The organism is Pseudomonas sp. E1MeOHC2, assembly GCF_058745025.1.
This window is the reverse complement of the sequence record NZ_CP196675.1, coordinates 396,421-511,763: the sequence shown is the minus strand read 5'-3', so window position 1 is coordinate 511,763 and position 115,343 is coordinate 396,421. Positions and strand designations below refer to the sequence as shown.

Below are 115,343 nucleotides of genomic sequence, written 5' to 3'. Positions count from 1 at the left end.
GTGATTGCGGCGAGGCCAGCCTGTGGGCCAACGACGTGTTCGCCAACGCCCGGCTCAACGGGGGTGATGAGCAACAAGCGTTCATCCTGCTGCGCCGCTCGGCCGAACAGGCCGATACCCTGGTCGCACTGTACAGCGTCACCCGTGGCAACCGCCGTGCCTACCTGCACGTCGAAGAATTCGTTGCCGCCAGCCCGCTTGGCGAACTGCTGCCCACCGCTGCCACGGTGCTGCGCGAAATGCGCGACACCGGCAAACTCGACTACCCTGACCTGAGCACGCCGCAACCCGCCTGGGTGGCCCTGCTTGGGCGCAGCCTGAACCTGGATAGCACCCTGCGGGCCAGCCTCAGTGGTGCTAACGCCGAGGCCTGGCGAGAGGCCTTGGTCACTGCAGGCGTGCGCAGCAGCCGCCTTGAAGTCGGTACGGCCCCCACCGATGGCCTGCACTTGGAACTGATCCGTTGAATGAGCGTCACCATGGCCAATAACGACCGCCTGCTGATCCAGATCGTCCTGCTGGCGTTGCTCGGCGCTGCCCTGTGGGTCATGGCGCCGTTCATCTCGGCGCTGCTGTGGGGGGCCATTCTGGCCTTTGCCAGCTGGCCGTTGATGCGCTTGCTGACGCGCGTGCTGGGCGGCCGCGAAACGCTGGCCGCAAGTTTGCTGACCGCAGCCTGGATCCTCATCGTGGCATTGCCGCTGGTCTGGCTGGGTTTCAACCTGGCCGATCATATCCGTGATGCCACGGCGTTTGTCCGTGACGTGCAGGTGGACGGCCTGCCCGATGCACCGGCCTGGCTGGGCAGCATTCCCCTGGTGGGTGAGCGCATGGTCAATTGGTGGCAATCGCTCGACCAGCAAGGTGCGGCCTTGATCGCTTCGATCAAGCCTTACCTGGGCCAGGTGGGCAACTGGTTGCTCGCACGCAGCGCGCAGATCGGGAGCGGAATGCTCGAACTGAGCCTGAGTCTGGTCTTCGTGTTCTTCTTCTACCGGGACGGCCCGCGTTTGTCGGCGTTCGTGCTGCGCCTGCTGCAGCGCTTGACGGGGGATCGCGCCGATTACTACCTGGAACTGGTGGCCGGCACCGTGCAGCGGGTGGTCAACGGCGTGATCGGCACGGCAGCGGCCCAGGCCCTGCTGGCGCTGATCGGTTTCCTGATAGCCGGGGTACCAGGGGCCATCGTGCTGGGCCTGGTGACCTTCATGCTCAGCCTGATCCCCATGGGCCCGCCGCTGGCGTGGATCCCCGCTACTGCCTGGTTGGCGTGGCAAGGCGAATACGGCATGGCGGTGTTCCTGGGCATCTGGGGTACTTTCGTTATCAGCGGCGTGGACAACGTGCTCAAGCCGTACCTGATCAGCCGTGGCGGCAACTTGCCGCTGGTCATCGTGTTGCTGGGCGTGTTCGGTGGCTTGATCGCCTTTGGTTTCATTGGCCTGTTCATCGGGCCAACCTTGCTGGCGGTGGGCTACAGCCTGCTGCTGGACTGGAGCCGCAACGCCGGGCAGCAGACCCTGTAGGAGCGTATTTTTACGCATTCTTTATGCCCCCGCTTACCCCTTGATCTCGCCCCTTTACGCCCCTTCCTCGGACAATTCCCCCAAAGCGGCCTAAGCCGCACCACGGGGAGCTCCACACATGAACATGCTCGACGGGCTGTCACTGCTGCTGGCAGTGGCATTGGCTATTTACCTGCTGGTGGCGCTGCTGCGCGCCAATCGCAGCTAGGGAGTGGTCATGCACAGTTACGACTTTGCCTTGTTACTGGCGTTTTTCCTCATCGTGCTGCTACCGGCACCTTGGCTCGGGCGGTTCTTCTACAAGGTGATGGAAGGCCAGCGCACTTGGCTGACACCTGTATTGGGCCCGGTAGAACAGGCCAGCTATCGGCTGGCGGGCGTTCGCGCCGACCAGGAGCAGAACTGGAAGCAATACACACTGGCCTTGTTGGCCTTCAACCTGGCCGGGTTCCTGCTGCTGTTTGCCGTGCTGTTGCTGCAGGGCTATCTGCCGCTCAACCCACAGCACCTTCCCGGCCAGGAGTGGTCGCTGGCGTTCAACACCGCCGTAAGCTTCGTCACCAACACCAACTGGCAGGGGTACAGCGGCGAGGCATCGGTCAGCTACCTGAGCCAGATGCTCGGCTTGACCGTGCAGAACTTCGTCAGCGCCGCCACTGGGTTGGCGGTGCTCGTGGCCCTGTGTCGTGGCATTGCCCGCCGCTCGACCACCACCCTGGGCAACTTCTGGGTCGACATGACCCGCGCCACGCTCTATGGGCTGCTGCCCCTGTGCCTGGTGCTGGCGCTGCTGCTGGTCTGGCAGGGCGTGCCACAGACCTTTGCCGACTACGCTCACGCGCTGACCCTGCAAGGCAGTGACCAGACCATCCCGCTCGGCCCTGCGGCCAGCCAGATCGCCATCAAGCAGTTGGGCACCAATGGCGGCGGCTTCTTCGGCGTCAACTCGGCGCACCCGTTCGAAAACCCCACCGCCTGGAGCAACCTGTTCGAGGTGGCGTCGATCATCCTCATCCCGGTGGCGCTGGTGTTCACCTTCGGCCACTACGTGAAGGACCTGCGCCAGAGCCGGGCGATTCTCGCCTGCATGCTGAGCCTGTTCCTCATCGGCGGGGCTACCGCGTTGTGGTCCGAACACCAGCCCAACCCGGCACTGCAGAGCCCCCAGGTTCAGCAGAGCGCCCCCATGGAGGGCAAGGAAAGCCGCTTTGGCACCACCGGCTCGGTGCTGTGGACGGTGACCACCACAGCGGCATCCAACGGCTCGGTCAATGCCATGCACGACAGCCTCAACCCGCTGACCGGCATGGTCGCGATGGTCAACATGATGGTCGGTGAGGTGATCTTCGGCGGCGTTGGCGCGGGGCTCTACGGCATGCTGTTGTTCGTGCTGATCGCCGTGTTCCTGGCCGGCTTGATGATTGGCCGTACGCCGGAATACCTGGGTAAGAAACTGCAGGCGCGTGAGGTGCAACTGCTGGTGGCGACCTTGCTGGTGATGCCGGTTGGCGTGCTGGTGCTGGGCGCCATCGCCGCCAGCCTGCCGGGCCCGGCGGGTGCGGTGAGCAACCCTGGTGCCCATGGCTTCAGCCAACTGCTGTACGCCTACACCTCCGGCACCGCCAACAACGGTTCGGCCTTTGCCGGTTTCGGTGCCAACACGGTGTACCACAACCTGATGATCGGCCTGGCCATGCTGATCGGCCGCTTCGGCTACATCCTGCCGATACTGGCGCTGGCCGGCAGCCTGGCGGCGAAAAAAAGCGCGCCCCAAGGGCTCAACAGCTTCCCCACTCACGGCCCACTGTTCACCGGCCTGTTGCTGGTGACCATTTTGTTGGTGGGTGGCCTGACCTTCCTGCCGACCTTGGCCCTTGGGCCAATCGCCGAATACCTGAGCCTGGGCTTCTGAGGAAACCAACATGAACATGCCCATTCCTGAAGTAAAAGCCCTCCACAGCGCCAAGGACCAGACGCGCTTCGCCGCGCTCTGGCGCCCGGCCCTGGTACAGGCCTTCGTCAAGCTGGACCCGCGGCAGCTCAAGCGCTCGCCGGTGATGCTCGTGGTTGCCCTGACCGCCGTGCTCACCACCATCCTGTGCGTTGCCCCAGGCAGCGGCGTGAGCACCGCTGTTGCAGTGCAGATTGCCCTGTGGCTGTGGTTCACCGTGCTGTTCGCCAACTTTGCCGAAGCCCTGGCCGAAGGCCGTGGCAAGGCCCGCGCCGACAGCCTCAAGGCGGGGAGCCAGGGGCTGACTGCCCAGCGGCGCAACAGCGCTGGCGCATTCGAGACGGTCGTCGCCAGCGAGCTGCGCAAGGGCGATGTGGTCAAGGTGATCGCGGGTGAGTTGATCCCGGGCGATGGTGAAGTGCTCGAAGGCATTGCCGCAGTCAACGAGGCGGCGATCACCGGTGAGTCCGCGCCGGTGATCCGCGAGTCCGGCGGCGACCGGTCGGCGGTGACCGGCAACACGCGGCTGGTGTCCGACTGGCTGCTGATTCGCATCACCAGCAACCCTGGCGAATCGACCCTGGACCGCATGATCGCGCTGGTCGAAGGGGCCAAACGGCAGAAGACGCCCAACGAGATAGCCCTGGATATCCTGCTGATCGGCCTGACCCTGATCTTCCTGGTCGTGGTGGTGACCTTGCAGCCGTTCGCCCACTTCGCCGGCGGTAGCCTGCCGTTGATCTTCCTGGCCGCACTGCTGGTGACGTTGATCCCCACCACCATTGGCGGCCTGCTGTCGGCCATTGGCATTGCCGGCATGGACCGCCTGGTCCGGCTCAATGTCATCGCCCGCTCCGGCCGCGCGGTGGAGGCGGCGGGCGACGTGCACACCCTGATGCTCGACAAAACCGGCACCATCACCTTCGGCAACCGCCGCTGCAGCGCGCTGCATGCGGCACCGGGCATCACGGCCAAGGAACTGGGGGAGGGCGCCCTGTTTGCCTCGCTGGCCGACGACACGGCCGAGGGCAAATCGATTGTCGAGTACCTGCGCCAGTTGCACGACTTCGTCGAACCGTCCGGGGAGCAGCTCGAACCTATTGCCTTCAGCGCCGAGACCCGGTTGTCGGGGGTCGACTTCCAGCAGCGCCGCTACCGCAAGGGCGCTGTCGATGCGGTACTGGCCTTTGTCGGCCTGCAACGGCTCGAAATACCGCCGGCACTGGGCCGCGAGGTCGAGCGTATCGCCCAGAGTGGTGGCACGCCGCTGCTGGTGTGTGTCGACAAGCGCCTGCTTGGGGTGATTCACCTCAAGGATGTGGTCAAGCCCGGTATTCGCGAGCGCTTTGCCGAACTGCGCAAGCTGGGCATCCGCACCGTGATGGTGACCGGGGACAACCCGCTGACTGCCGCAGCCATTGCCGCCGAGGCCGGGGTCGATGATGTGCTGGCCGAGGCCACCCCAGAGAAGAAGCTGGCGCGCATCCGCCAGGAGCAGAATGACGGTCGCCTGGTCGCCATGTGTGGCGATGGCGCCAACGACGCCCCGGCGCTGGCCCAGGCCGACGTGGGCATGGCCATGAACGACGGCACCCAGGCAGCCCGTGAGGCGGCCAACATGGTTGATCTGGACAGCGACCCGACCAAGTTGCTGGACGTGGTCCAGGTGGGCAAGGAACTGCTGGTGACCCGTGGCGCCTTGACCACCTTCTCCATCGCCAACGATGTGGCCAAGTACTTCGCCATCCTGCCGGCGTTGTTCGCCGCCATTTACCCGCAGCTGGGCGTGCTCAACCTGATGCACCTGGCCAGCCCGCAGAGTGCGATCTTGTCGGCGATCGTGTTCAACGCGCTGATCATCATCGTGCTGATCCCGCTGGCGCTGCGCGGTGTACGGGTGCAGGCGGCGAGTGCGGCCCACCTGTTACGGCGCAACCTGCTGATCTACGGCTTGGGCGGGCTCATCGTGCCGTTTGCCGGGATCAAGCTGATCGACCTGCTGCTCAATGCTCTGCACCTGGTCTGAGGAGGCCGCCATGAACACTTATGTACGCCCGGCGCTGAGCCTGGCCTTGCTGATGACGTTGGTCACTGGCGCGTTGTATCCGTTGGCGGTGACCGGCATTGCCCAGGTCGCCTTCCCTGAACAGGCCAATGGCAGCTTGGTGCGTGATGAACGCGGCGAGGTGCGCGGCTCGGCCCTGATCGCTCAGGATTTCCAAGGCGATGGCTGGTTCCATTCGCGGCCTTCGGCAGGGGCTTATGCCACCGTGTCCAGCAGTGCCAGCAATCTGTCGCCGAGCAACCCGGCGCTGGCCGAACGGGTAGGCAGCGATGCTGCGAAGCTGTATCGGGCTGAGCAAGGCCCGGTGCCTCAAGCCTTGCTGACCACCTCCGGCAGTGGCCTGGACCCGCAGTTGCCGCCGGAGGCGGTGGCTTATCAGGTATCGCGTGTGGCAGAGGCTCGCAAGGTGCCCGTTGAGCGCTTGCAAGCCCTGGTGGAAGAGGCCACCCTCCACCCATTGATCGGGCCGCCTGTGGTCAATGTCCTGGCCCTGAACCAGGCCTTGGAGCGTTTGGGGAACTGATAGTGGGGCCGCTTTACGGCCCTTCGCGGGCAAGCCTGCTCCCACAGGGACATGATGAACGTGTGGGAGCGGGCTTGCCCGCGAAGGCCTGCAAAGCAGGCCCAGATTTACCGATCGCCGCACAATCGAAGGATCAAACATGAGTGACGCAGCCCGCGCAGACGCGCTGTTGGCCAACCTGCCGCGAACTGGCCGCGGCAAGCTGAAGGTATTCCTCGGTGCCGCACCAGGGGTGGGCAAGACCTACGCCATGCTGCAGGCCGCCCACACCCAGCAACGCCAGGGCGTGCGGGTACTGGCCGGAGTGGTCGAGACCCACGGCCGCGCCGAGACCGAAGCGCTGCTCGGCGGCCTGCTCCAGCAGCCCCTGCTGCGCAGCGACTATCGCGGTGTCACGCTTGAGGAAATGGACCTGGACGGCCTGCTCAAAGCCGCTCCGGCCCTGGCCCTGGTCGACGAACTGGCCCACACCAATGCCCCCGGCAGCCGCCATGCCAAGCGCTGGCAGGACGTTCAGGAACTGCTGGCCGCCGGCATCGACGTCTACACCACGGTCAACGTCCAGCACCTGGAAAGCCTCAACGACAAGGTCCGCGATATCACCGGCGTACAGGTGCGCGAAACCTTGCCGGACTGGGTGTTGCAAGAAGCCTTCGAACTGGTGCTGATCGACCTGCCGCCCCGTGAATTGCTGGAGCGCCTGCGCGAAGGCAAGGTGTACGTGCCGGAGCAGGCGCGGGCGGCCATCGAGGCTTATTTTTCCCAGACCAACCTCACCGCGTTGCGTGAACTGGCCATGCAGACTGCCGCGGCCCAGGTCGATGCCGACCTGGCCCACGGCTATCGCCAACGTGGCCAAGAGGCTCCGGCCTTGCGTGGGCGCCTGTTGGTCGGGGTCGACGGTGACGACCAGGCCGAACGCCTGGTACGCCATGCCAGCCGGGTGGCCCAGCGCCGTCATTTGCCCTGGAGCCTGGTGCACGTGGACAACGGCCGTTTGCGCGACGAAGTTGCACGTCAGCGCTTGCAGGCCGCGCAGCAGCTGGCTGAACGCCTGGGCGGTGAAGTGGTGCTGTTGCGTGCCGGCGAGGTGGCGCGCACCTTGATTCAGCATGCCGTCGAGCGCCGGGCCAGCCTGGTGCTGGTGGGGCAATCGCGTGATCGCCTGCGCCGGCGTGTGTTGGGTGCCGGGGTTGCGGCGCGGTTGTTGCGCGAAAGCCATGGGCTGGAAATCAACGTGCTCGACCGCGACGTGCAGCCGCAACCGGCACGCGCGGCGGTCAAGCGCGTGTGGGTCTGGCGGCATTATCTGCTGGCCTTGCTGGCCACCGTCATGGCGGCAGGCCTGGCCTGGGCGGTGTCGAGCGTGCTGGCGTTGCCGAACATTTCGTTGGTGTTTCTCGCCGCGGTGTTGCTGGTGGCGGTGCGCAGTAGCCTGGGGCCGGCGCTGGCGTGTGCGGCGTTGTCGTTTCTGACTTACGACTTCCTGTTCATCCCGCCGAACTTCTCCTTCAGCATCCAGCGCGAAGAAGACGTGCTGACCCTGGTGTTCTTCCTGCTCATGGCCGCCCTCACGGGTAACCTGGCGGCCCGTCAGCGCCGCCAGTTGCAGGCCCTGCGCGAAACCCAGGCGCAGACCAGTCAACTGCTCGACCTGTCGCGTCGGTTGACCGTCGCCACCGACCGCCAGGCCGTGTTCAACGCGGCCGGCCAGCACCTCGACGGCTGGCATGACCTGCAAGTGTGCCTGCTCGAACGTGATGGCGAGGGCCTGTTGCGCCTGGCCAGCGGCGAAGCCGATGCGCTGAGCGACAACGAACGCGCCGCTGCCGAATGGGCCTGGCAGCACGGCCAGGCAGCGGGGCATGGCAGCGATACCCTGCCCAATGGCCGCTGGTGGTGGTGGCCCTTGGCGGTGGATGAGCAACCGCTGGCGCTGCTCGGCGTGCGCCCGCGCAGCGGCCAACCGCTGAGCGACCCGCGTCGCCGCCTGCTCACGGCCCTTGGCCAACCGCTGGCCCAGGCCCTGGCCCGCGCTCGGCTGGCCGAACAGCTGGAGGCCGCGCGCCTGCACGGCGAAACCGAGCAACTGCGCAGCGCCTTGCTTGCTTCAGTGTCCCACGACCTGCGCACGCCCCTGACTGCCATGCGCGGCAGTATCGACAGCTTGCTGGCGCTGGGCGAGGCAATACCCGAAGAAGACCGGCGCGAACTGCTCGAAGGTACGCGCAACGAGGCCGAGCGCCTGGACCGCTACATCCAGAACCTGCTCGACATGACCCGCCTGGGCCACGGCGGGCTCAAACTGGCCCGTGACTGGGTAGCCCCGGCGGACATTGTCGGCAGCGCGCTCAACCGCCTGCGGGTGGTACTCGCCCCCCTGCGCGTGCACACCGACGTGCCGGCCGAACTGCCGTTGCTGTTCGTTCATGCGGCGCTGATCGAGCAGGCCCTGGTCAATGTGCTGGAGAACGCTGCACGCTTCTCACCGGCCCACGGCCGGCTGGCGCTGCAGGTGTGGGTGCAGGATGAGCAACTGCGCATCGCTGTCAGCGACCAGGGGCCTGGCATCCCCGTGGCGGAGCGGGAGAAGATCTTCGACATGTTCTACACCGCCGCCCGCGGTGATCGGGGCGGGCAGGGCACCGGCCTGGGCCTGGCGATCTGCCAGGGCATGATCGGTGCCCATGGCGGGCAGATTCTGGTGGGTGAAGGCATCGATGGCCAGGGCACCGGCATCACTCTATGCTTGCCGCTGCCCCCTCAACCTGAAGCCGAAAGCGAAGCCCCATGAGCCAGTCCGCCACCCTCCTGGTCATCGACGACGAACCGCAGATCCGCAAGTTCTTGCGCATCAGCCTGACGTCCCAGGGTTACAAGGTGATCGAGGCCGCCACCGGCAGCGAGGGCCTGGCGCAGGCCGCTCTGGGCAAACCCGACTTGGTGGTGCTCGACCTCGGCTTGCCGGACATGGACGGCCAGCAGGTGCTGCGTGAGTTGCGCGAATGGAGCGCGGTGCCGGTGCTGGTGCTGTCGGTTCGCGCCAGTGAGGTGCAGAAGGTCGATGCGCTGGACGGAGGGGCGAATGACTACGTGACCAAACCGTTTGGCATTCAGGAGTTCCTTGCGCGGGTGCGCGCCCTGTTGCGCCAAGTGCCACAGGCCGGTGGAGGCGAGGTGGCGGCCAGTTTCGGGCCGTTGACCGTGGACTTCGCCTTCCGCCGTGTGACCCTTCAGGGCGTGGAGGTGGCGCTGACCCGCAAGGAATATGCGTTGCTGGCCCAGCTGGCCGGGCACCCGGGCCGGGTGATTACCCAGCAGCAGTTGCTCAAAGACATCTGGGGGCCGACTCATGTGGACGACACCCACTACCTGCGGATCGTGGTCGGGCACCTGCGCCAGAAGCTTGGGGATGACCCCATGGCGCCGCGGTTCATCATTACCGAGGCGGGCGTGGGCTACCGGTTGGTAGCGCCCGCCTGATGATGCAAGTCGCTGTTACCAGCCCAACTGCTTGTGCAAGCCCAAGGCGTCGTAGTAATCCCCTTGGTAGACGATCTTGCCGCCTTTGACCTTCACATAGCTCACGCCATCGAACGACAGCGCTTTATTGGTGGCTGGCGTTTGTGCGTCCCAGGCGCCGGTGTTGGTGCCGCTGAAGGTCCATTGGAAGGCGATGCCGTCCTTGTCCACGATCGGCGTGCCGTTGATCGTCCATTTCAAGTCTGGCACGGCCCCCACGAATACCTTGATCACGTTGTCGCGGGCAGCTTCGCGGCCCTTTTGTGGGGTGCCGACGGTGACGTCGAAGTACTCGGCGTCCTTGGCCAGGTAACTGGCCGCTTTTTCGGCGTCGTGGGCATTCCAGGCTGCCATGTAGGCATCGACGATCTGCCTGGGGCTTTCGGCAGCCTGGGCAAGGCTGGCGAAGGTGAACAGCGACAGCAGGTAGAACGCTCTGATGAAGGGACGCATGTTTGCCTCGCTTGCGGGTGTGCCCGCGGGTTGTCGGCCGGCTGGCCGTTGAGCGTGGTCAGGCCCTTGGCGGCTCCTTTTCGAACAGTTGCCGCATGACTTCCAGATAGCGCCGCGCGCCCAGGCCCAAGGGGCGCGGTTTGACCCAGATGATGTCCACCCACAGCCGTAGCCGGCTGGCCATGTTGTCGAAGCGCACCTCGGCCAATGCACCCGAGGCAATCAGCGGCTCAACCAGCGGCTGCGGCAGGTAGGCCCAACCCAGGCCGGATTGCACCAGATCCAGCGTAGCCAGATAACTGTCGGTCAGCCAGATTCGCCGCGACAGCACCATGCGCGGGTCGGAGCCGGTGGCTTTGCCCGAGGCCACGATGATTTGCCGTTGCTCGGCGAACGCTTCTTCGGGCAGCGGCGTGCCGCTGTTACGCCCAGCGGGGTGGCGGGGCGAAGCGACGGCGACCAGCAGTTGGCTGCCGGCTTCAAGAAACGACTCACGCTCATCGATCCCCGGCCGTTCGAACACCAGCGCCAATTGCACGCTGCCATCGTGCAGCAAGCGAATGGCTTCGGCTTGCGTGGCTGAACGCACTTCGATCTCAAGGCTCGGAAACTCCTGCGCGAGGGTTTCCAGGGGTTGGCTCCAGCGGCCGGTTTGCAGCTCGGGGGCCATGGCGATGATCAGGCGCTTTTCCAGCCCCTTGTGCAGTTGCAGTGCTTGGGCATCCAGCAGGTTAAGCTGGCAGATCACCTGCCTGGCCTGCGGTTCGAGGGCCAAGGCGGCGCTGGTGGGCAAGGCTTTGCGCGTGGCCCGGTCGAACAGGGCCAAGTCCAGCTCCGCTTCCAGCTGGGCAATGGCCATGCTCACGGCCGAAGGCACACGGCCCAGCTTGCGTGCGGCTGCAGAAAACGACCCTGCCTCCAGTACGGCGAGAAAAACCGCAAGTGAGTCGCTGGTAAAGGCCATGGTCAGAATCCCTTCTTTGCAGGCTATAGATCTTCCGAGAGGATACGGTCCACGCTGTCGACGAAGTAGTCCACGCTCGCCCGTGTGGTGCACATCGGCGGCTTGATCTTGAGGATGTTCAGGTAGTCGCCGGTCGGCTGCATGAAGATGCCCAGGTCACGCAAGCGGTCGCACAACTGCAGGGTTTCCTCGGTCGCCGGCTCCAGCGTCTGCCGGTCACGTACCAGCTCAAGCCCCAGGTAGAAGCCAGAGCCATGCGCCGCGCCGGCCAGCGGGTGCTTGTCAACCAGCGCCTGCAAGCGTGCCTTGAAATAGCGCCCGGTGTCGCGGGCATTGTCCCACAGCCCTTCTTCCTGCATCACGTCCAGCACCGCCATGCCGATGCGGCAACTGACCGGGCTGCCCCCCGCCGACGAGAAGAAGTAGCCCTGCGCTTCCAGCGCCTCGGCGATCTCGCGCCGGGTGATCACCACACCCAGCGGCTGGCCATTGCCCATGCCCTTGGCCATGGTGATGATGTCGGGCACCACCCCTTGTTCCTCGAAGCCCCAGAAGTACTCGCCCAGCCGGCCATAACCCACCTGCACCTCGTCGGCGATGCACACGCCGCCCCGGGCGCGCACCTTGGCGTAGGCTGCGTGAAGGTAACCGGCGGGTAGCGAGATGCCCCCCGCGTTGCCGTACACCGGCTCGCAGATGATCCCGGCCAGCTGACGGCCACGGGCATCGAGGTCGGCCAGCTTGGCATCGACGTCACGCAGGTAGCCGGCGGCGCTGTCGGCACCGCGCAAACGCCCACGGAAGGTGTTCGGTGCTTCGACCGGGTGTACCCAGTCTGGGCGGGTCTCCAGGGCCTGCGGGTTGTCGGCGATAGAGGTGGATATGGCGTCGGTGGCCACCGACCAGCCGTGGTAGGCCTCCAGCACGCTAAGCAGGTCGCGCCCGCCGCTGAAGGCCCAGGCCAGGCGGATGGCCAGGTCGTTGGCCTCGGTGCCGCTGTTGACCAGAAACACCCGGTCGAAGCCTTCTGGCGCCAGCTTCAGCAGGCGTTCGGAGAACTCGGCGATGGCCGCGTAATGGAAGCGCGAGTTGGTGTTGAGCAGCGACCACTGGCGCGCTGACTCGGCCACCATGCGTGGATGGCCATGGCCCAGCACGGCCACGTTGTTGAGCATATCCAGGTAGGAGCGGCCCTGCATGTCGATCAGGTAGTTGCGCCAGCCGCGCTCGATATGGGGCGGTTGCGCGTAGTAGTGCTTCTGCGAGCGGGCGAAGCTGGCGTCGCGGCGTGCCAGCAGCGCCTGCGCGTCGGCCAGCGGTTCGGCGTCGCAGTCAAATCCCAGCAGCGCGGCAGGCGACGGGCACAGTGCGAGCCAGGCAGCGGCATGGGACGGGGTGGCGAAGAACGGGGGGCGGATGGCGTTATCCAGGCACAGCTGAACGCTGAGAAAGCCACAGCTGCTGCCCAGGGATTGCCCCTTTGCCATGGCCTGGCCATCTGCCGGGGCATCCTCCAGCCCCTGCAGCCACAACGCCCAGTGTGGTGTACGCAGGCAGCCGCGGCCATCGCCGTGACGCTGCCATGTGCCGGCTTGCGGTGCCTGCACCCTGCAGCCGTCGGGCACATGCAATTCGACCCCCAGCGCGCAGGTGGCAGGCTCTTCGGGGCGGTCGATGTGGGTCTGTGAGAGGCGATACTGGCCATGCAGCGTGCTCGCTGGGCCTGGCTTGGCAGCCAGCAGGCGTTGATCGAAACCTGGCTGTTCCCAGTTGCCCGCTTCGCAGTGCGGGCTGAGTACGCCCAGATCAATGCGTGCAACCGGCTGGCCGGTCAGTTCGGGCAGCAGGGGGGCGCAACTGGCCAGGTCGGGCCTGCCGGGTTGAAGCCCGGCGGCCTGCACAATGGCCGCCTGCATCAGCGCGAAAGGCACGGCGGTAGCTGTGTCGAAGATTTCCCATTCATGGGCGATGTTGTTGCGAATGTACTGGTTGCCTGGGTCTACGGCCAGTTGTTGCTCGCTGCTCAGCACCAGCACTGCGGCGCGGTTGAGCACCAGCGGCCATAGGGCGCGCAGTTCGGCCTCGCTCAGCGGGTTGAGTGCCTGGTAGGCCTGCACCGCCGGCAGAATGCGCAGCGGGTCGCCTTCGGCATGGTGCAACAGCGCCGCGCAGGTCACCGAGAGGTCGGCAATGCGCCAGGTGCGCAGCAGGTCACCGAAGTCGATGACACCCTGCAACTGCCATTGGCGCTCGCCATCGCGGGCCCACACGGCGTTGTCGTCGGTGACGTCCAGGTGCACGGCCTGGCTTGGCAACTGTTCGGCCAGTGGCGCCAGGTGCGCAGCGGCGAGTTGGGTGGCCTGCTCGACACGGGCGCGTTGGCCTGCGTCCTGCAGCACCGGCAGCAGGTGCTGGATCAGCGCTTGCGCATGTTGCGGGTCCCATTGCAGGGTGCGGCTCAAGCCCGGGTGGTCAAAATCGGCTAAGGCCTTGTCCAGCTTCGCGCAGAGCCCGCCCAGTTCGGCCATCAGGTGCGGTGCCATGTGTTTGAGGCGGGTCAGCGGCTGGCCGTCGATGTAGTCGAGCAGGCGCACACGCAGCGGTTGGCCGTCGATGTTCAGTGCCAGCAACGTTTGCCCGTTGTGTGCCGGGCGCACAGCGGGTACCGGCAAGCCCTGTTCACGCAGATAGGCCAGCGCGGCGTGCTGCGCCTCCAGTTCGACCTGGGCATAGCTGCCGTGGCAGGCCTTGAGGACGAAGCGGGCCTGGGGGGTATCCACGCGCACGTTCAGGTCCTGCTGGCTGCCCAGCGATGACAGGCTGCCAGTCAGGCCGTAGTGGGCCTGCAGCAGGGCGTGTGCTTGGGCCTCGCTGAGTGCTGGGCTGGGTAGGGCGCAGCGCTGGATCAGGAGGTCGAGGGGCTTTTGTTGTTGGCTGGGCATTGGGCTCTACCGTTGGCGCTGGGAGTTGACGGTAGAGAATCTATGCCCATTCTGGCTGATGATGGAAGACGATTGTTGTCAGAATTTTTGATGATTGGGTGGGGCTATGGGTGCATGTCTTGAGTTTTGCGGAGCCGCAAATCTATCGACATGCACCAGGCGGCCCCGCCTCAATCTCCCGGCAGAGCCCAGCTCACATCAAAAACTGGCCTTGACCGACACCATGAAATTACGCGGCTCCCCGTAATAGTTACCAAACGTCTCCGTCCCGATACTGGCGTAGTACCGCTTGTCAAACAGGTTGTTGCCGTTGAGCGCCACCGACCAGGTGTCATCGATGCGATAACCGATCCGACCATTCCAGACCGCATACCCCGCCTGGCTGATTTTCTCGCCACTGGCAGGCGAAACCCGGAAATTGTCGCTTTGCGCATTGACCCCGGCCCCCAGGCTGAACCGCTCGAAGGCGCCACCGAGGGTGTACTCGCCCCACAGGCGCAGCACATGCCGAGGCACGTAGCTGTTGAACGCCGCGCCGTTCAAGTTGGTGTCGATGTCGTCGAGTGTCTTGGTCTGGGTGTAGGTGTACCCCGCAAGCAGTTGCAGGCGCTCGATGACTTCGCCACTGATCTCGGCCTCGAAACCCTGGGCACGGACCTTGCCGGCGTTCACGTAGCAGTAGCCATCGGAGGAGGGGCACGACGAGTTGTAGTCAGTCTGCGCCTGGTCCTTCTGAAGGGTGCGGAACAGGTTGAAGGCACCGTTCAAGCGCCCGTCGAACCAGGCCCCCTTGATGCCCAGCTCATAGCTCTGGCCCACCAGCGGTTTGAGCGCTGAACCGGCTTCGTCCCGGTAGCTGCCTTGCGGCGTGAAGATGTCCGAGTAGCTGGCGTAGGCCGTCAGGTTTTCGTTCAAGTCCAGCAGCACGCCGGCAAAGGGCGTGACCTGCCCGGTCTCGCGGGTGTTGGCGTGCTGCGGCGGCGTACCGGTATCGATGAAGACGGTATCGGTCTCGGCGTTGTACCAGCTCACCCGGCCGCCCACCACCAGGGTCAAAGGGTCGGCCAGTTTCAGGCGCAGGGTCGAGTAGAGGCCTTTTTGGGTGGTCACAGACTTGACCGGGCCACCGCGCGATGAGTGCTCGATGAAGTAGCTGTCATCCGGCTCGGGGATGAACTTGTCGGGGTTGAACACATTCTGCCGTTGCGGCAGAAACGCTACCGAGTAGAAGTCATCTTTCTTCGAGCGGCTGGCGTTCATGCCCAGCACCAGTTCATGTTGCTGGCCGAATGCGTCGAACTTGCCATCCACGTAGGCGTCCAGGCCGTAATCGACCTGGTCGTAGTCATACATGCTGCCTAGCATGCCAGTGGTATCGGTGCCGGGGGTCACCGCACCGGAGGCGAAGGCGTACTTGATGTCCTGGGTGTTCTTTGTATAAACACTGGCCACCTTGAGCTTCCAGTCTTCGTTGAGCTGATGAGTCAGATCACTGAACACGGTGGTGCGCTGGCTGCGCCAGGTGTTCCACGAAGGGTCGAGGCAGGTCGAGCGGCTGAGTTTCAGGTCGCTGCGATCCCGGTAGCGCGGCAGGCCACCCCAGCACGGGTTGGCGTCCACATCTTCGTAAGCAACCCCCAGCCCCAGCGTCGTGTCGGGGCTCACATCGAAGTCGAGCGCGCCGTAGTACACCTGGTCCTTGCGGTTGGCGTCGTCGACAAAGTAGTGCCGGCTCTGCTCGGCCACCACCGCCCGGCCACGCAGGGTGCCGGCCGCGTTCAGCGGGCCACCGGTGTCGAGTTGTCCGCGGTAGTTGTCCCAACTGCCACCGGACAGGGTGATGTCGGTATGCGCAGCCGCCAGGCCACGCTTGCGCACGAAGTTCACCCCGCCAGCAGTGCCGCCCGACCCTTTCATCATCCCGGCTGCGCCGCGCAACACCTCCACCCGGTCGTAGTACGCCATGTCACTGCTGAAGCTGTCGGCCTGGACATAAAGATTGCCCATGTCCAGCGGTACGCCGTCGTACTGGTACTGGCCCGACATGCGGAACCCGCGCGAATAGAAGTATTTGCCACCCATGGTCGAGTCGTACACGGTGATGCCGGGTGTCTTCTCCATGACCTGATCAATGGTGTACAGGTTCTGGTCGTCCATTATCTTGCGCGTCATCACCGTGACCGATTGCGGCGTTTCCTTGAGCGAATGCTCACCTTTGCCGATGGTCACGGCGCCCGTGGTGTACGAGCCGCTGTTTTCCGTGGTCGCCCCCAGCACCTGGCTGGTGATGTTGGTGGCACCCAGCTCCAGCGCCGAGCCTGAGGACGGCACGGCCCGCAGCACATAAGTGCCGTTGGCCTGCGGCTCGGCTTGCAGGCCGCTGCCTGCCAGAATCTGGCTAAAGCCCTCGCTAATACCGAACGCACCTTTGAGCCCTGCGCTGTGCAAACCGTCTGTTTGCTTTGCATCGAACGACAACGCCGCGCCCGCCGCGCTGGCAAAACGGCTGAGGACTTCGGCAAGGCTTCCCCCGGCAATGTCGAACGACCTTAGGCCGCTATGCTGCACCGACACGGGCGCCGCAAACGTCACCATGGGCCAGGCACCGACGGTGGTTGCCGCCAACAGCCCGACGTTTACCGCAATCGCCAGACGACCACGCTTGAACTCTGCAGACATGCCAATCCTCCCCCTGAAAACGATCAATGAATCCCATTGGGGGATGAGCCGAACGATGCGAAAAAAAAGTGCAAAAGCCCCGAAAGTTTTTTTCAGCTCAGCGTGGTTGCGGGCTGGCAGGCGGTGACACGTTGACCCAGAAACGGCTGTAGCGCGTGACGCGTAACGAAAAGCCGCTTTCCAGTGACGCAAGCGCCCGGTCGGTGTCATCGATGGGGAATGCGCCAGATACCTTCAACTGGGCAATACGCGGGTCGCAGCGCAGCACGCCGGGGCGATAGCGCGACAGGTCCGCCAGCAGTTCGGCCAAGGGGCGATCGAGGGCGATGATGCTGCCTTGTTGCCAGGCCCCTACAGACGCGTCATTGCGCCGTAGTGCCCCCACCGAACGGTCAGAAAAAGCAATGGATTGCCCCGCCTCCACACGCACTGCCAACGCACCGCTGGATGCCCTGACTTCCACCGCCTTTTCGAGGACTGCCACCTCGCCGCCCAGGGTTTGGGCGCGAACGATAAAGCGCGTGCCCAGCGCGCGTACCTGGCCATGCGGGGTACGCACCGTGAACGGCCGTTGTGCAGGGTCGACAGCCGTGGTCACCAGTACCTCACCCCGCAGCAGTTCCAGCACCCGTTGCTGGCCGTCGTACTTGAGGTTCACCGACGTGTCGGTATTCAGCAGCAGCGAGCTGCCATCTGGCAACCGAAATGCGCGGCGTTCACCTACAGCAGTGCGGTAGTCGGCAAACAGCTGCTGGGGGGCATCGCTGCGCCAACCCAGCCAGCCCAGCGACGTGGCCGGTACCAGTATCACGACGCTGCGCAACAGCTGGCGCCGAGAACGCTCGGCACCGCGCAAGGCAGGTGCCGCCAGGGCGCCGGGCACGCGGGTCATCTGTTCGCCCACGGCGGCCATGCGCTGCCAGGCTTGATGATGGGCAGGGTCGGCAACCAGCCAGGCGTTCCAGGCGCTGCGGTCTGCATCGGTTGCGATGCCGGACTGAAGCCTCGCGTACCAGCGGGCGGCGGCGCTGATGGCTTGTAACTCGGCGGGCGAAAGGCTCATGCCAGTTGCAACTGCATCAAACAGCAATGCTCCATGGCCTTGGCCATGTGGTTGTTGACGCTGCGCACGCTGATGTTCAAGCGCTCGGCAATCTGCGGGTAGGTCAGGCCATCGAACTGCGACAACATGAACACCTGCTTGACCTTGGGGCCAAGCCCCTGCAGCAGGCGGTCGATTTCCACCAGTGCCTGCAACAGGATCGCCTGTTCCTCCAGCGACGGCTGCAGGGCTTCCGGCAGGGTAGCCAAGGCGTCCAGGTAGGCTTGCTCCAGTGAGCGCCGGCGGATCAGGTCGATCAGCAAGCCCTTGGCGATTCTCGACAGGTAGGGGCGCGGCTCGCGAATCTCCAGCGCGGTGCGTGCCTTGATCACCCGCACGAAGGTGTCTTGCGTCAAGTCGGCGGCATCGAACGCATTGCCCAGGCGTTTGCGCAGCCAGCCATTGAGCCAGCCGTGATGATCGCAGTACAGGTCATTGACGGCGCTACGCAGGGATAGATCATTGGCGGGCATGATGGTGGAATAGTTCGCGAGTGGTAATGAATCTTATTGTCGTGCGCCCCGTGGTTTTTTTGCAAGAGCTACAAAGATTCAAGAAACACAAGAATCGCCTGCCGCGCCTGCTTGCCAAGCGCCACATAGCGTTGCCGGGCAACTTCTGCCTCACCGCCATGCCAGACAATGGCTTCTTCCAAGGTGCGCGCTCGGCCGTCGTGCAGATAGCCACTGCCGGGGGTGATCCGTTCGCTGAGGCCAAGCCCCCACAGCGCAGGCGTGCGCCATTGCCGGCCGTTGGCGAGATAGTCTTCACGGCCATCCGCCAGGCCAGCGCCCATGTCGTGCAGCAACAGGTCGGTGTAGGGCGCGATGCGCTGCTGGGTCAGCGCCGGATAAAGCGGATGTGTGTCGGTGATCAGCTCAGGGCGGTGGCAGGCGGTGCAGCCACTGGCAGCGAACAGTTTTTCGCCCTCAATGACCGCAGGATCGGCCTGTTGTCGACGGGCCGGCACGGCCAGGTGAGCGAGGTAGAAATGCACGTCGCCGAGCTGCAGGGCGTCCAGCTCTGGCTCGCCGCCGTGCGGCGCCTGGGCGCAGGCCTGTTGAGTGGGCGTGCAGTTCTGCACGGGGGCGAGCGTAGAGGTAATGCCAAGATCGCCAAGCATGGCGTGGGCGATCTGTTGGCGCAGGTCCGGCTGGTTGGCCTTGAGGCCAAAACGGCCTGCCTCGGTGCGCTGGCGCTCGACGCTCCACACCTGGTTGACGTGCCCGGTCACGCCGTCTGGTTTGGCTTCAGAGGCCATGGCCTGCAGGGTGCTCGCATCGATAGCCTCCAGCAAACCGAGGCCGATTACCGGTGAGCCCACCCTTGCCGAGGTTAACACCGCGTCCAGCGGCCCGTAGGCCAGCTCACGCAGCTCGACACGTGGCTTGCGTAGCATGACGGTTTCGCCATCGCCCAGTTGCACCGCGTGCTCCTGCCAGTAGACATGGGCGCGCCCCTCACCCGGCACGCCAGGCACGCCCAGTTCGTTAAGCTGGTCGCCATAGACGGGGTGTGGCTTCGGCCCTCCGTGGCCATCGTGCCCCGGCCGGGACAAGCGCAACAACATGCTGCGCATCGGCTGCCCGTGTTCAGGCGCCTGGCCACGGCCGTTCTTGGGGTGGCAGGCGATGCACGAAACCCGGTTGTACAGCGGCCCAAGGCCATCCACCGCGTCGTCGCGCGAGGGGGCAACCACCCAGGCCTGACGGAACAGGCTTCGCCCGCGGAAGAAACGCTCCAGTTGGCCTTCGTCGAGCCCGGAGAATGGCTGGGAATAGGCCTCCCGGTTTGCTGCGGTGTGCGTGGTCTCGGCGCTGGCGAGCAGGCTCGTCAGCAAACCGACCGATAACCAGGCTGCACGCACGGCGGTCAATACCCCAAGCCTTCGAGCAAACGGGCAGCCTCTGCCCGGTGGAGCGCGGCCTGGAACTGCCAGCTGATTTCCCTGCGGCCGAGTTCGTCCTCGTCGCTTACCGGTGCTTGCGTCATGCCCTTGTCCTGGCGCGCCGCGAACAGTGCCAGCAAGGGTTTCGCCTCGGCTTGCCCGGCATCCAGGGGCGGCGCGGTCAACTGTTGGCGTATTGCGCCAACGTCCAGCCCAGCCGCTTCGGCAGCGTGCAGCCGAGCCCAGAGTTCGCCCAAAGCTTCATGGGGCATGCCCAACCATTGGGTGAACAAGGCGCTGATCAATGCCAGGCGTTCGCGTGAGCTGCCGTTGCCATAGTCATAGGCACCGACGCCTGCGGCAACGAACGGGTCATGATAGCCGGCCGGCAATTGCCGATAGACACTGGGGCGCACCGGCAGCTTGCGGATGTCGGCATCGGCCAGCAGCCCCTGGCCTGCCTCAGACAGCACGAACTGCGCAAACGCCCTGGCACCGGCCAACGCCTGGCTGTGGGCGGTGATCGCAATAAACGCAGGGTTGAGGCCGCCATGGGCCGGATAGACGAAATCCACCGGTTCGCCATTGGCCTTGGCGGAGGCGACAAAGAAATCAATCGACAACCCAACCGCTGCGCGCCCGCTGGTGACTTCATCACTGACCAGGGTGCCACCCCGGCTCACCAGGCGCGCCTGCCCGGCCAGCTCGCTCCAGAGGGCCCAGCCGCGTTCCCAGCCATAAGCACGCAACACGATATCCAGCAGTACCGGGGCAAAGCCGACCCGGCCTGGGTCCGGCAGGGCAACGCGCCCGCGCAGTCGTGCATCGAGCAGGTCCGGCCAATCCCTGGGCGTCGGCACCCCCAGTGCTTCCAGCGACGTGACGTTTATGGCAAAGCCGTAACCCGCCAATTCGGTTGCCTGGTACAGCTGCCGTTGGTCACGCAATGACAAGCCACCAATCTGTGCCGGCAAACCCTTCAGGTTGATGCCCAGGGGTTGCCAACTGCCCGCTTTCGCCAGCCGGGCGAAGTTGCCCGGTGACGGTGCCCAATAGACATCGACACCGCCCTGCTGCGCTTGCAGCAGGTAGGGCAGGGCATCGAAACCCTGTCGCCAGAGGATGTGCAGGCGATACTCCGGGTGGGCTTGAGCAAACCCATCCTCAATCCGCGTCATCACCTCTTCGGGATAGCTGGTCATGACCACCACGGTTTGCGGGGCGGCGCTTAGCAGCGTGCTGACCGTCAGCAGCAGGCTCGCCAGCCAGCGGTTACAGCGGCACATTGAATTGCACGAAGTATTGACGGCCCATCTCGGGGTAACCCTCGCTGTACTCATACAGCCGGTCGAACAGGTTGCGAATGCCGCCCTCGATCAACACATCGTTACTGAATCGATAACCGGTCTTGAGGTTGTACACGGCATAGCCTGGTGCCATCTGGTTGCCGTCAGACGTGTTGTAGCGACGCGATGCGGCCTCGACGCTGGCGGTATGTTGCCAGTCGCCCAGATGCCACGCTGCCGAGCCAAACGCGCTGTGGCGTGGGGTGTCGGTAGGGTGCAGAGCGCGGTTGCTGAGGTTCTCGCGGTCAAGAAAGGTGTAGTTTGCCGCCAATTCCCAATCGCCCAGGTCGCCATTGATACCCAGTTCCACGCCTTGATTGCGCGCCTTGGCAATGTTCTGGTATTGGCCACAGGGCGCGGCGCAGTTAGCCTGCGCGGGTACCGTGACGTTTTGAATGGAGTCTTCGATGTTCGCCACGAACAGCGCTGCGTCGAGCTTCCATTGCGGGGCAACCTGGCCGCTGTAACCAAGTTCGTAGTGCGTCGCCCGCTCGGACTTCAGGTCAGGGCTGGGGATGACCGTGCCGAAGCGGGTCGAGTAGCGATCCTTGATCGTCGCGAAGCGGCTTTTACGCGCAACCGTCAGGCGCAGTTGGCCGTTGTCGTGGGTGCCCAGCAGCGGGTTGGTATTGGCAAAGAGGCCAAGCTGCGCGTTGACCGCGTCATTGCTGCCAGTGGGTTCGTCGTACAGCATGGGCCGCGATGGCGAGTTGGCGTTGGTGCCGTAATTCTGTGCGTCGAGACTCTTGCGGTAGTTGTAAGAGATGCCGCCAACCACGCTGAATATGTCGTTCAGGCGCAGGGTGTCTTCCAGGGCAATCGATTGGGTCTGGTCGCGGAAATAGGTCTGGGGGTTGGAGCCATCACGGGAGCGATGCACATCGTCCTTGAAGTGATAGGCAATGCCCAGGCGGTTGGCCTCGCTCAAGGCCAGGTCGCCTTCCACCGAAAAACCGCTGCTTTCGTCATCGTATTTGCTTGGGAAGCCCGGCTGCAGGGCACCGACCACGCCGTTGCGGTACGTGAAGCTTTCCAGCGAGTTCTTGAAGGTGTCGTGGTACACGCGGGTTTTCAGGGCGTGCTCGCCGAAGCTGGTTTTAGTGGCGATAAAGACACTGGTGTTGTCTGATCGCGGCCACTCCCACCAGCGTGCGCGTTGGCCGGTAGTCGGCAAGTCGCCGGCGTAGGTTGGCTGGCCCTTGCTCCCTTCCTGCTGAACGTAGCCGAGTACGTATTCATCGGTTTCATTGGGGGTGAAGCCCAGTTTGAAGCTGAACTTGCTGTCGCGGTGGTCGCTGTTCTCGCGGCGCCCTGCGCCCTGCTGGTTATTGGTTGGCTTGAAGTCATCGGGCAGCATGGTGTAGTCGTAATCGACATACGACACCCCGCCCTGAACCCACCACATGCCTTGGTTGGAGCCAAGGTTCGCGTAACTGCGGTAGGCGTTTACGTTGCCGTGATCGGTGAGTTCCAGCCCCCCACCCACTTCGCCTTCGAACGCATCGGTCGGACGACGCGTCACCAGGTTGATCGCCCCACCCAAGGTGTTGGGGCCATACAGCAGCGAGGCGAAGCCCTTGTCCACCTGAATGCGCGACAGGTCGTAGGTGGTAAAACGGCCCAGGTCGATGTTGCCGTCATAAGGCACATAAGTCGGGATGCCGTCGATAAACACCGGCACTTGCAGGCGATCGAAACCCCGTACAAACACCACCTGCTCGGCGCGGCCACCGATGTAACCGAGGTTGACCCCTGGGGCCAATGTCAGCGCACTGCCGACGGTCTCGCGGTCGTGCAGCCGAATGTCTTTCAGGTCGATGACGCTACCCCCCGTGGACAGCGTTTCGTCCCGTGGTGCGGAGATCTGGATTTCACCGAGGCTGAAGGTGTTGCTCTGTTCGGCAACAGCGGATTGAGCACCGAGGGCTGCGACGGCAACCATCAGTGTGCGCGGTGTTAGCGGCTTCATTACTGCTCCTGGGTCGGCCATGGCAGTGGCGGGCCTGGCGACGTCATATATTTTTGTATATAGCGATAGGCGAGCTTATTTGATCCCGACCTCCCCAGGGCGTGATCAGTCAGCAGTCGCAAAATTTAAAACAGGATGGCAGATTGCCAACCGCGGCAAATCCTAGCGTTGTTTACGGGTGGTTACAACGATGTATACAAAAATATATAGCGTGCGGTTCGGCCGAGATCCGCTCGCGAATGTCCCTGTTGAGGCTTGAGGCTTGACCTTGGAGCATACCCGAGGGTTTAGCCTGCTGTTTTCATTGACTCAGAGGCATTGAACATGTGGAGCAACGCCCAGTACCGCAAGCTGGTACGCGCGAGTGGTTTTTACGATTTGGCGGTCACCATCGGTTTTGTGACGCCGTGGGGGTTCGCTTTGCTGCATGACTGGATGGCTGCGCTGCATGGCACGCTCGGTTTGGCAGGCCAGATCCCGGCGTTTGACCCGCTGCAGATGCTGATGGCCAACCTCATGGGGTCGATCGTGTGTGTCTGGGCATGGCTGAGGATCCGCGACCCGCAACCGCAGTTCGGGCGCTACGACGCGGCAGCGCGGGTGTTGTTCGCGTCGTGGCAGGTGTACGCGCTGGCCCAGGGGGCGTCCGGGTTGATCTGGGGCGTTCTGCTGCTTGAGGTGGTGTGGGCTGTGGCGCAATGGATGCCGGTCAAGCAGCAGCGTGTAGCGGTGCCAGGCGCCTGCTGACTCGGTGGTAACCCTGGTGGGAGCGGGCAAGCCCGCTCCTACAAGGCCAGTAGCGCGCTTGCATCTTTAGTGGGTCATGCCCAGTTCGGCATCATCCATCAGCGCCTTGGCCAGAGCGCTCAGGTAGTGCGAGGCCCAGATCAACTGCGGGTTATCGTCCATCAGGCCGGCGGTCAGGTCGCGCACGCAGCCCATCAGCTCAGAGGCCTGATCACGGGCGTCTTGGCAAGGGATGCCGGGCTCGATGCAGAACAGCGGTTGGGTCTTCTTTTCACCTTGGTAGAACTTGGTCTTGCCGACAGTGGTTTGGGCTTTTGCGGTGTCTGTGGTCATTGTTCCATCTCCCTGAAGGTTCACTGCCTGGCCGGGCCTCTTCGCGGGGCAAGCCCGCTCCCACAGGATCACTACAGGTTTCAAGGCTGGTGTTGTTATCTGTGGGAGCGGGCTTGCCCCGCGAAGAGGCCTGCCCAGGCAACGCATCACTTGTGCTTTAGTGCTGGGTCCGCGGCTGGCTGCATCTGCACCTGGATCAAAGCTGATGAGCCACGGTCTGCGCGCACAGGGCATAGTCCGCAGCCTGGATGATTGTGTCTTCGAGGGAATGGTGGTTGTAGGGTGGATCGGGGACTATCTTTAACATCACTTAATCCTTTGATGGTGCGGCCACCTGCCTGCTGTCAAACAGAAGGGTGGCAGCTGTACGTGGGTTGACAGACCGGCGGATTAAGCAAAGTTCCGGCGCACGCAAGCGTGCCCGCACGTACAGCTGCCATTGAAACGAGCTGTATGCTTAATACCGTTGCGGCCTGTCAAAGCCGAGTCGTTGATATGCAACGACACGGCGAGACTAGAGCGGTACCCGAGCGGCCGCAACGGAAAAAAGGCGGCAGAAGTATGTTTGGGAAATGGCCTACAAGGAAGGGGTTTAATCTGATTTTTCAGCGTCTCTGGCGGCACCATTTTGCTTAAAGCGAGCCGCCCCGAAACCTAGCCCGCGGTCTTAACTTCCAAAAACGCCGCCTCCAACAACTGCCGCGTATACGCATGCTGCGGCGCATGGAAGATCGCCTGTGCATCCCCTTGCTCCACCACTTGCCCCTGCTTGATCACCATCAACTGATGGCTCAGCGCCTTGACCACTGCCAGGTCATGGCTGATGAACAGGTAGGTCAGGTTGTACTTCTGCTGCAAGCTGCGCAGTAACTCCACCACCTGCCGCTGCACCGTGCGGTCCAGCGCCGAGGTCGGCTCATCCAGCAGAATCAACGCCGGCTTCAACACCAATGCCCGCGCAATCGCAATGCGCTGCCGCTGCCCGCCAGAGAACTCATGCGGGTACCGGTGCCGTGTTCGCGGGTCCAGCCCCACTTCCTCCAGTGCGGCAATGATCGCCGCTTCCTGTTCTTCAGCCGTACCCATTCGGTGAATCCGCAACCCTTCACCCACGATATCCGCCACGCACATGCGCGGGCTCAGGCTGCCAAACGGGTCCTGGAACACCACCTGCATCTCTCGCCGCAGCGGGCGCACTTGCTGCTGGTTCAGCCCTTCGAGGTTCTGGCCATGAAAGCGAATACCGCCCTGGCTTGAAATCAACCGCAAGATGGCCAGCCCAAGCGTCGACTTACCCGAGCCACTCTCGCCGACAATCCCCAGCGTCTGCCCCTGGGGCAAGCTGAAGTTGATGCCGTCCACCGCCTTCACATGGTCAACCGTGCGCCGCAAGAAGCCTTTCTTGATCGGGAACCAGACCTTGAGGTCGTCCACCTCCAGCAACGGTGCGCCGACCGGGTTGTGGGCAGGCTGGCCGCTGGGTTCGGCATTGATCAACATTTGCGTGTAGTGATGCTGCGGCGCACTGAACAGGGTTGCGCATTCCGCCTGCTCGACAATCTGCCCGCGCTGCATCACGCACACGCGGTGGGCAATGCGCCGCACCAGGTTCAGGTCATGGCTGATCAACAGCAGCGCCATCCCCAGGCGCGCCTGCAGCTCTTTGAGCAGGTCGAGAATCTTCAACTGCACGGTCACGTCGAGCGCCGTGGTGGGTTCATCGGCAATCAGCAGCTCTGGCTCGTTGGCCAGGGCCATGGCAATCATCACCCGCTGGCGTTGCCCGCCAGACAACTCATGGGGCAAGGCCTTGAGGCGTTTGCGGGGTTCGGGAATGCCGACCAGTTCCAGCAGTTCCAGGGTCCGTGCGGTGGCTTCCTTGCCGGTCAGGCCTTTGTGCAGCAGCAAGATTTCGTTGATCTGTTTCTCGATAGAGTGCAGCGGGTTCAGCGAGGTCATCGGCTCTTGGAAGATCATCGCAATGCGGTTGCCACGGATATGCCGCAGGGTCTTCTCGTTCTGCTGCAGCAGGTCCTTGCCCTCGTAGCGGATGCTGCCGCTGGGGTGGCGGGCGAGGGGGTAGGGCAGCAGGCGCAGGATCGAGTGGGCGGTCACCGACTTGCCCGAGCCGCTCTCGCCGACCAGGGCCAGGGTCTCGCCCTTGCGAATGTCGAAGCTGATGCCATCGACCACACGGTTGACCTGCTCACCGGTGACGAACTCCACCGAAAGATCACGCACTTCGATCAGGTTGTGTTCGCTCATGTCATTTCCTTGGGTCGAAGGCATCGCGGGCGGATTCACCGATGAACACCAGCAAGCTCAGCATTACTGCTAGCACGGCGAAAGCGCTGATGCCGAGCCATGGCGCCTGCAGGTTGGACTTGCCCTGGGCGACCAGCTCGCCCAGCGACGGCGAGCCGGCAGGCAGGCCGAAGCCGAGAAAGTCCAGGGCGGTCAGCGTGCCGATGGCGCCGGTGAGGATGAACGGCATGAAGGTCATGGTCGAGATCATGGCGTTAGGCAGGATGTGCCGGTACATGATCGCGCCGTTGCGCATCCCCAAGGCCCGCGCAGCGCGCACGTATTCCAGGTTGCGGCCACGCAGGAACTCGGCGCGCACCACGTCCACCAGGCTCATCCACGAGAACAGCAGCATGATCCCCAGCAACCACCAGAAGTTGGGCTGCACGAAGCTTGCGAGGATGATCAGCAGGTACAGCACCGGCAGGCCCGACCAGATCTCCAGAAAGCGCTGGCCGGCCAGGTCTACCCAGCCGCCATAAAAGCCCTGCAAGGCACCGGCAATGACGCCGACGATGGAGCTGAGGATGGTCAGCGTCAGCGCGAACAGCACCGACACGCGGAAGCCGTAGATCACCCGCGCCATCACGTCGCGGCCCTGGTCGTCGGTGCCCAGCCAATTGTCCGCCGAGGGCGGGGCAGGCGCCGGGACCTTGAGGTCGTAGTTGATGCTCTGGTAGCTGAAGGGGATCGGCGCCCACAGCACGAAGCTGTCTTTCTTGGCCAGCAGCTCGCGTATGTACGGGCTCTTGTAGTTAGCCTCCAGCGGGAACTCGCCGCCAAAGGTCGTTTCTGGGTAGCGCTTGAACGCGGGGAAGTACCACTCGCCGTCGTAACGCACGGCAATCGGTTTGTCGTTGGCGATCAGCTCGGCGCCCAGGCTCAGGCCGAACAGGATGAGGAACAGCCACAACGACCACCACCCTCGGCGGTTGGCCTTGAAGCGCTCGAAGCGCCGGCGGTTGAGAGGGGACAAGGCCATGTCAAAGCTCCCGGCTGGCGAAGTCGATGCGTGGATCGACCAAGGTGTAGGTCAGGTCGCCGATCAGCTTCACCACCAGCCCCAGCAGGGTGAAGATGAACAGGGTGCCGAAGACCACCGGGTAGTCGCGGTTGATCGCCGCCTCGAAGCTCATCAGGCCCAGGCCGTCGAGCGAGAAAATGACCTCGATCAGCAGCGAGCCTGTGAAGAAGATGCCGATGAAGGCCGAAGGGAAACCGGCGATCACCAGCAGCATGGCGTTACGGAACACATGCCCGTACAGCACCCGCGAGCGGCTCAGGCCTTTGGCCTTGGCGGTGACCACGTACTGCTTGTTGATCTCGTCGAGGAAGCTGTTTTTGGTCAGCAGGGTCATGGTGGCGAAGTTGCCGATGACCAGCGCGGTGATCGGCAACACCAGGTGCCAGAAGTAGTCCAGCACCTTGCCGGTGGTAGACAGTTCGTCGAAATTGTTCGAGGTCAGCCCGCGTAGCGGGAACCAGTCGAAGTAGCTGCCGCCAGCGAACAGCACGATCAGCAGGATGGCGAACAGGAACGCCGGGATGGCGTAGCCGACGATGATCGCCGAGCTGGTCCAGACATCGAAATGGCTGCCGTGGCGCACGGCCTTGGCGATCCCCAGGGGGATCGACACCAGGTACATGATCAGTGTGCTCCACAACCCTAGCGAGATTGAAACCGGCATCTTCTCGATGATCAGGTCGATGACCTTGGCATCGCGGAAGAAGCTGTCGCCAAAGTCCAGTTGGGCGTAGTTCTTGACCATGATCCACAGGCGTTCGGGCGGCGATTTGTCGAAGCCGTACATGCGCTCGATCTCGGCGATCAGTGCCGGGTCCAGGCCTTGGGCGCCGCGGTAGCTGGAACCGGCCACCGAGACTTCGGCGCCGCCGCCGGCGATGCGGCTGGTGGCGCCTTCAAAGCCTTCGAGCTTGGCGATCATCTGCTCGACCGGGCCGCCGGGCGCGGCCTGGACGATGATGAAGTTGATGATCAGGATGCCGAACAGGGTCGGGATGATCAGCAGCAGGCGGCGCAGGATATAGGCCAGCATCTCAGTTGGCCTCGCCCACGGTGGCATCGGTTACGGCCGGGGTCACGCCGGGCTTGATCCACCAGGTGTCGATGCCGATGTCGTACTTGGGCGAGACTTTCGGGTGGCCGATGTGGTTCCAGTAGGCCACGCGCCAGGTCTTGATGTGCCAGTTGGGGATCACGTAGTAGCCCCACAGCAGTACGCGGTCGAGCGCGCGCGCGTGGTTGATCAGGCTCTGGCGTGATTCGGCATTGATCAGCTGTTCCACCAACTGGTCGATGGCCGGGTCGCGCAGGCCGATGAAGTTGCGGCTGCCAGGGTTGTCGGCGGCGGCGCTGGACCAGAACTCGCGCTGCTCGTTGCCCGGCGAGTTGGACTGCGGGTAACCCCCGACGATCATGTCGTAGTCGCGCGAGCGCAGGCGCGTGATGTATTGCGAAACGTCGACCCGGCGGATGTTCAGGTCAATCCCTAAGTCGGCAAGGTTGCGCTTGAACGGCAGCAGGATGCGTTCGAACTCGGTCTGGGCCAGCAGAAACTCGATGGACACCGGTTTGCCCTGGGCGTCGACCATCTTGTCGTCGACGATTTTCCAGCCGGCTTCCTGCAGCAGCTTGTAGGCTTGGCGCTGCTGTTCGCGGATCATACCGCTGGCGTCGGTCACCGGGTTATGGAAGGCCTCGCTATAGACCTGCTCGGGCACTTTGCCGTGCAGCGGTTCGAGTATTTTCAACTCGTCAGGGGAGGGCACGCCCCTGGCGGCCATGTCGGAGTTTTCGAAGTAGCTGCCGGTGCGGGTGTAGGCGCCGTTGAACAACTGCTTGTTGGTCCACTCGAAGTCCAGCAGCAGGCTCAGCGCCTGTCGCACACGGATGTCCTGGAACACTGGTTTGCGCAGGTTGAATATGAAGCCCTGCATGCCGGTGGGGTTGCCGTTGGGCAGCTCTTCCTTGATCAGGCGGCCATCGCGGACCGCTGGGACGTTGTAGGCGGTGGCCCAGTTTTTTGCACTGACCTCAAGCGCATAGTCGAACGCCCCGGCTTTCAATGCCTCTAGCGCTACGGCCGTGTCGCGGTAAGAGTCGAAGGTCATGGCATCGAAGTTGAACTGGCCGCGGTTGATCGGCAGGTCCTTGGCCCAGTAGTCCTTGACCCGCTCGTAGCGGATGGTCCGCCCAGCCTTGACCTCGTCAACCTTGTACGGGCCGCTGCCCAGGGGGATTTCCAGGTTGCCACGGTTGAACTCACGGCCTTCGTACCAGTGCTTGGGCAGTACCGGCAGCTGGCCCAGAATCAGCGGCAGCTCGCGGTTGTTCTGGTGCTTGAACTTGAACAGCACCCGCAGCGGGTCTTCGGCCACCACTTCGGCGACGTCGGCGTAGTACTGTCGGTACAGCGGCGCACCGTCCTTGATCAGGGCATTGAAGGTGAACACGACATCGTCGGCGCGCATCGGGTGGCCGTCATGGAAGCGGGCCTCGGGGCGCAGGTAGAAGCGCACCCAACTGTTGTCCGGGGCCTTTTCGATCTTGCCGGCGACCAGGCCGTACTCGGTGAACGGCTCGTCCTGGCTCTGACGCATCAGGGTGTCGTAGATGATGCTGATGTTCTCGGCCGCCACGCCCTTGTTGATGAACGGGTTGAGGCTGTCGAAGCCACCGAAGCTGGACTGGCGGAAGGTGCCGCCCTTGGGCGCGTCGGGGTTGACGTAGTCGAAATGCTTGAAATTGGCGGGGTATTTTGGCGCCTCGTCGTAGAGCGTCAGCGCGTGTTGCGGCGCGGCCAGGGCCGGAAGGCTCAGGCAGGCCAGCAGCAGGCTGCCAGCCAGCTGGCGCAGGCGGTGCGTTGGCATCATTTGGCTTTCTCCGAAGTCTTGATCCACCAGCTGTTCAGCCCGAGGGTGTAGGGCGGCGTGGTGACAAAGGCGAACCGATTGCGGTAGGCCAGGCGGTGATTGTCGAGATACCAATTGGGGATCATGTAGTACTGCCATGAGAGCACGCGGTCCAGGGCGCGGGCGGCGGCGACCTGGTCGTCGCGGGTGCGCGCGGCGAGCAAGGTGTCGAGCAGGTGGTCGACCACCGGGTCCTTGACCCCAGCATAGTTCTTGCTGCCCTTGGTCGCGGCCTGGCTTGAGTGAAAGTACAGCCACTGTTCAAGGCCGGGGCTCAAGGTCTGGTTCAGGGTCATCAGAATCATGTCGAAATCGAACTGGTCCAGGCGTTGTTTGTACTGGGCGCGGTCCACAGTGCGCAAGCGTGCATCGATGCCGATACTGGACAGATTTTCGACATAAGGTTGCAGGATGCGTTCAAGGTTGGGGTTTACCAGCAGCAGCTCCAGGCGCAGCTGCTGGCCTTTGCTGTCCACCAGGCGCTGGCCGTTGAGCTTCCAGCCGGCTTCGGCGAGCAGGCCCAGGGCCTGACGCAGGGTCTGGCGGTTGATGCCACGGCCTTCGGTCTGGCTGACCTTGTAGGGTTCGCTGAACAGTTTTTCGGGCAGTTGGTCACGGAACGGCGCCAGCAACAGCCACTCCTTGCCGGTGGGCAAGCCGGTGGCCGCAAATTCGCTGTTGGGGTAATAGCTGGTCGAGCGGCGGTAGGCGCTGCTGAACAGGGCGCGGTTGGTCCACTCGAAGTCGAGCATCAGGCCCAGTGCCTGGCGCACCCGAGGGTCGCTGAACGAGGCCCTGCGGCTGTTCATGAACAGGCCTTGGGTCTGGGTCGGAATGCGGTGCGGGATTTGCGCCTTGATCACCTCACCACGGCGCACCGCCGGGAAGTTGTAGCCATTGGCCCAGTTCTTGGCCTGGTGTTCGATATAAATATCGAACTCGCCGGCCTTGAACGCTTCGAACGCCACGGTGGCGTCCCGGTAGAACTCGTATTCGACCCGCTTGAAGTTGTACTTGCCACGGTTGACGGCAAGGTCCTTGCCCCAGTAGTTCTTCACCCGCTCGAACACCAGGCGCCGTCCGGGCTGTACCTGGGTGATGCGGTAGGGGCCGCTGCCCAATGGCGGCTCGAAGGTGGTGGCCTTGAAGTCGCGGCCTTGCCAGTAGTGCTTGGGCAGCACCGGCATTTCGCCCAGGCGCAGGATCAGCAGTGGGTTGCCGGCGCGCTTGAAGACGAAGCGGATGCGCAGGGGGCCGAGGATGTCCACCCGCTGCACTTCCTGCAGGTTGGTGCGGTAGATGGGGTGGCCATCCTTGAGCAGCGTGCGGTAGGAAAAGGCCACGTCCGCCGAGGTGATCGGGCGGCCGTCGTGGAAGCGTGCTTGTGGGCGCAGGTTGAACACCACCCAGCTGCGGTCCTCGCTGTACTCCACCGAGCGCGCGATCAGGCCGTAGCTTGAGGTCGGCTCATCGCCGGAGGGGTCGTACTGCCCCGTGCCGATCATCAGCGGCTCGTTCAGCTCGCTGATGCCGTATTGCTGGAAGTTTGGCGTGGTGATCGGGCTCGAACCCTTGAAGGTGTAAGGGTTGAGCGTGTCGAAGGTACCGAATGCCATGGCCCGCAAGGTGCCGCCTTTGGGCGCTCGCGGGTTGACCCAGTCGAAGTGGGTGAATGTGGCTGGGTACTTGAGCGTGCCGAACTGCGCGTATCCGTGGCTTTCGCTCACCATCGCGACGGCGGGAAAGCTCAAGGCCAGGCTGATTGACAGCAGGAGGGGACGTATCAAGTCGAGATCCGATCCAGAGGCGTTGGGCTTTGATCGGGTACAGTAACAGCTTGCTGGGGTTGGAAAAAGAGAGGTTATGACGGCGGTAATGGCGGGAAAGCCCGGTGCGGGGGATCGTGGGTGATGCTGCGCTTGTGGGAGCGGCCTTGCGTCGCGAAAGGGCCGCTAAGCGGCCCCAGCAATTGCTGAAATTCTGGGGCCGCGCTGCGGCCCTTTCGCGACGCAAGGCCGCTCCCACAGCTGGCCCCACAAGGCTGCGTTTTACATCAATGCCCCAGATAGACGGTCAGCGTTTGCCCTGGCTTGAGCGCATGACCGCTGCGCGGGTTCCAGCGCTTGAGGTGTTTCATCTCGACATTGAAACGCTTGGCCACCAGGTACAGCGAGTCGCCCTTGCGCACCTTGTACTGGGTCGAGCGCTGCGAGGACGCCGCCACCCGGTTGCCTGCGGCACTCGGCGCATTGCCGCCGCGCAGTGCCAATACCTGGCCAGCCCTCAGGCTGTTGCCGGACATACGGTTCCAGCGCTTGATGTCCCTGACCGACACGCGGTTGGCCTTGGCGATGGTGCCCAGGTTATCGCCCCTTTTTACCCGGTAGCTGCGCGCGGCTGTCGCGGGTGCCTTGGCTTCGGCCACGGCACGGGCGAACACGGCCTTGTTCGGCTGCAGGCTGACCAGTTGCTCAGGCTTGAGGTTGGACAGGCTCGCGGACAACAATTGCGCCTTGGCAGTCGGTACCAGCAACTGCTGGGGGCCGTCCACGGTCATGCGCTTCTTGAAGGCCGGGTTGAGCTGTATCAGCTCGTCTTCGTCGATGTCGGCGAAGGCTGCAACGCGCGAAAGGTCGAGGCGATCATTGATGGCCACCGCCTCGAAGTAGGGTTCGTTGGCAATCGGGTTCAGGTTGACGCCATAGGCATCAGGCGTAGACACCACCTGCGACAGGGCCAAAAGCTTGGGCACGTAGTCGCGGGTTTCCTGTGGCAGTGGCAGGTTCCAGTAGTCGGTCGGCAGGCCGAGTTTTTCGTTGCGTTCGATGGCGCGGCTTACCGTGCCTTCACCGGCATTGTAGGCCGCCAGGGCCAGCAGCCAGTCGCCGTTGAACATGTCGTGCAGGCGGCTCAGGTAGTCCAGCGCGGCGTTGGTCGAGGCGGTAACGTCGCGACGGCCGTCGTAGAAATTGGTCTGGCGCAGGTTGAAATGGCGCCCCGTGGACGGGATGAACTGCCACATTCCCGCCGCATGGGCGCGCGAGTAGGCCATCGGGTTGTAGGCGCTTTCGATGGCGGGCAGCAGGGCCAGTTCCAGCGGCATGTCGCGCTCTTCGAGGCGCTCGACGATGTAGTGCAGGTAGAGGCTGCCGCGCTCGCCAGCGCTTTCGATGTAGCGCGGGTTGCTGGCGAACCACAGGCGCTGCTGTTCGATGCGCGGGTTGACGTCGATGCTGTCCTGCAGGGTGAAGCCCTGGCGCATGCGCTCCCAGACGTCCTGTGGCGCCTGCTCGGCCGGCTTGACCAGCAGCGGAGCAGGCTTGTGCTTGATCCGCGCCTGGTAGTTGTGCGCGCGAACGCTATCGGATTCGTCAAGCTGACGGGTGCTCTGGCAGCCCACCAAGGTGGCGGCCAGGGCCAGCGCACTGATTTGGGCCAGGCGCGTCAGGGCGACGGAATGAGAGGTTCTGCGGCTACGGGAAGGCATCGGCTGGGACAGGTTTCCGGGCGAAAAATTTCGGCGATTCTAGAAACCGCTACCGGCCTGGTCAACCGTTGACCCTCACATGCGATATATCTTGAGGTTATCAGAAGGTGTCCTTCCAAGACCTCAAGGCAGCAAAAACAGCGACATGCGTGCTGTTTGAATGTCCCTTCCATTCGTCTGCTTTTTGTTTAACGGATGTTTCAGTCGTGCGAATAAATGGGTTCGTCAGTCGTTCGAGGCCGATCGTCGATGGCAAGGTGATGCGATTTTCGGCGCGCAGCCGGGTAACCTCGTCGAAGCGCTGTAGAACGTGCGGGTTTTGCGGTTCGACGGCCTTGGCGAAGCGCAGGTTGCTCAGGGTGTATTCGTGGGCGCAATACACCTGGGTGTGCTCGGGCAGGGCGGCTAGGCGCTGCAGGGACGGGTGCATCTGTTCGGCGGTGCCTTCGAACATGCGCCCACAGCCGGCCGCGAACAGGGTGTCACCACTGAACAGCAGGGGCGTTGCCGGTTGCGCTGCATAGAAGGCGATATGCCCCAAGGTATGGCCGGGTACACCGATGACCTGGAAGGTCAGGCCCAGTACGCTGATTTCATCGCCGTCCGTCAGCGCTTCATCGCGGGCGGGGATGCGCTCGTTGGCCGGGGCGTAGACCCTGGCATCGGTCAATTGCTTGAGCCGTTCGACACCGCCGACATGGTCGTTGTGGTGGTGGGTCACCAGAATATCGGTCAATACCCAGTCAGGGTGTGCCGCCAGCCACCCTTCCACTGGGCCGGCGTCGCCAGGGTCGACCACCGCGCAACGGCGTTTGGCAGTATCCTGTAACAACCAGATGTAGTTGTCGGAGAAAGCGGGGAGAGCATCGATCTGTATCATGGTGCGGATCCGTATCGCCAAGCGTGGGACATGAGGGCATCTTAGCCGCGATGGCGTGGCGCGAGAACCTTCGAGGGAGAACGCAATGACCGACCAAGCCTTTGCCCAGGCCGACCCCGATTGGGTCGAACTGATCAGCCTGGCCCGTGAGTGGTTCAACGGCCCGCTCGGGCAACTGATGCTCAAGGAAGAGGAAAAACTGCTGGAAGAAGAGCTGGGGCGCTTCTTTGGCGGTTACCTCGTGCACTATGGGCCCTGTGCCGAAGCGCCGCCCAGCGCGCCCCAGGTGCAGCGCAACGTGCGCCTTGGGGCACCGTTGCCGGGGGTGGAGATCGTCTGCGAGGAGCAGGCCTGGCCGTTGAGCGAGCATGCCGCCGACGTGGTGGTGCTGCAGCACGGCCTGGATTTCAGCCTGACGCCCCATGGCCTGTTGCGCGAGGCCGCCAGCGCCGTTCGCCCAGGTGGGCACCTGCTGATCGTCGGTATCAACCCCTGGAGCAGTTGGGGCATGCGCCATCTGTTCAGCCATGGCGCCCTGCGCAAGGCCCGCTGCATCTCGCCCTCGCGGGTGGGCGACTGGCTCAACCTGCTCGGCTTCGCGCTGGAGAAACGCCGCTTCGGGTGCTATCGTCCGCCGCTTGCCGGGCCTGCCTGGCAGCAACGCCTGGCGGGCTGGGAGCGGGTAGCTGGCGGCTGGCAAATTGCCGGCGGCGGCGTGTACCTGCTGGTGGCCCGCAAGATGGTGGTCGGCCTGCGGCCGTTGCGCCCGGAGCGCCGCGAACCCATGGGCAAACTGCTGCCGCTGCCGCTGGCCAAGGTCAACCGTACGGCGGCCAATCCTGATTCTGAAAAGCACTGAACAAGAGTGGTACATGAGCGATAGCGTCGAAATGTTTACCGATGGCGCCTGCAAGGGCAACCCTGGCCCTGGCGGCTGGGGCGTCCTGATGATCTACAAGGGCGTCGAGAAGGAACTGTGGGGCGGCGAGCGCGAGACCACCAACAACCGCATGGAGCTGATGGCCGCGATCCAGGGCCTGATGTCGCTCAAGCGTGAATGCGAGGTGGTGCTGACCACCGACTCGCAGTACGTGATGAAGGGCATCAACGAATGGATGGTCAACTGGAAGAAGCGCGGTTGGAAGACTGCAGCCAAAGAACCTGTGAAAAACGCCGACCTCTGGCAGTTGCTCGACGAGCAGGTCAACCGGCACAAAGTCAGCTGGAAGTGGGTACGCGGCCACATTGGCCACCCAGGCAACGAACGCGCCGACCAGCTGGCCAACCGTGGGGTGGATGAGGTGCGCGCCGCGCGCTGAGCTGGGGTACAATCCCCGGCTTTGTCACTTTTGTACTTGAAGCAAGTTGGAGCCCCCGCGTGGAGCAGCAGCAAGATAAACGCCTGGTCATTCTCGATACCGAAACCACCGGTATGCCGGTCGGTGAAGGCCATCGCATCATCGAGATCGGCTGTGTCGAGGTCATTGGCCGTCGCCTGACCGGGCGGCATTTCCACGTCTACCTGCAACCTGATCGCGAGAGTGATGAGGGTGCCATTGGCGTTCACGGCATCACCGACACCTTCCTGATCGGCAAGCCGCGTTTCGCTGAGGTCGCCGAAGAGTTCTTCGAGTTCATCCAGGGCGCCACGCTGGTCATCCACAACGCAGCGTTCGACGTTGGCTTCATCAACAACGAGTTCGCCCTGCTGGGGCAGCGCGAGCGTGCCGACCTTGCGCAGCATTGCACCATCCTCGATACCCTGTTGCTGGCGCGTTCCCGTCACCCGGGGCAGCGCAACAGCCTCGACGCACTGTGCAAACGCTACGACATCGACAACTCGGGCCGTGAGCTGCACGGCGCACTGCTCGACTCGGAACTGCTGGCTGACGTCTACCTGGCAATGACCGGTGGCCAGACCAGCCTGTCGCTGGCCGGGCATGGTACTGAAGGTGACAGCGATGGGCAGGGCGGTGGCGGTAGCGAGATTCGCCGTATTACCGGGCGTACGCCTGGGCCGGTGATCATGGCCACTGCCGAGGAGCTGGAGGCGCATGCCGAGCGGCTGGCGGCCATTGCCAAGTCGGCGGGGGCACCCGCGATGTGGCAGGCGTTGACCGAGGCACCTGCGGGTTAAATCCTGCAACACCGATAAGCGCTGGCAACTACCCTGAAAAGGACACCCGTCCTGTAGAGGTAGCTGCCTGATGTACAAGGACCTCAAGTTCCCCATCCTCATTGTCCATCGTGCGATCAAGGCCGACAGCGTCGCCGGTGACCGCATTCGGGGCATCGCCGAGGAATTGCGCCAGGACGGTTTCGCCATTCTGGCCGCAGCGGACCACGCCGAAGCGCGCCTGGTCGCTGCCACCCATCATGGCCTGGCCTGCATGCTGATTGCCGCCGAAGGCGTGGGCGAAAACACACATCTGCTACAGAACATGGCCGAGCTGATCCGCCTGGCCCGTTTGCGCGCGCCAGACCTGCCGATTTTTGCCTTGGGCGAGCAGGTCACTCTGGAAAACGCCCCCGCCGAGGTCATGAGCGAGCTGAACCAATTGCGCGGCATTCTTTATTTGTTCGAAGACACCGTGCCGTTTCTTGCACGCCAGGTGGCACGTGCTGCCCACAGTTACCTCGACGGCCTGCTCCCGCCGTTTTTCAAAGCCCTGGTGCAGCACACCGCGCAATCCAATTACTCCTGGCATACGCCGGGGCACGGCGGTGGTGTGGCCTATCACAAGAGCCCGGTTGGCCAGGCCTTTCACCAGTTTTTTGGCGAGAACACCCTGCGTTCGGACCTGTCGGTTTCGGTGCCCGAGCTAGGTTCGCTGCTCGATCACACTGGCCCCCTGGCCCAGGCAGAGGCCAGGGCTGCACGCAACTTCGGCGCCGACCACACGTTCTTCGTGATCAATGGCACCTCCACCGCCAACAAGATCGTCTGGCACGCCATGGTCGGCCGCGATGACCTGGTGCTGGTGGACCGCAACTGCCACAAGTCGGTGGTCCACGCGATCATCATGACGGGCGCCATCCCGATCTATCTTTGCCCCGAACGTAATGAACTGGGCATTATCGGGCCGATCCCACTCAGTGAATTCAGCCCCGAGTCGATCCAGGCGAAGGTCCAGGCCAACCCCCTGGCGCGGGATCGCGGGCAGCGCATCAAACTGGCGGTGGTGACCAACTCAACCTACGACGGCCTGTGCTATCACGCAGGGCTGATCAAGCAGACGCTGGGTGCCAGTGTCGAGGTGCTGCACTTTGACGAGGCCTGGTTCGCCTACGCGGCGTTCCACGACTTTTTCGAGGGGCGTTATGCCATGGGTACGGCGTGCGCGGCCGACAGCCCACTGGTGTTCAGCACCCATTCCACGCACAAGTTGCTGGCGGCCTTCAGCCAGGCGTCGATGATCCATGTGCAGGACGGTGCCAGGCGCCAACTGGACCGTGACCGCTTCAATGAAGCGTTCATGATGCACATCTCGACATCGCCGCAGTACAGCATCCTGGCGTCGCTGGACGTGGCCTCGACCATGATGGAGGGGCCGGCCGGGCGCTCGCTGCTACAGGAAATGTTCGACGAGGCGCTGAGCTTTCGCCGTGCGCTGGCCAATCTGCGCACGCATATCGCTGCGGCCGACTGGTGGTTCAGTATCTGGCAACCGCCGACGGCAGAAGGTATCCAGCATCTTGCGGCACAGGACTGGTTGCTGCAGCCGGGGGCAGAGTGGCATGGCTTTGGTGAGGTGGCGGGCAACTATGTCCTGCTCGACCCGCTGAAAGTGACCTTGGTCATGCCAGGTTTGAGCGCCGGCGGGGTGCTGGGCGAGCATGGCATTCCGGCTGCGGTAGTCAGCAAGTTTCTCTGGGAACGTGGGCTGGTGGTGGAGAAGACGGGCCTGTACAGCTTTCTGGTGCTGTTCTCCATGGGTATCACCAAGGGCAAGTGGAGCACCTTGCTGACAGAGTTGCTGGAGTTCAAGCGCCACTATGATGGCAACACGCGGTTGAACAGTTGCCTGCCGAGTGTCGTGGCCGCGGATGCATCACGCTATCAAGGGATGGGGCTGCGTGATCTGTGTGACCAGTTGCATGAATGCTACCGCGCCAATGCCACGGCCAAGCAGCTCAAACGCTTGTTCACGCGCTTGCCCCAGGTGGCCGTAAGCCCGGCACGGGCGTATGACCAGATGGTGCGAGGGGAAGTTGAGGCGGTGCCGATCGAGGCATTGCTGGGCCGTGTGGCGGCCGTGATGTTGGTGCCGTATCCGCCCGGCATTCCATTGATCATGCCAGGCGAGCGGTTCACCGAAGCGACCCGCTCGATACTCGACTACCTGGCGTTTGCCCGGGCGTTCAACGATGGCTTCCCTGGTTTCGTTGCCGACGTGCATGGCCTGCAGAACGAAAACGGTCGCTACACCGTGGACTGCATCAAGGAATGCGAATGATCTCGACGCCGGTCTGCACCAGTTCGAAACGGTTTTCGCCCAGGTGATTGACCCGGTCACCAATGGCCAAGCGATAGCTGGTGATTGGCGCGCCCAGGGTGCTGCCATCGATCTGGAGGGTGGACTCCTGGAATTCGTGGACGGGGTAGATGCGGCCTTCGGCGTCACGGGCGTGGAATTGGCCGACCAGTACTGCTGCCATTTAGGTGAAAACCTCTGAATTACGTAGGAAATGTCTGCAGACATAGACCGTACAAGATACCCGGAAGTTTTCACCTACGGGAAAAAAAACCAAAGCGCCGAGAAACGGTCATCTATAACTACAACGTCTTCTTAGCCAGCAAAGGATGGAAATCGCCATGAGCCAGGTGTATTCGGTAGCGGTCGTCGTTGGCAGCTTGCGCAAGGAATCCTACAACCGCAGGGTAGCCCGCGCACTTTCGGAGCTGGCGCCGTCCAGCCTTGCCTTGAAGATCGTCGAGATTGGGGATTTGCCCCTGTATAACGAGGACGTCGAGGCTGAAGCGCCGCCAGAGGCATGGAAGCGTTTTCGCGATGAAATCCGCCGCAGCGATGCGGTGCTGTTCGTTACGCCAGAGTACAACCGCTCGGTGCCGGGCTGCCTGAAGAACGCCATCGACGTGGGCTCGCGGCCTTATGGTCAAAGCGCCTGGAGCGGCAAGCCGACGGCTGTGGTGAGTGTGTCGCCGGGAGCGATTGGTGGCTTTGGTGCCAACCACGCCGTACGTCAGTCGCTGGTGTTTCTCGACATGCCTTGCATGCAGATGCCAGAGGCCTACCTCGGTGGCGCGGCGAGCCTGTTCGAGGAATCTGGCAAGCTCAGCGACAAGGTGCGGCCGTTTCTGCAGGGGTTTGTCGACAAGTTTGCTTCGTGGGTGAAACTGAACAGGGCGGTCTGAAACCCTGTTCGGGCGCGGGGGCCGCATAACGGCCCCCGTCGATTATCGGAAGCTGTAAGAAACCCCAGCATAAACCCCAAACCCTTCACCCGGTGTCGAGCGGGCGATGTCCTGCCCGGCGTCGTTGTAGCCTGGCGTTACCGTCGCGGCGTAGCGTTTGTTGGTCAGGTTGCGCAGGTCGAGCCAGGTTTGCCAGTCCTGTTTCGGTGAGTCCCAGCCCAGGCGCGCGCCAAGCAAGGCGTAGGCGTCGGCGTGGTAACTGTTGGCATAGTCAACCTGCACCTTCGAGGCCATTTGCGTGTTGACCCCGGCATAGAAGCCACTCGGCCAGTTATAGCGCAGTTCGGCCTGGTAGTAGTGCATGGGGATGCCAGGCAAGCGGTTGTCGCCGAACGTGTCGTCGTCGCGGTAGTGGAAGTCACTGAAGGTGTAGGCCTGGCGCAGGCTCAGCTTGCCCGTACCGGCTTGCTCCCACAGGGTGCTGTCCAGGCCTGCCTCGACACCCTGGTGCACGGTGGCGCTGGCATTGAACTCTTTGGCCGGCAGGCCCTGCACGATTTCCACGGCCAACAGTTCGTGGCGTACGTGCGAGTAGTACCAGGCCAGGTCCCAGCGCCCCAGCATCGACTCGCCGCGCGCGCCCAGCTCCAGCGTGGTGGCCGTCTGGTTTTGCATTTCGATCGGTTGGGTCGCTACCGTTGAACTCCAGATCAGCGACCATGGGTGTGGCGGCTCGACCGAGCGGCTCAGGTTGCCATACACCTGCAGTTGCGGGTTGATGTCATAGCGCAGGCCCAGGCGCGGCGCGTAGTCCCAGTCGTGCTGGCTGACCTTGCCGCCTGTGGCAGGGTAGGTGACGTCGCTTTCACGGCGGGTGTAGATCATCGCCAGGCCGGTGGTCAGCCACAGGTCGGGGATCAGCTCCAGATCGTTGCCGACATGCAGCACGGTGTCCGAGCCCTGGTAGCTGAAGTCGCGGCTGCGCGCACCGAAGTTATCGCCGCTGGTACGGGCAAACTGCGAGGCCCCACTGTTAGGCAGGTGTTTGGTGGTTCGCCAGCCTACGGTGGTCTTGCTCTCGCGGCCCAGCAGGGTGTCGCGGCGGAAGTAGTTGAGGGTACCGCTGACATCGGTGTAGGCGACCTTCAGGCGCATCGGGCCTTCGCGCAGGTCCATTGGGAAGTCGTGATAGACCAGCCCGGCTTCCACCCGGGCATCGTCCTCAAGGTAGAAGGTGGTCTTGTTGGCCACCCAGGTGCTGCCCGGTTGCGGCCGGCTGTCGTCGCGCGCCAGGTACGCCGCGTTGGCGGCACGCGGGTCATGCTTGATCTGTTCTTTGGTCAGGCGCCCGGCCAGGTCGTTTTCGGTCTCCCGGTAGCGCAGGTAGAAACGCGTTTCCAGGTTCGGGTTGAAGCGGTAGCCGACATTCGCGGCGATACCCTTGGCGCTGCCACTGCTGTGCGCCTGATAGCCGTCGTATTCCGAATCGGTCAGAGCCACGTAGTAATCGAGGTTGCCCAGCACCTGGCCAGAGCTGATGTGCCGATGCTGGTAGCCGCGGCTGCCGACCTCGTACCGCACCTGCAATGGTGCGGCATCGTAGCCGGTATGGGTCACGTAGTTGATGGCGCCCCCCAGGGCCAGGGCGCCTTGATCGAAGCCATTGGCCCCGCGCAATACCTCGGCACGGCTCAGCCACAGCGGCTCGAACAGCTCATAAGGCGTCCCCCCTGGGCCGGTCAGCGGTAAACCGTCAAACATCGTGTACACCCCGGAGCCGTGCGCCCCCGGTGCGCGGTTGATGCCCGACCCGCGGATTGACAGTTTGATGCCGTCATTACCCGCCGACTGGGCGAACACGCCAGGCTGGTAGGCCAGCACATCCTGGTTGCTGGCGACCCGGCCTTGCCCCACGCGCTGCATGTCCACCAGGTTGCTGGCGCCTGGGACTTCGCGCAGACGCTCGCTGGCGGCCGTCAGTTCGCTTTGCTCCTCGTCCGTGATCAGCACCTGGCCCAGTTCGACCGAGGGTGCGGCCAAGGCGGTCGGGGTGGCAGTGATGGCCGCCAGCAGACCAAGGCAAGATGAGAGGGGTAAAACGGAACGCATCGTACGACTCCAGGCGAAAGGCGAATGGATAACGGCGTTGAGACGAGCGAAACGGCGCTCGGAGCACGAAGAACTTCAGTGAATTTCTCGCAACTTCCGTCAGACGGTTCTGTAGGCAAGTTCTTTACAAGCAGCTCGGCTGGAGAGGGCGGCACGTGCTTCGTAAGGTGATTACAGATCGGCAGCGATGCCTCTCTCAATCACTCGTGGAGTTCAACGATGAACGACAACGCACGACATTCGACCGATACCTTGTTGGACCCACCCATCCGCCTGACCCCGCGTGAGCGGCAAGTCCTGCTGTGGTGCGCTTACGGCAAGAGCTCGTGGGAAATTGGCCAGATCCTGGAATGCAAGGAGTCGACGGTGAACTTCCACGTGGCCAACATCCTGCGCAAGTTCGATGTGCCAACGCGTGTAGCGGCCGTTATCAGGGCGATTCGCTACGGCATGCTGGCTGAACAGTGAGGGGGTGGCCATGAATCACTTGTTGCCACTTGGTTTTGAGCCTGCCGTGATCAAGTCACGTTTTCCAGACTGCCATGACCCGTTCTGGCCGCGCTTAGACCTCGCGGTTCTGCGCGAGCGCTTGCAACTTCGGCGGGAGATCAGCGAAGCGCAGCTGGAGGTCGCCGCACGCTGCGCCGCTATCGATGCAGCGCGGGAGTTCGCGCGCTGGCGTGCGGCACTGCGTGAACGGGGTTACAAACGCCTCGAAGAGGTGTCCGGGCATGATCATGGGCGGGCGCTGTTAGTGTGCTACACGCGTTTTGTAGAAGGTGCGGTCCTGCGCTCGGTTACCCGCCGACAGGCATTGCGCAGGGGAGGGGCTGATGCTTGAACCTCCTCTGGTCGATAACCTGTTGTTGGCATTTCTGGAACTGCTGGGCATGGATGGCAGGGTGCTGTACGGCGCACTGCTTGGGGCCTTGCTGGTTAGCGCGGCTCGCGACCGCTTGATCACCAATGCCTCCAGGCGCCTGACAGTCAGCAAAAAACTGCTGCTGGTCTGTGTGACCGTTGGTGTGGGGCACTTGTTCGAGCCCCTGCTCTCGTCGCTGGCGCCGATGCTGACCCGTGGCATGGCCGCTTTCGTGGCAGCAGTCGTGGTGATACCGATCAGCCTCAAGGTGCTGGTCTGGCTGGACACGCTGGACCCGCGCGAAATCATCCAGCGCTGGCGCCGTCGGGGTTAAGCCCTGACGTCATCGGGTATGCGCTTGGCAAGCTCGGTCAGTTGCCGTTCGAGCTGTTGGATGCGCTGCTTGTCCTGGATGAGCAACAAAATCGCCTGGCGGTCGGTAACTGAGAGCGCCCGTAGCCGCTCGAGCATGTCGGTCTCCCACGTCTCCGGGCCCTGGGGCATTGGTTTTGGGGTGGCTTCACCCAGTAACAGCCAGTCGAGTGAGCAGGCGTAGTGCTTGGCTGACTCTACGCAAATCGCGTATGGGATGCTGTCGCGTACCTTCCAACTGCTCAACGTCTGGGGGCTGATGGACAGCGCTCTCGATAGCTCGGCATCGGTATCACAGCCGGTGAGGAGCTTCAGCCGAGCAAGCACAGGAGCAAGCAAGCCAGTACTCATAACAATTATCCATGTCTGGTTTAATGATATTCCATGGGCTTAAACTACTCGTTATGAATACAGCCCTGCGTTTTTAAGGAGCATTTCTGCAATGAGAAGCATTGAAGTGAAGAATACATCCACCTATGCAGTTAATACTGACACAACTAAAGGATCATTCTCACAGAAGGACTGTCTGGACAATGGTTACAGGTGCCTGCCGTGAGTACGTACAAGCTGGTCTGCCCGCATTGCAACAGCCGTATGCGCATACGCACCAGTGAGGGACGCCATATATTCCTACGGGTTGCCTACCTGCAATGCACCACCGAGGCCTGTGGCTGGTCAGTGCGAGCCGAGTTTGAAATGACCCATGAACTTTCTCCCAGCGGGATGCCCAACCCTGAAGTCTACCTGCCATCCGCCAATGGCGACCTGCGCAGAGCTGCATTGCCTGACGCGGCCGAGTAAGCAGCCATTTCGCGCAGATAAAAAAACACCCCGCATGAGCGGGGTGTTTTGTATTGCCGAGCTGATCAGCCGATCAGTTGCAGGCCCGCTTGCTGAACCAGTTCCAGCAGCGGTTGCGGGTAGACACCCAGCACGAAGGCAACAATGGCAATTGCCAGCAGCATGACGCCACCGGTGCGCTGTTCCCACTTCAGCGGGGCGTCGTGGCGACGCAGGTTCGGTTCGACCAGGTACAGGGTGACCATCACGCGCAGGTAGTAGTACACGCCAATGGCGCTACCAATTACCAGGGCACCGACCAGCCACCACAGGTGCGACTCGACGCCGGTGGCGATGATGTAGAACTTGCCGATGAAGCCTGCGGTCAGCGGGATACCGGCCAGCGACAGCATCATTACGGTCAGCACAGCGGTCAGGTACGGGCGGCGCCAGAACAGGCCGCGGTACTCATACAGGGCATCGGCATCACGGCCGCCGTAAGGCGAGGACATCAAGGTGATGACGCCGAAGGCACCCAGGCTGGTGATCACGTAGGTAACCAGGTACACGCCCATGGCTTCCAGCGCCAGGCCCTTGCTGGCGACCAGGGCGATGACCAGGTAGCCGAAGTGGGCGATGGACGAGTAACCGAGCAGACGCTTGAGGTTGCTCTGGGTCAGCGCCAGCAGGTTACCGATCAGGATCGAGGCGACCGCGATCACGGCCAGTACGGTGCTCAGCACGCCGCTGCTGGCAGCAGGGGAGAGCATGAACAGGCGTACGACCACGGCGAACACCGCGACCTTGCTGGCGGTGGCCAGGAACGCGGCAACCGGCGCCGGGGCGCCTTCGTACACGTCCGGGGTCCACAGGTGGAACGGCACCAGCGACAGCTTGAAGGCCAGGCCTACCAGCATCATGCCCAGGCCCAGTTGAGCCAACAGGCTTGGCATGTTGGTGGCTGCCAGGGCTTTGCCGATCTGGTCGAAGCTCAGGCTGCCGGCATCGGCGTACAGCAGTGCCATGCCGAACAGCAGGAAGGCCGAACCTGCGGCCGACAGCACCATGTACTTGATGCCGGCTTCCAGTGAACGCTTGTTGAAGAAGGCATACGCCACCAGGCCGTAGACGGGTACCGACAGCAGCTCCAGGCCGATGAACAGGCCGGCCAGGTGGTTGGCGCTGACCAGCACCAGGCCACCCAGAGCCGACATCAGCAGCAGCAGGTAGAGTTCTTCACGGTTGCCCGGGAAGCCCTTGGCGCCTTCGCCGAGGTAGGCGTGAGCGAGCGTGACGCAGGCCAGCGTGGCCACCAGGATGATCGCCATGTACAGGCAGGCGAACTTGTCGATGGTGATCAGCGAGGTGACCGCCAGCGGCGCGACCTTAAGTGCCGGCAGGATCGACAGCAGGGCCAGGTTAAGGCCCACGGTGGACAGCAGGAAGGTCTGCGAGTGGTTGCGCTTCCAGGCGATCGCCAGCATCACCACCACCGTGGTGATGGTGGTGATCAGCATCGGCGCCAATGCGATGAAGTGTTGAGTGGTGAATTCCATAGCGCTCTTACCGGGCCGAAGCGAGTTGAGTGAAAGCGGAACCAAGCCACTGCTGCACACCGCTCATGGTGGCGGCAGAAGTGTCGAGGAACGGCTGCGGGTACACACCAAGCACGATCAGCAGCACCGCCAGGCCCAGCACCATGATCAGCTCGCGGCCGTCCATGCCGGCCAGCACGGTGTCGTTCTTGCTTGGGCCGAAGTAGGCGCGGTGGATCATGATCAGCGAGTAGACCGAGCCGAAGACCAGGCCGGTGGTGGCGATCACGGTGATCCATGGCACGCTGGCGAAGCTGCCGATCAGGATCAGGAACTCGCCGACGAAGTTGCCGGTACCTGGCAGGCCCAGGGAGGCGGCGGCGAAGAACAGGCTGATCGCCGGCAGGTAGGCGATGCGGTGCCACAGGCCACCCATTTGACGCATGTCACGGGTGTGCAGGCGCTCGTACAGCTGGCCGGACAGGATGAACAGCGCGGCAGCCGACAGGCCGTGGGCCAGCATCTGGATCACCGCGCCTTGCAGAGCCTGCTGGCTGCCGGAGTAGATACCGATCAGCACGAAGCCCATGTGCGAAACGCTGGAGAAGGCGATCAGGCGCTTGATATCGGACTGCGCGAAGGCCAGGAAGGCCCCGTAGAAGATACCGATCAGGCCCAGAGTCATAGCGATCGGCGCAAACTCGGCCGAGGCGTTCGGGAACAGCGGCAGGGCGAAGCGCAGCAGGCCGTAGGCCGCGGTCTTCAGCAAGATACCCGCCAGGTCCACGGAACCTGCGGTCGGTGCCTGGGCGTGTGCATCAGGCAGCCAGGAGTGGAACGGCACCACCGGCAGCTTGACCGCGAAGGCGATGAAGAAGCCCAGCATCAGCACGTATTCGACGCCAGCCGGCAGTTCGGCCTTGAGCAGGTCGCTGTAGTTGAAGGTGAGCACGCCGGTGGTGTTGTAGTTGACCAGCACCAGGCCAAGGATCGCCACCAGCATGATCAGACCGCTGGCCTGGGTGAAGATGAAGAACTTGGTCGCCGCGTAGATCCGGGTCTTCTTGCCGTCTGCGGAGCTGTGACCCCAGAGCGCGATGAGGAAATACATCGGCACCAGCATCATTTCCCAGAAGAAGAAGAACAGGAACAGGTCCAGGGCCAGGAACACACCGACCACGCCGCCGAGGATCCACATCAGGTTGAGGTGGAAGAAGCCGACGTGGCGCTGGATCTCTTTCCAGGAGCACAGTACCGAGAGCACACCAAGCAGGCCGGTGAGCAGGATCATCAGCAGCGACAGGCCGTCGAGGGCCAGGTGGATGCTGATGCCGAAGCGCTTGATCCACTCGACTTTGTATTCGAGTGCCCAGGCAGGTTCGGCGCCCGGAGCAGGGGCCAGGGTGTAGTCGCCGGCGCCCCACAGGTACAGGCCGATGCCGAGCAGCAGGGACATGGTCAGCAGCGCGATCCAGCGCGGCAGGGTGGCGCCGAAGCGCTCACCCAGCCAGCACAGGAAGCCGCCGATGAAGGGGATCAGGATCAGCCAAGGCAAAATCATGACGGGTTGGTTTCCTTTGGCAAAGTCGCAAGATTCATAGTCATACCGCGGCCACTACCACAGCACCGAGCACCAGCACGGCGCCGACGGCGATCGAGGCGGTGTACCAACGCAGCTGGCCGGTCTCGGTCTTGCTCATGGCGACGTGGCCGCCACGGGCCATCCGAGGGATCAGGCCGATGCTGCGGTCAACCGGGTCCTTGCGCAGGATGTGGCAGATCAGCAGGTAAGGTTTGACGAAGAGCTTGTCGTAGATCCAGTCGAAGCCCCAGGCGGCGAACCACCAGGCCGACAGGACACGGCCGATGCCGCTGTTGGCAATCGCGCTGACGAAGCGGCGCTTGCCCAGGAACAGCAGGGCCGACAGCAGGATACCAGCGATGGCGATGGCGCCCGAGGCGATCTCCAGCGAGTGCTTGGCGTCACCACCGGCGTGGCCTGCGCTTTCCGGCAACACACCTGCCAGCGGCGGGGTGATCCAGGCGCCGACGAAGGTCGACAGCACGATCAGCACGCCCAGTGGCAGCCAGTGGCTGATGCCGTGGCCGGCGTGGGCTTCGGTCTTGGCTTCGCCGTGGAAGGCGATGAAGATCAGGCGGAAGGTGTACAGCGAGGTCATGAACGCGCCCACCAGGCCGGCGTACAGCAAGCCGGTGTTGCCGCTGGCGAAGGCTTCCCAGAGGATCTCGTCCTTGGAGTAGAAACCCACGGTCACGATCGGCAGGGCAGCCAGGGCGGCGCCACCGACCACGAAGCTGGCATAGGCCAGCGGCAGTTTCTTCCACAGGCCGCCCATCTTGAAGATGTTCTGCTCGTGGTGGCAGGCAACGATCACCGCACCGGAAGCAAGGAACAGCAGGGCCTTGAAGAAGGCGTGGGTCATCAGGTGGAAGATCGCCGCGTCCCAGGCACCGACGCCCAGGGCCAGGAACATGTAGCCGATCTGGCTCATGGTCGAGTAGGCGAGGATACGCTTGATGTCGGTCTGTACCAGCGCGGCAAAGCCGGCCAGCACCAGGGTCACACCGCCGACCACGCCGACCAGGTGCAGAATGTCCGGCGCCAGCAGGAACAGGCCATTGGTACGGGCAATCAGGTACACGCCCGCGGTCACCATGGTTGCGGCGTGGATCAGTGCCGAAACCGGGGTCGGGCCCGCCATTGCGTCGGCCAGCCAGGTCTGCAGCGGCAGCTGGGCCGATTTACCGACCGCGCCACCCAGCAGCATCAGGGTCGCCAGGACCATCCAGGTGTCACCGGCCTGGAATTTCTGCGGTGCCAGCACCAGCAGTTCCTGCACGTTCAGGGTACCCAGCTGGGCGAACAGGATGAACAGGCCGATGGCCATGAACACGTCGCCGATACGGGTGACGATGAAGGCCTTGAGTGCCGCGTTGCCGTTGTTGCGGTTGCTGTAATAGAAACCGATCAACAGGTACGAGCACAGGCCCACGCCTTCCCAGCCGAAGTAGATGAACAGCAGGTTATCGCCCAGCACCAGGAACAGCATGCTGGCGATGAACAGGTTGGTGTACGAGAAGAAGCGCGAGTAACCGGCTTCGCCACGCATGTACCAGGACGCGAACAGGTGGATCAGGAAGCCTACGCCGGTGACCACGCCGAGCATGGTGACCGAAAGGCCATCCACGTACAGGGTGAAGTTCGGCGCAAAGCCGTCCACCGACATCCACTGCCACAGCAGCTGGCTGTACGCGCCGCCTTCAGGCGGGGCGACGTTGAACTGCCAGATGACGTAGGCGGCTGTCGCAGCCGAGAGGCCGACCGAGCCGACGCCGATCAGGGCGGACAGGTTCTCCGAGAACCGCCCGCGCGAGAACGACAGCAGCAAGAAGCCGATCAGGGGGAAGACGAAAGTCAGGAAGATAAGGTTCATCCGCGCATCTCACTGGCAGCATCGATGTCGAGAGTGTGGAAGCGGCGATATAGCTGCAGCAGGATGGCCAGGCCAATACTGGCCTCGGCGGCTGCCAGGCTGATCACCAGAATGAACATCACCTGGCCGTCGGGTTGGACCCAACGGGCACCGGCGACGATGAACGCCAGGGCAGAGGCGTTCATCATGACTTCCAGGCTCATGAGCACGAAGAGGATGTTGCGGCGGACCATCAGGCCAACCAGACCTAAGCAGAACAGGATGCCGGCGACTGCCAGACCATGCTCGAGAGGGATAGCACCCATGATTTACTCCTTCGCCTCAACGCGGCCCAGGTGGAAGGCGGTGACGGCTGCAGCAAGCAGCAGCATCGAAGCCAGTTCGACCACCAGCAGGTACGGGCCGAACAGGCTGATGCCCACGGCCTTGGCGTCCACGGTGGTACCGCTGATGGCTGCGCCACTTGGGGTGACGAACAGCACGTACAGCAGCTCCAGCAGCAGCAGGGCGGCGAGGATCACCGGCCCGGCCCAGATGCCAGGCTTCAGCCAGCCGCGCTCCTGGGCAACCGAAGCCGGCCCGAGGTTGAGCATCATCACCACGAACACGAACAGCACCATGATGGCGCCAGCGTAGGCGATCACTTCCAGGGCGCCGGCGAACGGCGCGCCCAGGGCGAAGAAGATCATTGCCACGGAAATCAGCGAAATGATCAGGTAGAGCAGGGCGTGCACGGGGTTGGTGCCGGTCACCACACGAAGGGTGGAGACCACGGCGATCCCGGATGCGAAGTAGAAAGCGAATTCCATCTTTCTGTCCTTATGGGAGCAAGCTCTTCACGTTGATCGGCTCGGCTTCGTTCTGTGCAGAGCCTTTCGGCTTGCCAGCGATTGCCATACCCGCAACACGGTAGAAGTTGTAGTCAGGGTTCTTGCCGGGGCCGGAGATCAGCAGATCTTCTTTCTCGTACACCAGGTCCTGACGCTTGAACTCGGCCATTTCGAAATCCGGAGTCAGCTGGATCGCGGTGGTCGGGCACGCCTCTTCGCACAGGCCGCAGAAGATGCAGCGCGAGAAGTTGATGCGGAAGAACTCAGGGTACCAACGCCCGTCCTCGGTCTCGGCTTTCTGCAGCGAGATGCAGCCAACCGGGCAGGCCACCGCGCAGAGGTTGCACGCTACGCAGCGCTCCTCGCCATCGGGGTCGCGGGTGAGGACGATGCGGCCGCGGTAGCGCGGCGGCAGGTACACAGCTTCTTCGGGGTACTGCAGGGTGTCGCGCTTGCGGAACCCGTGGGAGAACACCATGGCCAGGCTGCGCAGCTGTGTGCCGGTGCCCTTAACGATGTCGCCGATATACTTGAACATGGGTCAAATCCTCACTGGGCCGCGACGGCTGGCGTGTTGTAAAGCACGATCGCAGCGGTCACCAGCAAATTGATCAGGGTCAGCGGCAGGCAGAACTTCCAGCTGAAGTCCATCACCTGGTCATAGCGCGGGCGCGGGATCGAGGCGCGCAGCAGGATGAACAGCATGATGAAGAACGCGGTCTTCAGCGCGAACCACAGGAACGGTACTTGCGGCAGGATGCCGAACGGACCGTGCCAGCCGCCGAAGAACAGGGTCACCAGCAGCGCCGAGATGAGGATGATGCCGATGTACTCACCGACGAAGAACATGCCCCATTTCATGCCGGCATACTCGATGTGGTAGCCGTCGGCCAGTTCCTGTTCCGCTTCCGGCTGGTCGAACGGGTGACGGTGAGTCACGGCGACGCCAGCGATGAAGAAGGTGCAGAAACCGAAGAACTGCGGAATGATGAACCACAGGTTCTGGGCCTGGTATTCAACGATGTCGCGCATGTTGAACGAACCCACCTGCACCACCACGCCCATCAGCGCCAGGCCCAGGAACACCTCGTACGAGACGGTCTGTGCCGAAGCCCGCAAGCTGCCCAGCAGGGCGTACTTGTTGTTCGACGACCAGCCGGCGAACAGTACGGCGTACACCGACAGGCCAGCCATGGCGAAGAAGAACAGCAGGCCGATGTTCAGGTCGGCGACGCCCCACAGTGGGGTGATTGGGATGACGCAGAAGGCGATCAGCAGGGCACTCATGGCCACGACCGGCGCCAGGGTGAAGATCATGCGGTCGACGAAGGGCGGGTTCCAGTCTTCCTTGAAGAACATCTTCAGCATGTCGGCAGCGATCTGGAACATGCCGAACGGGCCGACGCGGTTCGGACCGTAACGGTCCTGCCACCAGCCCAGCAGACGACGCTCGACGAAGCTGAGCAGCGCACCGCAGACCACCACCGCAAGCAGGACCACGATGGCCCGGACCACGGTGAGGATCACATCGATCACTTCGGGGGTGAACCAGCTCATTGTGCTGCCTCCTGCAGGCCTTCGACGGATGCACCGAAGATGGCAGGCGGAATACCGGCCAGGCCTTTCGGCAGCGCGACCAGGCCAGCGCCCAGCTCTTCATTGATACGCAGCGGCAGGCGCAGTGCCACACCGGCGACGTTCAGGCTCAGCAGTGCGCCTTCGTTGACACCCAGGCGGTCGGCTTCGGACTTGGCCAGGGCCACGTAGGCAGGCTGAATGCGCGCTTGCACCGGGGCGGCGCGCGAGGAGCTTTCTTCGCTGCCGAACAGGTGGAAGAACGGGACTGCAGTCCAGGTGCCACGAGCTGGGTTGAACGCGCCCGGAATGGCGTTGAACCAGTTCAGGCGATCGCCTTGCGATTCGATCAGGCGCACGCCTGGGTCACCGGCACGCAGGTGGCCACCGACTTCGTCCTGGAACTTGTTCCAGGCTTGCGGCGAGTTCCAGCCCGGCGACCAGGCGAACGGCACCTGCTGGCGCGGTTCGACGGAGCCCGAGTAGCCTTCCATCGAGAAGGCGAACGCGGTGTCCTTGTCTTGCGGGGTCCGTGGCTCGTGCACGCTGATATTGGCGCGCATGGCGGTGCGGCCGGAGTAGCGCAGCGGCTCACGGGCCAGCTTCATGCCCTTGATGCGGAACGCGGCGCTTGGTGCGGCGTTGACGATGCCGGCCAGTTGCGGGGCGGCTTCGGCGCAGGCGCTGGTGACGTGGTCCAGCTGGGTCCAGTCGACCGGCTTGTTCAGCAGGGTGGCACGCAGGGCATGCATCCAGCGCCAGCCTTCGTGGACCAGGATGCTGCTGTCCAGGTACTGCGGGTCGAACACCTGGAAGAAGCGCTGGGCACGGCCTTCCTGGCTGACCAGGGTGCCGTCGCCTTCGGCGAACGAAGCAGCCGGCAGCACCAGGTGGGCGCGTTCGAGGGTCGCGGTGTGGGAGTGATCGGCGACGATCACGACCTTGGCTGCAGCCAGGGCGGCATCGACCTTGGCGGCCGGTACGCGGGTGTACAGGTCGTTTTCCAGCACGACGATGGCATCGGCCTTGCCGTTGATGACCGCGTCCAGCGCAGCATCGACGGACTCACCGCCCAGCATCGCCATGCCGAGGCTGTTGGCTTCAGGCACAACCAAGCTCAGCGAACCGTTCTTCTCGCGCAGCTTCAGGGCCTTGGCGATGTTGGCCGCGGCTTCGATCAGTGCAGGGTCAGCCAGCGACGTACCGGCGATGACCAGTGGGCGCTTGGCCGCGACCAGGGCGTCGGCGATGCGCTTGGCCAGGGCCAGGGCTTCATCGTCCAGGCCGGCTACTGCTGGCGCGCTCGGGTCGATGGCGTGGGCCACGGCGAAACCGATACGGGCAAGGTCAGCAGGGGCTGCGTGTACGCATTCTTCAGCGACGTCATCCAGCTTGGTTTCAGCCAGGCTGGCGATGAACAGCGGGTACAGCGCATGCTGGCCGATGTTCTTCACGGCGGCGTCCAGCCAAGGCTGCACTTTCATCGCTTCGGCCATGGCCTCGGCCTTGCCTTTGGTGGCCTGGCGTACGGACAGGGCAACGCGGGCGGCGGTCTGGGTCAGGTCTTCACCGAGCACGAACACAGCGTCGTGGTCTTCGATGTCGCGCAGGGTCGGCACCGGCAGCGGGCTGTTGTTCAGCACGTTCAGGGCCAGGCGCACACGGGCCAGTTCGCCCGCTTCCATACCCGAATAGAAGTAGTCGGCGCCGACCAGCTCACGCAGGCCGTAGTTGCTTTCGAGGCTGGCGCGTGGCGAGCCGATACCGACGATGGTGCGGCCGCGCAGCAGGTCGGCGGCCTTGTCCAGGGCGGCGTCCAGGCTCAGCTTGGTGCCGTCGGCCAGGCGTGGCTGACGTGGGCGGTCGGTGCGGTTGACGTAGCCGTAACCGAAGCGGCCGCGGTCGCACAGGAAGTACTGGTTGACCGAGCCGTTGAAGCGGTTTTCGATGCGGCGCAGTTCACCGTAGCGCTCGCCCGGGCTGATGTTGCAGCCACTGGAGCAGCCGTGGCAGATGCTCGGGGCGAACTGCATGTCCCACTTGCGGTTGTAGCGCTCGGAGTGGGTCTTGTCGGTGAATACGCCGGTCGGGCAGACCTCGGTCAGGTTGCCGGAGAACTCGCTTTCCAGCACGCCGTCTTCAACGCGGCCGAAGTACACGTTGTCGTGGGCGCCGTAGACACCCAGGTCGGTGCCGCCTGCGTAGTCCTTGTAGTAGCGCACGCAGCGGTAGCAGGCGATGCAGCGGTTCATCTCGTGGGCGATGAACGGGCCGAGGTCCTGGTTCTGGTGGGTACGCTTGGTGAAACGGTAGCGGCGCTCGTTGTGGCCGGTCATTACCGTCATGTCTTGCAGGTGGCAGTGACCGCCTTCCTCGCACACCGGGCAGTCGTGCGGGTGGTTGGTCATCAGCCATTCGACGACGCTGGCGCGAAACGCCTTGGACTCGTCATCTTCGATGGAGATCCAGGTGCCGTCGGAGGCAGGGGTCATGCAGGACATGACGATACGACCACGGGTGTCGTTCTCGTCGGTGTACTGCTTGACCGCGCACTGCCGGCAGGCGCCAACGCTACCAAGCGCCGGGTGCCAGCAGAAATAAGGGATGTCGAGGCCGAGCGACAGACAGGCCTGTAACAGGTTGTCTGCACCGTTGACTTCGAGCGCTTTGCCGTCTACGTGGATAGTGGCCATTGTTCAAAGTTCTTCGTTGGCCCGCGTGAGCGGGCGTGGCTAATGGAAATCTGTATGCCCGCGGCCCGCCTCGAATCATTCGGGCCGGCCTGCAGGCTGGCGGGTGGCACGGACCACCCGCAGCTCATCTTGTTATGCGCCGACCACGATCGGCCCGCTCGGCACTGGCTTGGCCAGGTTCGGGCGCAAGGTGTCGGCAGCACTGGCTGGGGCGACACCGGCCTCGAATTCGGAGCGGAAGTATTTGATGGCACTGCCCAATGGCTCGACGGCACCCGGTGCGTGAGCACAGAAGGTGCGGCCTGGGCCGAGGAAGTTGACCAGACCCAGCAGGGTCTCGATGTCTTCGGCGCGGCCCTGGCCTTTTTCCAGTGCGCGCAGCATCTTCACGCTCCACGGCAGGCCGTCACGGCATGGGGTGCACCAGCCGCACGATTCGCGGGCGAAGAACTCTTCCATGTTGCGCAGCAGCGAGACCATGTTGATGCTGTCGTCTACCGCCATGGCCAGGCCAGTACCCATCCGGGTGCCGACCTTGGCGATGCCACCGGCGTACATCTGCGCATCGAGGTGCTCGGGCAGCAGGAAGCCGGTACCGGCGCCGCCTGGCTGCCAGCACTTGAGCTTGAAGCCGTCGCGCATGCCACCGGCGTAGTCTTCGAACAACTCACGGGCGGTGACGCCGAACGGCAGTTCCCACAGGCCCGGGTTCTTCACCTTGCCGGAGAAGCCCATCAGCTTGGTGCCGTGGTCCTCGCTGCCTTCGCGGGCCAGCGATTTGTACCAGTCGTTGCCGTTGGCGACGATGGCCGGGACGTTGCACAGGGTCTCGACGTTGTTCACGCAGGTCGGCTTGCCCCACACGCCAACGGCGGCAGGGAAGGGCGGCTTGGAGCGCGGGTTGGCGCGGCGGCCTTCCAGCGAGTTGATCAGTGCGGTTTCTTCACCGCAGATGTAGCGGCCGGCACCGGTGTGCACGAACAGCTCGAAGTCAAAACCCGAGCCCAGGATGTTCTTGCCCAAGAGGCCGGCGGCCTTGGCTTCGTCGATGGCGCGGTTGAGGTTTTTCGCCGCGGTGGTGTATTCGCCACGCAGGAAGATGTAGCCACGGTAGGCCTTGAGGGCGCGGGCGCTGATCAGCATGCCCTCGACCAGCAGATGGGGCTGTTGCTCCATCAGCATGCGGTCCTTCCAGGTGTTCGGCTCCATTTCATCCGCATTGCACAGCAGGTAGCGGATGTTCATGGATTCGTCTTTGGGCATCAGGCCCCACTTCACGCCAGTGGGGAAGCCCGCGCCGCCACGGCCCTTGAGGCCGGAGTCCTTGACGTTCTGCACGATGTCGTCTTGCGACATCTCGCTCAGTGCCTTGCGGGCAGCGGCGTAGCCGTTCTTGGCCTGGTACTCGGCCAGCCAGACCGGCTCGCCGTCGTCACGCAGACGCCAGGTCAGCGGGTGGGTTTCGGCCGAGCGCGCGATGCGGTTGGCCGGGCCGAAGGAAGTAATGGTCATACGTAACCCTCCAGCAGTTTGGTAACGCCAGCAGGCTGCACGTCGCCAAAGGTGTCGTCGTCGATCATCAGCGCCGGGGCCTTGTCGCAGTTGCCCAGGCAGCACACCGGCAGCAGGGTGAAGCGCCCGTCAGCGGTGGTTTGGCCGAGGCCGATGCCCAGTTCGCTCTGGATCTGGCTGACCACCGACTCGTGGCCGCCGATGTAGCAGACCATGCTGTCGCACACACGGATGATGTGGCGGCCAACCGGCTGGCGGAAGATCTGGCTGTAGAAGGTGGCCACGCCCTCGACGTCGCTGGCAGGGATGCCCAGCACTTCGCCGATGGCATGGATGGCGCCGTCCGGCACCCAGCCACGTTCCTTCTGGACGATCTTCAAGGCTTCGATGGACGCCGCGCGCGGGTCCTCGTAGTGATGCATCTCGTGCTCGATGGCCGAGCGCTCGGTTTCGCTCAGGGCGAAACGGTCTGTCTGGATAAGCGTGCTGTTCATGCTTAGCGGTCCACGTCAGCCATAACGAAGTCGATACTGCCCAGGTACGCAATGAGGTCGGCGACCATGCTGCCTTTGATCACCGAAGGGATCTGCTGCAGGTGCGGGTAGCTCGGGGTACGGATCCGGGTGCGGTAGCTCATGGTGCCGCCATCGCTCGTCAGGTAGTAACTGTTGATGCCCTTGGTCGCTTCGATCATCTGGAACGACTCGTTGGCCGGCATGACCGGGCCCCACGAGACTTGCAGGAAGTGCGTGATCAAGGTTTCGATGTGCTGCAGGGTGCGCTCTTTCGGTGGCGGCGTGGTCAGCGGGTGATCCGCCTTGTACGGGCCTTCCGGCATGTTGCGCAGGCACTGGTCGATGATGCGGATACTCTGGCGCATCTCCTCGACACGGACCATGCAGCGATCGTAGGCATCGCCGTTGTGGGCCAGCGGTACTTCGAACTCGAAGTTCTCGTAGCCGGAGTAGGGGCGTGCTTTACGCAGGTCGAAGTCGCAACCGGTGGAACGCAGGCCGGCACCGGTGGTACCCCATTCCAGCGCTTCCTTGGTGTTGTACGCGGCAACGCCAACGGTACGGCCCTTGAGGATGCTGTTCTGCAGGGCGGCCTTGGTGTATTCGTCCAGGCGCTTGGGCAGCCAGTCGACGAAGTCCTTGACCAGCTTGTCCCAGCCGCGCGGCAGGTCGTGGGCGACGCCACCGATGCGGTACCAGGCCGGGTGCAGGCGGAAACCGGTGATCGCTTCGATCACGGTGTAGGCGCGCTGGCGGTCGGTGAAGGTGAAGAACACCGGGGTCATGGCGCCCACGTCCTGGATGTAGGTACCCAGGAACAGCAGGTGGCTGGTGATGCGGAAGAATTCGGCGAGCATGATGCGAATCACGTCGACCTTCTGCGGCACCTTGATGCCCGCCAGCTTTTCCACCGCCAGTACGTACGGCAGGTTGTTCATCACCCCGCCGAGGTAGTCGATACGGTCGGTGTAGGGGATGAAGCTGTGCCAGGACTGGCGCTCGGCCATCTTCTCGGCACCACGGTGGTGGTAGCCGATGTCTGGGACGCAGTCGACGATCTCTTCACCGTCCAGCTGCAGGACGATACGGAACGCACCGTGGGCGGATGGGTGGTTGGGGCCGAGGTTGAGGAACATGTAGTCCTCGTTAGCGCCCTGACGTTTCATGCCCCAGGCTTCCGGGTTGAAGCGTGCCGATTCCTCTTCAAGCTGCTGCTTGGCCAGGGTCAGGCTGTAGGGATCGAACTCGGTGGCACGGGCAGGGTAGTCCTTACGCAGCGGGTGACCTTCCCAGGTGGGCGGCATCATGATGCGGCTCAGGTGTGGGTGGCCGGCAAAGTCGATGCCGAACATGTCCCAGACTTCGCGCTCGTACCAGTTGGCGTTTGGCCAGATGCCGGTCACGGTCGGCAGGTTCAGGTCGCCTTCGCTGAGCGACACCTTGATCATCACGTCGCTGTTACGCTCGACCGACAGCAGGTGGTAGAACACGCTGAAATCGGCAGCTGGCAGGCCACGGCGCTGGGTGCGCAGGCGTTCGTCGACGCCATGCAGGTCGTACAGCATGCTGTACGGCTTGGCGACGTTGCGCAGGAAGCTGAGTACTTCTTTGAGCTGTGCACGTTTCACCCACAGAACCGGCATGCCGGTGCGGGTTTCTTGGGCGACGAATGCGTCGGCACCAAAACGGTTGTGCAATTCGACGACCACATCCTGGTCGTCAGCCTTGTAAGGCGGAATATAAATAGCGTTGTCCGCTGTCATGGTCTCGGTCGCTTTGGGTCAACGTTAAGAATGAAGCCAGGCCGCCGGCTCCTATGGGAGCGGGCGGCAGGTCGCTGGATCAGACTTCGTCGGGGCTGCGCAGGTTGGTTACGGCAATGCGCTGCTCACGACGCAAATCTTTCTGGGCTGGCATCTCGGCACGGTAAATACCTTGATCACCAACAACCCAGGAAAGCGGGCGTCGTTCTTGGCCAATCGACTCCTGCAGCAGCATCAAGCCTTGCAGGAAAGCCTCAGGGCGTGGCGGGCAGCCAGGCACATAGACGTCCACAGGGAGGAACTTGTCGACCCCCTGAACGACCGAGTAAATGTCGTACATGCCACCGGAGTTGGCGCACGAACCCATGGAGATAACCCACTTAGGCTCGAGCATCTGCTCGTAGAGGCGCTGAATGATCGGCGCCATCTTGATGAAGCAGGTACCGGCGATGACCATGAAGTCGGCCTGACGCGGCGAGGCCCGGATGACTTCGGCGCCGAAGCGGGCGATGTCGTGGGGCGCCGTGAAGGCCGTGGTCATTTCCACGTAGCAGCAGGACAGGCCGAAGTTGTACGGCCAGAGGGAGTTCTTGCGACCCCAGTTGACCGCGCCACGCAGCACATCTTCGAGTTTCCCCATGTAGATGTTCTTGTGGACCTGGTCCTCTAGCAGTTGGTCGGTGACGGTTTCCCGTTCACCTACCGGGTACTGCTCGTTGGGCGCATCTGGATCGATTCTGGTGAGATTGTATTGCATTGCCAAAGCCTCATTGTTTCAGCTTCGCTTGCCGCTTGCGGCGACCTTCGGGAGCCCAATCAAGAGCACCGACGCGCCATAGGTAGACAAGACCTGCCAACAGAATTGCTATGAAAACGAGCGCTTCGACGAACCCGGTCCAGCCGCTTTCGCGGACGGACACAGACCATGCAAAGAGAAAGAGGGCTTCGATATCGAAGATCACGAACAGCATCGCGACCAGATAGAATTTGGCGGACAGGCGCAGGCGGGCGCTGCCGACGGGCAGCATGCCGGATTCGAAGGGTTCGTTCTTGGCGCGGCCCCAGGCCTTGCTACCGAGCAGGCTGGACAGACCGAGCATGAAGGCACACAGGCCGACGACACCCAGAAGGAAGATGGCAAAGCCCCAGTTGTGGGCGATGAGTCCTGCCGAATCGGACATGCTAGAGATCCTTATACAGAGACCCAGCTCTGCAGTCTGAAATAAGTAGAGCGGCGACGTGGTGTCGCAGGTGCAGTGACCAAATGTCGCAGCTGAATCAATCGCGCTGATTTTATGGGTAAACCCGGTGCAAGTAAAATTTCTGTCGCAAATTTATTCGTAGGATTAAGAACAAAAGCCCTTCGTAACTGGCTGAAAGCCTTGAAATTCGGGCATTGCGTCTGGTTTTGTTAATTATGTTTCTTGCGACTGGTAACGAATTACAAGTTGCGTAATGATAATTAATATCATCTAGGCTGAGCCGCATTACTTTAATGAGATTGAACCTTGTTAAGTTCATGTACCCATTCCCCCACTTGCAATTCCACTCGGCGCTCGTTCTATCAGCGTCTGACACCGCTTGCACCGCTCTGGGTCAATGTTTTTGCGAATACCCCGGGCTGCGCTGAAGCAGCGATTGCCCACTGGCCGAGCCAATAGGCCACGATGATCAGGTACTGCGCCGCAGTGAACGGGCTGACGAAACGGTCGAGGCCGATGAGGCTGTCGGAAAACACGAACAGGCAGGCGCCGAGGGCCGCGAGGCCGCCGCAGGCCAGCGCGCGCCAGAGCATGGCGCTGATTGCCAGGGCATACACGGCGACCGGGATTAGCAATGGGCCTAGGCCGTGGTTGGCGAGTACGCCGAACAGGGTGATGCCGGTGAGGGCGCTAAACAGGAATGCGGGTAGGGCGGGGCGCAAGGTTTGGCCGCAATAGGCGCGTAGGTAGGCCAGGTGGGCACAAAGGAATGCGACCAGGCCGAACACGAACAGGTCGGCGGGGATGGCCAGCAGGATGTCACCGAGTACCGAGAAGGCCAGGCCGAAAGTGATCCAGCGGCAATAAGGTGTGGCGGGAGCGCTACGCAGCCAGGCGATCAGGGCCAGTACCGGGATCGGTTTGGCGAGCAGGGCGAGCAGGGTGTTGTCGCTGGCCAGTGCACATATATAGAGGGCGGCGGCGGCCAGGGCGATTGTGGTCAGGTGGCTTGGACGGGGCATGGGCGGTCCTTGCGGCTGGGCTGCCACAAGCATAGACCTGATCCCGGGTTTTGCTTTGGCCTGTACCGGCCCTTTCGCGGGCATGCCCGCTGCCACAGGATCACCGCAGTCTTCAGGAATTGCACAGTACTTGTGGGAGCGGGCGTGCCCGCGAAGAGGCCCGCCCAGGCAGTCGAGAATTATGAGGGGATTGAACAATGACCACAGTAGACACCCAATTCACCGTCGGCAAAACCACCTTCTACCAAGGCGAAAACGGCACCCACCCACTGTTTCGCATCGAGCCAGGCATTCCCTGCCGCGACGCCCGCGAGCAATCTTCGGAACTGATGGGCTATGTGCGCGAACTGACCATCACCGGCCTGATGGAAGAGAAGTCGATGATGATCTGGGCTGCCCACTACCTGAGTGCGATGACCCAGGTGCTGATGGATGATGCCGAGCTGGGCATGAAGCATTGAGGTATCGCAGGACCGCACGATCATCCACGGCTGATCGTAGCTACTGCAATCGCTGGTCATCTGGTCAGGGCGTTGATGTCGGTACGGGCTAGAATGACGGTTAGTACAGCCATTGCGCCAACTCGGATAAGTTGTGTGGCGGTTGTATGTTTTCGTTACTCAAGAAATGCCCAGGCTTAACCAAGCCTGAGCATCCAAAGTGCCCAGCGGATCAGGCTAACTGCGCGTGTTCAGTCGAATACTGTTGACATCGTCACCAACGACCAATCCTTTTGATGCGTCGGCGCGTTTTCGAGACTCTCCTAGGTTCTGCCGTCACAGAGTGTGAAAGGCAGCGTCACGCTACGCCGAATTCTAACATAGCGAATCCCCATCGAGTAGATACGTCAGCAGTGTGCCCTCCTGTTTTCTCTGGAAGTTATTAAGCTCTTCATAGGGGTCTGAATAGATACTGGGATTTTTATTGAATCGTTTGATCACTTTCTCGTAAGAGTGGTCGCCCAATAACTCATCTATCTGCCAGGAGCCCGGTCGAGGCTTGAAGGTGACGGGTTTGAACTGTTTAAACGAGCGAGGTATCGCAGTACCATTCGAATCGAACATAGGCAGCCCATTGATGTCGCGTGCCCATTCGATCTTGCGCGGTCGCCAGGCTCGAAGCAATTCTGCTTTGCCGGTCTCGTTGCCGAGTAACTGATAAATTCTTGGGTCGTTGAAATATTGGGCTGGATCTGTGAGGGTCTCGCCCAGCGCTAGGCTGAGATTCATTGTTCCTTGATAGCCCTTCACTTCCTTTTGGGTCAAGCGGGCTAAATCCTTCGCAAACGAGTCGCCGAAGCTATTGTGATGAGACGCGCTATAACAGGAGTGCATCTTTATTTTGCCATAGTCGTCAATATTCACGCCTTTCTTCGCGAGATACGCAAGGAACTCACCGGCGCTCAAGTCTCCTTCGCTGGTCGCAACTTGGCCGAGCGCTCTCCCGGCGTCATCAGCTACCCCGTGCACTTGAACTACCAAGCGCTTGACACCTTTATGGGTGTCTTCCCATAAGCGTAAACTGTCGTCAATGTAGCGATAGTCGCCAACTCCGGCCATTGTCTTGTTTAGTACTGTGCGCGTTCGGATCATCCCTCTCGAGGCGGCGCCGGTAAGCCTGGTGACGCCGCTAAGGCCGGCAGCCAAACTGCCCATGCCGGTACCGAACGACAGCACATTTAGTGCCGACGCAAGTTCAGGGTCGCTGTCTTCTACTAGCACGGACGCTAGCTCCAGCCCACCAGCAACGACACCCAGCATTGCGGCGAGCGCACCCCCGCCGATAGGCGCAGTGATGATGCTACCCACGGCGACGAAAATCCGAAATTCCTTTGTGGTCATGATTGGAGGCGCGACCACTGCGCTAAGGTGTGAGACCCGCATGTGCCCGCTTGGATCATGGTAGTTAATCGGGTCTCCTGCACAGAAAGCATACGCGGCAGGGCCTCCGAATCCGAAGGGGCTTGCATCATCAGGGCTGCAGAAGGTCATTAGGCTGGGGTCATAGGCGCGGTAGCTTCCCAGATAATAAAATGCTCGCGGGTATATGACTTCACCTTTAAAACCTAACCAATCGGTCCACTCAAGGTCGACATTACGGTGGCCATAGGGCGAGTAATTGTGCCATGCGCCCAGTTTGCCGTCAGTCTTGACGGTTGCGAAAATAGTCCCGCTGGCATCACGCAATTCAAAAGACACGAGTACAGATTTCTTATCATCTTTGTCGAAAGAGATCGTCTGGCGTAAGGAGCACCCCACGCTCTCATTGATGATGATATCAGTCTTCGCCAACGTTCCGTTCCAAAAACGGCCATTGGTTGTTTTCTGGCTCCGTGCATAAACCTTGTCGCCGCGATAATGCAGCTGAAAGCCCCGGGGAGTGTCATTGCCCCCCGATGTGAACAAGGCGCGGACACGCCCTGTAGAGTCATAGGTGAAATGAAGTTCAGGGTGCTTCGGGCCATAGGCCACCGGCCAGCTGATATGCGAAACGCGGCCATCGTCGGAGTAGGAGATATTCTGGCTGATGCGACCATTTTTATTTTGAAGTTTGGAGCCTCGGGCCTCCAAGAGCAGGCCCGATATGTCCGTAGAGAACCTGCGTGGATGCATCCAGGGTTTTTTCGCATCGTTGGTATCGTAAAAGCCATAGGTGGTCATGTTGCCAATCGCGTCATACCCATAGGTCTCTCGATAATAGTCTCTGGTCTGGAGTGAATAGCTGGCGCCATTGCCATTCCAATCGACCAATTGGCCACGGTCATTATATTCATACTCGTGGATGTACTTGGGTTTATCGCTTACATTCAAAGAGTGTTTCACCAGGCGCCCTGCGGGTGACAATTCCCGCTGCAAAACTATAGTATCCATGCCGTCACTCGTGAAACGCCTTTCAGTTTCGCGACCCAGCACATCATAGCTGTAACTGATGCTCATCACGCGTTTGCTGGTGACATCTTGCACAGCCTCGCTTTGCAATCGACCATCATCCGTGAATACTGCAGTTGTGATGCAAGCTGGGTTGACCTGTTTGATGACTCGATTAAAGGTGTCATAGGTATAGGACGTCTGTTGCCCAGCGATGTCGGTCATTTTGATCAGTCGACCACGCAGGCTCAATTCACTTTGGGTGGAGAGGGTTTGACTTCTGTCGTCGCTTGCCTCGGCGGAGTAAGAACATGTTTCGGTGTAGGTTCTGTCCCTAGAGTTCCACTTCTGTGTGTATCCCTTGAACAGATTATCTATACTCTGCGGGTTGGGGGACGCTATCGAAGACGCACCGGCATATGTGTAACTCCTGGTGACACCATTCACTGTCTGTGTGGCCATACGGCCCCATGCATCTAATGTCTGCTTGCCAAGTAGAGTTGGCGCTACCTCGTTTCTTGACTCATCTGCCTTAGTGGCTTGAAGCATGCTCATCGAAATGGGCGTTGGGCTGGCGCTGTCCTTTTCATATTCATAAGATAGCACTGCGCCGTCCTTTTCTTTCTTTGTCAGACGCCCTGTCGCATCATACTCAAATGTGAGAGGAGGGGCTGAATCCGCCGTAATTTTTCGGGGCAAACCGTGAACATTATATTCGGCGGTGTGCAGGGAAATGTCGATTATCTTTTCGCCCATTTTTTTCGAATATTGTGTGCGAATGGGTTGCCCATAAGAATCATGGTCGATAGTCAGTTGGAGGGTCTCTGCAGCCCCTTTGTTACCGTTTGAATAATGAGCCGTGCGTTGACTGGCATCCCATTTATACGTTTCGGTGAAAGCTCCCCGCTTGATCACGATTTCCGAACCCGTCCTCTGCTCGGTCTGAGTTCGCGTATCGAGGACAGTGCCATCACGGTCCTTCATTACAATTTTTTTAGTGATCTCGGTAGGGGTCGAGGTCCATTCGGTTGTTCGTATGTCAAAGATGTTTCCAAAGGCGTCATAATCATATTCAAACAATTGGGTTGAGTTGCCGTGCGTGTCGAAGTGCTCGACTGACAGCTCATGCTGTTTGCCTTGTGTGTCGTATATGTACTTCGTGATCGTGCCGCCGCTTTCATTATAGGTTGCTTCGCTCGATTGACGCCATGCGTCCTCACTGCCTATCATGTTGGTCCACTCAGCACGTATTCTGCCGCGCTCATCATACGTGATGCGTCGATTCAATCCTTTCTCGTCATTGATCTGCATTTGAATAGTGCGTTTTTCAGCATCGATGGAGTACCCTATGCGAGCCGAGCTCAGGGTTGATGTGCCTTGAGTAATTTTAGTTGTTGATAACGCGCCGTTGACAAAGCCATATTGCGTCTTTATCCCGGCAGCATCGGTCCGCTCGACAGGTGTTCTGGCAAAACCTTCTTGCACATAGCTGGTCTTCAATACTTCCTTGGAAGAGGTTGAAAGTGTGTTTGTGGTGATTCTACGTGGCGCTTTGCTGTTCGTCTCATAGGTGAGGATGGTGTTGACCTCAGAGCTTTCGATTTTACTGCCTGCTTCGTCCAAGCTGTAGACAGTGCTGGATTTCAATGTACAGAAATGCGCTGAGGTAGGCGCTGTGTCATAGGTGAACTCCTCTACGGTCATTGGTGCGTTTTGCCAAGTGTCGAGTTTGAACCCTTTATCATTCATTTCGCTTTGCGCCTTAGCGGCGTTCTTAATGGAGGCCATGCTGGCTTCGTAGCCTTCCCTTAAGTAATCGTCGTCCTTGACGGAGTTGATGCACACCTTTAGGGCGGTGACCATCTGCTCGATGGCTTTGTCGGCGATTGCTCGTTGAGCTTCAGTAACGCTCACAGTCGAAACCTTCGGCATCAGCACGGTCAGTTTTCGCGCTAGCACCACGACGTGGTTGCGGTCGATAAGGTCATTCGGGATAGTGGGCACTTTGTCATAGCCGAAGTAGGTGATTCTGGTGGTTGTCTCACCTTCTGCGTTCACTTGAGTGACCCGCTCGCTTTCAATATGATTGCTGAACCCGAGTTCGTCGCCGGGGTAATTTATATCCAGCGGAAGATTAAACGAATCTTTAGCGTAATTATTGGGGGCGCTCGACCTGAATGTGGTGAATTTGCGGACCGTATTGGAAGCGAAATTCAGGCGTTGAAGAAGTGGGTTGGGACCCTTTATGATCCACCCCAGTGCCTCTATAAGGGGGCCGGCGTCATCGGTGATTTCGGACTCCGTGCTGTAATGAGTATAATTATTGAAGTGGGTCCATTGAATCTTTTCATCGCCTCGTTTAATCTCGATGAGATTTCCCTGTGCATTGAAGGTTGACTCGGTCTTACTGATTTCAACACCGTCGACCGTCTGAATCATGCAGCTAGTTGAAGTCCGCGCTTTCGGATCTGACGTGACTTCCCAGGTAAGCAGCGATGTCGAGTTGCGGGATTTGGACTCCAGGCTTTTGATGATGCCGTCACTGTGTTTGTAAGTTACGTCTTCGAGTGTCTCTACGTTCTCTTCCGGCTGAGAGGTGGTTTTTGCTTCACTTGTCTGCGTTGAAGGTTTTTGCTCACTGGCCAAGGTGATATGTGTGACGTTTTTTTGCCAATTCCACGTCCTCGTTAGGCGAGCCGTGCTGTCAGGCAGTTCAATAGTATGCGTTTTGGTTTTGTCGCCTTTCCACGTTAAAGTTTCATCGATGTGGCGGTTGAACTCAATTTTAGACGTTTGTATGTCGCTGTTTTTTTTCTTGTAATTAGTAGTGGTCCTCATTTTTATATGATCTGCACCTGTTTCAAGGCGATAGACCGTCTTGTCAAGGAAGGGGTGCTGCTTTGTAAGGCTTACCTCCAGTGCGTCATCCTCGTAGCGGCAATCGTATTGAACTGCCTCATGGCTATTCGGATAAAGTACCAGCTGGCTTAATTTGGGTGCCTGTTTGTCACTCCAGTCCCAACGTGCTGTTAGGACAGTGCCGATCGAGTCTTGAATTTCCGTGATTCGAGCGTCGCCGTTCTCTGTGTGCCAAGTGAATTTCAGTCCTTTACCATTCGACTCGAGTATTTCACGCGTCAGCACCAGAGGCGGTTCGCTTGCCCCCTTGGTTCGTTCGCCTACACAATCGAAAACTTCAGCGATCCCTGTGGTATGCATCACTGTGAAGGTTTGATCTTTCAGCGGCTTTTCTTGAAATTCGGATATCGTGTCCTTGAACGCATTTTTCCTCATGGTCAGAATGCGTGTGGCATCGAAGACGTATCCCGGTCCAACTGCAGAATGAGACCCTTTGTCATCCGTGTTGGCACTCATGCTACTGCCATTGACCAGTGGTACATCACTGACGTGAATCTCGTATTTATCATACGATGAACCACCGCTCATTCGCCAAGTTCCCACATCATAGAAGTTCAGTGCTGGCAGCTTGCTGGAATCGTGCAATTGGCCCTTGAGTTCAAGCTTCAGTGGCACTCCATTTATCTGTCCTAACAGTTCTCCCATCGGTAGTTTGATTTGGCAGTTTCCAGAAAATTTATCGATTTCCAGACAGCTATTATCTAGAGCCAATTTCAATTCAGCGATATCCATGGGGAATCTCCCGCGCTTAGCGCAAAGATGGTGTGGGGCATAACGATGGTGCCAGCATCAGTGTTGAGGAAGAAAAAAGGGAGCGCAACTGACAAAAATGCTAGGTGCAGAACGGGTGTCTCTCATCAGTGCAATAACACAGGCGCAGCGTCACAGTCGTGGCGCAAGGGATGGGGGCGTCGCTGAGAGGCGCAAATTGCTTTATTAAATATAAAAAAGCCCAGCGTCTCGGGAGCGCTGGGCTTCTTATAAGTGCCTTCAACCAATGTCGGCCAGAGGCAGAGATTACCTCGTCGAATAGGCCTGATACCTAGATGTAACAGCGCTACGATGTTTTATAGCGAGTTGACAGGTTGAGCGAGTTTATGTGTTGATACGGGCTTGCCCCCAAACAGGCGGTGCAGTCAAAAACAAAGGCCCGGGGCTTTCACAAGCCCCGGGCCTTCCTTCAACAGCACCCCACTATCAGTGGAACTGCTCTTCCTCGGTCGAACCGGTCAGTGCAGTCACCGACGAAGCCCCACCTTGAATCACGGTGGTCATGTCATCGAAGTAGCCAGTGCCCACTTCCTGCTGGTGCGCAACGAAGGTGTAGCCTTTGCTGGCATCAGCGAATTCCTGCTCCTGCAGCTTCACGTAGGCGGTCATGTCGTTGCGGGCGTAGTCGTGCGCCAGGTTGAACATGCCGTGCCACATGTTGTGAATGCCGGCCAGGGTGATGAACTGGTGCTTGTAGCCCATGGCCGACAGCTCGCGCTGGAACTTGGCGATGGTCGCGTCGTCCAGGTTTTTCTTCCAGTTGAAGGAAGGCGAGCAGTTGTACGACAGGATCTGGTCCGGGTACTCCTTCTTGATCGCTTCGGCGAAGCGGCGGGCTTCGTCCAGGTCCGGCTTGGCGGTTTCGCACCAGATCAGGTCGGCATATGGGGCGTAGGCCAGGCCGCGGGAGATCGCCTGGTCGAGGCCGGCGCGCACTTTGTAGAAGCCTTCACGGGTGCGCTCGCCGATCACGAACGGTTGGTCGTACGGGTCGCAGTCACTGGTCAGCAGGTCGGCGGCGTTGGCGTCGGTACGGGCCAGGATGATGGTCGGCACGCCCGAAACGTCAGCGGCCAAGCGTGCAGCCACCAGCTTCTGTACCGCTTCCTGGGTCGGTACCAGTACCTTGCCACCCATGTGGCCGCATTTTTTCACCGAGGCCAACTGGTCTTCGAAGTGCACGCCGGCGGCGCCCGCTTCGATCATGTTCTTCATCAGCTCGTAGGCGTTCAGAACGCCGCCGAAACCGGCTTCGGCATCAGCCACGATGGGCGCGAAGTAGTCGATGTAGCCTTCGTCGCCTGGGTTCTTGCCGGCTTTCCACTGGATCTGGTCGGCGCGGCGGAACGAGTTGTTGATGCGCTTGACCACGGTCGGTACCGAGTCGACCGGGTACAGCGATTGGTCGGGGTACATGGACTCGGCCGAGTTGTTGTCGGCGGCAACCTGCCAGCCGGACAGGTAGATGGCCTGGATGCCGGCCTTGACCTGCTGCACTGCCTGGCCGCCGGTCAGGGCGCCCATGCAGTTGACGAAATCTTTTTCTGGGCGGAAGGACGGGTGGGCACCTTGGGTGACCAGCTTCCACAGTTTTTCTGCGCCCTGGCGAGCCAGGGTGTGCTCCGGCTGCAGGGAGCCACGCAGGCGAACGACATCAGCGGCGGTATAGGTACGGGTCACGCCTTTCCAGCGCGGGTTTTCGGCCCAGTCTTTCTCGAGGGCTGCAATTTGCTGTTCGCGTGTCAGTGCCATGGAAATAAACCTCGTCGCATCGATCTTGGGGTAATTGTGCTGATGCTCAGGTGCAGATCAGAGGCCTGACGGCTGTCCTGTCCGGGGGAGTGCGGCGGCGAACGCGAAGGCTCGAAGGGGGAAGGAGGTGCAGGCTAGGCGAAGGTGTGCCCTGCAGGTCGGCTCGTGGTTGCCTTGCTGCGGTGCGACGCGATTGCCAGAACTGCGGTGATGCGCTTCCGTCCCTCGGGACAACTTCTTCGTTGCAGTCGCAATCCCGTCGAACCGCCTTGTGGGCCGTATAGACACGAGGCGCCTCCAGGGGTGGGAGGAGCACGCCTCGAAGGCCCTTGCCAGGGCCCCTGATTAGCGGGAGCGAGGCCATCATGCCCTTGGGAAAAAGTGCCTGTCAAATGTTTTGTAGTGACTTTTTTCACTTACTACATCTTTGGTCTAATGAGACTCGGCGGTCAGTTTCTAGGCCATTGGTCGAAGCCTTGAATTGCTTGGGATCAGTCCAGAAGGTCGACTTTGACACGCAAAGTCATGTTTTCACCGCGCTGGGTGCTGTACGTGTGGCTTGACGCGCTGCGCTCGGCCTGACTCTGCTGATTGAACCCTGCCAAGGTGATCCACTCGCCGAGCTTGCCGGTGACGGTCGTGTCGGTGCTTTGCACTTTCACTACATCGGCACGTTCCTGGCTGATACGGTCATTATTAGTGCTTATTTGCAGACGAACCGTGTCGCCGCTCAGGCTTGGGGTAACGTAAAAGCCTTGGGTCACATTGCGGTATTCGGTGTTGCTTTGGATGCGCCCATAACCGTCGGTGCTGGTACTGGTAATCGGTATGCTCTGGCCAACCTGGATCAACGCAGCCTTGCCTTCGCTGGCCTGGATCTGCTGCATGCCGCCTTCACGGTTGCTGGTGCCGTAACGGATGACGCGGGCGTTGCCACGGTTGTCCTGGAAGTTGCTGTCGTTGTTGTCGACGCTGATCAGCAGGCGCTTGGGCGCGGTGTCCAACTGTTGCAGCAGGCTGCGCAGGTCGTCGATGCGTTCGGGGCTGGCGTTGACGATCAGCTTGTTTTCGAAGGCGCTGACGGTGCCGTCCTTGCCGATGAACGATTGCGCGGCAGGCAGCAGTTCGGCGCTGCTGCGGTACTGCAAGGGCACGACTTCGGTGGCGGCGTGAGCGCTCAGGGCGGCAGCCAGCAGCAGCGAGGCGATGAGGGGGCGTGGCGGCATGTCCATGATCTCCGCAGGTGGAATCAACATCATGGCAAATTTGCCCCGGTTGTGCAGGTTACGCATCAACGGCCGGCATTTATCCTGGCTTTATCTGATAGGCTATAAATTATAGTAGCGAAGATAATTGAGGATAATGCCATGAGCCCAACCCGCCCCATCTTCCGCCGTGAGCAGCTGGCAAATGCGCTGGCGCGGGACCTTGCTGGCGAGTCGTTCGTCGATTACAGCTCTGGCATGTTTCTCGCCGCGCCCCGGCGCACCGGTAAAAGCACATTCCTCAACAATGACTTGATCCCCGAATGCGTGCAGCGTGGCTGGCTACCGGTCTATGTCGACCTATGGTCTGATCGGGACGCCGACCCGGCTGAGTTGATCAGTGGTGCCATCGGTACCGCCCTGGCCGGTTTTGAAAGCACCTTGGCCAAGACCGCGAAGAAGGCTGGTATCGACAAGATCAACCTGTTGCGTACGCTGAGCTGGGATTTCACTCGCCCACAGTTGCCTGCCGGCACCACCTTGGCCCAGGCGCTTGCGGTGCTGCATCAGGTGTCCGGGCAAATGGTGGTGCTGATCGTCGATGAAGCCCAGCATGCCCTCAATAGCTCAGGTGGGCTCAGCGCCATGTTCGCCCTCAAGGCAGCGCGCGACCACCTGAACCGCGGCGATCGCCCGGACGGGCTGCGGCTGGTGTTCACTGGGTCCAGCCGCGACAAGCTGGCCAACCTGGTGCTCAAGAGCAAGCAGCCGTTCTATGGCGCCAGCATTACCCCGTTTCCCTTGCTGGGGAAGGACTTTGTCGAATTCGTTACCGGCCTTTGGAATCAGCGGCTGGCCGCTGACAACCAGTTCAAGGCGCACGACTTGGAGTACGCCTTTGAGCGGGTGGGGCGGCGGCCAGAAATGCTGGGCAAACTGCTCACCGAGGTGAGTGTGGGGCTGGGCGAGGCGGGCAACCTGGGTGAGTTGCTGCGCACCGGCGCGCTGAACCACCAGGCCGGGGTCTGGAGTGACTACGAAAGCGCCTGGAACGAGCTTTCGCCCTTGCAGCAGGGGGTGCTGGCGGTGATGGCCGAACGTACGCTCGCCAATCAGCCTTTTTCACCCTTCACCGGCCAGACCCTCGTGGAGGTGAATCGCAAGCTTGAGCAGGCTCAGGCTGATGCCAATGCCACGACTGCGAACGTGCAGAAAGCCTTGGACGCCCTGCGCGACAAGGAACTGGTGTGGAAGGCCAACCGAGGCGAATACGCACTGGAAGACGTGTCGATGGCCGAATGGTTAACACGTGAACGGGGCGACGAAGGCAACGGCTGAACCTTCACTTTTGAGCGGTGGCCGCTGGCAGACAAATTCCGTAACATCGCGCCCCTCGATTGCCAGCCCGTCCGCCTGGACCGCCTCACAGGAACTTCATGAAACCCGTACGACTGCGCGCCGACCTGCTCGCCGGCCTGACCACTTCGTTCGCCCTGGTGCCCGAGTGCATCGCCTTTGCCCTGGTGGCACACCTCAACCCGCTGATGGGCCTGTATGGCGCCTTCATCATCTGTACCCTGACCGCACTGTTCGGCGGCCGGCCGGGCATGATCTCTGGCGCTGCCGGATCGATGGCGGTGGTGATCGTCGCGCTGGTGGTGCAGCACGGTGTGCAGTACTTGCTGGCCACGGTGCTGCTGGGCGGGGTGGTAATGATCCTGTTTGGCGCACTGCGCCTGGGCAAGCTGGTGCGCCTGGTGCCTTACCCGGTGATGCTGGGCTTCGTCAACGGCCTGGCGATCGTCATCGCCCTGGCCCAGTTGGAGCACTTCAAGCAGGGCGGTCAGTGGCTCAGCGGTTCGCCGCTGTACCTGATGATCGGCCTGGTGGCGCTGACCATGCTGGTGGTGTACGTGCTGCCCAAGCTGACCCGCGCCGTGCCGCCCGCGCTGGTGGCCATTTTGGGGGTGGGCCTGCTGGTGTACCTGCTGGGCCTGCCGACACGCACCCTCGGCGACATGGCGAATATCGCCGGTGGCCTGCCGCAACTGGCGCTGCCAGATGTGCCTTGGAACCTTGAGACGCTCAAGATCGTTGCCCCGTACGCGGTACTGATGGCCATGGTCGGCCTGCTGGAAACCCTGCTGACGCTCAACCTCACCGACGAGGTCACCGAAAGCCGTGGCTTCCCGGACCGTGAGTGCGTAGCCCTGGGTGCCGCCAACATGGTCTCGGGCCTGTGCGGGGGCATGGGTGGTTGCGCGATGATCGGGCAGACGGTGATCAACCTCAGCTCCAACGGCCGTGGCCGGCTATCGGGCGTGGTTGCCGGGGTGATGATCCTGTTGTTCGTGTTGTTCTTGTCGCCGCTGATCGAGCGCATTCCGCTGGCAGCCCTGGTGGGGGTAATGTTCGTGGTGGCCCAGCAGACCTTCGCCTGGGCCTCGTTGCGCGTGTTGCACAAGGTGCCGGTGAACGATGTGCTGGCGATCATTGCGGTGACCATCGTCACCGTGTTCACCGACCTGGCCGTGGCGGTGTTGTTCGGTATCGTCATCGCGGCGGTGAACTTCGCCTGGCAGCATGCTCGGGAGCTGTATGCCGACAGCCACGAGGAGGCGGGCGGCGGCAAGCGTTATCAGGTACATGGCACGTTGTTCTTTGCCTCGGTCACGCCGTTCCTTAACCAGTTCGATGCAGCGGGCGACCCCGCCAAAGTTACCCTGGATTGCCAGCACCTGAGCTTTGTCGATTACTCGGCGATTGCGGCGCTCAAGACCTTGCGCGATCGCTATGCGAAGGCGGGCAAGCAACTGCGGGTGGTGCATCTTTCCGAGCGCTGTAAGAAGCTGCTGAAGCGGGCCGGTGAACTGCACTAAGGTTTTGCGACGCGATCCACTGTGTGAGCGGGCTTGCCCATAGATCCCCCAAGGGTTGGATTGATGTCCAACTTCTTGGGGGCAGTCCAGGTCACACAAATCACTCGCCGCGGTTCTTCTTCACGATCCCGTCAGCGATGCTGGCCGGTGCCTCGGCATAGCGGATGAATTCCATCGTATAGCTGGCGCGCCCCTGGGTCATCGAGCGCATTGAGGTGGCATAACCGAACATCTCGCCCAGCGGCACTTCGGCACGAATCACCTTGCCGGCGGGTGTCTCGTCGCCATCCTGGATCATCCCGCGGCGTCGGCTCAGGTCGCCCATGATATCGCCCTGATATTCCTCGGGGGTCACCACCTCAACCTTCATCACCGGCTCCAGCAGCACCGCCCCGCCTTTTTGCGAGAGCTGCTTGGTGGCCATGGACGCGGCAATCTTGTAGGCCATTTCGTTGGAATCAACGTCGTGGTAGGAGCCGTCGAACACCGCTGCCTTCAGGTTGATCAGTGGGTAGCCGGCGAGCACGCCATTCTTCATCTGCTCTTCGATACCCTTCTGGATGGCTGGGATGTACTCGCGGGGCACCACGCCACCAACAATCTCATTGATGAACTCCAGGCCTTCCTGGCCTTCGTCGCCTGGGGCGAAGCGAATCCAGCAGTGGCCATACTGGCCGCGCCCGCCGGATTGGCGAACGAAGCGGCCTTCGATCTCGCAGGTGTTGCGGATTTTCTCGCGATAGGCCACCTGCGGCTTGCCGATGTTGGCCTCGACGTTGAACTCGCGGCGCATGCGGTCGACGATGATGTCCAGGTGCAACTCACCCATGCCGGAGATGATCGTCTGGCCCGTTTCCTCGTCGGTGCGCACGCGGAACGACGGGTCTTCCTGGGCCAGCTTGCCCAGGGCGATGCCCATTTTTTCCTGGTCGGCCTTGGTCTTGGGTTCCACGGCCACGGAGATCACTGGGTCGGGGAAGTCCATGCGTTCGAGAATGATGGGGTGGTTGAGGTCGCACAGGGTATCGCCAGTGGTCACGTCCTTCATGCCGATTAAGGCCGCGATATCGCCGGCGCACACGTCCTTGATTTCGGCGCGCTGGTTGGCGTGCATCTGCACCATGCGGCCGATGCGTTCTTTCTTGCCCTTGACCGAATTGAGCACGGCATTGCCGGAGCTGAGCACGCCGGAATACACCCGGGCAAACGTGAGGGTGCCGACGAAGGGGTCGGTGGCGATCTTGAAGGCCAGGGCCGAGAAGGGTTCTTTGTCGTCGGCGTGGCGCTCCAGGTGTTTTTCTTCGTCGTCTGGATCGGTGCCTCTGATCGCCGGGATTTCAGAGGGGGCGGGCAGGTAGTCGATGACAGCATCGAGCATCAGCGGCACGCCCTTGTTCTTGAACGACGAGCCGAGGATGGTCGGCACGATTTCGTTGGCAATGGTGCGCTGGCGCAGGGCGGCCTTGATCTCGTCGATGCTCAGCTCTTCGCCATCGAGAAACTTCATGGTCAGTTCATCGTTGGCCTCTGCCGCAGCTTCGATCATGTGCGCGCGCCATTCGTCGGCGAGCGCCTTGAGCTCGGCGGGTATCTCGTCTTCGCGGTAGGTGGTGCCGTTGTCGGCATCGTTCCAGTAGATGGCCTTCATTTTCACCAGGTCGATCTGGCCGATGAAATGCTCTTCGCTGCCGATGGCCAGCTGGATCGGCACCGGGTGATGCCCGAGGCGCTTGTCGATCTGCTTGACCACGCGCAAAAAGTCGGCGCCCTGGCGGTCCATCTTGTTGATGTAGGCCAGGCGCGGCACATGGTACTTGTTGGCCTGGCGCCACACCGTCTCGGACTGCGGCTCGACCCCGTCGGCGCCGCTGAACACCACCACCGCGCCGTCGAGCACACGCAGCGAACGTTCTACCTCGATGGTGAAATCGACGTGGCCAGGGGTATCGATGATGTTGAAGCGGTACTTGTCGGCAAACTGCTTGGTCGAGCCTTGCCAGAAGGCCGTGGTGGCTGCCGAGGTGATGGTGATGCCGCGCTCCTGTTCCTGGGCCATCCAGTCCATGGTCGCGGCGCCATCGTGCACCTCACCCATCTTGTGATTGACCCCGGTGTAGAACAGGATGCGCTCGGTGGTGGTGGTCTTGCCGGCATCCACGTGGGCGACGATGCCGATATTGCGATACAGCTCGATGGGCGTTGTACGGGCCATGGCGGACTACCTGCGGATGGGCGGATTCCCCCACGTTAGCAGACCGGAAGAATCCTGCTTTACCGCCGGGCCGTCAGTCGGCCTGGGCCTGCAGCGTCCATTGGCCGTCCACTTCACGGGCCAGGCCGCTGGCGGGCAGCAGGGCCAGCAAGCGCTCGTGCAGGGCGCTGTCGGTGAAGGTCTTGAGCTTGGTCATGTCCAACGCGCCGACCAGGTTAAGCTCTTCCTTGTGGTACGACAGCCAGGCTTTTTTCAGCACCAGCAGCACGTCGCTGCCTGCTGTGTTGGCGAAGCGGCGGTTGAGCTGGCGGCCTTCGAGGGTGAAGTTGTGCGCGTGGCTGTAGCTGCTCTGGTCGCCGCCGTCACGGCAGCGGTGGCACTGGCACGGGCCTTCGGCGAACGCGTTGCGCAGGTAGCTGTTGAAGTCCACGACGGGCTTGAGGGACAGGCGTTTGTCGACCTCGAACAGGTCGGCGATCAGGGGTTCTTCGGCGCTCACTCGGGATCCTCGTGTGGTGTGGCGTGCATCGGCGGGCACCCTAACAGATCGGGGCGGGGGAGGCCATTTTGATCTGACGATGCGGGCTGGTATGGCGCCAGTAGAGACAACAGCGAAAGGCTGCCGTACTCTACGCGCCCAAACGCCTAGACATCCTATTGAGGTAGCCCCGCTTGAGCAGCAAGTTCCCGTACACCGCCACCGTGACCATCAGCGCTGAAGACCGTGGGGGCGACATCGAGGCTTCGGAAAACCCCAGCATGCGCGTGGGCCTTGAAGCGGTGACCGAAACCCTGAAAAAGGTGCATTTCGTCGGTACGCTCGCAGCTCCCGAAAAGCCGGCCACGCACATCTGCGTCACCCTGGAAAACGGCCTGACCTACTACGGCCCGATCGTCAACGGCTACGCCGAACTCGAAGGTGGTTGGATCGCCTTCGAGTCCGACATGCTCACCCCCGAAGAACTGGGCCTGTAAGCCTCAGTTCACTTCAGCCAGGCACTGCTCGAGGATATCCAGCCCTTCTTCGAGCACCTCGGCTTCGATGGTCAGCGGCGCCAGCAGGCGAATGATGTGCCGCGCCTTGCCGCTGGGCATCAGCAGCAAACCTTTGGCCCGCGCCGCTTCCATGACCTTGGCCAAGTGAGCCGGTGCCGGGCTGCCGTCGGCATTGACGAACTCGATGCCGCGCATTGCGCCCACGCCGGTCAGGCGCCCGATGAATGGATGCTGCTTTTTCCAGCGTTCTACACGGTTGACGATGGCCTGCTCCTGGCGCTCACCCCAGGTGGCGACGTTCTCATCGGTCATCTGCGCCAAGCTTGCCAGCGCCGCCGCGCAGGCAATCGGGTTGCCCGAGTAGGTCCCGCCCAGGCCACCCTTGGGCAGTGCAGCCATCAAGTCCTTGCGGCCGACCACTGCACCCAGTGGCATACCGCCAGCGATGCTTTTGGCCAGCAGCAGCAGGTCTGGCTCGATGCCCAGGCGAGGGAAGGCAAAGCGCTGACCGGTACGGCCAAAGCCTGACTGGATCTCGTCGATGATGATCAGAATCCCACGTTCGTCACAGAAGCGGCGCAGCGCCTGGGCGAATTCCGGGTCGAGGGCGAGGAAACCACCTTCGCCCTGGACCGGTTCGAGGATGAACGCCGCCACGTCTTCAACCGCCAGCTCGACGCTGAACAGCCGGTCCATGGCCTTGAGTGCCTGTTCGCAGGTAACGCCGGTATCGGCGCTGGGGTAGGGCAGGTGGTAGACCGGGCCAGGCAACTCGCCGACCCGTTGCTTGTACGGAGCGACCTTGCCGTTGAGGTTCAGGGTAGCCAGGGTACGGCCATGGAAGCCGCCGTCGAAGGCGATGATGGCGCGCTTGCCGGTAGCGCCACGGGCCACCTTCAGGGCGTTTTCCGCCGCTTCCGCGCCGCTGTTGGTCAGCATGCCGGCCAATGGGTAGCTGACCGGGACGAACTGGCTGAGGCGCTCCATCAGCTCAAGGTACGGGCCATGGGGCGCGGCGTTGAAGGCATAGTGGGTCAGGCGGGCGGCCTGGGCCTGTATGGCCTCTACCACGGCGGGGTTGCAATGCCCCAGGTTGAGTACGCCGATACCGCCGACGAAGTCGATGTAACGTTTGCCGTCCGTGTCCCAGACTTCCGCATTCTTGCCATGGGAAAGTGTGATTGGGTGAACGATGGCAATGGACTGGCTGATACTTTCCTGATTCATGGGGCACGCGGACCTTGTTCGAGTTTCTTATTATCGAAGCGTGCCGGCGGGTTATTCCGCAAACGAATTATTCGATTGCGGTCATTCCCTGGATTCGTGATCTGACTGAATTTGTGTTGACCGCACTGGCCTTTTCGCGGGCAAGCCCGCTCCCACAGGTTAACTGCTAGCCGTCGGCTGTGGGAGCGGGCTTGCCCGCGAAGAGGCCAGTGCAGGCAATCTCAATCCCCCTCGGCCACCCGTTCGCGAATCCACTGCACGAAGGCCCTGATCTTCGGCACCTCCGCCGCATGCTCGGCATGGGCGATGAAGTGCCGGCCATTGCTCGGCACCGGGTGGTCCCAAGCCACCACCAGCTTGCCTTCGTTCAGCTCTTCCGCCACCAGGTACCGCGGGATCAAGGCAATGCCACAGCCGGCAATGGCGGCCCGGATGCACAGGTAGAAGGTGTCGAAGCGCGGCCCGTGGTAGCTGTTCTGGCTATGCAGCCCCAGCCCCAGAAACCATTCATGCCAGGCCTCCGGGCGCGACACGCACTGCAGCAAACGGTGCTCGGTCAGCGCCTCGGCGCTGTTGAAGCGGTGGCTGGCCAGCAGCTCTGGGGCACACACTGGCACCACTTCTTCGCTGAACAGCTCGATACACGTAGCCCCAGGCCAAGTGCCCTGGCCGAAGAAGAAGGCGATGTCGGCCTTGGCCTGCACCAGGTCGAAGGGTTCCAGTTCGTTGCGGATGTCCAGATGAATGCGCGGATAGCGATCGCCAAAGCCCTTGAGCCTGGGCACCAGCCAGCGGGCGCCGAAGGTTGGCTGGGTGGCGATGCGCAGCACTTCGGTCTCGTCGCCATAGCTGAGGATGTAGCGGCTGGAAATGTCGATCTGGGTAAGGATCTTGTTCACCTCGGTCAGGTACAGCGCGCCGGCCGGGGTCAGGTGCAGGCGCCGGCGAATGCGCTGGAACAACGAGTGCGAAAGCATTTCCTCCAGCTGCGCCACCTGTTTGCTGACCGCGCTCTGGGTCAGGTGCAGCTCTTGCGCCGCGCGGGTGAAGCTTAGGTGGCGGGCAGCCGCTTCGAAGCACTGGAGGGCGGTGGTCGAGGGCATCAGGCGTTTGGACATGACAGGCGCGTACCGAGCAAAAAAGGATGAAGTTCATTCCAAATAGGAATCATGTGCTTCGAAAAGGTCGTTTGTTGACCCAGACCTATAGATTAATACTGACCTGGATCAACGATTACAACCGGTCGTGCGAAGAGGAGGGAAGTGGCCACCGCCGGCGTCTTCAAAACAACAAAAAAACCAGCATCAGAAATTGATAAGAATTCTGCTCCATTTTTTAGCCGTCCCACGACGGCGACCCATTCGAGGGTTCTCCATGGCTTCGCTAGAAAACAAGAAACAGCGCTCCTTGCAGCATGGTCTGACGTCCCGTCAGGTTTCCATGATTTCCATCGCCGGCATCATCGGCGCCGGCCTGTTCATCGGTTCCTCCAACGCCATTGCCACCGCCGGCCCGGCCATCCTCATTTCCTACGCAATGACCGGCCTGCTGGTGCTGCTGGTGATGCGCATGCTGGGCGAAATGGCCATCGCCAACCCCAACAGCGGGTCATTCTCCACCTACGCCTCCGAGGCTATTGGCCCTTGGGCAGGCTTCACCATCGGTTGGTTGTACTGGTGGTTCTGGGTGCTGATCATTCCGGTCGAGGCGATTGCCGGTGCAGACATCCTGCATGCCTACTTCCCAGGTGTGCCGTCGTGGCTGTTCGCCTTCCTGATCATGGTCGTGCTGTCGGGTACCAACTTGATCAGCGTGAAGAACTTCGGTGCCTTCGAGTACTGGTTCGCACTGGTCAAGGTAATTGCCATCATTGCCTTCATCGTCGTCTGCAGCCTGGCCGTGTTCGGCTTCTGGCCGCTGGCCGAGGTTTCGGGTGTGAGCCGGCTTTGGGACAATGGCGGCTTCATGCCTAATGGCTTTGGCACCGTCCTGGGCGGCGTGCTGATCACCATTTTCTCGTTCTTCGGCGCCGAGATCGTCACCATTGCCGCTGACGAAACGGCCAACCCGAAAGACAAGATCCGCCGCGCCACCAACCTGGTGGTGTACCGCATCGCCATCTTCTACCTGGCCTCGATCTTCCTGGTGGTGTCGCTGGTAGCTTGGAACGACCCGGCCCTGAAAGCCGTGGGCTCGTTCCAACGGGTGCTGGAAGTGCTCAACGTGCCGGGTGCCAAGCTGCTGGTTGACCTGGTGGTACTGGTGGCCGTTACCAGTTGCATGAACTCCGGCCTTTATACGGCCTCGCGCATGCTCTACTCCCTGGGCGCCCGTGGTCAGGCGCTGAGCATGACCAAGCGCATTTCCGGTTCTGGTGTGCCGACGGTGGCAGTCATCTTCTCCACCTTGGCAGGCTTTGCCGGTTGCCTCGTGAACTACGTGTTCCCCGGCAAGGTGTTCGGTTTCCTGCTGTCTACCACCGGCGCCATTGCCTTGCTGGTGTACCTGGTGATCGCCGTGTCCCAGTTGCGCATGCGGGCCCGTGCAGACCGTGAAGGTACACCGCTGGAGCTGAAGATGTGGCTGTTCCCTTATCTGACCTGGCTGGTGATCGGCACCATCGTCATGGTCCTGGGCTACATGCTGTTCAGCGATGCCTACCGCTACGAGACGCTGATGACCGCCGGGGTGACGCTGTTCATCCTGCTGGTGTCGCTGACCCAGCGTCGCAGCAAAGTGGTCGCGCAGACTGCTTGATTGTTGGGGGCGCTTCGCGCCCCATTCGCGGCACAAGGCCGCTCCCACAGGGTAACTGGCTCGTCTAAGACAGCGCAGAACTTGTGGGAGCGGCCTTGTGCCGCGATGGGCTGCAAAGCAGCCCTGGCATTCTCATTGGCGCTGACAACATGCAGCGCTACCATCGCAGCTTGCATCACTTCCCATTCCAACAAGCACAGGAAGCGTATGAACGAGCACACCCTTTCCCTCCAGCAACTCGCCGCGCCTGAGGGCACCTGCTTTGGCTGTGGCTGTTCCCACCCCAGCGGCCTGCACCTGCAAAGCCACTGGGACGCCGACGGCATTCACCTGCTGTGCCGCCACGCGCCCGACAGCACCTTCATTGGCTGGCCCGGTTTGGTCTACGGCGGTTTGCTGGCGATGCTGGTCGATTGCCATTCCAACTGGACCGCCATGGCCTACCACTACCGCAACGAAGGCCGCGAAGCGGGTAGCCTGCCGCGTATCGATTGCGTCACGGGCACACTCAACCTCAGCTACCTGAAGCCGACCCCCATGGGCGTGGAGTTGCTGCTCAAGGCTCGCGTGGAAGGCGAAGTCGGGCGCAAGAGCCGGGTCATCTGCGAGGTCTGGGCGGACGATGTACTCACCGTGACTGCCGATTCGGTGTTCGTCAGGGTTGACACCGAAAAGCTCAAGCTCAAGGCCCACGGCCAGGCATGATCCGCCCGTGCCGATGAGTGGTCGGTGATGGTCAGCCGCTTGGGATGTCACTAAAGTGACAGATTCACTCCCCAGGCAAGGTTGATCATGACCGATCTGAGCGCATTCCCCATCACCCGCAAATGGCCCGCCCAGCACCCCGAGCGCCTGCAGCTGTATTCGCTGCCCACGCCCAACGGCGTCAAAGTGTCGATCATGCTCGAAGAGATCGGCCTGGCGTACGAGCCGCACAAGGTCAGCTTCGACAACGATGACCAGTTGAGCCCCGAATTCATCTCCCTCAGCGCCAACAATAAGATCCCCGCCATCCTCGACCCGAACGGCCCCGGCGGGCAGCCGTTACCCTTGTTTGAATCGGGCGCGATCCTGCAGTACCTGGCGGAGAAGAGCGGGCAGCTGCTCAGCCAGGACCCCGCCACCCGTTACCAGACCCTGCAGTGGTTGATGTTCCAGATGGGCGGCATCGGGCCGATGTTCGGCCAGGTCGGGTTCTTCCACTTCTTTGCAGGCAAGGACTACGAAGACAAGCGCCCACGGGACCGCTACGTCAATGAATCGAAGCGCTTGCTGGGTGTGCTGGACCGGCATCTGCAAGGCCGCGCGTGGATGGTCGACGAATACAGCATCGCCGACATCGCCATTTTCCCTTGGGTGCGCAACCTTGTGGAACGCTACAACGCCCGTGAGCTGGTCGGGTTCGATGCGTTCAAGGAAGTGCAGCGCGTGCTGGCCACCTTCCTTGAGCGGCCGGCTGTGCAGCGCGGCCTGAAAATCCCAGGCTGAACAGCCAACATCAACCTTGTGGGCGCGGGTGACCCGCGCTCACAAGGCGTGCTGCGCGGTCAGAAAATCTGGCTCAGAACCCAGTACAGACCACCCGCCAGCAACATCGCCGCCGGCAAGGTCAGCACCCACGCCATCAGCAGGTTGATCAGTGTGCGCTTCTGGATGCCCGAGCCATTGGCGACCATGGTCCCGGCCACGCCCGAACTCAGCACGTGGGTCGTCGACACCGGCAGCCCGAACATGTCCGCCGCGCCGATGGTGCACATCGCCACCACCTCGGCCGATGCGCCCTGGGCGTAGCTCAGGTGGGTCTTGCCGATCTTCTCGCCCACCGTCACCACGATACGCCGCCAGCCGACCATGGTCCCCAGCCCCAGTGCGATGGCCACGGCAACCTTGACCCACAGCGGGATGTAGCGCGTGGCGTCGTCCAGTTGGGTCTTGAACAGCTGCACATGGCTGCGGGTGTCGGCATCGAACGTTACCAACTGGTTTTTCTCGATCAGGCGGATGGCTTCGCTGGTCAGGTACATGTCATTGCGCACGTTGGCCATGGCTTCGGCCGGTACGCGCTTGAGCGAGCCATAGCCTTTGACTTCTTCACCGATCATGCCAGTCAGGGCGGCGAGTGCGGGTACCAGTTGCGCAGTGGGCTTGGGGTCGGTGATGAACAGGGTCAGCACTTGGCGAGGGTCTGCCGGCACTGGTTGCGGGTCACTGCGCACCAGCGCCTGGCGTGTTACCTCGGCAACAGCCGAGAACTGCAGCGCCTGTTCGCTGGGCATGGTCTTGTTCAGCGCGTACGCCATCGGCAGCGTGCCGACCAGAATCAGCATGATCAGCCCCATACCTTTCTGGCCATCGTTGGAGCCGTGGGCAAAGGACACCCCGGTGCAGGTCAGGATCAGCACACCACGGATCCACCAGGGTGGCGGCGTCTGGCCTTCCGGTGCCTGGTACAGCTCTTTGCGCTTGACCAGTGCGCGCAGCGCCAGCAGCAACAGCGCGGCGCAGGCAAAGCCGATCAGTGGCGAAAACAGCAGGGCATAGCCCACTTTACTTGCCTGGCCCCAATCCACCCCACTGGTGCCATCGCGCCCGTGCATCAATGCATTGGCCACCCCGACACCGATTATCGAGCCGATCAGCGTGTGCGAGGACGAGGCCGGCAGGCCCAGCCACCAAGTGCCCAGGTTCCAGATGATCGCTGCCAGCAGCAAGGCGAATACCATGGCGAAGCCGGCCGAAGAGCCGACCTGCAGAATCAGCTCTACCGGCAGCAAGGCAATGATGCCGAATGCCACCGCGCCGCTGGAGAGCAGCACCCCGAGGAAGTTGCACAAGCCCGACCAGACCACTGCCACCGGTGCAGGTAACGAATGGGTGTAAATAACCGTGGCCACGGCGTTGGCGGTGTCATGGAAGCCGTTGACGAACTCGAAGCCCAGGGCAATCAGCAGCGCCAGGCCCAGCAGCAGAAAGGGCGTGACGGTGGTGATCACCGTGCCGCTGGCGCTGACGTCCTGTTTCAGGCTCCAGGCGGTGTAGGCGAGGCCGGCCACTAGCAGGCCGAAGAACAAAACCAGGGTGGCGCGTCCGGGCTTGTGGGACAGCTGCGGGCGCGAGTCGCGTTGGGCCAGTTGCGGCTGGCTGGCCAGGGACGGGGTTGCCATGGGGGCTCCGGTTGGCGTCGGGCGAAGGTGCCGAAGGCTGTGAGCATAGAAACAATTCGTTACCACCCCGTGACCTCGATCAATGAATTATCTAGGCTCAAGACAGACGGCAAATGCGAGAGAAGCCCATGATCCGCTGCAAACGTGTTTACCAAGCGGTCTCGGACGAAGATGGCCAGCGTGTGCTGGTCGACCGCCTGTGGCCGCGCAACAAGCGCAAGGATGACCTGCATGGCCAGTGGCTGCGCGAGGTGGCGCCTTCGGATGGTTTGCGTAAGGCGTTTCATCAGGGAGAGGTAGATTTCGTCGGTTTCACCCAGCGCTACCACCAGGAACTGACGGCACACCCTGAGCACTGGTACCCGCTGCTGGACTTGGCCTGCAAAGGAACGCTGACGTTGCTCTATGCCGGCAAGGACACCGAACACAACAACGCCCAGGTACTGGCCGAATGGCTGGAGGTTGAGCTGGAGCGCCGTGGGCCAGGCAGTTCGCCTGTGTGCTATGCCACGTGAAGGGTGCACAATAAAAGGCATGAAACTCATAGCCGCCACCGATGCCCAGCGCAACTTCGCCCGCGACCTCACGCGCCAGGCCATGCTGCCGTACTACCGTGAATTCGACCTGTTATGGCTTGAAGAAGCCTTTGATCAAGCCTGGGCCTGGCGCGAGCAGTGGCTGGTGATGGAAGGGCAAACGGTGCTGGGCTACTGCAGCCTCAGCCAGGACCGCCAGGCACTGTTCATTCGAGAGTTGCACCTGCTGCCTGAACACCGTGGGCGTGGCATTGGCAGCCGGGTGCTGGAGGCGCTTGCCGGTTGGGCGAAGCAGCGGCGCCTGCCACTGCTGCGTTTGATGGTGTTTCGCAGTAACCCGGCTCGGTTGTTGTATCAGCGAAGGGGCTTTGTAGAAATGGGCGAGGACGCGTGCTTCGTACGTATGCAACGCGTGATCGACTGATAGCTCAATGATGGCTTGTCGCGGCAGGTGACCATGGGCATAGTGGGCTTAGGAATTTACAGCTGCTTACAGGGTGGTGGGTGGCTTTGGATGATGTTCGGGGATTAAGGAGAAGCGCCATATGAATGGATTCGGTCCGCGACTGCGGGAAGAACGTGAGCGGCTGGGGATGACCCAACGGGTTTTTGGTGACATCGGCGGGGTCGAACCCAATGCTCAGGGCAAGTACGAGAGCGGTGAACGCACGCCCCGCGCCGATTACCTGGCAGCACTGGCGGCCCAGGGCGTGGATGCGCTCTATGTGCTCAGCGGTGTGCGCACCCCAGCGCCGCTAGAAAACCTGACCCGGGATGAGGCGGAACTGCTGGGGGCCTTTAGGCAGTTGCCGGTCGCCGATCAAGCCGCGCTCTGGCACTTGCTGGGGCGTTTGTCGGGTGAGGTTAAATGCCGCGAAACAGTGAGGCCTTTCACACTTGGCCATCAGGCATATCTGACAGAAGTGTTGCGCTAGGCCCGCCATGAAAAATTTTGTTAAGGTGGCGGGATCCAATCGCCCTGTAGACGAGGTGTGTGCTTGATTAGGGTCTTAGTGGTCGATGATCACGATCTGGTACGAACCGGTATTACACGCATGCTGGCCGACATCGACGGCTTGCAGGTGGTGGGTGAGGGGGATTCGGGGGAGTCGGCGCTCAAGCTGGCCCGGGAACTTAAACCCGACGTCGTCCTGATGGATGTGAAAATGCCGGGCATCGGCGGCCTGGAGGCCACCCGCAAACTGTTGCGCAGCCATCCCGACATCAAAGTGGTCGCGGTCACCGTGTGCGAGGAAGACCCGTTCCCCACGCGCCTGTTGCAAGCTGGCGCCGCCGGTTACCTGACCAAGGGCGCCGGGCTCGACGAAATGGTCCAGGCCATTCGCCTGGCCTTTGCCGGCCAGCGCTACATCAGCCCGCAAATCGCTCAGCAGCTGGCGCTCAAGTCGTTCCAGCCACAAGGCTCGCCGTTCGACGCGTTGTCGGAGCGCGAAATCCAGATCGCCTTGATGATCGTCGGCTGCCAGAAAGTGCAGATCATCTCCGACAAGTTGTGTCTCTCGCCCAAGACCGTCAATACTTACCGTTATCGGATCTTTGAAAAACTCTCGGTCACCAGCGACGTCGAACTGACCTTGCTGGCCGTTCGCCACGGTATGGTTGACGCAAGCCTGTAAACCTCATGTCTCAAGTTTTTGATGCCAGCGCGTTCCTGGCGACCTGCAGCGGTCGCCCGGGCGTTTACCGTATGTTCGACGCCGAGGCGCGGCTGCTCTACGTGGGCAAGGCCAAGAACCTCAAAAAGCGCCTGGCCAGTTACTTCCGCAAAACCGGCCTGGCGCCGAAGACGGCTGCCCTGGTGGGCCGCATCGCCCAGGTCGAGACCACCATCACCGCCAACGAGACCGAGGCGCTGCTGCTGGAGCAGAACCTGATCAAGGAATGGCGGCCGCCGTACAACATCCTGTTGCGCGACGACAAGTCCTACCCCTACGTCTTCCTGTCTGACGGCGAGTTCCCGCGCCTGGGCATCCACCGCGGTGCAAAAAAGGCCAAGGGTCGTTATTTCGGCCCGTACCCCAGCGCGGGTGCCATTCGCGAAAGCCTCAGCCTGTTGCAAAAGGCCTTCTCGGTGCGCCAGTGCGAAGACAGCTACTACGCCAACCGCACCCGGCCCTGCCTGCAGTACCAGATCAAACGCTGCAAGGGGCCGTGTGTCGGCTTGGTGGATAAAGACGAGTACGCCGACGATATCCGCCATTCGGTGATGTTCCTCGAAGGCCGCAGCCAGCAGTTGGGTAACGAGCTCAATGCCGAAATGGAGAAGGCCGCCATGGCCCTCAATTTCGAAAAGGCCGCCGAACTGCGCGACCAGATTGCCCTGTTGCGCCGTGTGCAGGACCAGCAGTACATCGAAGGCGGTACCGGTGACGTCGACGTGATTGCCGCCTTCGTCAACCCCGGTGGCGCCTGTGTGCACCTGATCAGCGTGCGCGGCGGGCGGGTGTTGGGCAGCAAGAATTTCTTCCCGCAGGTGGGTATCGAAGAGGAAGTGGCCGAAGTCATGGCGGCGTTCCTGTCCCAGTACTACGTCGGTAATGCCGAGCGCGAATTGCCCGGCGAGCTCATCGTCAACGTGGTGCACGAAGACTTCGACGCCATCCGCGAAGCGCTGCAGACCCTGCGCGGCCGCGAGCTGACCATCACCCACCGGGTGCGCGGCACCCGTGCCCGCTGGCAGCAATTGGCAGTCACCAACGCCGAGCAGGCCCTCAATGCCCGCCTGGCCAACCGCCAGCACATGGCCGCACGCTTCGAGGCCCTGGCCCAGGTGCTTGGCCTGGACGAAGTGCCACAGCGCCTGGAGTGCTACGACATCAGCCACTCCAGCGGCGAAGCCACCGTGGCCAGCTGCGTGGTGTTTGGCCCGGAAGGCCCGATCAAGTCCGATTATCGCCGCTTCAATATCGAGGGCGTGACCGCAGGCGACGACTACGCCGCCATGCACCAAGCCTTGACCCGCCGCTACGGGCGGATCAAGGACGGTGAGGGCAAGCTGCCCGACGTGTTGCTGGTGGACGGCGGCAAGGGCCAGTTGAACATGGCCCGCGACGTCATGCAGGAGCTGGCCTTCACCGACCTGACCCTGCTCGGCGTTGCCAAGGGCGTGACGCGTAAGGCCGGTTTCGAGACCCTGTACCTCAATGACGTGCACCACGAGTTCACCCTCAAGGGCGACTCGCCGGCCCTGCACCTGATCCAGCAGATCCGCGACGAAGCCCACCGCTTCGCCATCACCGGCCACCGTGCTCGGCGTGGCAAGGCCCGGCGTGTGTCCAGCCTGGAAGACGTGGCCGGCGTCGGCCCCAAGCGCCGTCGCGACCTGCTGAAACACTTCGGCGGCCTACAAGAGCTCAACCGCGCCAGTGTCGATGAAATCGCCAAAGCCCCCGGCATTAGTAAAAAGCTTGCCGAGTCGATTTATGCCAGCCTGCATAGCGAGTAGAATGCCGGGCTCAACCCGCAGCCAGTCGTACCGATGAATATTCCAAACCTGCTCACCGTTCTACGCGTCCTGCTCATCCCGATCTTCATCCTGCTGTTCTATGTGCCCTATCACTGGAGCTACATGGCCGCCAGCAGCGTGTTCGCCGTCGCCGCCGCCACTGACTGGCTGGACGGCTACCTGGCGCGTCGCCTGCAGCAGAGCACGCCGTTCGGTGCCTTCCTGGACCCGGTGGCTGACAAGCTGATGGTCGCCGTGGCCCTGGTGCTGCTGGTGCAGGTGCACGCCAACTTCTGGCTGACCTTGCCTGCGGCAGTCATCATCGGCCGCGAGATCGTGGTGTCGGCGCTGCGTGAGTGGATGGCCGAACTGGGGGCGAGGGCGCATGTGGCGGTGTCCAACCTTGGCAAGTGGAAGACCGCGGCGCAAATGCTGGCGCTGGTGATCCTGCTGGCCAACCCACCAGCGGTGACGTTCTGGGTGATTCTGGGGTACGGGCTGCTGCTGGTGGCGGCAGGGCTGACGCTGTGGTCCATGGCGCATTACCTGCTGGCCGCCTGGCCACACTTGCGCGAAGGATCGGAGCAGAAATAAAACTTTTTTGAATCAAGGGGTTGACGCCGTTTTAGATATCGTTAGAATGGCACCCATCACGACGCGGGAATAGCTCAGTTGGTAGAGCACGACCTTGCCAAGGTCGGGGTCGCGAGTTCGAGTCTCGTTTCCCGCTCCAAATTCGATCCTCAGTGCGTCGCTGGGATCACAAGAAAGAGGCCTAGGGGCCTCTTTTTTTGTGCCTGAAATTTGGTGTGTGCAGGCGCTCCACTGTTGTTGGGCTTGGCCGTGGCGAGGTATTCGTCTTAGGCCAGCGTTACCTGCCTTTGCTGTTAGTCAACGAGCCAGCCTGGGTCACCCTCGATCAGGGTTCCTCCGTGGCTGGTCGTGTCTCCCTCCCTTGCCGCTGGATTGCCCTCGATGATCGTGCAGGCGGCACCCGTTTCGATGACTGCGCCGCAACTGGTCCGGTCGCCCGCGCGTGCGACTGCCCTGCCATCCACGAACGTTGCGCTTGCGCCGGTTTCTACTGTTCCTTCGCCATGGATCGGGCAGTTATGACGGTGGCCTACCAAGACGATGGGTTTCATTTGCGCATCCTTTTGCTTGGTCTAACAGGGGCCTGTTCGTAGGCCTCCGGCGGGGGCGGTGCTGCTCGAACGTTGAACAGCCGGCAGACGCCGTACCAGCAGATGGCGAGGCAGAGGTTGTAGGGGAACAGCACAGCCCAAAAAGGCAGTTGCCAGTTTTTCTTGCCCTGCATTTCACCGGGCTCCTCCTCCCCAATGGATCGTAGCCAAACACAACGCGTTCGCGTTCACCGCAGCGGTACTGGTCTACGCAGACCAGGCGTTGTTCGGCGTCATACTCGAAGTACTGCACTCTCGCACAACCGTCCAAACCGGTCGTAGCGGTAGCGCTTGTCTTGATAGACCAACACGCGATTGTGCTTGATCAGGCCATTGAGCTTGGGCCCGTGGAACAGGTTACCGGCCTTGTCGTACTTGAAATCCTTGACTTGTGTTGCCTGCCAGTTGGGGCGTGATTGGTGGGTTATACAGATTATGTCAATTGTCTTAAATAAGCTTCCTTGATCCTCTAATGCTGTCACAAAAAATATGAAAATTTGGAGCGACTAGTATTGTGTTCGGGGTCTCGGAGAGCTCTTCTGTTCTGGTGTATTTGATGGCTCCGGTTACTATGTCTATCCAGAAGTCATTGTCTCCAGCGTCTCCGGCAAAAGGAATATGTATCGAGTAAAATTCGGGGTTGAGTCGGTGGTGGGTTTTTCTAAGATCCAAAATTTCAGATACTGACATGAGCCTTGGGTGTTGTTGGTTTTTGGGGTAAGGTATAAAATTGAAGGATTCTATTTCTAGTAAATTGTGTTCTCCTGTTTTTAATGTGTAAATATCCTCTCTATAGAAGTATGCGCCGCCGTCAAAATATCCACCGTTATACCTTGAGTAAAATGATGTGAAAAATTTTTTCCCGGGGAAGTCGTAGGGGAGCATTGACTGTAGTAGCTCGGTTTTTACCCCTGGTAGCGAATCGCTGAATGTAACGTCATTATGGGCAAATTTTACTTGCTTTGCCATGTGGCTGTCCTCTGTTAGTGCGTAAGTTATTATTTCTATTCGTTGCTTCAGCTATAGCTTGTTGTGAACCGTATTTATGGCCTGTGATTGATTCAAATTCATGTGCGCCGCCAATGTGAGGGTGAGCATGATATTTCGGGTTGACAAGTTGCATGGACATTTCATTGGTTGCTGGGTGGTACTCAGCATGATGAGGAATCCATCTCCTGGAGGGTGGTTCGTTGAGGCCTATTGCTTTGTAGAGGGCCAGTTTGTCATCATAATAGCTGCCGGTCGCTTTAATTCGGTAAATTCCTTCGGGGTTTTTAATTGAATCAACTGTCCCAGGGTGAAGAACATCTCCGCCTTCTGGGAGAAATATAATTGGCACCCGGTTAAGCCCAAGTGGGTCGGCAAAAATCAAGGTGCTGGGTGCGTAATAATAAAGATTCACTCCTCCTTTTAGCGTAATGGGGTCGGGCTGTGTAAAGCGCCCTAGATCAGGGTCATAAAATCTGAGGGTGTTGTAGTGTAGTCCGGTTTCGCGGTCATAATACTGCCCTTGATAGCGTAGATTCTGCTCTCGTCCTTGTTCTCGGGCGTGCCATTCTTCTCGTGAGCCTCCCCACCCGTGATAGCCGCTACGCCAGAGCGCGTTGCCCTGCTCGCTTGTAAGTTGCTCAGGCAATCCCGCCAAATTGGTGTGAAAATACCGAATATCCTCTTGCCCAGAATTTCCATCTATCCGCGCCAATGCCTCATAACTGCCCAGGTTGGCATAAATGTACAGGCTGGGCATTCCGCTCTGAATTTCCTGCAGTAGGTGCAACCCTTGCCAGTGAAACAGTACCCGCCGCCGTGGCTCAGGGTGGTTGCTCTGGTAAACCTCCTTACGGATCCTCCTCCCCAATGGATCGTAGCCAAACACAACGCGTTCGCGTTCACCGCAGCGGTACTGGTCTACGCAGACCAGGCGTTGTTCGGCGTCATACTCGAAGTACTGCACCCAATTGCTGCCAATGCGCTTCTCGCACAACCGTCCAAACCTGTCGTAGCGGTAGCGCTTGTCTTGATAGACCAACACGCGATTGTGCTTGATCAGGCCATTGAGCTTGGGCCCGTCGAACAGGTTACCGGCCTTGTCGTACTTGAAGTCCTCTACTTGTGTTGCTTGCCAGTTGGGGCGTGATTGGTGGGTGGTCTGCAGTTGTTCGTTTGGGTCATAGCCGTAACGGTTGCTCCCGGTGTAGCTCTTGCCGGAGTGAGGCGAATGATGAAAGTGGCCAATGATCTGTTCTAGCTGGGCGGTGCCATCAGTAGCAGCGCTACCAATGCCACGACGCTGGGTCTGGGTTAACACCTCAGCGACCAGGTTGTCACTGGCGTCGTAGCGGTAGCACTTCTCCAGCAACGGCAGCACTTCTGCAGGGGCATCGCGATAGTGAATGGCCTTGCTGCCCAGCCGACCGCTCTTGTCGTAGCGTGTGCGTGTGATCAGGCTTCCTTGGGTACGCAGTACTTCGTCGTGTACTGCGTCTCGCTCGAAGTCGCTGATGACACGACCATTCAAGTTGATCTGATGAAGGTGCCCGCTGCCGTAGTACAGGTAGTTCAGCTTTCGCTGATCAGGCAACGTCAACGTCTGCAGGTTGCCCAGTTCGTCATAGCGATAGTGCAGCAAGCCGGCGCTGTTGGTTTCGCTGAGCAGTTGCCCGGTCGCATCGTAGGTGTAATCAAGCTGTTGCTTCCCACCTTGGCTATCCGTGAAGGCAATGGACAGTAGATTGTCGGCAGCGTCGTAGCTAAAGTCCGTGGTGCCGTCTTCGGTGTGTTTGCGCGTGAGGCGACCGACTGCATCACGCTCGAAGGCATGCCGGATCGAGGTTGTTCGTGTCGGTGGGGCGTTATCGGACAGCGGAGGCTGTTCGTAGGAAGAGGGCACATGAGTGAGGCTCGTGACTTCATCCAGGACGCTGTACTCATAGGTCCGGCCACTGCCATCCAAGTCCTGTTGTGCGACCAGACGGTCCAGTTTGTCCCAGCCAAATCGGTAGGACTCGTTGTTCTCGTTGGTGAGTTGCACAAGCCGACCATAGGCGTCGTAGCTAAAGCTCACGCTATAGCCCATGGCATCGGTGCGTTCGATTAAACGGCCGCTGCGGTCGTAGCGAAACTGCAAGGTTTTTTGCGCCGGGTCGATATAGCGCGTGAGTTGCCCGGCGACATCGACTTCATAGCGGTCGAGGCGACCATCGGGGCGTTCACTTTCGATCAAGTGGCCGCGGGCGTCATAGCGAAAGTGGGTATGTTCGCCACGGGCGTTGATGCTCTCGCGCAAGCGGCTGTGTGAGTCGTAGTGGTACAGGGTTTGTGCATTGCTGCAGTCGCGAAAGCTGGTCAACTGCCCATGGGTGTTCCAACTCAGGTATTTGCGCTTTTCCAAAGCATCGGTGATGCAGGTAACGCGGCCTTCGGGGCTGTATTGGTACTGTGTTTTGTGGCCCAGCGGGTCTTGCTCCCACAACAGGTTGCCGTGGGTGTCGTACCCATACCGCTGGACGCGTCCGGCGCCATCAATGATCTGGACCGGGAGTGCCCAGTGCCGCAGGTACTTGATGTGCTCGCTACGGCCCAGCGGGTCGCGGGTTTCAATCAGGCGGCCGATATCGTCGTAGCTGAAATGCCACTCGCCGTCTTGTGGGTCGACACGCTTGATCAACTGGCCCGCGATGACCTCTGCTTGCCAGCAGTTGCCCAGTGCGTCGATGTGCTTGTAGACCTCGTACAGTGGTCCCCAGTAGTAATGATTCTGTCGGCCTAAGTTATCGGTTACTCGCGTTTCGCCGAGTTCCAAGTCGTAGGCGAACCGATACTCTTCGCCATCGTTGCCCCAGTGGCGTATCACGCGCCATTCATGGTCGGGTTGTGGTTCGAGCAGGGGCGGTATGCGGTAGGGTGTGCCGTCAGCGCGCGTTGGGGTGGGGCGTTTTTCAGGGATGGGGAAACGCGCCCATTCGTATTCGCGGACAGCACCACTGGCCAACTCGTGACTGTTGAGATAACCCTCTGCGGTATAGGTAAAGCGACGGACTACTTGATCGGTAGCATCCCGTACTTCCTGCAGCTGCCCACTGTGGGTGTAGCGATAGCTGACAAGCACGTCGTTGCGTTCGATGCTGGGTGTCTCGCTGTTCTTAAGGAATACTCGCGATACCTTGCTAATGCGCTTTGGATGGCGCGGGTCATAGTGAAGCTGTGCAACTGTCTGGCCGTACTTGTCGTAAAGCGCCTGCAGACGGCCTAAGTCGTCGTACAGCACATCCACATAATTGAGGTTGCGATCGCCCAGTCTGATTAGCCGTGAGCGCTCTGGATTGTGAGGATCGATGTCGAAGACCCGGTAAAGGCCCGCATTAATGTCTTCCACGACGGTTTGGCCATCTTCCAACTGAAAGAAAGCCCAGCCGTCCGTAATGCTGACGAAGGCGTCACCGGCATTGAGACGCCCTAATTCGAGGCGATTGCCTTGCTCATCGATGTAGATCCATAGTTCACCGCCCTGAGGGTGCGGGACACGAACTATCTCCACCTCATATGGCAAACTCCAACCCATGCCCAGTAGGCCGTCAGTGCGCAGGTCTCTACTGTCGTAGCGACGAGCCCATTGGATGCCCAGCAGGCCTGGCAGATTGAAGTCGGTGTCTTCTGGGCCGTCTTGCAATTTGCTTCCGGTGGCGACGGCAACCGGGTTGCCCAACGTGCAGCCTTTTATGCGTCCAAATCGTCGAGCAATCAGGATGCCCGCAATGATCCCGGTGAACATCGCAATCTTGCTCTTGCCATTGCGAATATCCCTAACTGTCGCCGTGCCGCCACCAATACGGACATTGGGCGACACGTTTTCATTCGCGTCTATTGTGGCGTCGCAGGTTGTCTTGTCCCCTGATCGCGCTGCTGGCTGACTGTTGATCAGTACCTTGTCGGAGCCTTGAGCGATGAAGGTTTCTGGCATCGGCGGGTGGCGACTACATGTAATTTTGTCCTCATTCTTGGGTTCCGACCCAGCCGCTGCCGGGGTGGTCACCGGTGGGTTGAAGATGTCGCGTATCGCCATGCCCAACCCCACCACCGGGATCAGATAGGGCACGGCCGCCATCGCCATGGAACCAATGTTCTCCAGGACGGAAGGTTCCGCTTGTTCATCGGCAGTGCCTCCGCCAGGTGGCCCCGTGATACCGGCAGCGCGAGCGGCGGGCTTGCTATTGATGTGGACGTTTTCTGATCCGCTTTGGATTTTTCCTAAAACGTCGGGCGCTACCACACTGTTCCCTAGCCAGTCGCAGAAGCTGGAAATGGCGCCGCCGATGGTCTGGTCATCTCCGACGGAAACAGTACTGACGGCGCCAACCGCTACGCCGGCAACGGCTGCAATGGCGAAGCCTGCAGCGCCGCCTGTGAAGGCAGTACCGACAACCGCCAAACCGATGGCGGCTGTTACGGCGGCCGTGGCTGCGGCATAGATCACTGCTTCGGCCACTGCACTGATGATTTCGGCATAAACTGATGGATGAAGAATTGCGTCGCCCTCACGGGCGGCGTGAACAATCTGGGCCATTGGCATGGAGCTCCTAGCGGCTTGAAGGTTTGATCCTGTGTGGCATACGGCTCAGGCGAATCGAAGCTTCTGCTTAATGGCGCGCCAGTGGCTGATGTCGTCGTCGCTCATGGGGGCGGGTTTGCTGTAGTTGAGCACCAGCATCCGTTGATGCCCGGGTATCAGGCAGGCTGCCTGCAGCTGGAAATTAGGCTTGTCACCGACCATGAACTGGATCGCCATTTCACGACCTTCCACGTGTTGCTCTGCGCTTCCAAGGCGAGCGACTTGTGCAGGCGTGAGGGTCATTTTCTGGGACCTCTTGCGCAGCATGATCAGTTGGTCATTCAAGGCCTCGTCCAATGTTTTGTCGTAGGCAACAGGGCTGCGGGCAATCACCAATGTGGTGTTTCTCTCGTGGAAACGCAGCATGTTCAGCGTCATGTCCTCCGGGGTTTCGCCGCCCAAATCGAGGATTACGTCGTGAGTAAGGTATTCAGCCATCGAGGGGGATCCTTCTTGGAATTCATTGCGTGACGGGTACGGGCGTTACTCGAAATGTCCATTCACGTCAGCCTTCAATGCACCTCCGTCACGCCCAGCTGCAGCGGCGCCAGCCGAGCCCCCGGCAGGATTGAGGTCGAGCTTTGCCGCCAACGTATTGATCTGCCCGGTCTGCTGCCCGGTGAGATTGAAGGTTTCGCAGGTGATGTTGAGTGTGCCGTTGGCCTGCATCTCGATAAGGGTCTTGCCGCACTTGAGGCGTAGGGTGCTACCCGCTTCGATTTCGTAGTCACCTGCGATGAGGTCGTTCTTTGCGCCGCCCACTTTCAGCGTGTCGTTGTCTTTTACGACGCGAAGGCGATTGCGGCCGATGGCAACAGACTCGTCCTGGCCAATATGTTGAGTGCGATCAACACCCACGGTGAGGGACTGGTGGTTGTTTACGTGCGTGTTCTGATCCTTCTGGGCATGGATAAATACTTCTTCTTTGCCCAGTTCATCCTCAAAACGCAGTTCATTGAAGCCATCGCCCTTGTGGGTCTGGCTCTTGATGGTCATACGCGTTTTATGATCGGGCAGGTCGTAGGGGGGCAGTTGGTTGCCGCAGTAGGTGCGCCCGGTGATCATCGGCTGATCGGGGTCGCCGTTGACGTATTGAATGATCACGTCCTGGCCAATTCGAGGAATGGCCATCGAGCCCCAACTGCCACCGGCCCAGCCTTGGGATACCCGTACCCAGCAGGAACTGAATTCGTTGTTCTGGCTCTCGCGATCCCAAGGGAAGCTGACCTTGACCCGGCCCCACTGGTCGCAATAGATCTCCTCGTCGGGCGGGCCGACGACGGTGGCCATGTGTGGCCCGTCTACGTGTGGTTTGGGCAGTGGGGCAGGGCGCCACTCGCTCCTGCCGGGCACCAGTATTGCGGTTTGCTCGTAGCGTGTGCCCTGGTCTGCACCGGCGGCCTCCTCCTGCAGGCTGGTGAACTGGCTGCCCTTGTGAGTGACCGTGTTCACTCGCCAATGCGCGTTGAGGTCTTCGCGCGGGTGGCCTGTGAGGGTAAAGCTCAGGCCCGGTTGCAGGCGCACATCATCACCCTTGACCTCGGCAATGCGTACATCATGGCGTAGGGCGGTGATGCGGTTTTCAGTGAACGGCTTACCGACGGCATCGCGCTTGTAGCGGCCGGGGTAATCGAAACATTCATAGTCCGAGGACTGGTGCTCCAGGTGCGGGCCGCAGGCTCTGTGTTCCTGGCGGTACGCGGGGTGGGTGAAGGTGTAGTCGCGTTGCACCTGGCGTGCGGTGCGCACCTGTTCGCTGTAGCGTAAGCGCCGCAGGCAGAATATGGGCTGGGCGCCACCGCTGTTGGATTGGTACAGCACGGAGTCGGGTGCTGTAGGCTCGTCGCCATCATGGAAACCTTCGTCTTCGTCCTCGGTTTTGATGACGCCATGACTGATCAGGCCCAATGACAGCAGCCGGTCGGTGATCAGCAGTTTGTGGTGCTTTTCACTGTGTTCGAAGCGGTAGACGAAGCCTTCCTCAGCAGCCATGCGGGCAATGAACGCGAGGTCTGTCTCGCCGGCCTGGACGCAGAACTCGCGTTCTTGATGGTCCGTGGAGGCCCGTAGTTCGAACTGGGTGATACCTTGGCGCTTGAGCATCAGTTCGAGAATTTGCGGGACGGTTTTCTGCTGGAAGATGCGCCAGTTCGAGCGCAAGTTGGCACGGGCCAGCTGTGGTTCTATCAGGGCGTGATAGTAGGTGCGGCGGTGACCGGTCTCGCCTTGGCTGAAGCTGCTGACCAAACCGTGCACGTAACGCACTGGGCATTCGCTTTCCCAAATGGTGAACAGCACGGGCTTGTCGAGCAGTTGGCTGAAGTCGATATCGCTTTCGTAGCTGCTCAGTTGCAGCTCCAATTCGAATGGCTTGCTGATCCCCTCCTTGAGTGTGAACGACACCACTTCAAATACATCATCGCCAGCAAGTGGCTTAAAGGAGTAACGCAAATCAGATTGGCTAGGCATAAGCAATCCTTGTCCGCCGTCTGAGAAATCGAAAACCCAGGCAGAGAGGCCTGCCTGGGGTTACTTCAGTTAGGCTTCGATCGGTGCACGCCAGTCGTCCGAGCCGCTAGTTCCAGATACCGCGTGGTCCCAGGTGATCTTGCGATAGGACATAGACACTTCGATAAGTTGAGTGAAGTCAGCGTTCTCCTTGTCTTGGGCGTGAGGCATGACTGTGTTGATGTTGACGATGGTGGCGTCTTCAAGCTTGGTTGTGAAAAAGTGCTCTTGCTTGCCTTCCACCGAAGTGCGATACCACTTGACCTCTACTGTTGGCAGCATCTCTCCGGAGGCCAGTGCGTTGTACATCAGGGGCGTGGCCTTGTTCAGTGAACTGGTGAAGATGAAGGGCTTGTGTACCCGCTGGCCGGCGGGCTGGCCGCTTTGCGGGTCGGTGGGTACGGTCACCTGGTGCTTGATTTCTTGCACCAGGATCTGGTCTTCATGCCCCTGTTGGTACACGTTGCCGACCGAGTCGGAGGTGAAGGCGCCCGCGGTGATGTGGCCTTGGGTCTTGCCATTAATGGAGATGTAAGCGGGTGTTGGCATGGCAGTTTCTCCTGCGTCCATGTGGATAAAACACGCGCACTCCGAAGTGGCGTGGCCATCGGAAGCGATGGGCTTGTCAGCGAGGCAGCAACCTCGCTAATTCGTTGAATTCAATTGCGCTGAGTCTCGGCTGAGGTTCGTAGCGCGGTATGGTGATACGCCGGGTATTCCTGTGGCAGCCTGGTCTCGTCGGTGAAGGTCACGAGTTCGCCACAGGCCTGGCTCATGCACAGATAAAGCTGTTCAGGGTGCGTCTGTGCTTGCCTGGCCAGGTGCTGGAAACACGGCCACCAGCGGTTCATCGCCTGCAGCAGGTTGAAGTCGCGGATATCGGCGATGCCGGATTGGCCTGAAGCGCCAATCCGCGTAGCAAGATTGCGCGCCCGTTCGCGTAAGGTATTGCAGATTTCTTCGAGGAAGCGCTGTAGCGCCGGCACCGCCCGCACCGACACGCTGGTGGGGTAGAAGGTTTCATCCAGCTGCAGGCTGCCGTCGGGGCGCCGCTCCAGAATGCGGGCCAGGGCCAGACGGGTATAGGCGCTGCTGTCTTCGGCCTTGCGTTTGAGTTGCAGGTTGGGCACGGCAAGGTCGACCTGGACCAGGTCACCATCGGCGGTGTGGGTATCCTTGATTTCATGAGCCTGGGCGATGTAGCGGAAGTTGGCGGCATTGTCGGGCCAGCTCACCTCGCGGCCACCTTCGGTGCGCAACGGCAGGCACAGGTACACCTCGCTGTCTTTCGAACCGTCATCATCGATTTCCAGCGGCGGTGGTGGCGGCAGGTCTGCGGGAATGTCGAACACCGTGCCGTCCGGCATGATGCCCCGCGCACGGGTTATGGCGATCTTGCCCAGGCTCAGGTATTCATCGTTCAGTTGCAATTCGCTGAAGCCGTAAAAGGCTGCGTTGAGGCTGCCAAGGCGCTGGTGGAGTACCGCTTCGCTGGCCCGAGCAGCCTGTTGGAAATGCTGCGGTTTGACGAACAGGCCCTCAGGCCATAGGACGGGGTTACGTGAACTCATGAGCGCTCCGTGTCAGCGTGAGTAAGCGAGAGGGGCAACAGGTGTAGACGCGCCATCAGTCTTCCTCCTTGAGCAGGATCTGCGTGTCGTTGACCAGCACCGAGAGGATGATCTGGCGACCACGCGGTGGAATACGCAGCACTTGCTGCCAGGTGGCGTTCTCCTGGTTTCGGTAGTCGCCGATCACCGCGACGAAGCGGGTCTCGGGCTCGATGGGGGCGAAAGGGATGAACTTGAACTGGCCGGGGCGCAGCAGGTAATCGTCATCGCGGATATAGGTGCTGCGCAGGGCCTTGGCCGGGTCTTCATCCAACAGCTGGTACACGCTGTTGCGCAGCAGCGAGTCGTCGCGCAGTTGCAGGATCTTGATGGCGATGGGCGTAGCGACAGGCTCTGCGGCCACAGAGGTGGTACGCGGTAAAGTCAGCACTACCGTCGGGTCGTCGTAGTCGCCGGGTGTGCTTTCTTCCAGGGGGGGAGCGAGCGACGTCGCTTTCGTCTTCCTCGTCTATCTCGACGAGAGACATGGCGGGGAATTGCGCCTGGAGATACTCGAACAAGGTCCCGACCTTTTCAGTCAGTGCGTAAGGGTCGCCAGCGCTCAGGCTTACCGCGTAGGGGCTGGGCTCCAGGGCGCTCTCGTGTTCGATAGGGATGTCGATGCTGTTCGGATTGCCGTTGAGGGTAGGGCTGGCATTGATGCTGAATGCAACCTCGGTTGGATGATCCTTGGGTGGCCCAATGGGCACCGAGTGATCCATTACCACTTGGCTCATTCTGTTCAAGGAGGTGCAGCCAGCGAGGCCGATCAGCGCGGTCAACAGGGCGACAACGAACGAATGGCGCGTCATGAGCGTGCTCCTGCAATCAAGTGTTGCAGTGGGTTTTCGTGCGACACCCGCGCATCAGCAACAGCATTCAGTGCTGCTAAAGGGTCACTGCCCATGGCTGACTCGAAAACCGAGCAGATCTCGGCGACTGCTTGGGAGGTTGGATACCTGGATTGCCAAGCCTCGGTTGGACTGTCGGCGATCAGTTGGTCGAGTACCCTTTGGTCAGGGTTGAACAGATCCTCCAGTGAACGCGTGTTGGCTTGTGAGCATTGAACGTGCAGCCGATAAGCGCCAATACGAAGTTGGTCGCCTTCAAGAAGGCGCCTGGGGGGGAGTGCTCCCAGGCTGACGATGCTGTCGTTCAGGTAAGTGCCGTGACAGCGATCGATTACGCAGAAACCGCCCTCGATCCAGCGAATCTCGCAGTGGATAGGCGCAACGGTACGGTCACGGTCATTGATCAGCCAACTGGCGCCTTCGCTGCCAATGGTGCCGCCCCTGCAATCGAACGGGTGAACATGCTCGATTTCGTGCGCGAATGACTCGAACGGGCGAAAAGTTCGCAGGTGTTCACCGGTGCGCCCATCTGTCGTTGTTCGGGTGCTGATGACCTCGTCGACGCTGAAGATTTCGTAGGCGTACTGCTCTGTGCCTTTAGGCTTTAGCTGGACCTGAGCATTCTCGTTGGACAGGTCGATGGGCTCGGCGCTGTGCTTGAACAGGTTGACCGCAGGGGTGCAAAACAGGCTGAAATCTTCTTTGCCGACACGCAGCGAGTCAGGTAACTGGCGCGTGAAGTGAAACGCCATGTTCACCTGCTGGCTGTCATGAGCCGGCCATAGTTTCTCCAGTCCAGTAACGCTGAAGAAGTGGAAACGCTGCGGGAAGAAGAAGTACTCCTGCAGAATTCGGTAGCCATCAAAGACGTTCTGCGGGTATGGCAGTAAGGCTTCGTCAGGGCTGAACCCGGGAAAGGCGATGCTGCTTGCCGGCAGCCGGCGAACCTCCCCCTTGATGGTCACGCTGATGTGCTTGAGGTACTGGGAAAGCCACAGGTACAGCGTGCGGGCGGTACGGGTATCGCCGCTGAGGTAGAAGTCCAGGCTTGAGCAGCCCAGGGTGTTCAACGGCCGCTCGACCACGGTTTGAAGGTCGATGCTAACCACAGAGCTATCGAGTGTCTGGGTCGCGGCCACTGCGTCGATGTCGAACGGATGGATGTGTACTGCGGTACAGGTGCGAAATTCGCAGGCAACGCCGTCCGCTGGCTTGGAGAACAGTCGTGATCCCTTGGGGATGTGCTGTGACTGGCTGAGGGACTGCTTGAGCGGCGTGAACTGGATAATCGTCGCGCTGGGCAGAGGCCGCAGATAGTTCGGCCACAGCAACTGCAGCATGGGATGGGTCAGCTCTGGCAGGTCGTCTTCCAGCTTGAGCCGTAGTTTGGCCGTGAGGAAGGCGAAGGCTTCCATCAGGCGTTCGACATCGGGGTCGCTACCACCCTTGCCAAGCAGTCGGGCAAGTTGTGGATTGTCCTTGGCGAAGTCGTTCCCCAGCTCCCGCAGGTATCGCAGTTCTTCGCTGAATCGGTCCTTTAGTGACATGGAGTCACCTCACTCGGGTGTAACGGTTGTGCCCGTTGACCAGCAGCTCGAGTTGCAGCTGCTCCGTGTGGTTGTTCACCTGCACGTGGCAATCCAGCCTGAAATGCAGCTCCAACGGGGCATGGGCATCGGGCACCGCTTTGAGCGCGCGTACCTGTATGCGTGGTTCGAAACGCTGAATGGTGCGGCGGATATCCGCGCTCACCTGTGCAAGCAAGTCACCGCTGTTCACGTCATGCCCGTTGAAGTCGCGCAGGCCCAGCTCAGGGCTGCTCTGGGAGCACCCCTGGCGGGCGTTGAGCAGCGTTTCGAGGTGGCGTTTGATGGCGGCGAATTTGCGGGAAGCGCTCTCTACCCGGGACGGCTCTCGGTGGGTGGCCTGATCCGCCATCAAACGATCAAAAAAGCCGGTCATTGCGTGTCGAGCCGCCCAACCAACGAAATTTCGAAGTTCGCCCCCATGTATTTGAAGTGCGGGCGTACGGCGAGTGAGACCTGGTACCAGCCCGGATCACCGGCAACGTCGCAGACTTCAACCCTGGCAGCACGCAATGGCCGACGGCTGCGTACATCGGCGGAAGGGTTCTCCTGATCGGCGACGTATTGCTTGATCCACTTGTTGAGCTCGGACTCAAGATCCCGCCGCTCTTTCCAGCTGCCGATCTGTTCGCGCTGCAGCACCTTGATGTAGTGGGCCAGCCGATTGACGATGAACAGATATTCGTTCCTCGACCGCTCGCTTCGTGCAGCGCATGCCGGCACTGCAGCAGTTGTGTTTCAGCGACGGCATGGTGTTTGTCGATGACCCATGCCTGGCCTGGCTCAAAGGTACACGGGGGCAGGGTGGCCAAGGTGCACCCTCCCATGAGTTCAGCAGCTTGCGCGAGGAACTGGTCAGCCATCTGGAAACAGGCGGTGTGGAGCCGGTTCTGCTCCGGTTGCAGGGTATCCAAGCGGACTTTCGCGCTCCCCGTGAACGCTGCCACACCACGGTAATTGCCGCCGATCTGCTGGCCGCGCGCGGGGTGTCCTGGTTGGCCCACGACCTATGCGCCAGTGTTGCCCAGACGATGCAGCGGACCACCGCCGATGTCTGGGAGCCTGAGGTGTTTCAGCGGCTCCAGCAGTACGCCACATCCCCAGCGCCAGCCAAACAGAACAAGGACCAGGAGCCCTCATGAATCAACTTTGGACGCAACTCAAACGCTGGGGCTTGCCGATGGCTACGCGCATTGGCGTGGCGCTGCCGCTGCTGCTCGGGCTTGGCGCAGCGCTGATGCTGGTCGCCATCTGGTGGATTGGCCCGCAATGGACGTGGCGTGAACAGCAGCCACTGGCAAGCGTGGCTCATCGAAGTGTGGCCAGCCTGGTACTTGTGCTGGTGCCATTACTGGGTTGGCTGATCGTACTGCGCACGCGCTTTCGCCACCTGCATGCTTGTCCTGTTCGGCTAGATACGGCCTATTTTTGCGGAATAAAACATCACCGCATGCTAAACCATTCACCCCGCCTGCCATGAAGGAAGCACCGGTGAAAGCCATTCGCCTGACCCTTGTTTGCCATGCCCTGACCCAAGCCCAGAAGACCGGGCGCTTGCCCACGCCCGAAGACGGCATGCTGGCGCTGGAGCAACCGCCTGTGGCAATCGGCCCTGAAGTACGGGTACTGACAGCGCCGGAGCGCCGAGCCTGCGAGACGGCGGCCTGGTTTTCGGCGCAGACACAGGCGCGTGTCGAGCCTGCATTGGCAGATTGTGACCTCGGGCATTGGCAGGGCCTGTCGCTCAAGCAGTTGCAGGTGCAGGACCCGCAGGCGTTGTGCGAGTGGCTGGATAATCCGGCCAGCACGCCACATGGCGGTGAGTCTTTCGCGCAGCTGTGCCAGCGTGTGGGGGCTTGGCTGGCGGCGTTCGACACGCCGGGCGAGTGGCTGGCAGTGACCCACCCTATGGTCATCCGCGCTGTGCTGGTACAGCTGTTGGGGTGCCCGTTGAGCACCCACCAGCGCATCGATGTGTTGCCGCTATCGCGCCTTGAACTCAGCTTTACCGGGCAGTGGCGTTTGCGGCTGGGCTGATAGCAGTGGCAAGCGTGGCTCAGAACGCCAGTTTGTAGCCGATCAGCAGCAGCATCGCCGCCAGGCACGGGCGCAGCACGCGGTCGGAAATGCGCCCTGTGAGGTGGCTGCCCATGTAGATACCCGGCAGCGAGCCCAGCAGCAGGTAGCCCAACAGCGACCAGTCCATGTTGCCCATGCCGGCGTGGCCCAGGCCCGCGACCAGGGTCAGGGGCACCGCGTGGGCGATTTCGGTGCCGACCAGGCGGCGGGTCACCAGGAACGGGTACAACAGGAACAGCGCCACGGTGCCGAGTGCGCCAGCGCCGATGGAGGTCAGGGTAACCATGACGCCCAGCACAACACCGGTGAGCACGGTCAACGTGGTCAGGCTGCGGTCGCTGAGGTGGTAGTGGTCACCGGCATGGCGGCTGGCGAATGCCTGCAAACGCGACTTGAACAGGATAGCCAGTGCGGTGAGGATCAACACCACGGCCAGGCCCTGCTTGATGATGGCGTTGAGCGCCGAGGTGTCGGTGTGCAGGGTGCTGAGGAACCACAGGGTGAGTGCCGCCGCAGGCACGCTGCCCAGGCTCAGCAGGCCGGTGATTTTCCAGTCGATGTTCTTGTTGCGGGCATGCACCCACACGCCACTGGCCTTGGTGATGGCGGCATAAAGCAGGTCGGTGCCGACAGCGGTGGCCGGGTTGATGCCAAACCACAAGAGGATAGGGGTCATCAGCGAGCCGCCACCGACGCCGGTCATACCGACGATGAAACCCACGACCAGCCCGGCAAGGGTGAAACCGAAAGAACCTACATCCATACGCTACTCGACTGCCCAACTTTGCCCGTTATCGGATGGAAGCCAGCATATAGAATTTTTTATAGCCAAATAGACTAGTTCGTTATTAGGTTATAACCGCGTGTTGCCTGTCCTGGACTTGAAACCGCACGGCTCAACGGTCTGTCATCACCACCATCACATGTGCGTCCCCGCCATCTTCGCTCTCAGACAAGTAGATATGCCCCACCTGGCTGTTGAAGTACGCGGTCTCCTGCGGCCCGATGCTGACCGCTTCGCCGGTCTCGAATTCGATGCGCACACGCCCGCAGATTACCAGGGCGAACTCTTGGCCAGGATGGCGGATAAAATCGTCGAACTGCCCGCGTTCGCGCGCAATGATGCGGGCATAGGCGGGTGTCATGCGACGTTCGGGGAACGCGCCGGCGATCGGGTGGTAGTCGTAGGTACCGGTTGCGTACCCCGCGACCGCAGCCAGTGAATCAACCACCACGGTAACCGGCACCGGCGCCTCGGCCGTGCCGCTGGCACGGAACAACTGGGCGATATCGACATTCAGTGCACGGGCGGCGGCTGCCAGTTTTTCGTAGCTGACCGATACCTGGGCAAGCTCCATTTTCGACAAGGTCGACACCGGCACGCCGCTGGCTTCGGACAATTGCTTGAGGGTCAGCTGGCGCGCCTTGCGCACCTGGCGCAGGCGCCTGCCGACGGCGGCGCGGTCTAGCAGGGGCAGGGCATCGGGGTGGTCATCGGGCATTCGGGGTACTCGGCATACGGCATTGGTCGGGCATATTACCTTGGACACTTGCGCTTTTCTAAATTCTCATATATTAGAATTCTCATAAATGATAATAACCGAAACAGGAGCGTGCATGACCCCGATCTACGACACCCTGATCATTGGCGCCGGGATCGCCGGTGCCTCCCTGGGCTATCGCCTGGCTGGCCAGCAACAGGTGCTGCTGCTCGAACGCGAGTCGCAGCCGGGCTACCACTCGACGGGGCGTTCTGCAGCCATGTTCATGGAGGCCTACGGCACGCCGCAAATCCAGGCACTGACCCGCGCCAGCCGGGCATTTTATGAAGCGCCGCCACAAGGCTTCTGCGAACACCCATTGCTTGAGCCGCGCGGCTGCCTTTACGTGGCCAGCCTTGAACAACAGCAACTGCTCGAGCAGACCCACGCGCAGAACCTGGCCAATGGCACCGAGGTCAGCCTGCTCGATCGCGACGCGGCGCTGGCGCTGGTGCCGAGCCTGCGCGCCGAGGTGCTGGCTGGCGCGGTGTTGGAGCCGGGCGCCATGGACCTGGACGTCCATGCGCTGCACCAAGGCTTTTTGCGTGGCTATCGCGCCGCCGGCGGGCAGCTGCGCTGCAACGCGGAGTTGGCCCAGGCCTGCTACCGCGATGCGCTGTGGCAGGTAGAACTGAGCGATGGCAGCCGTGTACAGGCGCGCCAACTGGTCAATGCCGCCGGTGCCTGGGCCGACCGCGTCGCCGAGCAGTGCGGCGTGAACCCCATCGGGCTGCAACCGTGCCGACGCAGTGCCTTTACCTTCCCTGGCCCAGCAGACCAGGACTTCGCCCGCTGGCCGGCGGTCATTGGTGTTGACGAGAGCTTCTATTTCAAACCCGACGCCGGTCAGTTGCTCGGCTCTCCCGCCAACGCCGACCCGGTCGAGCCCCAGGATGCCGCCCCTGAAGAGCTCGATGTGGCATTGGGCATCTACAACATCGAAGCCATGACCACGTTGAGCATCCGTCGTCCGAGCCACAGTTGGGCGGGTTTGCGATCGTTCGTTGCCGATGGCGATTTGGTGATCGGTTTTGACCCGCGCACGCCAGCGTTCTTCTGGCTGGCGGCACAAGGCGGCTATGGCATCCAGTCGGCCGCAGGTGCTTCGCGCCTGGCGGCTGACCTGCTGCTCGGTCAGCCGCTGTGCCCTAGCCTTGTTAGCCAGGGGGTGGCGCCCGAGCGCCTGTCCCCGGCACGTTTCCAGTAACCCAGAAAGGAGCTTTCCATGAGCAATGACATCCAGCGTTTTCCCAGCAGCCTGCCGTTTCCGTTTTCCCGTGCGGTGAAAGCCGGTGGTTTCCTGTTCCTCTCCGGGCAGATACCGATGAGTGCCAGCGGCGAAGTGGTGCGCGGTGATATCCAGACCCAGACCCGCGCGGCCTGCGAACGCATCGTTGAAAGCCTGGCGGCCAGCGGAGCACGCCTCGACCAGGTGGTGAAGGCCACGGTGTGGCTGTCGGACATGAGCCACTTTGCAGGCTTCAACGAAGTTTACAAAGCGTTCTTCGGCGACGCCTTGCCCGTCCGTTCGACTGTGGCTTCGGCGTTGGCGCTGGGGGTGGATGTGGAAATCGAAGTGCAGGCGTTTGTCGGTCAAGCGTAGGCGTTCACTGATCTAGCGGGAAATTGCAGGAGCAGCCTTGTGCGGCGAAGAGGCCTTTCGCAGCACAAGGCTGCTCCTACACACGTTCTCTGCCGCAGTGACACATAACAACAATAAATCCAGAGGTTCACATGCAAGAGCAGCTGAAAATCGCCGGCGCATTCGTTGGCGTGATCGTGGGGGCGGGCTTTGCTTCGGGGCGGGAACTGCTGTTGTTCTTTGTCGATTTCGGTGTCTGGGGGCTGGTCGGCGCCATGGTCAGTGCCGCCTTGTTCACCTTCCTTGGCATGGCCCTGGCGGGGTTGGGCAACCGCCAGCGGGCCACCTCGCACAAGGATGTGATCCAGGCTATCTGTGGCCGTCACCTGGGCCTGTTCGTCGACTGGTTGATCACCTTCTTCATGTTCGCCGTCACCGTGGTCATGCTGGCCGGTGGCGGTGCATTGCTGGAGCAGCAGTTCGGCATCCCGGCGTTGACTGGCAGTGTGCTGGTGACGGTCGTGGTGGTGGGCATTGTGTGCCTGGACGTGCGCAAGGTGATCCTGGCCATTGGCGCGATCACGCCGTTGCTGATTCTGGTGGCTTCGGCGATTGCACTGTACGCCGTGTTCACCCGCGAACAGAGCTTCGCCGACCTCAACCACCTGGCCAGCCAGCAACAGGCGGGCACCCGTCATTGGCTGCTGGGCGCGTTCTTGTATGTGTCCTACAACATCGTTGCCGGTGCGCCGATCCTGGCCATTCTGGGCGGCTCGGCCAAAGGTGAGAAGACGGCAGTGTGGGGCGGGTTGCTGGGCGGTGCGGCGCTGGGTGGGTTGATGTTGGTGATGAGCGCTGGGCTGTTGTCACGCCTGGACAGTGTCGCCGACTTGCCGATGCCAATGCTGTCGATCGCCAATGAGGTGTCGCCGTTGTTGGGGCTGGTGATGTGCCTGATCATTTTCGGCATGATCGTCAACACCGCGGTGGGTACCCTGTTCTCGTTCCTTTCGCGGCTGATGCCGGCGGGCACGGCGAAGTTCCGCTGGGGCTCGGTGGTGACCGGTGTGGTGGCGTTTGGCTGCAGCCTGGTGGGGTTCATCAGCCTGGTGGGCGAGGTGTATCCGCTGTTTGGGTATCTGGGCTTTGTGCTGATGGCAGCGGTGTTGCTGGCATGGGTACGGCGGGGCAAGGCTGCGAAGGCGGTAGTGGTGTAAGGGGCTGCTGTGCAGCCCATTCGCGGGCAAGCCCGCTCCCACAGAAAGCGGGAGAGGGCGTGCCGACTAACGTGGCAATCAGATCCTGAAGCTGCCTACCAGTTGCTTCAGGCGGCCAGCCTGCTGGGCCAGTTGATCGCAGTGCAGCAGTGTCTCGTTCAGGTTTTCGACGCCTTGCTGGTTGAGGGCGTTGATCTGGGTGATGTCCAGGTTGAGGCTCTCGACCACGGCCGTCTGCTCTTCGGTGGCGGTGGCCACCGACTGGTTCATGCCATCGATCTCGCCAATGCGCTGGGTCACGCTGGCCAGACGCACACCGGCCTGGTTGGCCACCTGCACGGTCTGTTCGCTGGAGACCTGGCTGGTGTTCATGGTGTGCACCGCCTCACGCGAGCCCACCTGCAGGCTGGTGATCATGCGATGGATTTCTTCGGCTGATTCCTGGGTGCGGTGCGCCAGGTTGCGGACCTCGTCGGCGACCACGGCAAAACCACGGCCGGCTTCACCGGCACGGGCGGCCTCGATGGCGGCGTTGAGTGCCAGCAGGTTGGTCTGCTGGGAAATGCCCTTGATCACGTCGAGGATCTTGCCGATTTCGTCGGTGCTGGTGTTGAGTGTTTCGATCTGCGCGCACGATTCGCTGATGCGCTGCGACAGGGCGGTCATGGCGCTGATCGCTTCCTCGACCACTTCGCGGCCGCCATGGGCCTGCTCGCTGGCACCGCTGGCATGCTGCGAGGCATCGGCAGCGTTGCGCGCGATTTCCTGGGTGGCGGCGCCCAGTTCGTTGATCGCTGCTGCCACGCTGTTGGTGCGCATGCTTTGTTCTTCGGAGCCAGTGATCGAAGCGTTGGATGCATTAACGACCTTTTCCGACAGGTCATGCACCAGGCGGGTCGCCGAGGACACTTCGCTGATCGAGGCATGGATGCGTTCAACGAAACGGTTGAACGAGGTAGCCAGTTCGCCGAACTCGTCTTTGTTCTGCACCGCCAGGCGGCGGGTCAGGTCACCTTCGCCTTCGGCGATGTCGCGCATGGCACGGCCCATGGTGGTCAGCGGTTGCATCAGCACCGGGATCAACAAACCAAGCAGGCCGGCGATGGCCGCCACGGCGATGAGCATGGCGATGATCGCCGAAGTGCGGAATTGGCTGAGGGCCGCGTAGGCTTTGTCTTTGTCGATCGACAGGCCGATGTACCACTGGGCGGACGGCAGGCCAGACACCGGGGCGAAGGAAATCAAGCGCTCCTGGCCATTTAGGGTGACATCCTGCATGCCCGAGGCGACGCGCAGGCCACTGCCGGGGTAGATGTCCTTGAGGTTCTTCATCACCTGGTCTTTATCGGGGCTGACGATCACCTGGCCATTGCTGTCGGCCAGGAAGGCGTGACCGATGCCGCCGAAATCGACCGAGTTGATGATCTCGACCAAGGTGTCGAGGGTCACATCACCACCGACCACACCCAGCAGCTCACCATTGCCTTTGCCCTTCACGGGGGTGGCAATGGTCACCATCAGGCCGCCGACGGCACCTTGGTAAGGGGCGGTCAACACGGTCTGCCCGGCGCTTGCCGCGGTGCTGTACCACGGGCGTTGGCGGGGGTCGTAACCGGCGGGCATCTGGGCGTCGGGGCGCTGGGTGAAGGCACCGTTGGCCTGGCCCAGGTAGGTGAACAGGAAATTGCGCGTGTAAGAAGGCTGCTCGACAAGCCCGGCCAGGGAGTCACCGGCACCGAGCAGGGCGATGTCCTGGGCCAGGTTCTCCAGCACCAGGATGCGCCCGCTCATCCAGTTCTGCACGCTGCTGGCGGTCAGTGCACCGGATTGCTGCACCGACGATTCGATGTTCTGGCGGATGGTGTTGCGTTGCAGGTAGTCGTTGTAGAGCGTGAACAGGGCAAAAGCCAGGACCACGACGCCGCAGGCGCTGAGCAGGATCTTGTGGCGAAATTTCAGGTTCATGTTTCGAGACCTTGAGCCAATGAGGGGAGGGCGTTGCGCGCTCATGACGCGCTGCGGCCTGTCGATTGGCTATCGGCTTGCGGGGTAAAAAATTGAAACACTTAGCGAAATTTCTTTAGGCCGTTTCGACGAACGGCGTTCAACGCCTACACAGCTGTTCGATCAACAGGCGTGCCGCCTGGTGCAGCGGGTGTTGTTTGCGCCACAAGATGTGCACCGGCAACTGCAATTCATTACGGGTATTACGAAATTCCAGCCGCACCAGGCGCCCGGCAGCCAGCAGGGGGGCGATGCGTGACAGCGGCAGATCCCCCCAGCCCAGGCCTGCTTCGACCATTTGCAGGGCGATATCGAAGCTGTCGGTGGACCAATGCGTGGCGCCAATCAGGGCGCGCGGGTCGGTCAGCGGCAGGTCACGGCTGCGCACCAGAATCTGGCGTACGTTGATCAGGTCTTCGAGATACCGAACGCGGTCGTCGAGCACGGCTGGGTGGGCAGGTGAGAGGGTTGCCACCAGCGACTCGATGCCGATGTGCTGGAAGCCACGGCGGGCGTCGACCTGCAGGCCGGCGAAGGCTACGCAGAGGTCGGCGCGGCCACTGTCGAGCAGCTGCAGGGCGTCTTCCTGCGGGGCGCTGAGCAGCGCGATGTCCAGCAGCGGGTAGCGCTCACCGAGCCGGGCGATGGCGGCCAGCAGCGGGCGCTGGTCGATGTCCGGGACCACGGCGATGGTCAGGCTGCTCTCAAGCCCCTGGGACAGCTCCAGGGCATGCACCTGCAGCAGCCCGAGCTGCTCGGCGATCAACCTGGCGTGGGGCTCAAGGGCCAAGGCCTGGGCGGTCGCGCGGACTTCGCGCGGGCCACGTTCGAACAGGCTGTAGCCGAGCTCTGCTTCAAGGTTGCCGATCGCCATGCTCACGGCCGAGGGGACGCGGTGCAAGGCGCGCGCGGCAGCGGAGAACGAACCGCGGTCGAGCACGGCGAGAAACAGCTGAATGTTGTCGCTGGAAAAGTTCATGGCAGCCTCCTGTCAGTTGATCTGACAGCTGCTGACTTTTACTGTCAAGCAGATTGAAGCATCCTCGCGCCCCTCGTTTTCATTCATTGGAGGTAATCCCGGGTGCAGGGACTCAAACGCAAACTGGTCTATGTAACGTTCTATGAATTGATCGGGCTGTGCATGTCGACCCTCGGGCTGGCTTATCTGTCAGACACTCAGGCTTCCCACACCGGGCCACTGGCGGTGATGATCACCACTATCGCCATGCTCTGGAACCTGATCTACAACACGCTGTTCGAGCGTTGGGAAAGCCGCCAGGCCAAACGTGGGCGCAGCGTGGCGCGGCGCGTGGCGCATGCCATCGGGTTTCAGCTGACCTTGGTGGTGTACCTGATTCCGCTGATTGCCTGGTGGCTGGGCATGAGCCTGGTGGAGGCGTTTTTGGTGGACCTTGCGTTCATTATTCTGGTGCCGTGCTACACCTTTGCCTACAACTGGGCGTTCGACCGGATCTTCGGGTTGCCCAATTCGGCGCTGGCCACCGCCTGACTAGCTGCTGTGCCCGCGAAGAGGCCGGTACAAGCAACCGCTACGGTGGCAGGCGTATCAATAAGGGCTCCTGCTTCTGCTCGGCCTGCGGCTCCACCGGCCGCGGCGCACTGGCCAGTAAACTGTCCTCGACCTGCCCCGACAGGTAATACACCCCCGCCATCGCCCCGCTCTGGCGGTTCTCCATCAGTTCCTGCCACTCCTGGTTCAGCGCCACATTGAGGATGACCCGCAACTGCTCGACCATCTGCGGTTGTTCACGGTCGTGGGTGATCAGGCCGTAACCGGCCGCCGCCACCGAGATCATCGCCCCGGCTACCTTGCCCACCGCCGAGGCCACGGCGCTGGCGATGCCGCGTGGGGCCAGGGTGGCACCGAGCTTTTCGCTGGCACGCGTTGCCACCGACGACAGGCCCACGTCGGTCTGCCCAGGGCCTTTGCTGGCTTGCAGGTGCAGATGCTGGCGCATGGCTTGCCAGGCCGGTTGCTGGTCCAGTGATTTGGCCCGCAGCAGTTGATAGAGGCTGGCGTTGCGTGCATCGGGCGGGCCCAAGGCAATGGCGGGGATGCGATTGAGGCGCTGGCTGAATTGCTCGGGCGGCGCGTTGTAGCGGGCGATGATGGCCGGCAGTTGCTGGCCGACCAGTTGCACGTACAGTTCACAGGCGCGGTCGCGGATACCCTCGGGGTTGATCTGCTCGGCCACGGGCTCGATCACCCGTTCGTGGTACTGCTCCTGCAGGTACAGCGCCAGGCGTTTTTCCGCAGGCTCGCGGCCCTCGCCACTGCCGAGCTTGTACCAGGCGACCTTGAGGGTCAGCCATTGCTGGGTCCAGTAACCGGTGAACCACGGGATGAAGTCGCGCTCGGTGCGTTGCTGCACCTGCTCCTTCCATACCCGCATGGAGCGCCGGGCGTAATCGTTGGCCGACCCTGCGGCACCGACCGAGGCATCGATCAGGTCCTGATCGATACGCTGCCAGGTGGCCGGGGTAAGCACCGCGGGCGGCGGAGGGGCAGGCGGGCGCTTGCTCGCACAGCCGCCGAGGGCGAGCAATAGGCACAGTAGCAGTAAGGGGGTGCGCGAGCTCACGCGGCCGCCTCCCTGGGTAGAGGCTGGGGTGGTCTCTCGAGTATAGAGAGAACGCTCCTACAACGGCCAAAAAACTCAGCCCAGGTCGAGCTTGTCTTGCAGCCGGTCCAGGTGCTCGTGCATCAGTGCCAGCGCCGCCGCTGCATCACCTGCTTCCACCGCATCGATGATGGCCGCATGTTCTTCCCAGGCACAGTGGTCGCAGCAAGGCGATTCATAGCGGGCGATGATCAGCGAGGTCATCGGCACCAGGCCGTTGAGAAACCGCGCCAGCGGTGCGTTGGCGGCAACCTGCGCCAGCTTCAGGTGAAACTCGCCGCCCAGGCGGATGGCCGCGCAACGCTCACCGCTTTCGTGGTGCTGGCGCTCTCGCTCGACCAGCTGGCGCAACTGGCGGATTTGCGCTGGCCGTGCGCGCTGGGCGGCCAGGGTGATCAAGGTGGTTTCGGCCAGACGCCTGGCGCTGAGCACCTGGCGCGCCTGGTCCGGGTCAGGGGCGGCCAGGTGCGCGGTGTGACTGGGGCGCTGGACCACCACCTGTTGGTCCGACAGGCGGCCAAGCACCCGGCGGATCACCGTGCGGCTTACGCCAAAGGCATGGCCCAACGCCTGCTCGGGCAAGAGGGCGCCGGGCGGCAAGCGTTGCTCAAGAATCGCATCGAACAGCCGTGGGTAGATCTGGTCGGCCGACAGGCGGGTTTCGCCAGCGGCGAGCAGGGCAGGCAGGCGGGGGGCGGCGTGGGCGCAGGCAGTCATGGTCGCTCTCCTGGGGTCAAGTGCGTGGATGTTCGTCCGGGATGTTCAGTTGAATGCCCATGCGCTGGCCTTCGGCAAGGATGTGCTGGCGCATCTGTGCACTGGCCTCGGCGCTGTTGCGTTCGCGGATGGCGCGCACCACGGCCTCGTTCTCCTTCAGCCGTGCGGCCAGGTGCTCGGGCGAATTGCGCAGCATGTCGGCGCTCTGCTTGAGGGCATTGCTGGTCTGTTGCACCACGCTCTGGAAGATCGGGTTGGTGGTCAGGGCGAACAGCGCCTCATGCAAAGCGATGTAGGCTTTGACCCCGGCCTCGGTGTCATCGGCTTCCAGCGCTTCGCGCATGTCCATCAGCGTCAGGCGCAGTTGACCAATGTCGTGGCTGTTGGCCGATTGCGCCACCAGGCCGACGATGAAGGGTTCGAGGGTGTAGCGCAGCTCCAGCACATCGGCCAGGCTGGCCGACGCGCTGGTGTCGATGCCCGGCTCCTGCAGGGCGGCATCGGCATCCAGTACCAGCACGCCTTTGCCCGGCAGCGCGCGCACCAGGCCCAGGGTTTCCAGCACGGTGACGGCTTCGCGCAGGCTGGGGCGGCTGATGCCCAGTTGTTCGGCCAGTTCGCGCTGGCCAGGCAGCATGTCGCCGGTGCGCCACTGGCCGCGGGCCAGGGCTTGGCGGAGTTTCTCCACCACTGAGTTGACGACGGTCGATGAGCTGATCACGGTTCGCTCCTGGAAGGGCCGGCGTCATCGCCGGCCTCGTTCGATCAGAATTCCTGTTGATGGGTGTTGGGCTGCTTGCGGGGCGTGTGGGCAAAACCGGGTTTGCCAGCGAGTACGTTCTGCGCGCGCTCCAGGTCGATGTCCTTCTCCCAGCGCGCGATGGCCACGGTGGCCACGCAGTTGCCGATCAGGTTGGTCAGCGCCCGGCCGATACCCATGAACCAGTCCACTGCCAACACCAGTACCAGGCCCACCACGGGGATGGCCGGCACGGCGGTCAGGGTGGCGGCGAGGATCACCAGCGCCGAGCCTGGGATGCCATGAGCACCCTTGGAAGTCACCAGCGATACCAGAAGAATGGTCAACAGGTCGGTCATCTCCAGTGGCGTGCCGGTGGCGTTGGCGATGAAGACGATGGCCAGGGTCAGGTAAATGGAGAAACCGTCGAGGTTGAACGAGTAGCCGGTCGGGATGACCAGGCCGACGGTGGAGGTGCCTATCCCCAGGTGTTCGAGCTTGCGCATGATCTGTGGCAGCACGGCGTCGGAGGAGGCGGTACCGAGGACGATGGTCAGCTCTTCACGCAGGTATTTGATCAGCGGCAGCAGTTTCAGGCCCGACAGGCGCATGACGGTACCCAGCACGATCAGCACGAAACCGGCACAGGTCAGGTAGAACAGCGCGACCAGGCCACCCAGGTGCTGCAGCGATTCGAGGCCATATTTGCTGGTGGTGAAGGCGATTGCGCCGAACACGCCAATCGGCGCCAGGCGCACGATCATGCCCATGATGCGGAAGATTACATGGCTGAGCTCGTTGATCAGCCGCGAAATACCCGCCGCCGAGTCGCCCACCAGGTTCAGGGCGCTGCCGAACAGTACCGAGAACAGCAGCACTTGCAGGATGTTGTTGTCGGCGAAGGCGCCGATCACCGACGTTGGGATCAGGTCCATGAAGAACGCGGTGGCACCATGGATATGCTGGCCGCGCTCGGCCAGGCTGCTGGCGTCGGCGCTGGACAACTGGTCCAGATGAATGTTGGCGCCGCTGCCAATGCCGCTGCTGAAGGCGAACACCAGGCCGATCACCAGGGCGATGGTGGTCAGTACTTCGAAGTAGATGACCGACTTCAGGCCGATTCGCCCGACCTTCTTGAGGTCGCCCGCACCGGAGATACCGCTGACCACCACACAGAACACGATCAGGCCGATGAGCATCTTGATCAGCTTGATGAAGCCGTCACCGAGGGGTTTGAGTTGTAGGGAGACTTCGGGGAAGCTGAGGCCGCAGGCGATGCCGAGGGCAAGGCCCAGCACGACTTGCAGGAAGATCGAACGCGAGCACCATTTGAGCATGGGAGTGATCTCTGATCGGTGTCCTTGCTTCGATGCCACGAGGGGCAAAGAGCGCAGGACTTAATTATTGTGGTCTTACCGGTTTGTTCAGCGCGAGGCCATAAAAGCGCGAAATTTCCTACAGCGCAAGCGTTTTTTGGCCTTACCGGTCTGACCAGTTGTGGTGCAATTGGCCACGCCAGGCTCTAACTTGGTGCGTGCCATGGGGCGGGGCAACCGTGCGATCAGAGGAAATCGGGTGGACCAGATCAGGGCTTGGCCAATGCCTCATCCACTGCTGCAATCAGCTTGCCAAGATCCTTGGGTGGGGCGTTGTGGATGACGCCGAACAGATAGGCGCGCTGCTCCTCTTCGTCGTCCGGCTCGGCGAAGAAGTCCTTGGGTTTGACGCCCAGTACACCTGCGAACGCCATGAGCGCATCGATGCTGGGTGTATAGGCGCCGGTCTCGAAACGGCTGATGGTCTTGGGGTCGAAGCCGGTTCGCTCAGCGAATTGTGCCTGGGTCAGACCCGCTAGCTTGCGGTAGCGGCGCAGAGCAAAACCCAGGGCTGATCTCGTCATCACTTAATTCCCATTTAGAATCAAGAACTTAACGATATCTATCCACATGGCGCAACGCCATGATCGATCACCTTTATTTGATTTATGTGATGAATTTCGTAGAATTCGCGGCTTGACCGGACAGTCATCGTCGAGTCTCCAGTGTCATTCGGCCTCATGCCGGTGTGGCTGGAAGCACATGTGCACATTTGAGCGGATCGATACGGATCGGTTCCGATGGCCGTCGATGGGCAGAGTACCGGTTCGTCAGTGAATGGAGTCTCATCGTGCGTCTCAATCTCCCGGTAACCCCGGTCGAGCAACGTTTCCCCTCGGGTCAGCGGCTGATTTCTGCCACCGACACCGCCAGCCTGATCACCTACTGCAATCCCGAATTCGCCGCCATCAGTGGTTACAGCGAGGCCGAGCTGATCGGCAGCCCGCACAATCTGGTGCGCCACCCGGACATGCCCGCAGCGGTGTACGAGTTGATGTGGCGTTACCTGAAAGCCGGCAAGAGCTGGATGGGCATCGTAAAGAACCGCTGCCGCAATGGCGACTTCTACTGGGTCAATGCCTACGTCACGCCGATCCTGGAAGGTGGCCGGGTGATCGGCTACGAGTCGGTA

95 protein-coding genes, 1 tRNA gene and 6 pseudogenes (1 of these 102 running past the window's edge) are annotated in these 115,343 nt (G+C 61.5%); 40 read left to right on the top strand and 62 right to left on the bottom strand.

Annotated elements, in window-relative coordinates:
- From ACSSU5_RS02220 to ACSSU5_RS02185, 8 genes are all read left to right on the top strand, one after another.
- Positions 1-467, top strand: partial view of a DUF4892 domain-containing protein gene (locus ACSSU5_RS02220; protein WP_492560502.1) — the 3' portion only. 328 nt of this gene lie to the left of the window's left edge; only the last 467 of its 795 coding nucleotides appear in the window; its start codon lies beyond the left edge, outside the window; the stop codon is at positions 465-467.
- Between the two features lie 12 nt (positions 468-479).
- Positions 480-1,526, top strand: a complete 1,047-nt coding sequence (locus ACSSU5_RS02215) for an AI-2E family transporter (RefSeq protein ID WP_264312343.1) — start codon at positions 480-482, stop codon at positions 1,524-1,526.
- Between the two features lie 118 nt (positions 1,527-1,644).
- On the top strand, positions 1,645-1,734 hold the full coding sequence (gene kdpF / locus ACSSU5_RS02210) for a K(+)-transporting ATPase subunit F (RefSeq protein ID WP_264312344.1): 90 nt from the start codon (positions 1,645-1,647) through the stop codon (positions 1,732-1,734).
- A 9-nt stretch (positions 1,735-1,743) separates the two neighbouring features.
- Positions 1,744-3,438 (top strand): potassium-transporting ATPase subunit KdpA, encoded by a 1,695-nt coding sequence (gene kdpA, locus ACSSU5_RS02205; RefSeq protein ID WP_264312345.1) that lies wholly within the window; start codon positions 1,744-1,746, stop codon positions 3,436-3,438.
- A gap of 10 nt (positions 3,439-3,448) precedes the next feature.
- Positions 3,449-5,503, top strand: coding sequence for a potassium-transporting ATPase subunit KdpB (gene kdpB, locus ACSSU5_RS02200; RefSeq protein WP_264312346.1), 2,055 nt, complete (start codon positions 3,449-3,451; stop codon positions 5,501-5,503).
- Positions 5,504-5,513: 10 nt separating this feature from the next.
- Positions 5,514-6,065 (top strand): potassium-transporting ATPase subunit KdpC, encoded by a 552-nt coding sequence (gene kdpC / locus ACSSU5_RS02195; RefSeq protein WP_264312347.1) that lies wholly within the window; start codon positions 5,514-5,516, stop codon positions 6,063-6,065.
- A 139-nt stretch (positions 6,066-6,204) separates the two neighbouring features.
- Positions 6,205-8,859: a DUF4118 domain-containing protein gene (locus tag ACSSU5_RS02190; protein WP_492560501.1), complete on the top strand. Its 2,655-nt coding sequence runs from the start codon at positions 6,205-6,207 to the stop codon at positions 8,857-8,859.
- Positions 8,856-9,548: a response regulator gene (locus tag ACSSU5_RS02185; RefSeq protein WP_264312350.1), complete on the top strand. Its 693-nt coding sequence runs from the start codon at positions 8,856-8,858 to the stop codon at positions 9,546-9,548. The genes ACSSU5_RS02190 and ACSSU5_RS02185 overlap by 4 nt, the downstream gene beginning before the upstream one ends.
- Before the next feature lie 15 nt (positions 9,549-9,563).
- On the opposite strand, the gene ACSSU5_RS02180 is transcribed toward ACSSU5_RS02185, so the two are convergent.
- From ACSSU5_RS02180 to ACSSU5_RS02140, 9 genes are all read right to left on the bottom strand, one after another.
- On the bottom strand, positions 9,564-10,040 hold the full coding sequence (locus ACSSU5_RS02180) for an ester cyclase (RefSeq protein ID WP_264312351.1): 477 nt from the start codon (positions 10,038-10,040) through the stop codon (positions 9,564-9,566).
- Between the two features lie 58 nt (positions 10,041-10,098).
- The gene (locus tag ACSSU5_RS02175) at positions 10,099-11,004 is read right to left on the bottom strand and encodes a LysR family transcriptional regulator (RefSeq protein WP_492560500.1); all 906 of its coding nucleotides are present in this window, start codon (positions 11,002-11,004) and stop codon (positions 10,099-10,101) included.
- Positions 11,005-11,027: 23 nt separating this feature from the next.
- A complete protein-coding gene (locus tag ACSSU5_RS02170; RefSeq protein ID WP_492560499.1) occupies positions 11,028-13,946 on the bottom strand; it encodes an aminotransferase in 2,919 nt (972 codons plus the stop codon).
- Positions 13,947-14,144: 198 nt separating this feature from the next.
- Positions 14,145-16,541, bottom strand: a complete 2,397-nt coding sequence (locus tag ACSSU5_RS02165; protein WP_492561298.1) for a TonB-dependent siderophore receptor — start codon at positions 16,539-16,541, stop codon at positions 14,145-14,147.
- A gap of 181 nt (positions 16,542-16,722) precedes the next feature.
- Positions 16,723-17,688, bottom strand: coding sequence for a FecR domain-containing protein (locus ACSSU5_RS02160; RefSeq protein WP_492560498.1), 966 nt, complete (start codon positions 17,686-17,688; stop codon positions 16,723-16,725).
- Entirely contained in the window at positions 17,685-18,200 is a 516-nt protein-coding gene (locus tag ACSSU5_RS02155) for a sigma-70 family RNA polymerase sigma factor (protein WP_492560497.1), read from the bottom strand. The genes ACSSU5_RS02160 and ACSSU5_RS02155 overlap by 4 nt, the downstream gene beginning before the upstream one ends.
- A 68-nt stretch (positions 18,201-18,268) precedes the next feature.
- On the bottom strand, positions 18,269-19,594 hold the full coding sequence (locus ACSSU5_RS02150; protein ID WP_492561297.1) for a di-heme oxidoreductase family protein: 1,326 nt from the start codon (positions 19,592-19,594) through the stop codon (positions 18,269-18,271).
- A 5-nt stretch (positions 19,595-19,599) separates the two neighbouring features.
- Entirely contained in the window at positions 19,600-20,901 is a 1,302-nt protein-coding gene (locus ACSSU5_RS02145; RefSeq protein ID WP_492560496.1) for an ABC transporter substrate-binding protein, read from the bottom strand.
- Positions 20,888-22,930: a TonB-dependent receptor plug domain-containing protein gene (locus ACSSU5_RS02140; RefSeq protein ID WP_264312358.1), complete on the bottom strand. Its 2,043-nt coding sequence runs from the start codon at positions 22,928-22,930 to the stop codon at positions 20,888-20,890. Before ACSSU5_RS02140 ends, ACSSU5_RS02145 begins: the two co-directional genes overlap by 14 nt.
- 324 nt (positions 22,931-23,254) lie before the next feature.
- Between ACSSU5_RS02140 and ACSSU5_RS02135 the strand changes: the two genes are divergently transcribed.
- Entirely contained in the window at positions 23,255-23,677 is a 423-nt protein-coding gene (locus ACSSU5_RS02135; protein WP_492560495.1) for a hypothetical protein, read from the top strand.
- Positions 23,678-23,743: 66 nt separating this feature from the next.
- Here the strand turns inward: ACSSU5_RS02135 and ACSSU5_RS02130 are convergent, their stop codons facing one another.
- The 8 genes from ACSSU5_RS02130 to gloB form a co-directional block, all read right to left on the bottom strand.
- Entirely contained in the window at positions 23,744-24,010 is a 267-nt protein-coding gene (locus tag ACSSU5_RS02130; protein ID WP_492560494.1) for a DUF3077 domain-containing protein, read from the bottom strand.
- Positions 24,011-24,664: 654 nt separating this feature from the next.
- On the bottom strand, positions 24,665-26,275 hold the full coding sequence (locus tag ACSSU5_RS02125) for an ABC transporter ATP-binding protein (RefSeq protein WP_492560493.1): 1,611 nt from the start codon (positions 26,273-26,275) through the stop codon (positions 24,665-24,667).
- Between the two features lies 1 nt (position 26,276).
- Positions 26,277-27,296 (bottom strand): ABC transporter permease, encoded by a 1,020-nt coding sequence (locus ACSSU5_RS02120; RefSeq protein WP_027592834.1) that lies wholly within the window; start codon positions 27,294-27,296, stop codon positions 26,277-26,279.
- A 1-nt stretch (position 27,297) separates the two neighbouring features.
- Positions 27,298-28,371, bottom strand: a complete 1,074-nt coding sequence (locus ACSSU5_RS02115; RefSeq protein WP_264312363.1) for a microcin C ABC transporter permease YejB — start codon at positions 28,369-28,371, stop codon at positions 27,298-27,300.
- A gap of 1 nt (position 28,372) precedes the next feature.
- Positions 28,373-30,208: an extracellular solute-binding protein gene (locus ACSSU5_RS02110; protein WP_492560492.1), complete on the bottom strand. Its 1,836-nt coding sequence runs from the start codon at positions 30,206-30,208 to the stop codon at positions 28,373-28,375.
- Positions 30,205-32,034, bottom strand: a complete 1,830-nt coding sequence (locus ACSSU5_RS02105) for an extracellular solute-binding protein (protein WP_492560491.1) — start codon at positions 32,032-32,034, stop codon at positions 30,205-30,207. Before ACSSU5_RS02105 ends, ACSSU5_RS02110 begins: the two co-directional genes overlap by 4 nt.
- Positions 32,035-32,300: 266 nt before the next feature.
- On the bottom strand, positions 32,301-33,734 hold the full coding sequence (locus ACSSU5_RS02100; protein WP_264312366.1) for a lytic transglycosylase domain-containing protein: 1,434 nt from the start codon (positions 33,732-33,734) through the stop codon (positions 32,301-32,303).
- A 100-nt stretch (positions 33,735-33,834) separates the two neighbouring features.
- The gene (gene gloB, locus ACSSU5_RS02095) at positions 33,835-34,614 is read right to left on the bottom strand and encodes a hydroxyacylglutathione hydrolase (RefSeq protein ID WP_492560490.1); all 780 of its coding nucleotides are present in this window, start codon (positions 34,612-34,614) and stop codon (positions 33,835-33,837) included.
- Positions 34,615-34,699: 85 nt separating this feature from the next.
- Between gloB and ACSSU5_RS02090 the strand changes: the two genes are divergently transcribed.
- From ACSSU5_RS02090 to ACSSU5_RS02075, 4 genes are all read left to right on the top strand, one after another.
- Positions 34,700-35,473, top strand: coding sequence for a class I SAM-dependent methyltransferase (locus ACSSU5_RS02090; RefSeq protein WP_264312368.1), 774 nt, complete (start codon positions 34,700-34,702; stop codon positions 35,471-35,473).
- A 13-nt stretch (positions 35,474-35,486) separates the two neighbouring features.
- Positions 35,487-35,933 (top strand): ribonuclease HI, encoded by a 447-nt coding sequence (rnhA, locus tag ACSSU5_RS02085; protein ID WP_027592827.1) that lies wholly within the window; start codon positions 35,487-35,489, stop codon positions 35,931-35,933.
- 59 nt (positions 35,934-35,992) lie between these two features.
- Positions 35,993-36,751 carry a DNA polymerase III subunit epsilon gene (dnaQ, locus tag ACSSU5_RS02080; protein WP_264312369.1) on the top strand — a complete coding sequence of 253 codons (759 nt, stop codon included), beginning with the start codon at positions 35,993-35,995 and terminating at the stop codon, positions 36,749-36,751.
- 70 nt (positions 36,752-36,821) lie between these two features.
- Positions 36,822-39,071, top strand: a complete 2,250-nt coding sequence (locus ACSSU5_RS02075; protein ID WP_264312370.1) for an Orn/Lys/Arg family decarboxylase — start codon at positions 36,822-36,824, stop codon at positions 39,069-39,071.
- Here the strand turns inward: ACSSU5_RS02075 and ACSSU5_RS02070 are convergent.
- On the bottom strand, positions 39,055-39,273 hold the full coding sequence (locus ACSSU5_RS02070; protein WP_492560489.1) for a hypothetical protein: 219 nt from the start codon (positions 39,271-39,273) through the stop codon (positions 39,055-39,057). The genes ACSSU5_RS02075 and ACSSU5_RS02070 overlap by 17 nt on opposite strands.
- A gap of 157 nt (positions 39,274-39,430) precedes the next feature.
- Here ACSSU5_RS02070 and chrR point away from each other — a divergent pair, with 157 nt between their 5' ends.
- Entirely contained in the window at positions 39,431-39,991 is a 561-nt protein-coding gene (chrR, locus tag ACSSU5_RS02065; RefSeq protein WP_264312372.1) for a class I chromate reductase ChrR, read from the top strand.
- 42 nt (positions 39,992-40,033) lie between these two features.
- On the opposite strand, the gene ACSSU5_RS02060 is transcribed toward chrR, so the two are convergent.
- Positions 40,034-42,100 carry a TonB-dependent receptor family protein gene (locus ACSSU5_RS02060; RefSeq protein WP_492560488.1) on the bottom strand — a complete coding sequence of 689 codons (2,067 nt, stop codon included), beginning with the start codon at positions 42,098-42,100 and terminating at the stop codon, positions 40,034-40,036.
- A 219-nt stretch (positions 42,101-42,319) separates the two neighbouring features.
- On the opposite strand from ACSSU5_RS02060, the gene ACSSU5_RS02055 reads away from it, so the two are divergent.
- From ACSSU5_RS02055 to ACSSU5_RS02045, 3 genes are read left to right on the top strand one after another with little or no spacing between them, the layout of a single operon-like run.
- Positions 42,320-42,568 (top strand): helix-turn-helix domain-containing protein, encoded by a 249-nt coding sequence (locus ACSSU5_RS02055; protein WP_264312374.1) that lies wholly within the window; start codon positions 42,320-42,322, stop codon positions 42,566-42,568.
- Positions 42,569-42,578: 10 nt separating this feature from the next.
- Positions 42,579-42,941, top strand: a complete 363-nt coding sequence (locus ACSSU5_RS02050; protein ID WP_264312375.1) for a head completion/stabilization protein — start codon at positions 42,579-42,581, stop codon at positions 42,939-42,941.
- Entirely contained in the window at positions 42,934-43,296 is a 363-nt protein-coding gene (locus ACSSU5_RS02045) for a hypothetical protein (protein ID WP_264312376.1), read from the top strand. The genes ACSSU5_RS02050 and ACSSU5_RS02045 overlap by 8 nt, the downstream gene beginning before the upstream one ends.
- Here the strand turns inward: ACSSU5_RS02045 and ACSSU5_RS02040 are convergent.
- Positions 43,293-43,685: a helix-turn-helix domain containing protein gene (locus ACSSU5_RS02040; RefSeq protein WP_264312377.1), complete on the bottom strand. Its 393-nt coding sequence runs from the start codon at positions 43,683-43,685 to the stop codon at positions 43,293-43,295. The two genes, ACSSU5_RS02045 and ACSSU5_RS02040, sit on opposite strands and share 4 nt — an antisense overlap.
- A 201-nt stretch (positions 43,686-43,886) precedes the next feature.
- Here ACSSU5_RS02040 and ACSSU5_RS02035 point away from each other — a divergent pair, with 201 nt between their 5' ends.
- Positions 43,887-44,135: an Ogr/Delta-like zinc finger protein gene (locus ACSSU5_RS02035; protein ID WP_264312378.1), complete on the top strand. Its 249-nt coding sequence runs from the start codon at positions 43,887-43,889 to the stop codon at positions 44,133-44,135.
- A gap of 65 nt (positions 44,136-44,200) precedes the next feature.
- On the opposite strand, the gene nuoN is transcribed toward ACSSU5_RS02035, so the two are convergent.
- The 14 genes from nuoN to ACSSU5_RS01965 form a co-directional block, all read right to left on the bottom strand.
- Entirely contained in the window at positions 44,201-45,670 is a 1,470-nt protein-coding gene (nuoN, locus tag ACSSU5_RS02030; RefSeq protein ID WP_264312379.1) for an NADH-quinone oxidoreductase subunit NuoN, read from the bottom strand.
- Between the two features lie 7 nt (positions 45,671-45,677).
- Positions 45,678-47,210, bottom strand: coding sequence for an NADH-quinone oxidoreductase subunit M (gene nuoM, locus ACSSU5_RS02025; protein ID WP_492560487.1), 1,533 nt, complete (start codon positions 47,208-47,210; stop codon positions 45,678-45,680).
- 40 nt (positions 47,211-47,250) lie between these two features.
- Positions 47,251-49,104, bottom strand: a complete 1,854-nt coding sequence (nuoL, locus tag ACSSU5_RS02020) for an NADH-quinone oxidoreductase subunit L (protein ID WP_264312381.1) — start codon at positions 49,102-49,104, stop codon at positions 47,251-47,253.
- Complete coding sequence (gene nuoK, locus ACSSU5_RS02015; protein WP_008096201.1) at positions 49,101-49,409, bottom strand: NADH-quinone oxidoreductase subunit NuoK; 309 nt, start codon at positions 49,407-49,409, stop codon at positions 49,101-49,103. The genes nuoL and nuoK overlap by 4 nt, the downstream gene beginning before the upstream one ends.
- Positions 49,410-49,412: 3 nt before the next feature.
- Positions 49,413-49,913, bottom strand: coding sequence for an NADH-quinone oxidoreductase subunit J (nuoJ, locus tag ACSSU5_RS02010; RefSeq protein ID WP_186680785.1), 501 nt, complete (start codon positions 49,911-49,913; stop codon positions 49,413-49,415).
- A gap of 10 nt (positions 49,914-49,923) precedes the next feature.
- Positions 49,924-50,472 (bottom strand): NADH-quinone oxidoreductase subunit NuoI, encoded by a 549-nt coding sequence (nuoI, locus tag ACSSU5_RS02005; RefSeq protein ID WP_027592814.1) that lies wholly within the window; start codon positions 50,470-50,472, stop codon positions 49,924-49,926.
- An 11-nt stretch (positions 50,473-50,483) separates the two neighbouring features.
- A complete protein-coding gene (gene nuoH / locus ACSSU5_RS02000) occupies positions 50,484-51,491 on the bottom strand; it encodes an NADH-quinone oxidoreductase subunit NuoH (protein WP_492560486.1) in 1,008 nt (335 codons plus the stop codon).
- Entirely contained in the window at positions 51,488-54,202 is a 2,715-nt protein-coding gene (gene nuoG, locus ACSSU5_RS01995) for an NADH-quinone oxidoreductase subunit NuoG (RefSeq protein WP_492560485.1), read from the bottom strand. Before nuoG ends, nuoH begins: the two co-directional genes overlap by 4 nt.
- 132 nt (positions 54,203-54,334) lie before the next feature.
- Positions 54,335-55,714, bottom strand: a complete 1,380-nt coding sequence (nuoF, locus tag ACSSU5_RS01990; protein ID WP_264312384.1) for an NADH-quinone oxidoreductase subunit NuoF — start codon at positions 55,712-55,714, stop codon at positions 54,335-54,337.
- The gene (gene nuoE / locus ACSSU5_RS01985) at positions 55,711-56,208 is read right to left on the bottom strand and encodes an NADH-quinone oxidoreductase subunit NuoE (RefSeq protein ID WP_012273294.1); all 498 of its coding nucleotides are present in this window, start codon (positions 56,206-56,208) and stop codon (positions 55,711-55,713) included. Before nuoE ends, nuoF begins: the two co-directional genes overlap by 4 nt.
- Positions 56,209-56,210: 2 nt before the next feature.
- The gene (gene nuoC / locus ACSSU5_RS01980) at positions 56,211-57,992 is read right to left on the bottom strand and encodes an NADH-quinone oxidoreductase subunit C/D (protein WP_492560484.1); all 1,782 of its coding nucleotides are present in this window, start codon (positions 57,990-57,992) and stop codon (positions 56,211-56,213) included.
- Between the two features lie 79 nt (positions 57,993-58,071).
- Positions 58,072-58,749, bottom strand: a complete 678-nt coding sequence (locus tag ACSSU5_RS01975; protein WP_012313769.1) for a NuoB/complex I 20 kDa subunit family protein — start codon at positions 58,747-58,749, stop codon at positions 58,072-58,074.
- Between the two features lie 10 nt (positions 58,750-58,759).
- Entirely contained in the window at positions 58,760-59,173 is a 414-nt protein-coding gene (locus ACSSU5_RS01970) for an NADH-quinone oxidoreductase subunit A (protein ID WP_003251427.1), read from the bottom strand.
- Between the two features lie 383 nt (positions 59,174-59,556).
- Positions 59,557-60,216: a lysoplasmalogenase gene (locus tag ACSSU5_RS01965; RefSeq protein ID WP_492560483.1), complete on the bottom strand. Its 660-nt coding sequence runs from the start codon at positions 60,214-60,216 to the stop codon at positions 59,557-59,559.
- 197 nt (positions 60,217-60,413) lie between these two features.
- On the opposite strand from ACSSU5_RS01965, the gene ACSSU5_RS01960 reads away from it, so the two are divergent.
- Positions 60,414-60,677: a DUF3077 domain-containing protein gene (locus ACSSU5_RS01960; RefSeq protein ID WP_492560482.1), complete on the top strand. Its 264-nt coding sequence runs from the start codon at positions 60,414-60,416 to the stop codon at positions 60,675-60,677.
- A gap of 354 nt (positions 60,678-61,031) precedes the next feature.
- Here the strand turns inward: ACSSU5_RS01960 and ACSSU5_RS01955 are convergent, their stop codons facing one another.
- From ACSSU5_RS01955 to ACSSU5_RS01945, 3 genes are all read right to left on the bottom strand, one after another.
- A complete protein-coding gene (locus tag ACSSU5_RS01955) occupies positions 61,032-66,734 on the bottom strand; it encodes an RHS repeat-associated core domain-containing protein (RefSeq protein WP_492560481.1) in 5,703 nt (1,900 codons plus the stop codon).
- A gap of 465 nt (positions 66,735-67,199) precedes the next feature.
- Positions 67,200-68,525, bottom strand: coding sequence for an isocitrate lyase (gene aceA / locus ACSSU5_RS01950; protein ID WP_012273289.1), 1,326 nt, complete (start codon positions 68,523-68,525; stop codon positions 67,200-67,202).
- A 491-nt stretch (positions 68,526-69,016) separates the two neighbouring features.
- On the bottom strand, positions 69,017-69,751 hold the full coding sequence (locus ACSSU5_RS01945; RefSeq protein ID WP_492560480.1) for a secretin N-terminal domain-containing protein: 735 nt from the start codon (positions 69,749-69,751) through the stop codon (positions 69,017-69,019).
- Positions 69,752-69,892: 141 nt separating this feature from the next.
- On the opposite strand from ACSSU5_RS01945, the gene ACSSU5_RS01940 reads away from it, so the two are divergent.
- Both ACSSU5_RS01940 and ACSSU5_RS01935 read left to right on the top strand, forming a co-directional pair.
- Positions 69,893-71,068, top strand: coding sequence for an ATP-binding protein (locus ACSSU5_RS01940; RefSeq protein WP_492560479.1), 1,176 nt, complete (start codon positions 69,893-69,895; stop codon positions 71,066-71,068).
- Between the two features lie 98 nt (positions 71,069-71,166).
- Positions 71,167-72,609: a SulP family inorganic anion transporter gene (locus tag ACSSU5_RS01935; RefSeq protein ID WP_492560478.1), complete on the top strand. Its 1,443-nt coding sequence runs from the start codon at positions 71,167-71,169 to the stop codon at positions 72,607-72,609.
- A gap of 100 nt (positions 72,610-72,709) precedes the next feature.
- Here ACSSU5_RS01935 and fusA read toward each other — a convergent pair whose 3' ends face one another.
- Both fusA and ACSSU5_RS01925 read right to left on the bottom strand, forming a co-directional pair.
- On the bottom strand, positions 72,710-74,821 hold the full coding sequence (gene fusA, locus ACSSU5_RS01930; RefSeq protein ID WP_492560477.1) for an elongation factor G: 2,112 nt from the start codon (positions 74,819-74,821) through the stop codon (positions 72,710-72,712).
- 73 nt (positions 74,822-74,894) lie between these two features.
- Complete coding sequence (locus tag ACSSU5_RS01925; protein ID WP_264312390.1) at positions 74,895-75,320, bottom strand: hypothetical protein; 426 nt, start codon at positions 75,318-75,320, stop codon at positions 74,895-74,897.
- Between the two features lie 173 nt (positions 75,321-75,493).
- Between ACSSU5_RS01925 and ACSSU5_RS01920 the strand changes: the two genes are divergently transcribed.
- Entirely contained in the window at positions 75,494-75,796 is a 303-nt protein-coding gene (locus ACSSU5_RS01920; RefSeq protein WP_492560476.1) for a hypothetical protein, read from the top strand.
- A gap of 3 nt (positions 75,797-75,799) precedes the next feature.
- On the opposite strand, the gene ACSSU5_RS01915 is transcribed toward ACSSU5_RS01920, so the two are convergent.
- Together ACSSU5_RS01915 and gcvA are read right to left on the bottom strand one after the other, a co-directional pair.
- A complete protein-coding gene (locus tag ACSSU5_RS01915) occupies positions 75,800-77,044 on the bottom strand; it encodes a 2-aminoadipate transaminase (protein ID WP_264312391.1) in 1,245 nt (414 codons plus the stop codon).
- A gap of 221 nt (positions 77,045-77,265) precedes the next feature.
- A complete protein-coding gene (gene gcvA / locus ACSSU5_RS01910) occupies positions 77,266-78,162 on the bottom strand; it encodes a transcriptional regulator GcvA (protein ID WP_264312392.1) in 897 nt (298 codons plus the stop codon).
- Positions 78,163-78,418: 256 nt separating this feature from the next.
- On the opposite strand from gcvA, the gene ACSSU5_RS01905 reads away from it, so the two are divergent.
- The 3 genes from ACSSU5_RS01905 to ACSSU5_RS01895 all read left to right on the top strand — a co-directional run bounded on the left by ACSSU5_RS01905 (position 78,419) and on the right by ACSSU5_RS01895 (position 81,289).
- Positions 78,419-79,801, top strand: a complete 1,383-nt coding sequence (locus tag ACSSU5_RS01905) for an amino acid permease (RefSeq protein WP_264312393.1) — start codon at positions 78,419-78,421, stop codon at positions 79,799-79,801.
- Positions 79,802-80,008: 207 nt separating this feature from the next.
- Positions 80,009-80,506, top strand: coding sequence for a PaaI family thioesterase (locus ACSSU5_RS01900; RefSeq protein ID WP_264312394.1), 498 nt, complete (start codon positions 80,009-80,011; stop codon positions 80,504-80,506).
- A gap of 87 nt (positions 80,507-80,593) precedes the next feature.
- On the top strand, positions 80,594-81,289 hold the full coding sequence (locus ACSSU5_RS01895; RefSeq protein WP_264312395.1) for a glutathione S-transferase N-terminal domain-containing protein: 696 nt from the start codon (positions 80,594-80,596) through the stop codon (positions 81,287-81,289).
- A 59-nt stretch (positions 81,290-81,348) separates the two neighbouring features.
- Here ACSSU5_RS01895 and ACSSU5_RS01890 read toward each other — a convergent pair whose 3' ends face one another.
- Positions 81,349-82,965, bottom strand: coding sequence for an inorganic phosphate transporter (locus ACSSU5_RS01890; RefSeq protein WP_264312396.1), 1,617 nt, complete (start codon positions 82,963-82,965; stop codon positions 81,349-81,351).
- A 128-nt stretch (positions 82,966-83,093) separates the two neighbouring features.
- On the opposite strand from ACSSU5_RS01890, the gene ACSSU5_RS01885 reads away from it, so the two are divergent.
- The 7 genes from ACSSU5_RS01885 (at position 83,094) to ACSSU5_RS01855 (ending at position 87,700) form a co-directional block, all read left to right on the top strand.
- A complete protein-coding gene (locus ACSSU5_RS01885; RefSeq protein ID WP_492560475.1) occupies positions 83,094-83,480 on the top strand; it encodes a DUF488 domain-containing protein in 387 nt (128 codons plus the stop codon).
- A gap of 19 nt (positions 83,481-83,499) precedes the next feature.
- Positions 83,500-83,925: a GNAT family N-acetyltransferase gene (locus ACSSU5_RS01880; RefSeq protein WP_264312398.1), complete on the top strand. Its 426-nt coding sequence runs from the start codon at positions 83,500-83,502 to the stop codon at positions 83,923-83,925.
- 121 nt (positions 83,926-84,046) lie between these two features.
- Positions 84,047-84,436 carry a helix-turn-helix domain-containing protein gene (locus ACSSU5_RS01875; protein ID WP_264312399.1) on the top strand — a complete coding sequence of 130 codons (390 nt, stop codon included), beginning with the start codon at positions 84,047-84,049 and terminating at the stop codon, positions 84,434-84,436.
- 63 nt (positions 84,437-84,499) lie between these two features.
- A complete protein-coding gene (gene gacA, locus ACSSU5_RS01870) occupies positions 84,500-85,138 on the top strand; it encodes a response regulator transcription factor GacA (protein WP_027916239.1) in 639 nt (212 codons plus the stop codon).
- Positions 85,139-85,143: 5 nt separating this feature from the next.
- Positions 85,144-86,967 carry an excinuclease ABC subunit UvrC gene (gene uvrC / locus ACSSU5_RS01865; RefSeq protein WP_492560474.1) on the top strand — a complete coding sequence of 608 codons (1,824 nt, stop codon included), beginning with the start codon at positions 85,144-85,146 and terminating at the stop codon, positions 86,965-86,967.
- A gap of 33 nt (positions 86,968-87,000) precedes the next feature.
- On the top strand, positions 87,001-87,561 hold the full coding sequence (gene pgsA / locus ACSSU5_RS01860; RefSeq protein WP_264312401.1) for a CDP-diacylglycerol--glycerol-3-phosphate 3-phosphatidyltransferase: 561 nt from the start codon (positions 87,001-87,003) through the stop codon (positions 87,559-87,561).
- Between the two features lie 63 nt (positions 87,562-87,624).
- Positions 87,625-87,700: transfer RNA gene (locus tag ACSSU5_RS01855), tRNA-Gly, on the top strand.
- 154 nt (positions 87,701-87,854) lie between these two features.
- Here ACSSU5_RS01855 and ACSSU5_RS01850 read toward each other — a convergent pair.
- The 11 genes and pseudogenes from ACSSU5_RS01850 to ACSSU5_RS01800 all read right to left on the bottom strand — a co-directional run.
- Entirely contained in the window at positions 87,855-88,112 is a 258-nt protein-coding gene (locus tag ACSSU5_RS01850) for a PAAR domain-containing protein (RefSeq protein WP_492560473.1), read from the bottom strand.
- A 486-nt stretch (positions 88,113-88,598) separates the two neighbouring features.
- On the bottom strand, positions 88,599-89,120 hold the full coding sequence (locus ACSSU5_RS01845) for a hypothetical protein (RefSeq protein ID WP_492560472.1): 522 nt from the start codon (positions 89,118-89,120) through the stop codon (positions 88,599-88,601).
- Positions 89,092-93,714, bottom strand: a complete 4,623-nt coding sequence (locus tag ACSSU5_RS01840; RefSeq protein ID WP_492560471.1) for an RHS repeat-associated core domain-containing protein — start codon at positions 93,712-93,714, stop codon at positions 89,092-89,094. The genes ACSSU5_RS01845 and ACSSU5_RS01840 overlap by 29 nt, the downstream gene beginning before the upstream one ends.
- Before the next feature lie 51 nt (positions 93,715-93,765).
- On the bottom strand, positions 93,766-94,197 hold the full coding sequence (locus tag ACSSU5_RS01835; protein WP_492560470.1) for a DcrB-related protein: 432 nt from the start codon (positions 94,195-94,197) through the stop codon (positions 93,766-93,768).
- 45 nt (positions 94,198-94,242) lie between these two features.
- The gene (locus ACSSU5_RS01830; protein ID WP_492560469.1) at positions 94,243-96,228 is read right to left on the bottom strand and encodes a type VI secretion system Vgr family protein; all 1,986 of its coding nucleotides are present in this window, start codon (positions 96,226-96,228) and stop codon (positions 94,243-94,245) included.
- Positions 96,229-96,297: 69 nt separating this feature from the next.
- On the bottom strand, positions 96,298-96,816 hold the full coding sequence (locus ACSSU5_RS01825; protein WP_492560468.1) for an Hcp family type VI secretion system effector: 519 nt from the start codon (positions 96,814-96,816) through the stop codon (positions 96,298-96,300).
- A 131-nt stretch (positions 96,817-96,947) separates the two neighbouring features.
- Positions 96,948-97,838: pseudogene (gene tssK / locus ACSSU5_RS01820) on the bottom strand (type VI secretion system baseplate subunit TssK); the annotation flags it as partial.
- A gap of 55 nt (positions 97,839-97,893) precedes the next feature.
- A pseudogene (gene tssJ, locus ACSSU5_RS01815) lies at positions 97,894-98,689 on the bottom strand (type VI secretion system lipoprotein TssJ).
- Entirely contained in the window at positions 98,686-100,275 is a 1,590-nt protein-coding gene (tssF, locus tag ACSSU5_RS01810) for a type VI secretion system baseplate subunit TssF (RefSeq protein WP_492560467.1), read from the bottom strand. Before tssF ends, tssJ begins: the two are co-directional and overlap by 4 nt.
- A gap of 4 nt (positions 100,276-100,279) precedes the next feature.
- The gene (tssE, locus tag ACSSU5_RS01805) at positions 100,280-100,690 is read right to left on the bottom strand and encodes a type VI secretion system baseplate subunit TssE (protein WP_492560466.1); all 411 of its coding nucleotides are present in this window, start codon (positions 100,688-100,690) and stop codon (positions 100,280-100,282) included.
- Positions 100,687-100,995, bottom strand: a pseudogene (locus tag ACSSU5_RS01800) (type VI secretion system contractile sheath large subunit); the annotation flags it as partial. The gene tssE and the pseudogene ACSSU5_RS01800, both read right to left, overlap by 4 nt.
- Between ACSSU5_RS01800 and ACSSU5_RS01795 the strand changes: the two are divergent.
- The 3 genes and pseudogenes from ACSSU5_RS01795 to ACSSU5_RS01785 all read left to right on the top strand — a co-directional run.
- Positions 100,995-101,456 (top strand): annotated as a pseudogene (locus ACSSU5_RS01795) (type VI secretion system domain-containing protein); the annotation flags it as partial. The pseudogenes ACSSU5_RS01800 and ACSSU5_RS01795 overlap by 1 nt on opposite strands.
- Positions 101,453-101,713: pseudogene (locus ACSSU5_RS01790) on the top strand (hypothetical protein); the annotation flags it as partial. The pseudogenes ACSSU5_RS01795 and ACSSU5_RS01790, both read left to right, overlap by 4 nt.
- A 92-nt stretch (positions 101,714-101,805) precedes the next feature.
- Entirely contained in the window at positions 101,806-102,351 is a 546-nt protein-coding gene (locus ACSSU5_RS01785; protein WP_492560465.1) for a histidine phosphatase family protein, read from the top strand.
- A 19-nt stretch (positions 102,352-102,370) separates the two neighbouring features.
- Here the strand turns inward: ACSSU5_RS01785 and ACSSU5_RS01780 are convergent, their stop codons facing one another.
- Positions 102,371-103,156: a sulfite exporter TauE/SafE family protein gene (locus ACSSU5_RS01780; protein WP_264312549.1), complete on the bottom strand. Its 786-nt coding sequence runs from the start codon at positions 103,154-103,156 to the stop codon at positions 102,371-102,373.
- Positions 103,157-103,289: 133 nt separating this feature from the next.
- Positions 103,290-103,895, bottom strand: a complete 606-nt coding sequence (locus ACSSU5_RS01775) for a helix-turn-helix domain-containing protein (protein WP_264312550.1) — start codon at positions 103,893-103,895, stop codon at positions 103,290-103,292.
- A 115-nt stretch (positions 103,896-104,010) separates the two neighbouring features.
- Here ACSSU5_RS01775 and ACSSU5_RS01770 point away from each other — a divergent pair, with 115 nt between their 5' ends.
- The 3 genes from ACSSU5_RS01770 to ACSSU5_RS01760 all read left to right on the top strand — a co-directional run bounded on the left by ACSSU5_RS01770 (position 104,011) and on the right by ACSSU5_RS01760 (position 106,733).
- On the top strand, positions 104,011-105,141 hold the full coding sequence (locus ACSSU5_RS01770) for an NAD(P)/FAD-dependent oxidoreductase (protein ID WP_264312551.1): 1,131 nt from the start codon (positions 104,011-104,013) through the stop codon (positions 105,139-105,141).
- 18 nt (positions 105,142-105,159) lie between these two features.
- Positions 105,160-105,537: a RidA family protein gene (locus tag ACSSU5_RS01765; RefSeq protein WP_264312552.1), complete on the top strand. Its 378-nt coding sequence runs from the start codon at positions 105,160-105,162 to the stop codon at positions 105,535-105,537.
- Positions 105,538-105,668: 131 nt separating this feature from the next.
- Positions 105,669-106,733: a YkvI family membrane protein gene (locus tag ACSSU5_RS01760; RefSeq protein ID WP_264312553.1), complete on the top strand. Its 1,065-nt coding sequence runs from the start codon at positions 105,669-105,671 to the stop codon at positions 106,731-106,733.
- 78 nt (positions 106,734-106,811) lie between these two features.
- Here the strand turns inward: ACSSU5_RS01760 and mcpA are convergent, their stop codons facing one another.
- Positions 106,812-108,698 (bottom strand): methyl-accepting chemotaxis protein McpA, encoded by a 1,887-nt coding sequence (gene mcpA, locus ACSSU5_RS01755; protein WP_264312554.1) that lies wholly within the window; start codon positions 108,696-108,698, stop codon positions 106,812-106,814.
- 139 nt (positions 108,699-108,837) lie between these two features.
- Entirely contained in the window at positions 108,838-109,716 is an 879-nt protein-coding gene (locus tag ACSSU5_RS01750) for a LysR family transcriptional regulator (RefSeq protein WP_264312555.1), read from the bottom strand.
- 102 nt (positions 109,717-109,818) lie between these two features.
- Here ACSSU5_RS01750 and ACSSU5_RS01745 point away from each other — a divergent pair, with 102 nt between their 5' ends.
- A complete protein-coding gene (locus ACSSU5_RS01745) occupies positions 109,819-110,247 on the top strand; it encodes a PACE efflux transporter (RefSeq protein WP_264312556.1) in 429 nt (142 codons plus the stop codon).
- 40 nt (positions 110,248-110,287) lie between these two features.
- On the opposite strand, the gene ACSSU5_RS01740 is transcribed toward ACSSU5_RS01745, so the two are convergent.
- The 5 genes from ACSSU5_RS01740 to ACSSU5_RS01720 form a co-directional block, all read right to left on the bottom strand.
- Positions 110,288-111,340 (bottom strand): hypothetical protein, encoded by a 1,053-nt coding sequence (locus ACSSU5_RS01740; protein ID WP_264312557.1) that lies wholly within the window; start codon positions 111,338-111,340, stop codon positions 110,288-110,290.
- Between the two features lie 75 nt (positions 111,341-111,415).
- On the bottom strand, positions 111,416-112,096 hold the full coding sequence (locus tag ACSSU5_RS01735) for a GntR family transcriptional regulator (protein WP_264312558.1): 681 nt from the start codon (positions 112,094-112,096) through the stop codon (positions 111,416-111,418).
- Between the two features lie 16 nt (positions 112,097-112,112).
- The gene (locus ACSSU5_RS01730; protein WP_264312559.1) at positions 112,113-112,817 is read right to left on the bottom strand and encodes a FadR/GntR family transcriptional regulator; all 705 of its coding nucleotides are present in this window, start codon (positions 112,815-112,817) and stop codon (positions 112,113-112,115) included.
- 44 nt (positions 112,818-112,861) lie between these two features.
- Positions 112,862-114,172 carry a C4-dicarboxylate transporter DctA gene (locus ACSSU5_RS01725; RefSeq protein ID WP_264312560.1) on the bottom strand — a complete coding sequence of 437 codons (1,311 nt, stop codon included), beginning with the start codon at positions 114,170-114,172 and terminating at the stop codon, positions 112,862-112,864.
- A 248-nt stretch (positions 114,173-114,420) separates the two neighbouring features.
- Positions 114,421-114,735 carry a helix-turn-helix domain-containing protein gene (locus ACSSU5_RS01720; protein ID WP_264312561.1) on the bottom strand — a complete coding sequence of 105 codons (315 nt, stop codon included), beginning with the start codon at positions 114,733-114,735 and terminating at the stop codon, positions 114,421-114,423.
- 164 nt (positions 114,736-114,899) lie between these two features.
- Between ACSSU5_RS01720 and ACSSU5_RS01715 the strand changes: the two are divergent.
- Positions 114,900-115,331 (top strand): annotated as a pseudogene (locus ACSSU5_RS01715) (PAS domain-containing protein); the annotation flags it as partial.
- Positions 115,332-115,343 lie beyond the last annotated feature (12 nt).

Coding starts and splice junctions, on each gene's coding strand:
- ACSSU5_RS01890 (WP_264312396.1), bottom strand. CDS start 82,965: ATGGCAACCCCGTCCCTGGCCAGCCAGCCGCAACTGGCCCAACGCGAC.
- ACSSU5_RS02215 (WP_264312343.1), top strand. CDS start 480: ATGGCCAATAACGACCGCCTGCTGATCCAGATCGTCCTGCTGGCGTTG.
- ACSSU5_RS02040 (WP_264312377.1), bottom strand. CDS start 43,685: ATGAGTACTGGCTTGCTTGCTCCTGTGCTTGCTCGGCTGAAGCTCCTC.
- ACSSU5_RS01720 (WP_264312561.1), bottom strand. CDS start 114,735: ATGACGAGATCAGCCCTGGGTTTTGCTCTGCGCCGCTACCGCAAGCTA.
- tssF (WP_492560467.1), bottom strand. CDS start 100,275: ATGTCACTAAAGGACCGATTCAGCGAAGAACTGCGATACCTGCGGGAG.
- nuoC (WP_492560484.1), bottom strand. CDS start 57,992: ATGACAGCGGACAACGCTATTTATATTCCGCCTTACAAGGCTGACGAC.
- ACSSU5_RS01905 (WP_264312393.1), top strand. CDS start 78,419: ATGGCTTCGCTAGAAAACAAGAAACAGCGCTCCTTGCAGCATGGTCTG.
- ACSSU5_RS02155 (WP_492560497.1), bottom strand. CDS start 18,200: ATGCCCGCCAATGATCTATCCCTGCGTAGCGCCGTCAATGACCTGTAC.
- ACSSU5_RS01830 (WP_492560469.1), bottom strand. CDS start 96,228: ATGCCTAGCCAATCTGATTTGCGTTACTCCTTTAAGCCACTTGCTGGC.
- ACSSU5_RS02165 (WP_492561298.1), bottom strand. CDS start 16,541: ATGGTGACGTTTGCGGCGCCCGTGTCGGTGCAGCATAGCGGCCTAAGG.
- ACSSU5_RS01825 (WP_492560468.1), bottom strand. CDS start 96,816: ATGCCAACACCCGCTTACATCTCCATTAATGGCAAGACCCAAGGCCAC.
- ACSSU5_RS01945 (WP_492560480.1), bottom strand. CDS start 69,751: ATGCCGCCACGCCCCCTCATCGCCTCGCTGCTGCTGGCTGCCGCCCTG.
- nuoH (WP_492560486.1), bottom strand. CDS start 51,491: ATGAGCTGGTTCACCCCCGAAGTGATCGATGTGATCCTCACCGTGGTC.
- tssE (WP_492560466.1), bottom strand. CDS start 100,690: ATGACCGGCTTTTTTGATCGTTTGATGGCGGATCAGGCCACCCACCGA.
- ACSSU5_RS02140 (WP_264312358.1), bottom strand. CDS start 22,930: ATGAAGCCGCTAACACCGCGCACACTGATGGTTGCCGTCGCAGCCCTC.
- pgsA (WP_264312401.1), top strand. CDS start 87,001: ATGAATATTCCAAACCTGCTCACCGTTCTACGCGTCCTGCTCATCCCG.
- ACSSU5_RS01875 (WP_264312399.1), top strand. CDS start 84,047: ATGAATGGATTCGGTCCGCGACTGCGGGAAGAACGTGAGCGGCTGGGG.
- ACSSU5_RS01970 (WP_003251427.1), bottom strand. CDS start 59,173: ATGTCCGATTCGGCAGGACTCATCGCCCACAACTGGGGCTTTGCCATC.
- ACSSU5_RS02100 (WP_264312366.1), bottom strand. CDS start 33,734: ATGCCTTCCCGTAGCCGCAGAACCTCTCATTCCGTCGCCCTGACGCGC.
- ACSSU5_RS01770 (WP_264312551.1), top strand. CDS start 104,011: ATGACCCCGATCTACGACACCCTGATCATTGGCGCCGGGATCGCCGGT.
- ACSSU5_RS01955 (WP_492560481.1), bottom strand. CDS start 66,734: ATGGATATCGCTGAATTGAAATTGGCTCTAGATAATAGCTGTCTGGAA.
- ACSSU5_RS01885 (WP_492560475.1), top strand. CDS start 83,094: ATGATCCGCTGCAAACGTGTTTACCAAGCGGTCTCGGACGAAGATGGC.
- ACSSU5_RS02145 (WP_492560496.1), bottom strand. CDS start 20,901: ATGTGCCGCTGTAACCGCTGGCTGGCGAGCCTGCTGCTGACGGTCAGC.
- ACSSU5_RS01975 (WP_012313769.1), bottom strand. CDS start 58,749: ATGCAATACAATCTCACCAGAATCGATCCAGATGCGCCCAACGAGCAG.
- ACSSU5_RS02130 (WP_492560494.1), bottom strand. CDS start 24,010: ATGACCACAGACACCGCAAAAGCCCAAACCACTGTCGGCAAGACCAAG.
- ACSSU5_RS01965 (WP_492560483.1), bottom strand. CDS start 60,216: ATGCCCCGTCCAAGCCACCTGACCACAATCGCCCTGGCCGCCGCCGCC.
- ACSSU5_RS01760 (WP_264312553.1), top strand. CDS start 105,669: ATGCAAGAGCAGCTGAAAATCGCCGGCGCATTCGTTGGCGTGATCGTG.
- ACSSU5_RS01915 (WP_264312391.1), bottom strand. CDS start 77,044: ATGAATCAGGAAAGTATCAGCCAGTCCATTGCCATCGTTCACCCAATC.
- ACSSU5_RS02135 (WP_492560495.1), top strand. CDS start 23,255: ATGTGGAGCAACGCCCAGTACCGCAAGCTGGTACGCGCGAGTGGTTTT.
- uvrC (WP_492560474.1), top strand. CDS start 85,144: ATGTCTCAAGTTTTTGATGCCAGCGCGTTCCTGGCGACCTGCAGCGGT.
- nuoJ (WP_186680785.1), bottom strand. CDS start 49,913: ATGGAATTCGCTTTCTACTTCGCATCCGGGATCGCCGTGGTCTCCACC.
- ACSSU5_RS02185 (WP_264312350.1), top strand. CDS start 8,856: ATGAGCCAGTCCGCCACCCTCCTGGTCATCGACGACGAACCGCAGATC.
- ACSSU5_RS01725 (WP_264312560.1), bottom strand. CDS start 114,172: ATGCTCAAATGGTGCTCGCGTTCGATCTTCCTGCAAGTCGTGCTGGGC.
- ACSSU5_RS02075 (WP_264312370.1), top strand. CDS start 36,822: ATGTACAAGGACCTCAAGTTCCCCATCCTCATTGTCCATCGTGCGATC.
- ACSSU5_RS02120 (WP_027592834.1), bottom strand. CDS start 27,296: ATGGCCTTGTCCCCTCTCAACCGCCGGCGCTTCGAGCGCTTCAAGGCC.
- nuoN (WP_264312379.1), bottom strand. CDS start 45,670: ATGGAATTCACCACTCAACACTTCATCGCATTGGCGCCGATGCTGATC.
- ACSSU5_RS01940 (WP_492560479.1), top strand. CDS start 69,893: ATGAGCCCAACCCGCCCCATCTTCCGCCGTGAGCAGCTGGCAAATGCG.
- ACSSU5_RS02180 (WP_264312351.1), bottom strand. CDS start 10,040: ATGCGTCCCTTCATCAGAGCGTTCTACCTGCTGTCGCTGTTCACCTTC.
- mcpA (WP_264312554.1), bottom strand. CDS start 108,698: ATGAACCTGAAATTTCGCCACAAGATCCTGCTCAGCGCCTGCGGCGTC.
- ACSSU5_RS01895 (WP_264312395.1), top strand. CDS start 80,594: ATGACCGATCTGAGCGCATTCCCCATCACCCGCAAATGGCCCGCCCAG.
- ACSSU5_RS02070 (WP_492560489.1), bottom strand. CDS start 39,273: ATGGCAGCAGTACTGGTCGGCCAATTCCACGCCCGTGACGCCGAAGGC.
- ACSSU5_RS01735 (WP_264312558.1), bottom strand. CDS start 112,096: ATGACTGCCTGCGCCCACGCCGCCCCCCGCCTGCCTGCCCTGCTCGCC.
- rnhA (WP_027592827.1), top strand. CDS start 35,487: ATGAGCGATAGCGTCGAAATGTTTACCGATGGCGCCTGCAAGGGCAAC.
- ACSSU5_RS02115 (WP_264312363.1), bottom strand. CDS start 28,371: ATGCTGGCCTATATCCTGCGCCGCCTGCTGCTGATCATCCCGACCCTG.
- kdpC (WP_264312347.1), top strand. CDS start 5,514: ATGAACACTTATGTACGCCCGGCGCTGAGCCTGGCCTTGCTGATGACG.
- ACSSU5_RS01775 (WP_264312550.1), bottom strand. CDS start 103,895: ATGCCCGATGACCACCCCGATGCCCTGCCCCTGCTAGACCGCGCCGCC.
- gloB (WP_492560490.1), bottom strand. CDS start 34,614: ATGATACAGATCGATGCTCTCCCCGCTTTCTCCGACAACTACATCTGG.
- nuoE (WP_012273294.1), bottom strand. CDS start 56,208: ATGAACAGCACGCTTATCCAGACAGACCGTTTCGCCCTGAGCGAAACC.
- nuoK (WP_008096201.1), bottom strand. CDS start 49,409: ATGGGTGCTATCCCTCTCGAGCATGGTCTGGCAGTCGCCGGCATCCTG.
- kdpA (WP_264312345.1), top strand. CDS start 1,744: ATGCACAGTTACGACTTTGCCTTGTTACTGGCGTTTTTCCTCATCGTG.
- ACSSU5_RS01765 (WP_264312552.1), top strand. CDS start 105,160: ATGAGCAATGACATCCAGCGTTTTCCCAGCAGCCTGCCGTTTCCGTTT.
- ACSSU5_RS02050 (WP_264312375.1), top strand. CDS start 42,579: ATGAATCACTTGTTGCCACTTGGTTTTGAGCCTGCCGTGATCAAGTCA.
- ACSSU5_RS02190 (WP_492560501.1), top strand. CDS start 6,205: ATGAGTGACGCAGCCCGCGCAGACGCGCTGTTGGCCAACCTGCCGCGA.
- ACSSU5_RS01840 (WP_492560471.1), bottom strand. CDS start 93,714: ATGGCCCAGATTGTTCACGCCGCCCGTGAGGGCGACGCAATTCTTCAT.
- nuoI (WP_027592814.1), bottom strand. CDS start 50,472: ATGTTCAAGTATATCGGCGACATCGTTAAGGGCACCGGCACACAGCTG.
- ACSSU5_RS01935 (WP_492560478.1), top strand. CDS start 71,167: ATGAAACCCGTACGACTGCGCGCCGACCTGCTCGCCGGCCTGACCACT.
- ACSSU5_RS01900 (WP_264312394.1), top strand. CDS start 80,009: ATGAACGAGCACACCCTTTCCCTCCAGCAACTCGCCGCGCCTGAGGGC.
- ACSSU5_RS01845 (WP_492560472.1), bottom strand. CDS start 89,120: ATGGCAAAGCAAGTAAAATTTGCCCATAATGACGTTACATTCAGCGAT.
- ACSSU5_RS01780 (WP_264312549.1), bottom strand. CDS start 103,156: ATGGATGTAGGTTCTTTCGGTTTCACCCTTGCCGGGCTGGTCGTGGGT.
- chrR (WP_264312372.1), top strand. CDS start 39,431: ATGAGCCAGGTGTATTCGGTAGCGGTCGTCGTTGGCAGCTTGCGCAAG.
- nuoM (WP_492560487.1), bottom strand. CDS start 47,210: ATGATTTTGCCTTGGCTGATCCTGATCCCCTTCATCGGCGGCTTCCTG.
- ACSSU5_RS02160 (WP_492560498.1), bottom strand. CDS start 17,688: ATGAGCCTTTCGCCCGCCGAGTTACAAGCCATCAGCGCCGCCGCCCGC.
- gcvA (WP_264312392.1), bottom strand. CDS start 78,162: ATGTCCAAACGCCTGATGCCCTCGACCACCGCCCTCCAGTGCTTCGAA.
- nuoF (WP_264312384.1), bottom strand. CDS start 55,714: ATGACCATTACTTCCTTCGGCCCGGCCAACCGCATCGCGCGCTCGGCC.
- ACSSU5_RS02055 (WP_264312374.1), top strand. CDS start 42,320: ATGAACGACAACGCACGACATTCGACCGATACCTTGTTGGACCCACCC.
- ACSSU5_RS02060 (WP_492560488.1), bottom strand. CDS start 42,100: ATGCGTTCCGTTTTACCCCTCTCATCTTGCCTTGGTCTGCTGGCGGCC.
- kdpF (WP_264312344.1), top strand. CDS start 1,645: ATGAACATGCTCGACGGGCTGTCACTGCTGCTGGCAGTGGCATTGGCT.
- nuoG (WP_492560485.1), bottom strand. CDS start 54,202: ATGGCCACTATCCACGTAGACGGCAAAGCGCTCGAAGTCAACGGTGCA.
- kdpB (WP_264312346.1), top strand. CDS start 3,449: ATGAACATGCCCATTCCTGAAGTAAAAGCCCTCCACAGCGCCAAGGAC.
- ACSSU5_RS02090 (WP_264312368.1), top strand. CDS start 34,700: ATGACCGACCAAGCCTTTGCCCAGGCCGACCCCGATTGGGTCGAACTG.
- fusA (WP_492560477.1), bottom strand. CDS start 74,821: ATGGCCCGTACAACGCCCATCGAGCTGTATCGCAATATCGGCATCGTC.
- ACSSU5_RS02125 (WP_492560493.1), bottom strand. CDS start 26,275: ATGAGCGAACACAACCTGATCGAAGTGCGTGATCTTTCGGTGGAGTTC.
- nuoL (WP_264312381.1), bottom strand. CDS start 49,104: ATGAACCTTATCTTCCTGACTTTCGTCTTCCCCCTGATCGGCTTCTTG.
- ACSSU5_RS01880 (WP_264312398.1), top strand. CDS start 83,500: ATGAAACTCATAGCCGCCACCGATGCCCAGCGCAACTTCGCCCGCGAC.
- aceA (WP_012273289.1), bottom strand. CDS start 68,525: ATGGCACTGACACGCGAACAGCAAATTGCAGCCCTCGAGAAAGACTGG.
- ACSSU5_RS02110 (WP_492560492.1), bottom strand. CDS start 30,208: ATGATGCCAACGCACCGCCTGCGCCAGCTGGCTGGCAGCCTGCTGCTG.
- ACSSU5_RS01850 (WP_492560473.1), bottom strand. CDS start 88,112: ATGAAACCCATCGTCTTGGTAGGCCACCGTCATAACTGCCCGATCCAT.
- ACSSU5_RS01750 (WP_264312555.1), bottom strand. CDS start 109,716: ATGAACTTTTCCAGCGACAACATTCAGCTGTTTCTCGCCGTGCTCGAC.
- ACSSU5_RS02175 (WP_492560500.1), bottom strand. CDS start 11,004: ATGGCCTTTACCAGCGACTCACTTGCGGTTTTTCTCGCCGTACTGGAG.
- ACSSU5_RS01960 (WP_492560482.1), top strand. CDS start 60,414: ATGACCACAGTAGACACCCAATTCACCGTCGGCAAAACCACCTTCTAC.
- ACSSU5_RS02045 (WP_264312376.1), top strand. CDS start 42,934: ATGCTTGAACCTCCTCTGGTCGATAACCTGTTGTTGGCATTTCTGGAA.
- ACSSU5_RS02170 (WP_492560499.1), bottom strand. CDS start 13,946: ATGCCCAGCCAACAACAAAAGCCCCTCGACCTCCTGATCCAGCGCTGC.
- ACSSU5_RS01835 (WP_492560470.1), bottom strand. CDS start 94,197: ATGGCTGAATACCTTACTCACGACGTAATCCTCGATTTGGGCGGCGAA.